The sequence below is a fragment of the Paractinoplanes hotanensis genome (assembly GCF_023717965.1).
Classification (GTDB): Bacteria; Actinomycetota; Actinomycetes; order Mycobacteriales; family Micromonosporaceae; genus Actinoplanes; species Actinoplanes polyasparticus.
In genome coordinates, this window is the sequence record NZ_JAMQOL010000050.1 from 1 (window position 1) to 97823 (window position 97823).

Here is a 97823-nt window from a genome sequence, read left to right on the forward strand (position 1 = left end):
CCCCCCCCGCGCCCCACCCCGCGCCCCCCCGGGGCCCCCCCCGGGCCGCCGCCGCCCCCCCCCGCGGCTACGCTTCCGGCTGAACACCGGCCGACGGGTATCGGCCGGGGCCGGGCTTGTTCTACGGTCGGGCCATGGCCGACAAACCGCGGCGATCCCGGCCGCTGCTGCGCACCCTCGTCGGTGACGTGCTGCGCCGGCGCCGGCTCGAGCAGCGGCGCACGCTGGCCGAGGTGGCCCGCGAGGCCAGTGTCTCGGTGCAATACCTGTCCGAGGTCGAGCGCGGCCGCAAGGAGCCGAGCTCCGAGATCCTGGCCGTCGTCTGCGACTCGCTGCGGATCGACCTGGCCGACCTGCTGGCCGAGGTGGGGCGCGATCTCGCGGTCGACCACGCCCCCGTCCTCCGCCTCGACCAGGCCCGCCTGCGCCGCGCGCGGGCCCCTCACCGTTCGGGCGACGTGATGCTGGCCGCCTAAGCCGCGTCCAGCCGGTAGGCGCGGGCCTCCCGGCGCGTGATCACCCGGTCGGCCAAGCCGTAGGCGACCGCCTCGGACGCGCGCAGGGCCATGCTGCGGTCGGTGTCGGCCCGGATCTTGGCGAGGGGATGGCCGGTGTGCTCGGCCAGGATCTGGTCCATCTCGGCCCGCACCTTGGCCACCTCCTTGGCCTCCACGGCCAGGTCGGGCAGGGTGCCCCGGGCCTGGCTGGACGGCTGGTGCAGGGTGACCCGGGCGTGCGGCAGCACCGAGCGCTTGCCCGGGGTGCCCGCCGCGAGCAGGGCGGCGGCGGCCGAGGCGGCCTGCCCGACACAGATGGTGGCGATGTCACAGCGTACGAAATGCATGGTGTCGTAGATCGCGGTCAGCGCGCTGAAGGAGCCGCCGGGTGAGTTGATGTAGAGACCGATCTCCTGCTCGCCGGACGATTCCAGGTGGATCAGCTGGGCGATGACCACATTGGCCACACCGTCGTCGATCTCGGTGCCGAGGAAGATGATCCGGTCGGACAGCAGCCGGGAGTAGATGTCGAAGGCGCGCTCCCCGTTCGGCGTCTTCTCGACCACGGTCGGAATCGTGTACTGGCTCATGCGCTCAGTCCCATCGGCTGGCGGGCCATCTCGGGGCGCACGTCGTCCACACTGTCGAGGATGTGGTCGATGAGCCCGTACGCCAGCGCCTCGCCGGCGGTGAACCAGCGGTCGCGCCGGCTGTCCCGTTCGACCGTCTCGATCGGCTGCCCGGTGTGCTCGGACGTGAGCCGCAGCAACGTCTGGCCGAGCCGCTCGAGCTGGTTGGCGTAGATCTCGACGTCGGCCGCGGTGCCGCCGAACCCGGCCGAGCCCTGGTGCATCAGCACCTGGGCGTGCGGCAGGGCGAACCGCTTGCCCGGCGTGCCCGCGGTGAGCAGGAACTGCCCCATGCTGCCGGCCAGTCCGAGGGCCAGCGTGCTGACGTCGTTGGGGATCAGCCGCATGGTGTCGTAGATGGCCAGGCCGGCGGTGACCGACCCGCCCGGCGAGTTGATGTAGAGGCTGATCACGCCGCGCGGGTCCTCGGCCGACAGCAGCAGCAGTTGCCCGCACAGCCGGTTGGCGATCTGGTCGTCGACCTCGGCGCCGAGCACGATGATGCGCTGGTGCAGCAGCCGGGCGGCCACCTGGTCGTCGATGGACCCCGCACTCCAGGGGGTCGCCGCAGTGGGTGGATGCATGGGAGTCTCCTTCAGTCGGCTTCCACCATCGGGCGGGGGTGGGCCACGGGCCAAGCGGATCTGCTGTCAGCAGATGCGGGCGGGGAGGATCAACGCATGACTGTCCACCTCCGGGCGCCGTCAGCGGTCGCCGAGCGGCGGGGTGACGGGCCACTGGACCATCTGCGCACGATGATCCGGGCGCTGCCGGTGCCCACGGCGCCGATGACCTTCCCGAGCCGGGAGGCGGCGCTCGGCCTGGCCCTGATGGACCTGTCGTTCCGGCTCGACCACCTGCCGCGGCTCTCGGAGCACCTGACGCTGATGGACCGCGGGCACATGAGCCGGACGATCAGCGTCGACGTCGATGTCGATGTCATCTCGGGCCGGCTGCGCGAGACGCTCCTGGTGCCCGGCGACACGGCGCTGTGGGTGCCCGTCTCCCGCTACAGCCGCACCGACCTGGCCCCGGTGGTCATCCGGGACTCGAACGGCGAGGTCGTGCCGCGGCTCTCGCACCGCGACGCCAACCGGGTCACCGCGGCCGCCTTCGTGAAGCTGCTGTTCATGCTGATCAACGCGCACGACGACGTCTCGGCGCCGGCCACCCCGATCCACCAGCTGCGGCACACCCACCAGCGGTCGCGCTGGCTCATCGAGGCGGCCGTCACCGAGCTGATCATGGTGGGGGCGGCGGCCGGGCAGCGGCTGCACACCCCCTTGGATCACGCGGCCGGGCTGCGGGGTTCCCATCCCGTACGCGACCTGGCCCTGACCGGTCTGGAGGCGCTCTTCCCCACCGGGGACGGCGATCTGGTGCCGTTCGCCCGGCTGCTGCAGCTGGCTGTCCGGCAGTACATCCTGGTCGCGCAGCTCGGCTTGGACCGGCCCCGCCGCTTCCTGACCTGGGAGGCCCCGCTGCTGCCGGCGCAGCGCCACCCGGCCCGGTGGCCGAACCTGGCCAAGAACGTGCTGCCGGTGAACCGCGAGTTCGTCGTCGAGTACGAGACCGAGATCCCGCGCTCGGTCAAGGCGTACCACCTGACCCTCGAGACCCGGCAGGAGATCAGCGTCCGCCGGTTCCTGATGTCCAGCGACGTCGACGCGGAGTTCGTCGAGGTGCTCGCCCAGGATCTGGAATCGGTGGCCCGGCGGGCCGACCGGCTGGGCAGCCACCACAAGCTGCTCGAACTCGAGATGCAGGGCATCGCGTCGCGGCTGGCCGAGCTGGGCCGCCGGCGCCTGGTCGACCTGGCCGGCTACGAGGCCTATCTGGCCCGGCTGCCGATCCCGGTCGGGCCCGGCTCGTCGCCCCCGCCGGTCCGGCTGACCGCCGAGCAGGTCCTGCGGGCGTTGAGCGCGGGCGACTGCTCGCTCGACGTGCTGGCCGCGTTCTGCGCGCACTACGCGGCCGACGGCCTTCAGCATCTGGCGAAGAGCGGGCTGCCCGGCCCTGCCCTGCGCAACATCGCCGCCGGGCTGCGGGCCACACAGGTGGGCCGGGACGTCACCTGTGACAACGACCCCCGCGAGCACGGCGCCCACGCGCACTGGCGCCGCCCGTCGGTCGAGCTCAGCCCGCAGTCCACCGAGCCGGTGCGGGTCTTCGCGTTCATGACCCTGGCCGACGAGGCGCCGGCCCTGATCGAGAGCATCACCCGGATGGTGGCCGGCCTGGCCCTGGTCGTACTGGGGATCGGGACGCTGCTGTCGGGCGGGATCAGCTGGCTGTACTCGTCCGAGATACCCGAGGGCTTCGTGCCGGACCAGGCCGACGCCGTCGTCGCCGTCCTGCTGCTGGTGCCCGGCCTGCTGCTGGCCCGGCTCGACCTGCCCAGCACCAAGTCGGTGCTCGGCCAGCTGCACAAGTTCCAGCGGACGCTGGCCGCCGCCTCGGTCGTGGTGACCACGGCCCTGGCCATCGTGGTCGGCACGGTCGACTCCGACCGCGAGATGACCCGGCTGTTCCAGCTCGCCCTGGCCGTCCTGATCGTCATCCTGCTCTGCTGCCTGAGCGAGTTCTACGCCCGGCGGCAGCATCGCAGCAGTTCGGTGCCGCGGTCGGCGCGTGTGCCCCGCTGGCTGCGCGACGCCCGCCGGGCCACCCGGGCCACCGTCGAGCCGGACGACTTCTTCGACGCCCGTGGTGAGGTGTGAGGTGACCCGGCCGGCGAACTCCACCAAGTCGTCCGAGCTGGCCCGGATAGCGGCCGAGGCGGCCGGCACCCACTTCTCGTCGGTGCAGTTCACGCTGACCCACGGCCCGGCCAACGGCTCGCTGCCCACCCCGATCATCGACCCCGACAAGGAGGATCCGAACGGCTGGCCGACCGACTTCTGCCACTTCTCGGTGGCCGGCCTGTCGATGTCGATGTCGACCTGGCCCTCGGCGATGTCGGCGTTCAGCGGCCGGGTGCAGCTGGGCCCGGCCGACCCGGCCGGGCAGCACGACACCTACTCGTACTTCGGGCATGCCGTGCCCAACCCGGGCTTCCTCAACCAGTCCACCCGCAAGGTCGAGGTGCTGATCACCCTGGGCACGGCCCACTGGTCCCCCACCTACCGCGAGTCGCTCATGCAGGCGCTGGTCATCGAGAAGCTCACCGGCCTGGCCGCCGAACGCGACGCCCCCGTGCTGCACCTGCACACGCCGGTCGCCCCGGTGCCGCTGAGCATCCGGGCCGAGCGCGGCGACGGGTCCAACGAGCGCCTGCGCGACGCGATCGCGCCCTGCCTGCGGTTCTCGATCGGGGTCGATCCCCAGATGTCCGAGTCCCGGCTCGACTTCGAGACCGAGCTGGCCGCGCTGGCCGAGGAGTACGGCTTCGGCCTGAAGCTCAACGACCAGCGGTTCAATCGCGTACGCGGGGAATGGTTCACGATCCGCGGCTTCGACCGCGAGCGCTACCGGCAGGCGCGCGGCCGGCTCTTCCCGGACGCGCCGGTGCTGACCCCCAAGCGGGCGGTCATCGCCAGCCTCGTCGGCCCGTCCCGCACCGGAACGACGGCGGCGGCCGTGGCGGCCCTGCGCGAACGCGGCATCGGGGTGCTGGCCGCCTCGATCTCCAGCATGCGCAAGACGACGTTCATCAACCTGGTGCTGCCGGTGAACGCCGACGACCCGCAGACCCTCCCGCAGTGGTCGGGCGGCTGGCTCGACGCGCTGCCGAGACTCAGCGCCACCGCCGGCCACCGCCGCCACGGGGCCGACCAGCCCGACGACAGCCTCATCGACGACTGGAAGGTGGCGATCAGCCCGGCCATGCGCTGCTCGTACCCGCCGTCGAGCCGCCAGACCGGCGCCACCTTCACCGGCCGGGTCCCCTACCCGATCTGGCTCTGGTGGCAACTTCCCCACCGTACGGTCGACACGCCCACCCTGCTGGCCGAGGTGCAGGCGGCGATGCAGCCCCACGCCCGCCGCTGCGAGATCGCCTACGCCCAGTCCCGCCTGTGCCGCGGCGACGTCGTCCGCGGCCGCGCCAAGCTGATCGTCATGCTCTCCCAGGAACACCGCGACCACGCCGCCGTCCAGCGCCTGCTGACCGACGCCACCGAGGCCGCCCAGCTGCGCATCCGCGAACGCCTGCCCGCTCTGGGCCGGGTCGACCCCAGCAAGATCCGCCTCCGCCTCTCCCCGCGCGAACGCTGGCTGACGTACGCCGGAATCTCCGGCTGAGAGCGCCCGCGGCCGCCATGACGACGCGGCGCTCGGCCCGGTGTTCGCCGGGATCGACTTCCGATCCGGTCGGCGGTTGGTGTCTGACCTGGCCAAGGCGTACCGTCCGGATAGCTCGCTGGGGTGGGGAAGGACACGTTGACCGCGATCTTTGGGACGGCGCCCGGATCACTTTCGGACTTCGAGGTGATCTCGGAGCTGGGGCGCGGCGCCGGGACGGCCGTCTACCGGGTGCGTCGCCGCGGTGACGAGTACGCGCTGAAAGTGCTGTCCTCGGCCGACCGGAACACCCTCACCGCCGTACGCCGGGAGTCCGCTCTGCTCGGCTGTGTCGGGCACCCGCTGCTGCCGCGGATCTTCGAGGTGGGCGAGACGGTCGTCGGCCCGTACCTGGTCCTGGAGTACGTCGAGGGTGTCTCGCTGGCGCAGGCGCTGCGCCGGGGGCCGTTCGACGAGCCCGACGTCGTGCGGCTGGCCCTCGACCTGGCCGGGCCGCTGGCCGCCGCGCACGGCGCCGGGCTGGTGCACCGCGACATCAAGCCGGACAACGTGATCGTGGAGCCGGCCGGCACCGCCCGCCTGATCGACTTCGGACTCGCGGTCCGCGACGGCACCGACGACGGCGGGGTCGCCGGCACCCCCGCGTACAGCCCGCCCGAGCAGACCGGCATGCTCAAACGGCCCGTCGACGGCAGGTCCGACCTGTACGCCCTGGGTGTTCTGCTCTTCGAATGTGTCACCGGCGCGCCGCCGTACCAGGCGACGGACGCGGGCGAACTCATCCGGCTGCACGCCACCGCGCCGATCCCCGACGTCCGCGAGCGCATCCCGGGCCTGTCGCCCACCCTGGCCACGATCATCGCGACGCTGATGGCCAAGGACCCCGACGACCGCTACCAGAGCGGCGGCAGCCTGATCGACGACCTGAACCGGCTGGCCGCACAGCCGAGCGGGGCGTTCCCGGCGGCCACCGACCGCCAGGCGATCCAGCCGGTCGGCCCGGCCCTGCTGGTCGGCCGCGACCAAGAGATGATCACGCTGGCCAACCGGTGGCTCCAGGCCCGCGACGGCACCGGCGGGGCGGCCATCGTGGAGGGTCCGGCCGGCGCCGGCAAGACCCGGCTGGTCCGCGAGCTGACCAACGCCGTCGCGGTGGACGGCGACCTGGTGCTGTACGGCAAGTGCATGCCCGACGACCCGATGCCCCTGGCGCCGCTGCGGGGCGCCGTCGAACGGTATCTACGCACCGTGGAACGACTGCCGGCGCCCGAGCGCGAGCAAGCCGTGCGGCGTTTGCACCGGGCCGCGGGGCGCGGCGGTCCCCTGCTGCGGACGTTGTCCCCGCTGCTGGCCGACCTGGTGCAGCTGCCCGACATCGGCGAGCAGAGCCGGCACGAGCAGTTCGTGCACGCCGTCTCGGCCTTCCTGATCGGGCTGGCCGACGAGTTCCAGGGCGCCGTCGTGCACATCGACGACGTGCAGTGGCTCGACGGGCCGACCCGGCGGGTGCTGCAGCAGATGACCAGCCGGCTGACCGCCACTCCCCTGCTCATCATCGCGACCGGCCGGGACGGCGCCGACGACGCGGCGGCGCTCGACCGGTTCGGCGCAGACATGGACACCACTCTCGACACCCGGATCCCGCTCGGCCCGCTGGAGCCGGACGCGGTGGCCCGGCTGGTCGACGAGCACCTGGGCGCCGTCCAACTGCCGGGCGAGCAGGTGCGGGAAATGGCCGTCCGGGCCGGTGGCAACCCGTTCACGGTCGGCGAGTACGTGCGGGCGGTCATCGACGCCGGGCTGATCTCCCCGTCCTGGGGCGACTGGCGGCTCGACCAGGCCGGCCTCGACCGCATCGACGTCACCGGCGACGCCGCCGACCTGGTGCTCCAGCGCATCGACGGCCTCGGCCTGGAGAGCCGCCACCTGCTGATCACCGGGGCTGCGGCCGGGCGGTACTTCCCGGTCGACCTGGTGGCGGCCGTCTGCGACAGCGAGCCCCGGCGGGCCCGATCCCTGCTGGCCGAGGCCGAGTCGCGGCGGCTGGTGACCGCGGCCGGGCCCGACGGCTACCGCTTCCTGCACGACCGGATCCGCGAGGCCCTGCTGGCCGAGCTGGACGGGCAGACCGAGCGCCGGCTGCACCAGCGCATCGCCGAGGTGCTCGACGGCGCCCGCCTCGACACCCCCAGCTTCGTGTACGCCACGGCGCGCCACTACGCGCGCGGCGAACCCGGCCGCCGCCCCGAGCGGGTCTACCTGAGCAGTTACGCCGCCGGTCGGCTGGCCCTGGCCGAGCACGCGCCGGCCGAGGCCCGCCAGTTCCTCGAGATCGCGGCCCGGGCGGCCGAGGCCGCGCAGCTGACCCCGCAGCCGGGCTTCTACGTCGCGCTCGGCACCAGTTGCGCCCGCACCGGCCAGTTCGCCAACGCGCTGCGCCACTTCGACCAGGCGCTGCGGGGCGAGCCCGACAAGGTGCGCCGGGCCGAGATCCGGGCGCTGATGGCCGTGGTCCACAACAGCGCCTGGAACCCGGACCGGGCGTTCGACGCGGTGCGCCGCGGGCTGTCCGAGCTGGGCTCGCCGCTGCCCCGCAGCCGGCCCGGCATGGCCGTGACCACACTGTTCTCGCTGCTGCTGGGGCTGTTCGTCGGCCGCACCCGGCTCGGCTTCGGCACCGCCGACGGCCGCCGGCGCGAGCGCTTCCGGCTCCAGGCCATCCTGTACGACATCGCCACCTACTCGCTGTCCATGCGGATGCACCGGGTCATGCGCGCGGTGATGAGCCTGCGGGCGCTGTACCCGATCAACCGGCTCGGCCCCGGCCGCGAGTACGCCCAGCACATGGCCGGCCTGGGCGTGATCGCCGACGTGGCCAACCGGCCGAAGTTCGCCGACCGGCTCTTCGACCGGGCCGCCGCCGTCGCGGCCGGCATCGGCGACCCGGAGCTGATCGGCTACATCGAGTGGAAGCGCGGCGTCGGCAGCCACTTCGGCGGCCGGGACGAGGACGGGCTGATCTGGGGCCGGGTGCTGATCGAGCACGAGCGCTGGCTCGATCTGGGCGACTACCTGACCGGCGTGGGCGGCGTCTGCATGCAGTTCTACAAGCGCGGGCGCACGGCCGACGCCGAGGCCTGGCTGCGGCGCGGCCGGGCCCGGCTCGGCCCGGGCGCCGAGGCCGAGGGGGCCGCGTTCCGCGCGGTGGCGGCGATCATCGCGGCCCAGCTGGGGCGGCCCGACGAGGCGGCCTCGCACATCGAGGCGCTGCGCCGGTTCCTGCGGGCCAACCCGGACAACGCGATGCAACTGATCAACCTGTACGGGGCCCGGATGATCGCCCTTTTCGAGACCGATCAGCTGGGTGAGCCCTTCGACCAGCTCACGGCCGAGTTCGCGGCGCTCGGCCTCAAGCCCGGTTCGATGGTCCCCGCGCAGCGGGTCTTCTATGTGTTCGAGGCGCTGGGCCGGCTCGCCCGGTGGCGCCGGGCCGGGCTGTCGGCCAGCCGCGAGGCCCTGCGCTCGGCCGCCCGGGCCGCGGTCGACCGGCTCGGCGAGAAGGCCACCGACAAACCGCTGCGCGGGTTCCACCGGGTCGCCGAGGCCGACTTCGCGCTGCTCGACGGCCGGCCCCTGGAGGCGGTGCGGCTGCTCAGCGACATCGAGGTGGAGCTGCTGCCGCTGGACGCGCCGCTCATCGCGTACGAGGCCGCCCGCGTCCGTGCCCGGGCGCTGACCACCCTGAACCAGAACGCTTCGGCCGCGCTCCAGGCCAAGGCGGCCCACACCATCGCCACCGAGCAGCAGTGGCCCCAGCGGGTGCGGTGGGTCGAGGACGAGTTCCCGGCGAGCCGGCCCGAACCGGCCAGCCCGGTCCGGAACGCCACCGACAGCCGCCCGACCGATCTGTTCCGCCGCCGCCTCGAGGCCCTGCAGCAGGTCAGCCTGGCCTCGGCGACCGTGCTCGACCCCCGCGAGCTGGCCCGGGTGGCGCTCGACGAGACGCTGCGGATCCTGGGCGCCGAGCGGGCGCTGCTCTTCCTGCCCGGCGCCGGCCACAACCAGCTGGTGCCGCTCGTGGGCCGCGACGGCGGCGGTCACGACCTGAAGCAGCTGACCGGCTACAGCGCGACCCTGGTCGACCGGGTGCGGCAGACCGCCGAGCCGATCGTGGTGACCGGCAGCGAGGAGGGCGAGGCCCTCGGGTCGCACAGCATGCAGGTGCACGGCCTGCGCAGCATCCTGATCGCCCCGCTCCAGTTCGACGGTCAGCTGCGCGGCGTGGTCTATCTGGACAGCCGGGTCGCCAAGGGCGTGTTCACCGGGGAGGACGTGGCCATCCTCAAGGCCATCACCAACCACATCGCGGTGTCGCTCGAGACGGCGCGGGCGGCCCAGCTCGAGGTCGCGGTGCAGGCCGCCCGCCGCCAGCGCGACGTGGCCGAGACGCTGCGCGCGGCCATGGCCGACCAGAGCTCCTCGCTGGACCCCGACGAGGTGATGCAACGCCTGCTGAGCAGCCTGTCCCGGACGCTCGACGCCGACTCCGCCGTGCTGCTGGCCGGCTCGGCCGACGGGGAGCTGGTGGTCGCGGCCACGCACGGCGCCGCCGCCCAGGTCGGGATCCGCGTGCACCCCGTACCGGAGGAGCTGCTCGACCTGACCGGCCCGCGCACCGGCGCCACGGGGAACGCGTTCGACGCCCTCCTCGGCATGCCGCGCAGCTGGTGGGCGATTCCGGTGGCCCGGCACGACGAGCAGTTCGGCGTCCTGCTGGTGGGCTGCCGGGCCGTCGTCACCGAGGCCCAGGCCGAGGTGGCCGCGGCCATCGCCGCCCAGGGCATGACCGCGTACGAGAACGCCCGCCTGTTCAGCCAGGTGCGCCGCATGGCCACGATGGACGGCCTGACCGGTCTGAACAACCGCAACCACTTCTTCGCCGAGGCCGGCCGTCTGCGCCGCGACCCGGTGGCCGCCATCATGATCGACATCGACCACTTCAAGAGCATCAACGACACGTACGGCCACCCGGTCGGCGACGAGGTGATCCGGACGGTCGCCGAACGCCTGCGCAGCGTCGTGGCCCCCGGCGACGTGCTGGGCCGCTACGGCGGCGAGGAGTTCGCTGTGGTCACCCCGCAGATCCCGGTCTCCGCCTCGGAACTGGCGTCACGCCTGCACTGGATCGTCTCGGGCGACCCGGTGCCGACCGCCGCCGGCTCGCTGCCGGTCACCATCAGCGTCGGCCTGGCCTGCTCCCACGGCGAGCGCCCCGACCTGCGCCTGCTGCTCGCCCAGGCCGACCGCGCCCTCTACGAGGCCAAGCAGACCGGCCGCGACCGCGTCGTCGCCTACCCGGGCTAGCGGCGGGCGTCGGCCAGCAGGTGGGAGACCCGGTCCAGCAGGTCGGCGGAGTCGAACGGCTTGGCCAGGTAGTCGTCGGCGCCCATCGCGCGGCCCTGGCTCGCGTCGAGGTCGCGGCCGCGGGCGCTGAGGATCAGCACCGGGATGCGGGACGTGCGGGCCATGCCCTGCAGCTGCTGGCAGACCGTGAGGCCGTCCAGGCCGGGCATGTCGATGTCCAGCACCACCAGGTCGGGGCGCTCGAGGTTGGCCACGGTGAGGGCGGCGTTGCCGTTGTCGACCGTGACGGTCCGGTAGCCGGCCGCGGACAGCCGGAGCGCCACCAGGTCACGGACGTCCTCGTCGTCCTCGGCGATCAGCACGGTCGAAGGCGGCAGCGATGTCATGGGCGCTCCTGAGGACGAGGGTGGTGTTCCGGCCTATCGGGCGGGGCTCCGCGCCGGACGAGAGATTCTCAGTGGCGGGACGAGAGCAGTTCGGAACGCTTTCGGTGCTTGGCGGCGTGCAGGGCGGCGCGGGCCCGGTCCAGCGCGGCCGGAACGCCGTCGGCCGGGTCGGTGGCGGCCCAGCCGATCGAGGCGGGGACCATGGCCGCCTCCAGCTCGGCGCTGATCCGGTTGATGACGGCCTCGGCGCCGGACGGGGTGCATCCCGGCAGGACCAGGCCGAACTCGTCGTCGCCGGCCCGGGCGACGAAGTCGGTGTCGCGGGTGGCGCGCCGGGCCACGGTGGCCGCGGCCTTGAGGTAGGCGTCGCCCGTGACGCGGCCCCGGGTGTCGTTGGTCGTCCGGAGGCCGTCCAGGTCGATCAGGACGACCACGGTCGGATCGGCGAGGCGTTCGAAGCGGGCCTGGGTGCGTTCGACGATGTGCTCCCAGCCCCGCCGGTCGGGCAGGCCGGTGAGGGCGTCGGCCTTGGCGCCGAGGTGGTCGCGCAGCAGCGCGTTGGTGGCCAGGTCCTGGAGGCGGTCGGTGGCGAGCGCCGCGGTGAGCAGCCGGCCCAGCAACGCCAGCAGGGGTTCGGCGTCGGCCAGGCGCGGGTCGTTGACGCGGGCGCCGGGGTCGAGGCCGCAGATCGCGCCGAACAGTCTGCCGTCGGGCTCGGTGATGACCGCCCCGGCGTACGTGCCGATGGTCAGCGCCTTGTTGACCCCGGCCTTCGCGTACGCGGGCACGGCCTGGGCGTCGACCGCCACGGCCGGGGCCTCACCGGCCGCCATGTGCACGCAGAAGCTGTCCTCCCAGGGGTGGCTCTGGCCCTGGCGCAGCCCGTAGCCGTTGTCCGAGTCCAGATAGAGGTAGATCTGACGGCCGCCCTCGACCCGGGTGACCGCCCAGAAGGCCAGCGGCATCTGCTCGTGCAGATAGTCGAGGACCAGGTGCGCGGCGTGCTCGAAGCCGGTCGCCGGGAAGAGCTCGGGCCGGTCCTCGTCCGGGCCGGGTCCGCTGGCCGCCACGGGCGGCGACGAAGCCGGTACGGGAGTGTCCTCGGGCGGCGGCACGACGGTGGCGTCGGCCGGCAGGGTGAACGTGAACCGGGAGCCGTGACCGTCGGGCCCGGCCGTCGCGGCGATGGCGCCCCCGTGGCGTTCGACGATGCGCTTGCAGATACCCAGGCCGAGACCGGTGCCGGAGTAGCCGGCGGATCGGTGGGCGCGATGGAACGACTCGAAGATGCTCTCGTGCTGGCCGTCCGGGATGCCGATGCCGTTGTCGTCGATGGTCACGGTGACGAGGTGGTCGGCCTGCCCGGTGCGGACCCGCAGCCGCGGGACCACACCGGCGCCGGTGTACTTGATGGCGTTGCTGATCAGGTTCTCCAGCAGCTGCCGGGCGAGCACGGGGTCGGCGTAGACGGCGTGCAACTCGCCGATGTCGAAGGCCGGCACCGGGGTGCCGGTGCTCTGCGCCTGGTCGATGCGGGCGATCGCGATGTCGTTGACCAGCACGCCCAGGTCGACCAGGGTCGGGGCGAGGGCGGCGTCGCGGGCCGTGGTGTACGACAGCAGGTCGTCGATCATGCCGCGCATCCGGCGGGCGGCCCGGCCGATCCGGCCCAGCCCGTCGCGGGCCTGCGGATCGTCCGGCGCGCCGGGCTCGTCGAGGGCGTCGATCAGCCAGGACGTCCAGCCCTCGACGGTGGCGAGCGGGTTGAGCAGGTCGTGGGCGACGACACCGGCGAACGCGGCCAGTTCGTCGCGGTGCCGGCGTTCGGCGGTGACATCGTGGAAGACGGTGACGGCGCAACGCACCCCGTTCAAACTTCCCGGCACGGCGGTCGAACTGACGCTCAGCAGCCGGCCCTGGGGCACGCCGGGGTTGCGGACCAGGATGTCCAGGCCGCGGACGTCGGTGCCCGCCAAGGCCCGCCGGTACGGCATCTCGTCCGGCTCCACCGGGGTGCCGTCCGGGTGGAACAGGCCGTAGAACTCCGGCTTGGCCATGTGCTCGGAGGTGCTCACGACGCCTCCGAGCAACCGCCGGACGGCCGGGTTACGCACCAGCAGCCGGCCCTGTTCGTCGACCACCGTGAGGGCCTCGGCCATCGAGTTGACGATGGCGGTCATCAGCTTGGCCTGGTCGGCGGTGGCGGTCCGCTCGGTGCGAAGCTGGGTCACCAGGGCGGACCGTTCGTCGCGGCCCAGCGCCAGGGCCAGGCCGAACACCGCGATCATGCCGACGAACGCCTGGGCGACCAGGGCCTGGGCCGCGTGCGAGCCGATGTACGCGAACGTGCCGCTGCCGTGCAGCGTGCACAGCACCGACACCGCGCCGAACACGAGGCCGTGCAGGACGACGAACGCGGTGTTCAGGCGCGAGCCGGCCCACACGGTCAGCCCGATCACCGTGAAGGCCAGCGGCAGGTCGTTGTTGAGGCCGAAGACCGCGGCGTACGCCGCGACGGACAGCACGACGAGCGCGGTGTATTCGAATCGGCGCTGCGGCGTCGTCGCGGCCCAGCGCCCGGGGATGTCACGCCCGGCGTGGCGCCAGGTGAACCAGACCGCGGCGAGCACCAGGATGCTCACGGTGTTGCGGGTCATCCAGACCGCGGTCGCCGGCCACGAGTACGTGCCGCTGACCGCCCACACGCCGGTCGGTCCGATCAGCGCCCCGCCGCCGGTGCTGACCAGCGCGGCCGCCATCAGGCGCCACAGGTCCTGCGTACGGGTGAGCGGGTCGTGAACGAGATGGGGCAGCCAACGCCGCACCAGATAGGCGAACAACCCGGCCTGGACGAGGTTGGCCAGCACGAACCAGGCCGCCAGCGCCACCGAAGCGCCCGTGGCCATGTTCACCGCGGTCGTGATCACGCTCAGCGCGGCCACGTCGAGCGACCGCCACCGCGAGCGGTACTGCACCAGGAACCACACCGCCGAGACGCCCGCCGCGGGCCAGACCAGGCTCAGGTTGGTCGAGTCCATGACCGTGAGCCGGCCGGCGTAGGTCGCGCCCAGGAACGCGAGCGAGAACGCCAGCGTGCGCGCCACGGACGAGCGCCAGCCCATGGGTCCCCCGTCCGCCTGGTGGTCTCCTACGACCCATCGGCATCGGGAACCACCTGCTGAGCACGAGAACTCCCCGGACCGCGACGGTCCGGGGAGTTCGGGGCCGAGCAGGTCAGGCCGAGAACCGCAGGCGCCGCAGACTTCGACCTCGAGCTGGTCGGGACCCGTACGCTCGACGGCCGCACCCAGGAGCTCGTCTACCGCCCCACGCTGCACGGCTGAGCCCTTTCTGTCGTACCCCTGACGGACACTGGGCTGGTGAACGGTGGACGAAGGCGGGAGGCGAGCATCGCCCATGTCGACCTCGACGCGATGTTCGCGGCGGTCGAGCAGCGCGACAAGGTGTCGCTGCGCGGCCGTCCGGTCATCGTCGGCGGGGTGGCCGGGCGGGGTGTCGTCGCCACCGCGTCGTACGAGGCCCGGCAGTACGGCGCCCGGTCGGCCATGCCCACGGCTGAGGCCCGCCGCCGCTGCCCGAGCGGCACGGCGTTCCTCGCGCCGCGCTTCTCCGCGTACCGCAAGACCAGCGAGGTCGTGATGGCGGTGCTGGCCGAGGTGTCGCCCCTGATCGAGCAGGTGTCGATCGACGAGGCGTACGTCGATCTGGCCGCCGCCGGCCGCCACGATCTCTCCGTGGCCGGGGTCACCGCGCTCGCCGAACAGGTCAGGAGCACGATCGCGGCCGCCACCGGCGGGGTGACCGCCTCGATCGGCGTCGGCACGTCCAAGCTCGTCGCCAAGATCGGCTCCGACCTGCACAAACCGAACGGGTTGACGGTCGTCGCGCCCGGCGACGAACAGGCGCTGCTACGCCCGCTGCCGGTCACGCGGCTCCAGGGCGTCGGCCCGGCCACCGCCGAACGGTTGCGCCGCGCGGGCCTGCACACCATCGGCGACCTGGCCCGCGTCGACCCGGCCGACCTGATCGACTGGTTCGGCCAGGCCCACGGCGCGAGCCTGCACCGCCTGGCCCGCGCCCGCGACGACCGCACGGTCGTCGGCGAGCGCGAGGCCAAGTCCGTCTCGGCCGAGGAGACGTTCGACGTCGACCTCACCGACCGGGCCCGCCTCAACACCGAGATCGACCTGCTGGCCACCCGCGTCGGCGGCCGGCTGCGGGCCGGCGGGCTGTCGGCCCGCACGGTCACCATCAAGGTCCGCCACCACGACTTCACCACGATCACCCGCTCGGCCACCCGGGCCCAGCCCACCGACGACCCGCGGCTGGTCGCCCAGTTCGCCCGCCGCCTGCTGTCCGACATCGACACGTCGGCCGGCATCCGCCTGCTCGGCGTCGGCGCCACCACCCTCGCCGACTTCGTGCAGGACGATCTGTTCGGCAGCACGACCGCCGAGCCCGAGCCCCTGGAGCCTTCGCCCGCCGTGGTCGAGCGTCCTGCCGCAGCGCTCGACTGGCGCCCCGGCCAGGACGTCCGCCACGACGACCACGGCCCCGGCTGGGTGTGGGGCAGCGGCCGGGGCCGGGTCACGATCCGCTTCGAGGGGCCGGGCACTCCCCCGGGCCCGGTGCGCACCTTCCCGGTCGACGACCCCGCCCTGCACCCCGCCGACCCACCCGACTGGCTCTGATCGGTCGGGCCGTGCGCGTGGTTCTCCAGGCGGCCGGGCCGGATTACGCCGGCCGCGAAGGCCCGTTCGCCCGAGCGCCGCACATGCCCACTCAGCGTGAGCTGACAGCCAAGGAGCCGAAACCGGCGGCGGCGGTCACCTCCAGGCCGGAACCGTCGCCGGCGGTCAGGGTGGTGTTCCGGGCGATGCCGCTCTCGCGCTTGCCGTAGAGGCTCACCACGCCCGCGCCCGAGCGGGCCTGCACCCGCACCGGCACCTCGCCGTCGGTCTGGATGCTCCACTCGCGGACGCCGCCGGACATGCGGATCGGCAGGACCCGCGCTGCGTCGGGCAGGGCCAGGTACACCGTGTCGGCGCCGCCGGTCAGGTCGACCGCACGGACCATGCCGCCGGTCAGCACGAATGTGGCCGCGCGCACGCCGCCGTTCATGCGGATCGTCCAGGTGATCCGTTCGTCGAGCAGCACGTCCAGGCGGCCCGGGCCGGCAGCCCCGGTCGGTCGGGCGGTCAGCCGTACCTCGGTGCCGTCGACGCTGGTCGCGGGGGTGATGCCGCTGCCGGGTGGGGTGCTGGCCCGGATCGGGCCGCCGGCCGGGCGGCCCAGGGTGAGGTTCAGCTCGGTCACGTTGCTGACCAGGTCGAAGGTGCCGGCGGCGAACGCGGGGGCGGCCGCGGCCGCCGGCGTGGTCGGCGATGACGACATGGTGGTGACGATCAGGGCGGTGACGCCGAGCAGAACCGCGACGCCGACCAGTGCCACCACCACCTTCGGACGGGGGCGGCGCGGTGGGACCGGGGCGAACTCTTCGGTGGGCGGCTCATCGTCCACCGGCGCCCTGTCCGGCTCGCTTCGGAAGGAGTCCGACCCGGCCGGGAGGCTGGCCGTCCCAGCCGAGAACGTGACCGGCTCGCCCGCCTGATCCTTCAACGGTGCTGCCGCCGGCTGGTGCTGGAAGGCGAAGCCGGCCGCCCCGGACAGCAGCGGGTAGGTCTCGGTCGGCTCGTCGAGTCCGTCCATCGCTGTCTCCTCGCTGCGACCGGATGCGTCGCCAGGAGGTACGGGCCGCGCCCGCCTTCCGGTTCGATCCGGCCTCATGAAGAGAAGCGGGTCACTCGGAGAAGCGGCGGGTCGAACCGCGGCCCTTACAACGGCAGCCACTCCGTGGCTGTGGTGATGTCGGCCAGGATCTCGGGCAGCGGCTCCACGCCGAGGCCGGGACCGGTCGGCACGGGCAGGTGGCCGTCCTGGAGCACGAACGGCTCGGTGACGTCGGTGCGGAAGTAGCGGTCCGAGGCCGAGGTGTCGCCGGGCAGCGTGAAGCCGGGCAGGGCGGCCAGCGCGACGTTCGCGGCCCGCCCCAGGCCCGTCTCGAGCATGCCCCCGCACCACACCGGGATCCCGTTGGCCACGCACACGTCGTGGATGCGGCGGGCCTCCAGGTAGCCGCCGACCCGGCCCGGCTTGACGTTCACGATGCTGCAGGCGCCGAGGCGGATGGCGTCGGCCGCGGCCCGGGCCGACACGATCGACTCGTCCAGGCAGATCGGGGTCCGCACGCGGCGGGCCAGCTCCACGTGGCCGAGCACGTCCTCCTCGTCCAGCGGCTGCTCGATCAGCAGCAGCCCGAACGGGTCGAGCGCGGCCAGCAGCGGGGCCTCACCCACTGTGTACGCCGTGTTGGCGTCCACCTGCAGCAACACGTCGTCACCGAAGCGTTCGCGGACGGCCCGCACCGGCGCCACGTCCCAGCCGGGCTCGATCTTCAGCTTGATCCGGACGTAGCCCTGGGCCAGGTAGCCGTCGACGGCGTCCAGCAGCTCGGGCACCGAGTCCATGATGCCGACCGACACCCCGCACGCCACGCGCTCGCGGGTGGCGCCCAGCTCACGGCCGAAGCTGCGGCCCGAGGCACGTAGTTCGGCGTCCAGCACCGCGGTCTCCAGGGCGGCCTTGGCCATCCGGTGGCCCTTGAACCGGTGCAGGGTGGGCGCGACGGCGACGGCCGAGTCCGGCGGGCGGGCGGCGAGCGCCGGCACCAGGTAGCGCCGCAGCACGTCGGCCGCCGCCTCCACGTACTCGCTGGAGTAGAGGGGGTCGCTCATGGCGACGCATTCGCCCCAGCCCTCGGCCTCGTCGGTGACCGCCCGCAGCAGCAGCACGTCGCGTTCGGTCGCGGTGCCGAAGGACGTGCGGAACGGTGACACCAGAGGCATCCGGATCCGGCGCAGCTCGATCCCGGCCAGTTTCATCGTTTCTCCCTGTCCACCACGTACCATCCGGCCCGGTCGAAGCCACTCACCCGGGCCCCATCGTCGATCAGCGGGCCCAGCACGTCGCGCACCGCCACCCGCCACCGCCGGGCACAGGCAGGGTCGGTGCGGCGCAGCGATTCGATGTCGGACGGCACCGCCACCAGCACGATCCGGCCGTCGGCGCGGCCGGGTGCGGGTTCCCCTCCGGCCGTACGGCCGAGGGCCGTCACCGCTCCGGCCGCGCGCAGCGCGCCGGCGTCCCACCGGTGCGGACGGTCGCCGCGGGCCACCCGGTCGACGTCCGGGGCGGTCAGGTCCCAGTGCAGCAGCAGCCGGTCGGTGGCGTCGTTGCCGTTGATGGCGTCGCCCATCGGGCCGTAGAAGTCGGGCAGGTACTGCACGGGCGCGCCGCCCAGCTTGACCAGGTTGAAGTAGGCGTTCCGGCTGACCAGCGGATCGTAGGTCCAGCTGATCCTCATCAGGCCGTGGCTCAACGCCCACGCCCGCTGGTGCAGCTTGATGGCCCAGCCGACGTTGCGGCCCTGGGCGGCCCGCGCGACCCCGGCGATGTGGCTGTGAATCTCGCGGCGGTCCGGTGCGGCGAAGAAGCCCGCGCAGGCGCCGACCAGGCCGGTGTCGTCGAACGCGCCGGCCACGTAGTTGCCGGCCTTGCTCATGGCGCGCAACAGTTCCCGGGTCACCGGCGCGTGCGCCGGATCGGAGTGCCAGATGCTGTCGAACAGCCAGAACACCTCGTGCAGCTCGGGCAGCTCGGTGATGATCCGGATCTCTACGCCGGCCGCCGCGGCCGCCAGGTCGGCCGCGGCTGACGCCGGACTCAGCAGGCCGGTGTGGTCGCTCATGGGTGGACCGCCGATCCCGCGAGCAGCTCGGCCGTGAGCGCAGCGACCAGGGCCGCCCGGCGCGGTATCTCGGCCACCACAACGTGTTCCCCCGCCGCGTGGGCCCCGCCGCCGACCGCGCCCAGCCCGTCCAGCGTGGGCGTGCCGACACCGGCGGTGAAGTTGCCGTCCGAGGCGCCGCCGACCGCGGCCCGGTCCAGCTCGCCGTCGATCGCCACGGCCCGCAGGTAGAGCGCGTCGGAGGCGGTCGCCTCGAGCGGCGGGCGGTTGGGGCCGCCCTCGATCTCGATCCGGGCGCCCGGCAGCACCGGCGTGAGCGCGCGGAGGGCGGCGTCCACGCGCTCCTGCTCAAGAGCTGTCCGGGCGCGGACGTCGACGGCGAACTCCCCGAGCGCCGGGACGGTGTTGGTGGTGGTGCCCGCGGCCATCCGGGTCGGCACCACCGTCGTCCCGAGCGCCGCATCGGCCACGGCCCGCACAGCCAGCACCTGGTGAGCCAGTTCCACTGTGGAGTTCACACCGGCCTCCGGCTCCAGGCCCGCGTGGGAGGCACGGCCGGTGACCCGTACGCGGTACAGCGAAACGCCTTTGCGCTCGGTCTTGAGCGCGCCCCCGTCGGCCGAGCCCTCCAGCACCAGGGCGGCCGCGCACCCGACGGCCTCCTTCTCGATCAGCTCCCGCGACGTCGGCGAGCCCAGCTCCTCGTCGCCGGTGATGAGCACGGTCACCCCGCGGCGGTCGGGCAGCGACGCGACCGCGTGCAGGGCCTGCACCACGCCGGCCTTCATGTCGAAGCAGCCCGGCCCGCGCAGGATCTCCCCGTCGATCCCGTACGGGGTGTGCGCGAGCGAACCGATCGGCCACACCGTGTCATGGTGACCCAGCAGCAGCACCCGGGGCGGCCCGTCGCCGAAACGCCACCGCAGGTGGGTGCGGCCGTCGATCACGATCAGTTGGGGGTGCGCGCCGAGCAGCCGGTGCCCGATCCCGGCGACGGCCTCGGCGCTGCGGGCCACAGCGGCCCGGTCGTCCGAGGGCGATTCGCAGGTCACCAGCGCCCGCACGTCGGCCAGCATCTGCGGCAGGTCCATCGCTCAGGCCACCTTCGGGGTCGCCCGCACACCCAGGTGCAGATAGCGCTCGCCGGTGGGCAGCCGGTAGAAGTACACCGGGAACCACGAGTCGGTCTGCGGCATGCGGACGAGGAAGAGGTCGTCCTTCACCCCGACCATCGGCAGCTCGTGCACGGGCTCGGGGCTGAGCTCGGCCAGCGGCCCGGTCTGGGTCATCCGCAGAACGGCGCCCTCGAGCACCTCGAGCCGGGCGCTGGCCCGCTCGTACGTGCCCAGGTGCCCGGTGACGTCCACCTCGACCGGCGGCGACGGCGGGCTGAGCGGCTGCGGCATCGTCAGCCCGGCCACCTCGTCGAAGATCTCGGTGAACAGGTCCTGATAGAGGTCGCGCGCCCCCTCGCCGTTGGTCAGCAGGGTGACGGCCAGCCCCTGGGAGGGCAGCAACCGCAGGAACGCCGACTGGCCGATGGTGTTGCCGTCGTGGCCGATGAGCCGGTGGCCGTCCCAGTCGAAGCGGATCCAGCCCAGGCCCCACGAGTCGCCCAGCGTGTACTTCTCGGGCAGCTCGACCTGGTGCTCGGCCATGGCGGCGGCGCCGGCCGGGCTCAGCACGTCCCCGCCCCCGTCCAGATGCATCTTCGCGAACGTCAGCAGGTCGGCCGCGGTCGAGTTGATCAGCCCGGCCGGGCCGAGCGCGCGCGGCAGTGTCCACACCGGAGCGACCTGGGGGCCGGGCAGGTGGCCGGTGGCGGCCCGGTGCAGCAACGCCTCCTCCGGCAGGGTGCCGGTGCGGCGCAGGCCCAGCGGCCGGCTGATCCGGTCGCGGACGGCCGCGTCCCAGGTGCCGCCGGTGAGCTTCTCGACGACCCGGCCGGCCAGCGAGAAGCCCGAGTTGCAGTACGACCAGGTGGCGCCGAGCGGATGGTTCTGGGCCACGTCGCGCAGGCCGTCGACGTACTTCTCGAGGCAGTCGTCGCCGCGGCCGGTGTCGGTGAAGACGTCGCCGTCGATGCCGCTGGTGTGGGTGAGCAGATGCCGCATGGTCACCTTGGCCGCGACGCCGGGATCGGCCAGCGTCAGTTCGGGCAGCACGTCGGCGATCGGAGCGTCCAGTTCGAGCTTGCCCTCGTCGACGAGCTGCTGCACCAGCGTGGCGGTCCACACCTTGCTGATCGAGCCGATCTGGAACACCGAGTCGGTGCTGGTCTCGACGCCGGTGTCGACGTTGACCACGCCGTAGGCGGCTTCGACCAGCTCCTCGTCGCGCAGAATCCCCAGGACCGCGCCGGGCACCCCGTGCCGGGCGGCCAGCACGTCGAGCCGCCGCTGCCAGTGCCCGGCGTCCAGCGGCTTGCGCCCGCTGCCGGTGTGCCGGCGCACCCACTCGGCGATCCGGGTGTTGAAGTCGAGGCGCTGCGAGGGCGGCCCCTCGACGATCAGCAGGTGCGACCCGCCCGGATAGAGCACGAGCTCGGCCGGAACGCCGCGTTCGCGCAGCGCGGTGTGCCACTGCTGGGCCTGGCCGACCGGGCAGCGCAGGTCGGCGTCGCCCTGGATGATGAGGGTCGGGGTGCTCACGTCGGCCACCCGGGTCAGCGGGGACATCGCCGCGTAGCGTTCCGGCGCCTCCCACGGGCGGCCGCCGAGCTCGATCTCGGCCAGCAGATGCCCGTCGTCCGAGGCGCCGGCCATGCTCGTCAGGTCGCTGACCACACCGCCGGTGACCGCGGCGGCGAACCGGCCGTCGGTGGCGGTGAGGTAGCAGGTCATGTAACCGCCGTAGCTGTAACCGGCCACAGCCAGCCTCGCGGGGTCGGCGGTGCCGTCGGCGACCAGCTGGTCGAGCGGCTCGAGGAAGTCGCGGGCGTCGGCCTCACCCCACGCGCCGAGGGCGCCGGTGAAGAACTGCTCGCCGTAGCCGTCGCTGGCCCGCGGGTTGAGCAGCAGCACGTTCCAGCCGTCGGCCGCCAGTTCCTGGTGGTAGAGGTGGACGTCGTCGGCGGCGCCGTTCCAGGCGTTGTGCGGGCCGCCGTGGATGTCGAGCAGCAACGGCGCCGGGCCGCTCACCGCAGGGTCGCGGATCAGCCAGCCGTGCACCACCGTGCCGTCCGAGATGGTGAACTCCCGCTCGACCCGGGGAAACAGCTCGACGTCCTGGAAAACCTCGCCGTGCGACGTGCGCACGGTCTCGGCGCCGCTCGCCACGTCGACGGTGACGATTTCTCCGTACGAACCGGGGGTAGCGAGAACGACAGCGGCGGTGTCACCCACCACCGACAGTCCGGCGACCACGCGTCCCGCTCCGGCCAGCACCGGCCGGGGTGTGCCGCCGCCCATCGAGACCGCGTAGAGATGCGAACAACCCCGGTCCCGTACGCAGAAAAGCACCGTCCGCCCGTCGGCCGCGAACCGCGGCACCGCCCCCGGATAGGCCGGCCCGCCCGGCATCACGTTGCGGTCGAGGCTCTTCGCGAGGTCGCGCACCGGACCCCCGTCCAGCGGCACGTAGAGCAGCCCCGCGTGCCCGACCGGCTCGCCCTCGTACCCGACGACCACGAGCGCGTCGCCCCGCGGCGTCCACACGGCCGGCCCGGCCACGCCGCCGGCCAGCCCGACGACGTGCGGCCGCGCCTTGGGATCGGTGACGTCCAGGACGTGCACCGGCGCCCGCAGCACCAGATCGGCGTCGGGGGCGGTGGCCGCCGCGAAGGCGAGCCGGCCCGAGTCCGGCGACCAGGCCGGGTCGCCCGCGTGCCAGTCCCCCTCGGTCACCTGCCGGGCCTTGCGGGTCTCGAGGTCGAGCACGAACAGGTGCTTGCGGACGTCCCGCAGCCACCCGCTGCCGTCGGCCTGATAGTCGAGGCGCTCGGTGACGATGGGAGCGCCCTTGTCGGCGCCGGTCACCGCGACCGGCGCCGAGAAGGCGATCCTCGTGCCGTCGGGACTCCACACCGGGGCGCCCGCGCCCAGCGGCAGCTCGGTGACCGGTTCGGCCTCGCCGCCGTCGGCCGGCAGCAACCACAGCTGGGCCGGGCCGTCGCCGCGCAGGAACGCCAGCTGCCCGCCGTCGGGCGACCAGGCCGGGGACGTGTCGGCCGGCCCACGGGTCAACCGGCGCGTGCCGCCGTCCCCGGCGCACCAGATGCCCCGTGTCACCCGGTCCGCCGCCCGGTCGGCCGCACGCAGCACGTACGCGATCCGGCGGCCGTCCGGGCCCAGGGCGGGCTGCTCGGGCGTCGCCACCGACACCAGGTCCTCGATCTGCGCACGACGTGCCACTGTTTCCCCCTCGTTTCACGGGTCTCAGCGCGAAGCCTGCCCGCCGTCGGGGCCCGTGTCATGGTGCGCCACAACGAGTTGAGGGCCCTCGACTCGTCGGCTACGCCAGACCACGGAAGACGCGGAGTTGCAGCATCGCGCCGAACCGGGCCTCGGGGTCGGCCAGGTCGACCTCGCCCACCTCGGCCAACCGGCGCAGCCGATAGCGGAAGGTGTTGGGGTGCACGTGCAGGGCGGCCGCCGCCGCCACCGCGTCGCCGAACGCGTCGAGCCAGGCGGCGAACGTCTCGACCAGGTTGGCGTTGTGCTCGGCGTCGTAGGCGAGCAGCCGGGCCAGCGGCCCGGTCGGCGCGTCGCCCCGTGCCGCCACCAGGTCGCGCAGTTCCAGCACCATCGCCTTGGTGTAGACGTCCTCGAGGCGCGCGACGCGCAGGCCGCAGCCCGACCGCAGCACCCGCAGCGCCCGGTCGGCGCTGGCCCGCGCGGCGGCCAGCCCGGCCACCGACGAGGCCGGTGGGCCCACTCCGACCAGAGCCGGCACCCGCTCGCCGACCCGGTCGAGAAACTCGCCGGCCACCCGCACGGCCCGTTCCGCCGTGGCCACCGGCAGCAGCCCGTAGGCGACGTCGCCCAGCAGGGCCACCGCGCTTCCGGCGTGCACCGCGCTCAGCTGCATGGCCAGCGCGTCGGCCAGCCGTTGCCGGTCGGCAGCCAGCCCGGACCGGTCGGCCGCGCCCTCCGGTTCGGCCGGGGCCAGCGCCAGCACCACCAGCGCCTGGTCGGCCAGGCCGAGGCGGGCCAGCGACTCGCGGGCGCCGGCGCCGCCCTCCAGCGCGGTGCCGACCAGTTCCGTACGCAATCGGCGTTCGACGTCAGCCCCCGCGCGCAGCCGCAACATGTGCAGCGCGACCAGCTTGGCGGCGTCGCTGAAGGCGCGGGACCGGTCGGGGGTCAGCGGCTCGTGCACGGCGGCCCAGATCGAGCCGAGGAACTCGTCGCCGGCCCGCACCGCCACCGCGACGCGAGGCACCGAGAACTCGCCGGGCGCGGTCGGCGGCGGCGTGATGAACACCGGGTCGGCGCTGTGGTGCAGGTCGCGCAGCACACCCGCGCGCGACAGAACGCGGGCGAACCGTTCCGGCACCTGGCGGCCCAGGATCGTCTCGACCCGCGACTCGTCGGCCTCCTCCTGGCGGCCCGAGAAGGCGAGGACGCGCGAATCCGGGTCCTCGATCGTGACCGGCGCGTCGACCAACGCGGCGACGGCGTTGGCCAGCGCGAACAGGTCGCCCGAGGGCAGCCCGCCGAGCATCTCGGGGCCGGCGTCGCCGACGTCGCCCTGGCTCAGCATCGAGCGCAGCAGCGCGGCCAGCTGGGCCCACGAGGCGCCCCGGGTCAGCGCCAGCAGCGCCACCCCGGACTCGTGCGCCGCGGCCCGCAGCTCGTCGCCGGCCGGCACGGGGGCCCGTACGATCAGGCCGGCCGCGCCGTGCGGGCCGAGAGCGCGCAGCAGACCGGCGATCTCGGCCGGCTCGCGCAGGCCCACGCCGAGCACGAGCGCGGGCCGGGGCAGGTGCGGCTCGTCGAACGGGTCGTGGATGGCGATGCCGGCGATCCGCTCGCTCGAGACCACCTCGCCGTGCACCAGGTCCAGCAACGTGGCCCCGAGGTCGTCGAGGACCCGCCCGAGGCTGCCGCGCGGCTGCTGGCTCATGCCAACGGAGCCTAGTGGCATGATCTAACTTCCGAGCGGTACGCCGGGGCGCGGTACGGCATCGAGCAGTTCGCGGGTGTACTCGTGCCGGGGGTCGAGCAGCACCTGTTCGACCGGGCCGTACTCGACGATCCGGCCGTGGCGCATCACCGCGACGATGTCGCTCACGTAGCGCACGACGGCCAGGTTATGCGAGATGAACAGCATGGTCAGCCGCATCTGGCGTTGCAGGTCCCGCACGGCGTTGAGCACCGCGCCCTGGATCGAGACGTCCAGGGCCGAGGTGATCTCGTCGGCCACGATCACCTCGGGCCGGCCGGCCAGGGCCCGGGCCAGCGCGACCCGCTGCCGCTGCCCGCCCGAGAGCTCGTCCGGGCGGGCGCCGGCCCGCTCGGCAGCCAGGCCGACCAGTTCCAGCAGCCGGCCCACCTCGGCCCGCCGGGCGGCCGCGCCCAGCGGCGGCCGGCGCGGGATGGCTTCGGCGATCGAGGCCCCGATGCTCATCCGCGGGTCGAGCGCGGAGTACGGATCCTGAAAGATCATCTGCAGCGGCCGCGTGCGGAGGCCGGCGATGGGCTGCCCGTCGAGCCGGATCCGGCCCGCGGCCAGCGGGACCAGGCCGACCGCGGCACGGGCCAGCGTCGACTTGCCCGATCCGGACTCGCCGACCAGGCCCACGATCTGCCCGGCCGGCACGACCAGGTTCACCCCGTCGACCGCGACCGTGCCGCGCCGGCGCGAGCCGAAGCGGACGGTCACGTCCTCGAACGTCAGCTCGCGCATCGCGGCGTGGCCCGAGCGCCGAAGTGCACGTACTTCTCGCCGGTGGGCAGCTGGTAGAAGGTGGCCGGGATCCAGTTGCCGGTCTCCGGGTCCTGGCAGACGAACAGGTCGGGCGCGACCGCGACCATCGGATAGTCGACCGGCTCCTCCTGCAGCAGCTCGGCCATCGCGCCGGTGACGCTGACCCGCATGACCGGGCCGTTCTCGCCGACGCTGATCTCCTGACGGATGCTGGCCCGCTCGTAGACGCCGAGGTAGGGAGCGGGATCGACGTCGACCGGGATGGCGGGCGGGCCGAGCGGGTGCGGGACGGGCACCTGGGCCAGCGCGGCGAAGATCTCGCGGTACAGCTCCTCGTACAGCTTGGCGCCGTTGCCCCCGTTGGTCAGCAACGCGACCGCGAAGCCCTGCTCCGGAAGAAGGCGCAGGAAAGCGGCCTGCCCGATGGTGTTGCCGTCGTGGCCGATCAGCCGGTGCCCGTCCCAGCCCGCCCGCTCCCAGCCCAGACCCCACGAGTCGCCCAGCAGGTGCTTGTCGGGCAGCTCGACCTGGAACTCGGCCATCGCGGCGGCGCTCGCCGGGCTCAGCACCTCCCCGCCGCCGTCCAGGTGCATCTTCGCGAACGTCAGCAGGTCGGCCACGGTCGAGATGATCGACCCGGCCGGCCCCGCCGAGCGGGGGATGCCCCAGACCGGCGCCACGCTCTGTTTACCGTCGTGCGTCACGTGCCCGGCGGCGGCGCGGTGCAACAGCGCCTCCTCCGGCAGGGTCACCGTCCGGGTCAGCCCGAGCGGGGTGACGATCCGATCCCGTACGGCAGCGTCCCAGGTGCCGCCGGTCAGCTTCTCGACGACCCGGCCGGCCAGCGAGAAACCCGAGTTGCAGTACGACCAGGTGGCCTCGAGCGGGTGGTTCTGCGCGGCGTCGGCCAGCACGGCCGTGTACTTCTCGAGACAATCGTCGCCGCGGCCGGTGTCGGTGAAGACGTCGCCGTCGATGCCGCTGGTGTGGGTCAGCAGGTGCCGCATGGTCACCTTGGCCGTGACGCCGGGGTCGCTGAGCCGCAACTCGGGCAGCACCTCGATCAGCGGCGCGTCGAGCTGGATCTTGCCCTCGTCGACCAGCTGCATCACCAGCGTGGCGGTCCACACCTTGGTGATCGAGCCGATCTGGAACAGCGAGTCGATCGTGGTCTCGACGCCGGTGCGCAGGTTCAGCACCCCGTACGCCGCCTCGCCGATCTCGCCCTCGTGCAGGATGCCGAGGGTCGCGCCGGGCACGTCGTGCCGCTCGGCCAGCTCGGCCAGCCGCCGGGTCCACTGTGCGGTGTCGATGGTCATGCTCTGTCCCCTCCCAGGGGTGCGGCGATCTGGTCGTCCGTCTTGTCATCGTCCGCGGCCACAAAATGGCCGTCCGCGGTCGCGGCCCGCTTCTCCGACACCGCGCCCTGCCCGCCAGTAGTCGCGCGGTTGTCCGGCACTGCGGCCTGGCCGCCAGTGGTCGCGGCCCGGTTGTCCGGGACAGCGGCCGGGGCCAGGTCGGCGTGCCAGCAGGCGACTCGGCGGCCGGCGGCATACGAGGTCAGAGCCGGGTCCTGCCGACGGCACTGGTCGGTAGCCAACGGGCAGCGCGGGGCGTACGGGCAGCCCGCGGGCACGTCGTGCGGGTCCGGCGGCCGGCCCGGGATGACCGCCAGCGGCTTGGTCCGGTCGGTCGTCATGTCCGGCACTGCGGCGACGAGCGCCCGGGTGTACGGGTGCCGCGCGTCGTGCAGCAACGCGTCCGTGGGCAGGTCCTCGACGATGCGGCCGGCGTACATCACCAGCACCCGGTCGCAGACCTGGCCCACCACGGTCACGTCGTGGCTGATGAACAGCAGCCCGACCCGCTCGGCGGCGCGGATGTTCGCGATCAGCTGCAACACCTGACGCTGCACGGTCACGTCGAGGGCGGTGGTCGGCTCATCGGCGATGATCAGCGCCGGGTTGGCCATCACGCCCATCCCGATCATGGCCCGCTGGCGCATACCGCCGGAGAACTCGTGCGGCAGCTGCCGGGCGCGCCGCTCGGCGCCCGGAATGCGCACAGCGGCCAACCGGTCGACGGCCCGCCGCCAGGCCGTGCGCCGATCCGCGCCCTGGTGCTCGCGGACCACCTCGGCCAGTTGCCGCCCGACCCGCTGGGTGGGGTTGAGCGAAGTCATCGGGTCTTGAAAGACCATCGAGAGCGACGTGCCGAGCAACCGCCGCAGTTCGTTCTTGCTCAGCTCACTGCCGTCGCGCGCGTTTGAGCGCTCACCCTTGCCTGAACGCTCACGCATGTCGAAGCGCTTACTGGGAGTTGAGCGTTTACGAACATCTGAGCGCTCGGGTGCGTCAGAACGCTCACGCATGTCAGAACGCTCACGCATGTCAGAACGCTCACGCATGTCGGAACGCTCAAGGGGCTTTGAGCGTTCGCCCGCGTTCGAATGTCCAGCGGCGCCCGAACGCTCACTCGCCTCTGAACGTTCGCGCAGGTCTCCCAACTCATGCGCGGCTGAGCGTTCGCGCAGGGCTGCCAGCCCACGTGCGGTTGAGCGTTCGCGCAAGTCCGTTCCGAGGAACTCGAGGCGGTCAGCGCGCACGTGGCCCGGGCGCTCGATCAGCTGGGCGATGGCGAGCGCGGTCAGGCTCTTGCCCGAGCCGCTCTCGCCGACGATGCCGATGGCCTCGCCCTTTCGCACGGTCAGGCTCACGCCCCGTACCGGGGTCACGGCGCCGAAGCTCACATGCAGGTTCTCTACGGCCAGGAGCGGCTTCTCGGGCCCGTCAGGCTCCGGTTCGGCCCGCTGCTCCTCGTGAGTGGGGGCTGTTTGAGTCCGCTGGTTGGTCTGAGCCGAGCGCAGGCCGATCGCGCGGGCGACGGCCTCACCGGCCAGATTGAACGCCATCGCGGCCAGCACCACGGCGACCCCGGCGGCCAGGGCGCCGGCCGGGTGCACATAGATCTGGGCCAGCCCCTCGCCGAGCAGGCGCCCCCAGTCGTAGCTCGGGGCCTGCACGCCCAGTCCCAGGAACGACAGGCTCGCGAACGAGAGCAGGGCGGCGCCGGCCGCCATCGTCGCCGAGACCACCAGGGGCTCGGCGATGTTGGGCAGCACGTGCCGCACCAGGATCCGCAGGCGACCGATCCCGGCGACCCGGGCGGCAGCGATGAAATCCCGCCCCGAGATGGTCGCGGCCATCGTCTGGGTGAGCCGGGCGAAGGCGGGCGCGGTCGCGAAACCGATTGCCAGCACGGCGCCCTTGGCGCCGACGCCGAAAATGACGGCGAAGAAGAGGGCAAGAAGCAACGACGGGAAAGCGACGGCGATGTTGATGAAGGCGCCGATCCACCGGCCGGCCCGGCGCCCCAGCAGCACGGGGGCGGTGCCGAGCAGCAGCCCGGCGGTCACCCCGATCGCGGTGGCCAGCAGGGCCAGCCCCACCGACAAGCGGGTGGCGACCAGCACCCGGGCCAGGATGTCGCGGCCCAGCAGGTCGGTGCCGACCGGATGGGCCGACGAGGGACCCTGCAGGATCTCGGCCGACTGGACGGCTTCGGCGCGGCCCTGCCAGATCAGCGGGGCCACCACCGCGAGCAGCAGCACCCCGGCCAGCAGCACGGCGGCCGTGATCCCGAGCGGGCTGCGCAGCGCGGCCGTCCACCGCTTGGCGGCCCCACCCGCCGATACCGCCTTCGTCGCGGCGGCCATCAACTCGCCCGGACCACTGTTCGTCGCCGCCGTCATACGCCCTCCCGGATCGCCGAGCGCGGATCGAGCACGGCCACCGCGTCCACCACCAGCGTCATCAGCCCTCCCGGATCGCCGAGCGGGGATCGAGCACGGCCAGCGCCACGTCCACCACCAGATTGATCAGCAGGACGCCGATGCCGTAGACGAGCACCACGCCCTGCACGGTCGGATAGTCCTTGGCCAGGATCGAGCCGACGATCGTGCTGCCCAGGCCCGGCCAGGCGAAGATGTTCTCGATCAGCACGGTGCCCGCGACCAGCCCGCCGAGCAGCAGGCCACCGATGGTCAGGGTGGCGGTCAGGGCGTTGGGCAGCGCATGCCGCAGATAGACGGCGCCGGCTCGCAGGCGTTTGGCCCGGGCCGTACGGATGTAGTCGGTCTGCAGGACGGTCAGCAGCTCCACCCGCACGATCCGGGCCAGCATGAAGGCGGGCCCGACGGCGAGCGAAAGCACCGGCAGCACGTACGACGAGGGCCCGGAACGCCCGGCGACCGGCAGCCATCCGAGCTGGACGCCGAACACGAACACCAGGCCGACCGCCATGAGGAACTCGGGGATGGTCGCGACCACGACGCCGGCCGAGGTGAGGGCCCAGTCCCCGCCGCGGCGGCGGCTGTCGCGGGCCAGCACGGCCATGAGCAGGCCCAGCGGCACCGAGACGACCACCGCCACCGCGAAGGCCAGCAGGGCCATCTCGACCGTGGACCCGAGCCGCGCCGAGATCACCTCGCTGACCGGCAGACCGGAGGTCATCGAGACGCCCAGGTCGCCGGTCACGAGGTGGCCGAGGTAGCTCAGATACTGCTGCCACAGCGGGTCGTCGAGCCCCAGTTGCTCCCGCCGCTCGGCGACCAGCGCCAGCGGGGCGGTGGGGCCCAGCGCCGCCCGGACGGGATCGCCGGGCAGCACGTGGATCATCAGGAAGGCGGCGGTCACCAGCACCCAGACGCTGAGCACCAGCCGCCCGGCCCGGCGGAACCCGAACCGCACCCACGGGTTGCCGGTCAGCCCCGTCAGCCTCGGAATCTCCGCCGCCACCGACATGTCAGCCCAGCATCCGGATCGACGACGGGTCGATGTCGCCCTCGGACAGGTTCAGCTCGGCCCCGTTCACGATGGACGGGGCGTTGGAGTTGGCGAACGGCACCAGGTCCAGGTTCTGCACCACCGCCTTCTCGGCCGCGGCCCACTGCGGGCACCCGCTCTCACCGGTGAGCTTCTGGGCCTCGGTCACCGCCGCGACGTAGTCCTTGTTGTCGAAGGCGGCGAAGTTGGCGCCGTCGGGCGGGGTCGGCCCGGACAGGAACGGCACCAGCTGGCTGGGCAGCGTCACCCCGATCGGGAACATCGCCACGTCCCACGAGAGCTGGCCGGCGGCGATCTGGCCGACCTGCGTGGTCGTCACCGACTTCAGCTCGACCTGCACCCCGGCGGCCTGCCACTGCTGTTGCAACAGCTCGGCCGCGGCCTGAGCGCCCGGGTTGCCGGTGGCACCCCAGGCCACGACGAGCTTCTTGCCCGCCGCGCCGGCCGTGGCCAGCGCCGCCTTACCGGCGGCGGCGTCGAAGGCGGGCAGGTTCCCGGTGACCGTGTCGCCCTTGCAGGGGGTCATGGCCGGGGCGACCAGGCCGGTCGCGGCGGTGCCGCGGCCGCTGGTGAAGACCTGCTGCATCTGGGTCAGGTCGACCGACTGGATCAGCGCCTTGCGCACGGCCAGGTCGGCGGTGGGCAGTCCGGCCTTCTGGTTGAACCAGATCTCGCCGGTCGGGGCCAGCACGTCCCGCTTGAGGAACTGGCCGCCCTGCAGGCGCTGGCTGTCCGGGCCGGTGAAGCGGGCCGCGTTGACCTCGCCCGAGAGCACCAGGTTGGCCGTGGTGGTCTCGTTGGTGATGACCCGGATCACCACCTTGTCGGGCCGGCCCACGGTGTCGGCCTTGAAGTCGCCCGGCCCCCACGCGTACTCCTTGCGCCGGGTCAGCGTGTAGTGGTCGTCGGGCACGGCCTCGGTCACCGTGTACATGCCGGTGCCGTCCGAGGCCTGCTTGAGCTTCGTCCGGTCGGCCATCCCCTTGTCGCAGACGATCGGCAGGCCGCCCAGGTTGCGCTCGAGGAACGCGTCCGGGCTGGGCGAGGTCACCTTGACCACGCCGGCCGCCTCGTCGGCCGTGGCCTTGGCGCCGGCCGGCACGTACAGGCCGATCCGGGTCGAGGCGTTCTTGACGTCGCCCACGAACGAGATGTTCTTCGCCACCGTGGCCGCCGTCAGCGGGGTGCCGTCCGCGCACGTGATGCCCTTGCGCAGGGTGAACTCGGCGGTCGTACTGGTCGATTGCCACTTCTCGGCCAGCCCGGGCAGCGTCTTGCCGTCCGGCGCGAACCCGAGCAGGGAGTCGTAGAGGAACCGGTCGACCTGGCCGGTGACCGACAGAGAGGTGAAATGGGGATCGAGGTTGCCGGGGTCGCCCGCGACAGCCATCGTGAACGTCTTGCCGTCGACCGCCTGGCGCCCGCTCGCGCCACCGCCGCCGTCATTGCCGCAAGCTGCCAGGAGCACTGCAGCCCCCAGCGCGGCCGCGCCTCGCCAAGTCTTCATCGTGCCTCCACGTGCTGCATGTCACGAAAGACTGCCGAGGACGCGGCCCCCTTGTCTTTGGCGCTGCCGACAACATGGGGACGGTCCTCTTGTCGTGGTGGACGACACGCTCCGGCCGCGCCCGAGTTGTCGAGGGACTGTCAGATTTTCCGTACGTGTTCACCCGGCCGCCTACAGTCGGGCGGTTGACGTGCAGATGCCCGAGATCGACGGCCGGGATGTGTGCCGGGTGCTGCGGGTCGACCACGACCTGCCGATCCTCATGCTCACCGCCCGGTCACCGGCTTGTCGTCGTTGCGGTACAGCGTCCCGCCACGTTTGACGATGACGCCGGTCCGCGGCAGCCACGTCACCGTGCCCCCGGCGGCCCGGATGGTTCGCGGCACGCCGTATCCGAGCGTGCCCGGCATGGTCCGGGCGGTGCTCAGATCGGTACGCTCGACCGCCACTGTCGCCACGGCACCGGCCGACGGCACTTGCCGGGGCGCTCTTTCCGCCGTACACCCGGCCGCGGTCACGACGGCGAGCAGCAGGATCATTCGTCGCATGGCGGCCACGATGCCGAGCGGTCGTCGGCGTGCCGTCAGTAGATTGTCGAGCGATTGTCAGACTTTCGTGGGAGGACAGGGCGATCGACATCTCCCGAACCGCCGACGCGCCCGGCGCCGAACCTCGGCAGGCTGGGGGCATGCGGACACGACTGGCCCGGTGGCGCGAGCAGGCCGGCCTCACCGAGCGATGGCGGCTGGCCTACGAGGTCGTCCTGGTGGCGCTGGTGACGGTGGCGGCGGTGATCCCGTCGGCTGCGGTCGGCTGGTATCCGGCGGCGCCGTGGCTGGTCGGGGTGACCACTCCGGCGCTGATGCTGCTGCGGCTGATCCACCCGCTGGTCGCCTACCTGGCCGCGGCCCTGGTCGGACTGGGCACCGGCGGGCCCAGCAGCATGCTGCTGGTGGTGCTGAGCGCCGCCCTCGCCTACCGCCTCGAACGGTGGTGGCAGGTCGTGGCCGGGCTGGCCGCAGCCTGGGTCTGCTACGTGCTTTCCGTCGCTTGGGAACAGCCGCTGACCGTGGAGTGGGCCCTGTTCGGCACGCTGCTGTTCGCGGTCCTGGCGGTGCTGCCGGCCGGGGTGGCCCGGCTGGTCCGGCGGCGGCGGGTGCTGCTGGCGGCGATGCACGGGCGCAACGTGCAACTGCACAGCCAGCAGAACGAGATCGCCCGGCAGGCGCAGGCCCGGGAACGGGCGCGCATCGCCCGCGACATGCATGACTCGCTCGGGCACAAACTCACCCTGATCTCGCTGTACTCCTCGATGATGCGCACCGCCGACGAGGACCAGCGCGACGGGACGGCCGACCTGGTCCGCCAGACGTCGTCGGCCGCGATGACCGAGCTGCGCCAGATCCTCGGCCTGCTCGGGCAGGACGACCCCCAGTCGTTGGTACGGCCGCTGACCGGCCTGGACGAGCTGGCCGAGCAGGCCCGGTCCTCGGGCGCCCGGGTCGAGCTGGTCCGCGAGGGCGAGGCCCGGCCGGAGGCGTCGCTGACCGAGCACGCGGCCTACCGGGTGATCCAGGAGGGCCTGACGAACGCGTTGCGGCACGCCCAGGGCGGCGCGATCACGCTGCTGCTGCGATACGAGCCCGACGCGCTGATCGCCGCCGTGACCAACACGGCCGGGCACCGCGTCGTGCGGGCGACCAGCGGACAGGGGCTGCTGGGGCTGGCCGAACGGGTCCGGGTCGCGGGCGGCATGCTCTATCACGGGCCGACGCCGGACGGCGGCTTCCGGGTGGCCGCCACCCTGCCCCGTCTGGGCGAGGGCGCCGCCCCGGCTCCCGTCGAGAGCCACCCGCCGCCGACCGGGCCGGACTTCGCGGACGTGATCGAACGGCACCGCCGCCGGAACCGGTTCGTCCTCGTCGCCACCGTGCTGTCCATCGCCGCCTTCCTGGCGCTGTGCGGCGCCGGGCTCTGGCTGGTCTCGGCCTTCGCCACCGTCGACCGCGAGACGTACGACGCGGCCCGGATCGGCGCGCCCGAGCCTTCGGTACGCGAGGCCCTACCGGATCCGGAGGCCGGCACCACCGCCGACGGCGGCTGCGTGGACTATCAGGCATCGATTTTCGATCAGGTACGCGACGAGACCGGCGAGTTGAGTTACCGGTTCTGCTTCCGGGACGGCATGCTGGTCGACAAACAGATCATCCGGGAGCCGACGCCATGACCGAACCCCTGCGGGTGCTGCTGGCCGACGACGACTCGCTGATCCGTACCGCGATCGACGCGATCCTGCGGCCGGCCGCCGGCATCGAGCTGATCGCGCAGGTCGCCGACGGCCGGGCCGCGGTCGACCTGGCCCTGCGCCACCGGCCGGACGTGGCGCTGCTCGACATCCAGATGCCGGTCCTCGACGGGCTGGCCGCGCTGCGCGAGATCCGCCGCCTGGTGCCCGAGGTGCGGATCGTCGTGCTGACCACCTTCGGCCAGGACGAGTACGTCGCCCAGGCGCTGGCTCACGGCGCGGCCGGCTTCCTGCTCAAGGAGTCGGCGGCGGACGAGCTCGAGTACGCGATCCGCGCCGCCGCGGCCGGCAACGCGTACCTGTCACCGAAGATCACCCGCCAGGTGCTCGACCGGCTGCCGCCCCCGCCCACCCGGCCGACCGAGGACCAGGTCAAGGTGGACACGCTCAGCGAACGGGAGCGTGAGGTGCTGATCCTGCTGGCCCAGGGCCTGTCCAACGCCGAGATCGGCCAGCGGCTGTTCGTCTCCGAGGGCACCGTCAAGACGCACGTCTACCACGTGTTCGCCAAGCTGAGCTGCGAGAACCGGGTGCAGGCGGCCATGCTCGCCCAGCGCACCGGACTGCTGGCACAACTTTAGTGCGAGGCCGGTTCCGCCGGTCGGCAGACGCTCCCGGAACCCGCCCGCAGCCACACTTTTCCCATGACGACGACGTTCGAGACCTGGGAACTGCCGGCCCGGATCGCGCTCAGCGACCAGGGGATCGGCTACCACGCGGCCAACCCCATCATCGAGGACGTCCGGGACCACTGCCGGCGTACCGGGGAGAGCCCCTTCGAGACGTTCGGCGAACCCCGCGAGTTCGCCGCGCGGACGGCCGCGGAACAACCGCCGGGGCTGCTGGAGATGGTCGACCGCGAGGGCATGACCCCGCGCGACTACCTCGGCGGCCAGCTGTTCGTGCTGTCGGTGCTGGTCATCCCGGCGGTGGTGCTGTTCGCCGCGATCGGTCGCACGTGGACGTTCCCGGCGACAGCCGCCGGCCTCACCGGCATTGTGCTGCTGGCGGCAACGCTGTTCTGGACCGGTGGGGTGCCGCAAGCGGTGCGCGCCTCCGGCCGCCCCCACCTGGTCAAGTACGTCTGGGCCGCCACGCCCGTGCTCATCCTGGCCGCCGCGATCGCGTTCACGACGCTCCCGCGCGAGCACCTGTTCGGCATTCCGGTGGTGGCCGTCGTGGCGGTCGCGGCCCTCGCCGTGGCGTTGCAGCTGCGCGAGCCCAAGCCGGCCGGTCCGCCGTCCCGGATCGAGGCCCCGCCGACGACCGAGGCGTGGTTCGAGCGCCTCGCCGGTCTGCTGGTCGGGCGCTACGACCTGCGCCCGGACCGCGCCGCCGAACTCACCCGCACGGCCCGGGCACGGGTGACCGAGTCGGGCCGCACGGCCGAGGAGGAGCTCGGCCCGGTCGAGGAGTACGCCCGCCGGGTCCAGGAGGCCGAGCCCGTGCGCCGGAACCCGTTCTGGCGCACCCGCCCGGCCCAGATCGTCAGCCTGCTCGTCGGGATCAGCATCGCGGTGCGGGCCTTCATCGGCTGGCAGCAGGACGGCGTGTGGTGGGCCGCCTACCTGATCGCCCTCCCGGCCGGCCTCGGTGGCGTCTGGTTCCTGATCCAGGCCCTCCGCCGCAAGAACACCTAGAGCCAGCCCGCGCGGCGCAGCAGGCGGTAGAGGACGGTCGCGCTGACCAGCACGAGCAGGAGGACCGTGGGGTAGCCGTAGCGGGAGGTCAGCTCGGGCATGTGGGTGAAGTTCATGCCGTAGACGCCGGCGATGGCGGTCGGCAGCGCGGCGATGGCGGCCCAGGAGGCGATCTTGCGGAGGTCGTTGTTCTGCTCGACCGTCAGCTGGGCCAGGCGGGCCTGCAGCAGGGTGTTGAGCACGTCGTCGAACCCGACGACCTGTTCCACCGCGGCGGCGTGGTGGTCCGCGACGTCGCTGAAGTAGCGCCGGATCTCCTTGGGCAGGTCGGCGAACTGCTTGCCGGTCAGGGCGGCCAGCGGGCGCTGCAACGGCAGCACGGCCGCCTTGAACTTCATCAGCTGGCGTTTGAGCTGGTAGACCTGTTCGACGGTGACCGGGGTGCCGGGGGCGAAGACGGCCGCCTCGGTCAGCTCGATGTCGGCCTGCAGCGCGGCCGCGATGTCGACGTACGCGTCGACCAGGCGGTCCAGGATCGCGTGCACCACCGACCACGGGCCCCGGGCCAGCGCCCGCGCGTCGCTGCTGAGGTCGGCGCGCAGCGAGCTGAGCTCCATGACCGTGCCCTGCCGGACGGTGATCACGAAGCGTGGGCCGGCGAAGAGCCGGACGAAGCCGGTGCTGACGATCTCGCTGGTGGCGGTGACCCGCTCGTGCTCGACGTACTGGGCGGCCCGGACGACGAGGAAGAAGACATCTTCGTACTGCTCGATCTTCACCCGCTGTTCGCGGTGCAGGATGTCCTCGACCGCGAGCGGGTGCAGGCCGAACACGTCGGCGACATGGGTGAGCGCCGCCTCGGTGGGCTCGTGCAGGCCCAGCCAGATGAAGGCGCCCTCCTGCGCGCACGCCTTCTCGTAGAGCGACGCCAGATCCGCGGCCGGGCCGGGGCTCTCGACGGCCGCCCCGTCGACGTACAGCTCGCAGCCCACGATCGCCGTGTGGTCGGCGCGGCCGCGCACGACCGGCCGCGGCGGTTCCCAGGTGCGTCGCCCGTCCAAGATTCCCGTCACCCCCGGTCGGGAGCCTACTGCGGCGAGGTGACGGCGCCGGCCTCGAAGGTCGACACCGGCGTGCCGGCCTCGACGGTGCGGGTGACGGTGCACAGCTTGTCGTGCGACTGCCGGATCAGCCGGGGCACGATCGCCCGCGCGCGGTCGCCCTGCTCCCCGCCCGGGAACGCGACGTCGAACTCGACCTCGAGGTTCTCCAGCCGGTTCTCGCCGCCCTCGGTCTTCACCTTGTCACCCCGTACGCGGATGAGGAACCGCGTCGGCTCGCCCTTCCGGCTGGTCACCAGGTCGACGTCGATCCCCGAGCAGCCGCCCAGGGCGGCCAGCAGCAACTCGACCGGTGTGAACCGCTCGTCGTCGCCCGACCCCAGCGGGATGACGCCGCCCCGGACGTTCCGCACGTCGTACTCACCGGCACTGGTCCGCTCGATCTCCACCGACCGCTGGCTTCCGTCCGTCATCCCCGGGACGTTACGCGCCCCCGGCTCTCACCAGCGCAGCAGGCCGTTCTCGTCCTGCAGGGTGCCGGTCGGGGCGTCCGGGCCCAGGGTGGCCAGGCGGACGACGACACGGGCGCTCTGCTCCGCCGGCCGGCCGATGCCGAAGGCGGCGGTCATGTCGGTGGCGGTGGCGCCGGGCTCGACCGCGTTGAACTTGATGCCCGGGTGGGCCTTGGCGTACTGGACGGTGAGCATCGTGGCGGCCGCCTTGGAGGCCGCGTACAGCGCCAGCGGCAGGCCAGACTCCGGCCGCTCGGGGTTGGTCACCGCCCAGAACGACCCCATGCTGCTCGACACGGTGACCACCGTGGGGTTCGAGGATTCGCGCAGCAAGGGCAGCGCGGCCTCGGTGACCCGCACGATGCCGACCGCGTTGGTGTCGAACGCCCGCAGGGCTCCGGGCCCGTCGATGTCGCCGGCGGCGAGGATGCCCGCGTTGTGCACCAGGACGTCGAGCCGGCCCTCGGCGGCCCCGACCGTCGCCAGCGCCTCGCGCACCGAGGCGTCGTCGGTCACGTCGAGCCGGACGAAGCGGGCGCCCAGGTCGGCCGCGGCCTTCTCACCTCGTACGGTGTCGCGCGCCCCGACATAGACGGTGTGGCCCCGCTCGACGAGCTGCTTGGCGGTCTCGTAACCGATGCCCTTGTTGGCCCCGGTGATCAGTGTGATGGTCATGCCTCCGAGGTTCTCCCCGGCCGCAGCCGGGAGCCAGAGTCCCGTTCAGCCTGGGGTGTCGCAGGGCCCCCTCTGTCCGCGCGGGCCCGGCCTAGGCTGATGGGGTGAGGGAGACGACCAACGCCCTGGGGGCGTTCCTGCGGGCCCGGCGCGAGCTGGTGACGCCCGAGCAGGCCGGCATTCCCGAGGTGGGGGTGCGCCGGGTGCCGGGGCTGCGGCGCGAGGAGGTCGCCATGCTCGCCGGCATCAGCGCCGACTACTACCTGCGGCTCGAGCGCGGGCGCGACCGCAATCCGTCCGGGCAGGTGCTCGAGTCGATCGCCCGCGTGCTGCGCCTCGACGACGACCACCTGGCCCACCTGCTCACGCTGGTCGGTGACGCCTCCCGGCAGCGCCGGCGCCGGCCCCGCCGCCGCGAGACCCCGCCGCCGGGCGCGCTCAAGTTGCTGGGATCCCTCGTGCAACCGGCCTTCATCGAGGACCGGTACTTCGACGTCCTGGCCTCGAACCGGCTGGCCCAGGCGCTGTCGCCCCGCCTCGCCGTGGGCGGCAACCAGCTGCGCGACCTGTTCCTCGACCCGGCCGAGCAGGCGTTGTACCCGGAGTGGCAGACCGTCACGGAGTGCTTCGTCGCCAACCTGCGCCAGGCCGTGGGCACCGACACCGACGATCCGCGCTTCATCGAACTGACCGGCGAACTTTCCCTGGCCAGCGCCCGGTTCCGGCAGTTGTGGGCGCGGCACGAGGTGCGCGGGCAGCGCGGAACGCCGATCCGGCTGCTCCACCCGCAGGTCGGCGAGCTGACTCTCAACCGCGAACGGTTGAGCATCGCCGGCGCCGAGAGCCTGATGCTCGTCGTCCTTCACCCGGACGAGGGCTCCAGCGACGCCGAGAAGCTGGCGCTCCTGGCTTCCGCGGGCCTGCCCTCGGACGGGCTGCGCAGGAGTTCGGAGACGGTGACGAAGCGGTAGCCGCGCTCCTGCAGGGCGGCGATCATCGCGGGCAGGGCGTTCAGCGCGACCAGGCGGCGCTTGTCGCCGGCGTCGTGGGCCAGCACGATCGAGCCCGGGCGCATCGTGTCGATCAGGTCCTGGGCCTGGGCCGTGGGATCGCCGGCGTACCTGCGCTCGCGCATCTGGTGCGACCACAGCGCGATGTCGTAGCCCATCGAATCGGCGGCCAGCACGGTCGAGCCGCCGAGGTGCCCGTACGGCGGCCGCAGCAGCGTCGCCTCGCGGCCGGTGTGCCGCTTGATGGCCTCGTGGGTGCGCTCCAGCTCGCGGCGGGCGCCGGCCAGGTCGAGCGTGGCCAGGTCGTCGTGCGACCACGAGTGGTTGCCCACCTCGTGCCGGCCCAGCCGGTGGCGGACCAGGCCGGCGTGCTCCTCCAGGTGCCGTCCGACCATGAAGAACGTAGCCGGCGCCCGGGCCTCGTCGAGCACGTCGAGGAACTGCGGCGTGTATTCGGGCAGCGGGCCGTCATCGAACGTGAGCGCGACCAGCTTCTCGGTGGTGGCCCGGAAGTAGTGGATCTGCACGCCGCCGTGCGCCACCGCGCCGAGATCGTCGGCCGCCGCGGCGTAACCCCCGCCCAGCGGCGGCCGATCCCAGCCGAACCAGTGCTTCACCTGACCGGACCCGGCAAGTGCGGTAGCCGCACCGACCGCGGTGAGCAGTCCCCCACGCAACATCCCCCGACGAGTAACCATGCCGCGCAGCCTCGTTGATCATGGGCGGGTCGCGCGTCGGCCACCGGACAGGTTCCGACGACCGTCGATATCAGCCGGAAGTAAGAGCCGGGGTCAGCCGTTGGTCTCGTCGCGCCAGTCGATCCACGCGCGCAGATCGCTGAGGTCGTAGTCGGGGCCGCTCGCGCTGACAGTGAACAGGGAGACGCCCAGCTCCCGCAGCGCCGGGGCGGAGTCGGCCGGCTTGCCGCTCACCGCGGTGGAGATCTCGATCTCAGCCGGGTCGCGGCCCACGTCGGCGCAGTGCTGCCGCAGGATGCCCGACTTGCGCCCGATCGTCTCGGCGTCGCCGAAGCTGTGCCAGATGTCGGCGTGCTTGGCCACCAGGCGCAGCGTCTTCTTCTCGCCACCGCCGCCGATCAGCACCGGGACCTTGCGGGTGGGCGCCGGGTTGAGCTTGGCGAACCGGGACTCGATGCGGGGCAGCGCCTCGGCCAGGTCGTCGAGGCGACCGCCGGCCGTGCCGAACTCGTAGCCGTACTCCTGGTAGTCCTTCTCGAACCAGCCCGAGCCGATGCCGAGGATCAGCCGGCCGTCGCTGATGTGGTCGACGGTGCGGGCCATGTCGGCCAGCAGCTCCGGGTTGCGGTAGCTGTTGCAGGTGACCAGGGCGCCGATCTCGACCCGGCTGGTCTGCTCGGCCCAGGCGGCCAGCATCGTCCAGCACTCGAAATGCAGGCCCTCGGGCTCGCCGTAGAGCGGATAGAAGTGGTCCCAGTTGAACAGGATGTCGGCGCCCAGCTCCTCGGCTTCGGCGGCGGTGCGGCGGATGGTCTGGTAGTCGGCGTGCTGCGGCTGAAGCTGCAGCCCGATCCGGACGGGCCTGGAAGTCATGATCGAAGCCTAAGCTCCCCGGCGTCGTCCCGCCCGGCAGGCTCGCGCACCCGCCGGCGCGCGGCTGGTCCCTTCGCGGAACTGAACAGACGAACACGTTCATCGTCGGCGCCCGGGAGCCGTCGTCCGTCGAAATACTCAGCCACCGGCGACGACGAAGGCGATCCCCACGATCGACCGGATTCCGGCCGGGCTGCGGCAGCCCCGCGTTGCGAGCCGGGAGCAGATTCGCGGCGAATCAGCCGAACAGGTAACGGGACGCGTTGTCGACGAGGAGCTTCCGCTGCTGGTCCGGGGTGAGGAACGAGGCGGTGCGGACGACGTTCCCGGCCGGGCGCTCGCCCAGCGGGTACGGGTAGTCGCTGCCCACCACGACGCGGTCCTCGCCCATGGTCTCGACCAGCAGCCGCAGCGCAGGCTCGCTGAAGACGACCGAGTCGACGTAGAGGCGGTCGGTGTACTCGCTGGGCGGCCGGGTGGAGCGCCCCCGCACGAGGTCGCCGCGCCGGTGCCAGGCGTTGTCGGCCCGGCCCAGCCAGTACGGGAAGCTGCCGCCGCCGTGGGCGAAGCAGAGCCGCAGCGACGGCGGCACCCGGTCGAGCACGCCGCCCAGGATCAGGGCCAGCGCCGACAGGTGGGTCTCGGCCGGCATCCCGGTGAGCCAGCGCGCCATCCAGCGGTCGAGGCGCGGCCCGTCCGGCATGTCCCACGGGTGGACGAAGACCGGAGCGCCCACGGCCGCGCAGTGCTGCAGGAACTCGACGATGCCGGCGGAGTCGAGGTCCTGGTCGCCGACGTGGTTGCCGATCTCGACCCCGACGTGCCCGTTGGCCATCGACCGGTCGAGCTCGGCGCAGGCCGCCGCCGGATCCTGCAGGGGCACCTGGCAGAACGGGATGAACCGCGGGTGGCCGCCCGTCACGGAAAGGGTCAGGTCGTTGAAGATGCGGGACAACGCCGCCGCCTGGGCCGGGGTGCGGTCGTAGCCGAAGAAGACCGGCGTCGGCGACACGACCTGCCGGTCCACCCCGTCGAGATCCATGTCCGCCCGCCGTACGTCCGCGTCCCAGCACGACGAGTCGACCCGGCGGAACTCGGTGTCGCGGACCATGATGATCGCTTCGCGCTCGGATTCGATCTTGAGCCAGGGCCAGCCCGCGCCGCCGCACTCCACGGCGAGGTCGGGCCAGCCCTGGGGCACGACGTGGGTGTGCACGTCGATAGTCAAGCGTCAGCCCTTTCCGGGATGCAGCGCGCCGCAGTTCTCGCACGTGCGCGCCTTCTCGTCCGCGTAGAACGCGGTGAACACGGGAGGCAGGTCCTCGACGATGTCCCGCACCTGGAGCTCGACCTCGTGCACCCGGTGATCGCACTCGAAGCAGTACCACTGGAACTTCTCCAGCGTCCCCTCCTCGCGCACCCGCTCGACGACCAGGCCGATCGAGCCCGGCTCGGGTCGCTGCGGCGAGTGCGGCGTGTTGCCCGGCAGCACCCACATCTCGCCCTCGCGGATGTGCACGTCCTTCGGGCCCTCGGGCGTCATGGTCTTGACGTGCATGTTGCCCTTGACCTGGTAGAAGAACTCCTCGTAGGGATCGACGTGGAAGTCGGTCCGCGAGTTCGGGCCGCCGACCACCATGACGATGAAGTCGTCGCCGGTCGGGAACATCTGCTTGTTGCCGACCGGCGGCTTGAGCAGGTGCTTGTTGTCCTCGATCCAGCCCGGGAAGTTGATCGGGTCGGTCATGACGCCTCCTTGGACGGCAACACAGCGACAGCTTGGATCTCGATCAGAAGGTGCGGGTGAGGCAGCTGGTGCACGGCCACCGTGGTCCGCGACGGACCGTCGACATCGAAGAACTCGGCATAGACGGCGTTGTAGCCGCCGAAGTCGTTCATGTTCACCAGATACGTCGTGATCTGCACGACGTCGTCCAGCGTGGCGCCCACCGAGGCCAGGATGTCGGCGATGTTGGTGATCACCGCGCGCGTCTGCACGGCGATGTCGAGCGAGGTGGTGCCCAGGGCGTCGACCGCGGCGCCGGCGATGGTGTTGTCCGGCAACCGGCTGCTGGTGCCGCTCACGAAGGCGAACCCGTTGGCCACCTTGACGTGCGGGAACCGGCCCCGCGGGGTGGCCTTGCCGTCCACCAGCTTCCCGGTCACGACGAGGCCTTCAGCGAGGCTGATCCCAGACCCGCGACTTCCACTCGTACGGTCTGGCCCGGACCCACCAGCACGGCCGCGGTGGCCGCGCCGGCCAGGACGATCCAGTCGTCCTCGAGCGTGCCGGCCAGCCGCAGCGCCTCGGCGAACGCCGCCCGCGGGTCGCCCAGGATCGCTGCCGTGGAGCCGCTTTCGACCACCTCGCCGTCGACCAGCAGGCGCACGCCGAGATCATCGACGGCCGGCGGGACGGGCTGCCACGGGCCGACCACGAACCCGGCGGCCGACGTGTTGTCGGCGATCACCTCGTCCAGGGTGAACTTGAAGTCGAGCCAGCGCGAGTCGATCACCTCGAGGGCCGGCGCGACGGCCGCGATCGCCCCGTCGCGCACCAGGAAAGCCACCTCGGGCTCGGCCTTGGGATGGATGCGCGGCCCGAGGTCGAGCACCCCGCCGTCCTCGATCCGCATGGCGTCGGTCAGCCATCCCCAGATGACCGAGTCGACGCCCATCTGCCGCATCTTGGCCTTGCTGGTGAGGCCGAGCTTGACGCCCACGCGCGTCTCGCCGCGGGCCAGCCGGAGGTCGACCACCTCGCGCTGCACCGCGTACGGGTCGGCGATCTCGTGCCCGCCCCCGGGGAGCTCGGTGGCAGTGGTGAGGGCGTTGTCGAGGGCAAGAGCGAGCGGTGTCATGACATGTCCACGCAGACGTTGGTGTACTCGGAGTAGAAGTCGAGCGAGTGGCGGCCGCCCTCGCGGCCCACGCCCGAGGCGCGCATGCCGCCGAACGGCGTGCGCAGATCGCGCAGGAACCAGGTGTTGATCCAGACCAGGCCGACATCGAGTTGCGCGCCGGCTCGCAGCGCACGGCCCACGTCCCGGGTCCAGACCGTTCCGGCCAGCCCGTACGCGCTGTCGTTGGCCAGCGCGAAGGCCTCGTCCTCGTCGTCGAACGGCGCGAGGTGGCAGATCGGCCCGAAGATCTCTTCCCGTACGGTGCGGGCGTCCTGGCCGAGGCCGGTGATCACGGTCGGCTCGATGTAGGAGCCGCCGTCGCGCTCGTCACCGAAGTGCGGCACGCCACCGCCGGCCAGCACCGTCGCGCCCTCGGAGCGGGCCAGGTCGTAGTAGCCGAGCACCTTGTCCCGGTGGGCCTTGGAGATCAGCGGCATGGTGCCGGTGGTCTCGTCGGACGGCCACCCGTAGGTCAGCTCACGGGCCCGGGCGGCCAGCCGCTCGGCGAACTCGTCGAAGACCGACCGGTGCACGTACAGCCGTTCGGTGCACAGGCAGACCTGCCCGCCGTTGGTGAAGCTGGACCGCACGCTGCCGGCCACCGCCGCGTCGAGGTCGGCGTCGGCGAAGACCAGGCCGGCGTTCTTGCCGCCGAGTTCGAACGACACCGGTTTCACGCCCGGAGCGGCCGCGCGCATGATGGCCGCGCCGGTGGCCGACTCGCCGGTGAAGGTGATCGCGTCCACGCCGGGGTGGGTGGTGAGCCACTCGCCGGCCGCGTCGGGGCCGTGGCCGTGCACGAGGTTGAACACGCCCTCGGGCACACCGGCCGCGGCCATCACCTCGGCCAGCACGGTGGCCGAGGCCGGAGTCTCCTCGCTGGGCTTCACGATGACCGCGTTGCCGCACGCCAGCGCGGGCGCCACCTTCCAGGTGAGCAGCAGCAGGGGCAGGTTCCAGGGCACGATGATCGCGACGACGCCCATCGGCTTGCGGACGGCGTAGTTGAGCGCGCGCCCGCCCCCGGCGGTGGCCGTGGTGAACGACTCGGTGCCGGTCGCGGCCACGACGTCGGCGAACGCCCGGAAGTTGGCCGCGCCGCGCGGGATGTCGAGCGTACGGGCCTGGGTCAGAGTCTTGCCGGTGTCGGCGACCTCGGCCGTGACCAGGTCGTCGAACCGGCGCTCGAGCTCGTCGGCGATGCGGCGGAGCACGGTGGCGCGTTCCTGCTCGGTCGTTCGGCCCCACGGACCGCGGACGGCAGCCCGGGCGGCGGCGACCGCGTCGTCCACGGTGGACCGGTCGGACTCGGTGACCGAGAAGACGGTCTCACCGGTGACCGGCGAGGCCTTGGCGAACGTGGCGGTGGCCGGGCGGAACTCCCCCGCGACGAAGTTGCGCAGCAGCGGCGGATCGCCGGCCGGGCGGCCGGTGACCAGCGTCGGGTCCCAGTTCATCGCACCACCCGCCGGATCAGCGCGGCCGCGGCCAGGGCGACCAGCGCGCCGGCGACCGCGCCGACGGCCTGGTGCTGCCGCCGGACGCGCCGGCGGACCTCGGCGTACGGCGTGGTCGAGAAGGACACCAGCTCGTAGCGCGAGACGTACCGGCCGGGCAGCCACCGCTCGAGCGCGTGCTCGACGTTCTTGCCCAGCTTGAAGAACGGGTCGGCCACCTTGTCGCGCATCTCGACGAAGTTGGCCAGGGCCATCTCGGCGATCGCCTCCGAGTTCTCGCGGCGGCCCCGCTCGTAGCGGGGCAGGGCCGCGGCCCAGTCGTCGCCGGTGGCGTCGAGGCAGCGGTCCAGCTCGACCACGTCCTCGAACGAGGCGTTGGCGCCCTGGCCGTAGAACGGGACGATGGCGTGCGCGGCGTCGCCGATCAGCGCCACCCGGCCCAGCATCTGCCAGGGCGCGCACTTGACCGTGCCGAGCACGCCGACCGGGTTGTGCCGGTAGTCGTCGACCAGGTCCGGGATCAGCTCGAGCAGGTCGGGGTACTGCGAGCGGAAGTGCCGCTCGACCGCGGCCGGGCTGCCCAGCGAGGCGAAGCTGCCGGCGCCGTCGTTGGGCCAGAACAGCGTGCCGGTGAACGAGCGGTCGGGGTTGGGCAGCGCGATCATCATCGAGGTGCCGCGCGGCCAGATGTGCAGGGCGCCCGGGTCGAGGGCGTACTCGCCGTCGCGGGCCGGGATGGTCAGCTCCTTGTAGCCGTAGTCGAGGAAGCTCACCGTCTCGGTGAAGCCGTCCCCCGCGTACGCCATGAGCAGCCCCCGCGTCGCCGAGCCGGCGCCGTCGGCCCCCAGCACGATGTCGGCCTTGGCCTGGCTGCCGTCGGCGAAACCGAGCGTGCCCGTCTCCGGGTCGAGCGCGGTCAGCGGGTGGTCGAAGTGGAGGGTCACGCCCGCGGTGGCGCTCGCGGCGTCGAGCAGCGCGTCGTTGAGCGCGCCCCGGCCGATCGAGTTGATCGCCCGGTCACCCGAGATGCTGTACGGCTGGAAGTTGGTCTCGCCGCCCAGCGGATGCACCATGCGGCCGCGCATCGGCAGCGCGTCCGCGAGCACCTGATCGTCGAGGCCGATGCGCCGCAGCGCGTCGATGCCCCGCTCGGAGAGCGCCAGGTTGATCGAGCGGCCGCGCTCGGCCCCGGTGACCCTTGGGTCGGGGCGGCGCTCGTACAGGTCGACCGTGTACCCGCGCCGGCCCAGATAACAGGCGAGCAGGCTGCCGCACAGCCCGGCGCCGACGACCGCGATCTGCGTCACTTGGTCTCCTCCACACAGGCGGCCAGCGCCTCGGCGGCCCGCCGGCAGTCCTCATAGGTCGAATAGAGCGGCACCGGCGCGAACCGCACGACATCCGGCTGGCGCGCGTCGGCGATCACGCCGTACTCGAAGCGCAGCCGCTTGGTCAGCGCGCCCGCGTTGCCCTCGTGCAGGCGGACCGAGAGCTGACAGCCGTGCCGTTCCGGCTCCCGCGGCGTGATCACCGACAGCGGCCGGGTGGCCACCACCTCGTCCAGCAGCTCGCGCAGGTAGGTGGTCAGGCGCAGGCTGCGCTCGCGCAGGGCGGGCATCCCGACCTCGTCGAAGATGCGCAACGACGTACGGACCGGGCCCATCGCGAAGATGGGCGGGTTGGAGACCTGCCAGGCGTCGGCGCTGCGCGGCGGCCGCGACTCGGGGGTCATCTCGAACCGGGTGGCGGCCTCGGTGCTCCACCAGCCCTCGAACCTGGGGAGAGGGGAACCGTGGTGGCGCTCGTGGATGAACACGCCGGCCAGCGCGCCCGGGCCCGAGTTCAGGTATTTGTACGAGCACCAGGCGGCGAAGTCGGCGCCCCATTCATGCAGCGCCAGCGGCACGTTGCCGGCCGCATGGGCGAGATCCCAGCCGACGACCGCGCCGGCCTTCCGGCCCGCCGCGGTGATCACCGGCATGTCCATGACCTCACCGGTGAGGTAGTTGACGCCGCCCAGCATCAGCAGGGCCACCGTTTCGCCCTCTGTCTCGAGGAACGCGACGATGTCCTCGGTGCGCAGCGTGTCCTCGCCGTCGCGCGGCCGCAGCCGGACGACCGCGGTGTCCGGGTCGAGGCCGTGGAACCGGGCCTGGCTGCGGACGGCGTAGCTGTCCGACGGGAACGCGGCGTCCTCGATGACGATCCGGGTGCGGTCGCCGGCCGGGCGGTAGAACGACACCATCAGCAGGTGCAGGTCGACGGTGAGCGAGTTCATCACCACGACCTCGGACGGCAGCGCGCCGACGAGCCGGGCCGCGGGCTGGGTGAGCAGCTCGTGGTAGGGCAGCCAGGGCCGGGCCGCGTCCAGGTGCCCCTCGACGCCGAGCCGGGCCCAGTCGTCGAGGTCCTCGTTGAGCTCGGCCCGGGTCGCCCGGGGCTGGAGCCCGAGCGAGTTGCCGGCGAAGTATGCCACCTCCGGATGGTCACCGCCCTCGGCCGGCGGGACATGGAACAGGTGCCGGTGACCCGGATCCTGCTGATCGCGCTCCATCACATCTCCGTCCGCGAGGTCCACAGCTCCGGGAAGACCGGGCGGGCCATGCTGCGCTGCAGGAAGGTCAAGCCGTTCGACCCGCCCGAGCCGCTCTTGGCCCCCATTGTCCGCTGCACCGCCTTGAGGTGCAGATAGCGCCAGTCGCCGAACCGGTCGGCGACCTCGGTCAGCGCCTCCCCCAACAGCCTAAGGTGGTTGTCCGGGCCCGGGTCACGATAGATGCGCACCCACGCGTCGGCGACCGACGGATCAGCCTCGTGCTCGTCGGCCACGTCGCGGCTCAGCAGCTCGGGCTTGAGGTCGTGGCCGTGCCGGGCGAGCAATGCGATCACCTCGTCCCACAGGCTCGGCCGGTTGAGGGCCGCGGTCAGCTCGTCGTACTCCGTGGTGCCCTTGAACGGGCGGATCAGCGACCGGGTGCGCAGCCCGAGCAGGAACTCGACCTGGCGATACATGGCCGACTGGAAGCCGGAGCCCTCGCCCAGCAGGTCACGGAACCGGTTGAAGTCGGCCGGAGTCATCCAGCGCAGGGTCTGCCAGGCCGCGTTCAGGCCCTCGAGGTGCAGGGCGGCCCGCTTCAGCGGAGCCAGCGCCGGCCAGATCTGATCCGAGCGCAGGTGGTCGCGGGCCTGCTGGAGCTCGTGCCGGATGAGGTTGAAGTACAGCTCCATGATCTGGCTGACCACGAGGAACGACATCTCGCCCGGGTCGCCGCTGAGCGTGCGCTGCAGGGTGTGCAGGGTGCTGGCGTGGACGTACGCGTCGTAGGGCACCCGCTGCCCGAACTCCAGGGTGGGTGCTCCGTCGTTGCGGGATCGACGCGCGTCACGCTCCGCGGCGTTGGTGGGCCGCACGGCCGCCGTGTTCACGGATTTCACTGTCTTCTCCTCGCCCTTGACCGGTCCATGATTTCGTTGCGAGGGCCTCCGTCGGAATGCCGAATTAACGGCGCTGACCTCGGGCTACCGGTGATCGTTGGCTAGATTTGCGGAATCACTTAACGATCGGAAGGTGGCCGGATGGACGCGATGGACTGGGCGCTGCTGCGCGAGCTGCAGGACGACGCGCGCCTGTCCTACAGCGAGCTCTCGCGGCGGGTGCACCTGTCGCCGCCGGCCGTGGCCGAGCGGGTGCGACGGCTCGAGGAGACCGGGGTGATCACCGGCTATCACGCCCACGTCGACCTGGCCAAGACCGGGCGCGAGGTGCTCGCCCTGATCCGGATGTCGTGTTACGGCCCGACCTGCGTGCTGCGCGACGACAAGGTGCCCACCTGGCCCGAGGTGCTGGAGATCAACCGGGTGACCGGCGACACGTGTTCCGTGCTCAAGGTCGCGACCGCCTCGATGGAGGCGTTCGAGGAGGTCATCGACCGGTTGGGCGGCTACGGAGCGCCGTCCAGCACGATGATTCTGTCCACTCCGCTGACCTGGCAGCCGATCGCGCCGCCCCCCGAGTTTTAGGTAGGATCGAACAAAGGTCGTGGGTTGACGGGGAGGTCGACGTGTCGGAGCCGATCGAGGAGACAACTGCCTCGACCCAGGTCGGTCCGCGCATCCGCGAGTTCCGCAAGCAGCGCGGTCTCACCCTGCGCAGCCTGGCTGCCCGGGCCGGGTTGTCGATCGGGTTCCTGTCGCAGGTCGAGCGGGGCATCTCGTCGATCGGGCTGACCGCGCTGGGCAGCGTGGCGAGCGCGCTCGGCCACTCGGTGGCCGACTTCTTCGACACACCGGCGGCGGGCGCGGCCGATCCGGTCGTGGTGCCGATGCCCCGGCACTTCACGCTCACCCGGGGCGAGAACGCGGCCGTGCAGTACGTCTCCGGCCAGCAGACCTACCGCATGCTGTCCGACCGCGGGGCCGGCCTCGTGCTCGAGCCCATGGTGGTGCACATCGCGCCCGGCGGGCGGCGCGAGAACGCGTACGGCCACGCCGGCGAGGAGTTCGCATACGTGATCTCGGGCGAGCTGCTCTACGAGGTCGACGGCGTCGAGCACCGGCTGCACCCGGGCGACAGCGTGCACCTGCGCTCGTCGGTGCCGCACAGCATGTACAACGACACCGACGAGGTGACCACCGTCGTCTCGGTGGTCACCCCGCGATTGTTCTGAGGTTCCTGTTCACGTACGTGAAATTCGGCGCCCCACCTCGGCCAGGGTGGCGGCCCAGATCGGCGAGCCGGGCGCGATCACGTCGAAGTGGTCGCCCGCCTGCTCCAGCAGCGTGATCCCGGACGCGGCGGCGAACCGCCGGTTGATGTCCACCAGGTCGAGGCCGTCGCCGCTGCCCTGCACGAGCAGCGCCGGCGAGGCCAGCGGCAGCCGGGCCATCGGGTCGCTCGCCGCGTAGACGTCCGGCACGTCGTCCGGCCCGCCGCCCAGCGCCGTCGTGATCGCGCCCTCGCCCACGAACCGCCGCTGGCCCTCGCCCAGGTCGATCACCCCGGCCAGCGAGACGGCCAGCGCGAGGTCCGGGTCGTCGGCGGCCAGGCGCAGCGCGAGCTGGCCGCCGGCCGAGTGACCGAACAGCACGATCGGGGCGCCCGGGTGGCGTTCCCGGGCTTTCGCCACGCCCGCGGCGACGTCGGCCGTGGTGGCCGCCCAGCCGTGGCGGTCGGGGCGGCGGTATTCGAGGTTCCAGCTGATCCAGCCGCGGGCGGTCAGGTCGATGGCGAGCGCGTCCATCAGGTCGGCGGCCCAGTTCGACCGCCAGAACCCGCCGTGCAGGAGAATCCCGACCGGCGCCCCGGAGGGGGCGTCCGGCGCGCCGGTCGGGACCCGTTCATCGGCCCACTGCTCCGGGTGATCGCCGTAGGCGACCCGGGCGGCGGGCTCGCGCAGCCGGTGCACGCTGTGCTTGATCGCCCAGGCCAGACCCCACACGCCCCGGCCGTGCAGATGCTGGGGCGACGCGGGTTGGGCGGCGACGGTGAGGTCGTAGAAGACGGTGTTGGCGGGCGCGGCGGCCAGCAACGCCGGATCGGCCGGCACCACCACGGCCGGGCCGTCGTGCGCGGCCAGCTCCTCGGCGGTTGCGGCGGGCACCACCCGCAGGCCCACATCCAGGTCCCAGGCCGTGTTGCCGGCCAGGGAGGTGAGCAGGCCGCGGTCGGCGACCAGCTGTGAGCCGAGCACCAGCAGGACATCCATCGGTGAGCTCCTAACGGGACAGCAGGGGCAGGACTTCGGCGCCGAGCAGTTCTACACCGCGGTCGTCGGTGAGGCCGTGCGGGGTGCCGAACTCGACCCGCGCCACGCCCGCGTCGATCAGCCGCTGGGCCTGGGCCGCGACCTGGGACGGGGTGCCGGAGAAGGCGAACCGGTCGAGCACGTCGTCCGGGATCGCCTTGCCGGCCTCCTCGTCGCGGCCCGCGCCGACCAGCTTGCCGACCTCGGCCACCAGGCCCGCGGGCAGCTCGGCGGTGGGATCCAGCTCGGCCACCACGGCCAGGTACATGGCCACTTCGGTCCGCGCCCTGGCCCGGGCCGCCTCGCCGTCCGTGTCGACCACCGTCACCGCGCCGAGCACGATGCCGATCTCCTCGACCTCGCGCCCGGAATCAACAGCGCCGAGAGCCAGCCGTTCACGGATCACCGGGACCATGTCCGGGTTGGCGCTGCCGCCCACCTTGATCTCGTCGGCGATCCGGCCGGCCAGCGCGGCCCCCTGCGGCCCCCACGCGCCGAGCAGCAGCGGAACCGACGGGCGCTGCCGCTCGTACCGCAGCACGGTGTCCGGCGCCAGTTCGAAGACGCGGCCGGAGTAGCCCGATCGGTCGCCCCGCAGCAGGTGCGCGACGACCGACGCGGCCTCGGCCAGGGCGGTCAGCGGGCGCGGCTGGGGCAGGCCGACCGCGCCCAGCCAGGTGCCCCGGGCCAGCCCCAGATAGGCCCGGCCGTGCGACGCGAGATCCAGGGCGGCGATCTGCCCGGCGATCTCGTACGGGGCCATCGAGTACGGGTTGAGGCAGGCCGGCCCGAGCCGCACGCGGCTGGTGGCGGCGGCCATCTCGAGCAGCGGGAAGATCGGCGGCTGGTACATCAGATCGCCGAACACGGTCAGCACGTCGAAGCCGGCCGCCTCGGCCGAGCGCGCCAGCCGGGCGTACGTGCCCGCGGGTTTGTCGCTCTGCAGGCCGAGCCCGATCTCCGTGCGCATCAGGTCAGGTCCTCGGCGTTCATCGTGCGCCGGCCGGTGCGCTCGACCTTCATGACCAGCCGCTCCTCGGGGTCGGGGCAGATGAAGTGCGAGTCCTGGGCGAGCCAGTCGCCGGCCGGCAGGTCGCGCTGCTTGGCCGCGAGGAAGGGCAGCACGGAGGCCAGGGCGTAGACGCAGAAGTGCTTGCCCTCGGGGATGGTCAGGTGCGCGCTGTTGGTCAGGTCGAAGTGGTCGCCCACCGCCATGCCGCAGACCGACCGGCCCTCGATCCGGTCGACGCTGACCCGCAGGTCGTAGATGTCCATCTCGCTCACGATGCCTCCTCGGTGAAGCCGTTGACCTGCACGATGACCTTGCCGGTGGTGCGCCGGGCGGCCAGGTCGGCCAGCGCGGCAGGCGCCTCGTCCAGCGAGACGACCCGGGTGACCGGCGGACGCACCTCGCCCGCGGCACACCGGCGGAACAGCTCGTCGTAGGCGGCCCGCACCTCGGCCGGGCGCGCCCAGGGGTACCGCGAACCCCACGAGACCCCGATCAGGTCGGCGTTGCGGGCGATCAGCCGGGCCGGATCGACCGGGGGCGGCGGCCCGGCGGCCATGCCCACGCTGACCAGCCGCCCCTCGAAGGCCAGGCAGTCGATCGAGCGGCTCAGCAGGTCGCCGCCGACCGGATCGATCACGACGTCGACCTCGGCCGCCACCGACTCGAAATCGTCGTAGCCGACCGCCACCGACGCCCCTTCTGCGCGGCATTTGTCCAATTTTTCAGGGGAACCTGCCGTCGCGATGACGCGAGCGCCTCGGGCGACCGCCAGCTGGATGGTGGCAATGCCGACCCCGCCCGCCCCGGCGTGCACGAGCACGGTTTCGCCCTTCCGGAGCCGGGCCCGCTCCAGCGCGAACCACGAGGTCTGATAGGTGACCGGCAACGCAGCCGCGGTCACCGGGTCGACGCCGGGCGGACGGGAGACCACCAGGCCGGCGTCGATGGTGACGGTCTCGCCGAGCGCGCCGTGCGGCAGCGCCGGGCAGGCCACGACCTCGCGGCCGACCCACTCGGCCGGGCCCTCGATCACCCGGCCCGCGGCCTCCACGCCCGGGGTCATCGGCGGGTCGGGCCGCACCGGGTACTCGCCCCGGCACAGCGACACGTCGAGGAAGTTGAGGCCGACCGCGTGCACCGCGATCTTGACCTGTCCCGGCCCCGGCGGCGGGTCGTCGTCCAGGGACGCGAGGCGCAGCACGTCCCGCGGCTCGCCGGGCGACATCGCGATCAGCCGGCGGATCACGGCCGGACCAGCTCCGCGTGGTGGTGCACGATCCGCCAGCTGCCGTCCAGGCAGCGCAGCACGTCGGTGACCCGGGTGTGCTGCTCCTCGCCGCTCGCCGCGTCCCGGGTCACCAGCACGTACCGGGCCACGCCGGTGTCACCCCAGACGTCGATCCGCTTCTCGGTGGCCGCCATGACGTCCAGCACCGGCCGCTCCCCCGCCGCGTCCCGGGTTTCGCGGTACGAGTCGAGCTCGCGCCGCGTGCGCAGCGGGCCCGGCAGGTGCGTCTCCCAGGTGGTGACATCGTCGTGCAGGTGCGCGTCGAAAGCCTTCCGGTCACCGGCCAGGAAAGCCGCGTACATGTCGTCGATGCCGGCCGCGATGGCCGCGGCCCCGAACTCGGCGAAGCTCATCGCTGGTCCTCCCGGGTGACGACGCCGCCCTTCATGACGAACCGCACGCCCCGGAAGGCCGAGGTGTCGTCCAGGGGGTCGGCGTCCATGGCGATCACGTCCGCGTACTTGCCGGCCTCGATCGTGCCGAGGTCGTTCTCCAGGCCCAGCCACCGGATCGGGCCGCGGGTGCCGGCGTGCAGCGCCCGCTGCGGGCCGAGGTGCTCGGCCAGGTTCTCCAGCTCCCGTACGGTGGCGTTGGTGCCCTCGAACGACCAGAACGGCGGCATGTCGCTGCCGAGCAGGATCTCCACCCCCGCGTTCAGGGCCATGCCGAAGCTCTCGATGTGCCGCGGCCCCGCGCCGAGCGACCGGCACTGCATCCATTCCGGTACGCCGAGTTCGTCGAAGAACTCCTTGCAGCGGGTGACGAGCAGGGTCGGCACGAGGGCGGTGCCCTTCTCGGCCATCCGGGCGGCGACCTGCGGGGTCAGCTGGTAGCCGTGCTCGACGCAGTCCAGCCCCAGCTCGACCGCGGCCGCGATCACCTCGGCCGGCCCGGCATGCGCGGTGACCTTGCGTCCCCAGGCGTGCGCGGTCTCGATCACCGCGGCCATCTCGTCGGCGAACAGCTGCGGGGTCGAGATGGCCTCGTGCTCGCCGGCCAGGCCGCCCGAGATCATCACCTTGATCAGGTCGGCGCCGGCCTTGATCTGGCTGCGCACCCCGTGGCGGAAGCCGATCGGGCCGTCGCACTCCAGGGTGTCGCCGCTCTCGTGACCGTGCCCGCCGGTGCAGACCAGCGCGCGGCCCGCCGTGTACATGCGCGGGCCGGGCACCCGTTCGGCGGTGATGGCCCGGCGCAGCGCGAAGTCGGCGTGGTCCTTCTCGGCCACGTTGCGCACGGTGGTGACGCCGCAGTCGAGGGTGCGGCGGGCGCCGTCGGCCATGTAGAGGGCCAGGTCGTGCGGGCCCATGTCCTTGACCGTGTTGCCACCCGGGCCGGGCAGGGAGAGCGAGAAGTGCGTATGCATGTTGGCCAGTCCGGGGGTCACGAACGCGCCGTCCATGTCCCGTTCGGCGACCGGGCCGGTTTGCCGGGCCAGAGCAGCGATTTCCCCGTACGGGCCCACGGCCGTGATGCGGTCGCCGGTGATCCACACGCCCGCGTCCTTGATCGGAAGCGCCCGGGCGTCCACCACGGTGCAGTTGCCGAGTAGCTGGTTCATGCGATCACCCCGTACACCTTGCGGGCCGCCTCGACCGAGACGTACCCCTCCTGAACGTCATGCCGTACCGCGTCCGGGTCCCTCCGGTCCGGGTCGCCGTGCCCGCCACCGCCCGCGGTCAGCACCGTGACCCGGTCGCCCGCGCGCACGGGGGTGCGCTTCGTGCTGACCCGCCGCTCGCGGTCGGTGCCGGGAAAGACGACGACCTGGTTCGGCTCGGGCTGCCGGCCGCCGTCGAGCGCCCACGGCGCGCTCTTCGTCTTCTTGATGACCGACAGGAACTCGCCGTCGGTCACGAACCTGATGTCGCGGCGCAGCCCGCAGCCGCCCCGGAATCGCCCCGCCCCGGCCGAGTCGGCCCGGATCTCGACGCGTTCGAAGAACATCCCGGTCTTCGCCTCGAGCACCTCGACCGGGGTGTTGCGGGCCTGGGTCTGGCACAGGTGGTTGGCCGGGCCGATGCCGTCGTGGTCGGGCGAGCCGCCCCAGCCGACCGGGTCGTTGTTGCTGACCGCGAACATCGAGCCGGTGTCGGGGTGGACGCCGACCATCATGAACCCGGGCACGTCGCCGCCGCTGGAGGCGGGCATCCGCTCCGGCATGCCCTGCGCGAGCGCCTTGTAGATGAGCTCGAGCGCGACCGTGCCGGTCCACTGGGTGAACGTCGCGGCCGGGTAGACGGCGTGGAAGAGCGTGCCCGGCTCCGCTTCGACGCGCAGCGGGGCGAAGTGGCCGGCGTTGGTCTGCTCGCTCGGGGTGGTGATCGCCTTGAAGGCAACTCGGCAGGTGGCGATGGTCGAGCCGATGGGCAGGTTGACCGGGCCGGGCACGGCCGGCGAGGAGCCGGCGAAGTCGACCGTGAACGTGCCGTCCCGGACGGTCACCGTGCAGCGCATGAGGATCGGGTCCTCGGTGACGCCGTCGTCGTCCAGCCAGTCCTCGGCCGTCCAGCTGCCCTGCGGCAGGCGGGTGACAGCTTCGGCGGCCGACTCCGCGGCGGCGCGAACAAAACGGTCCACCACGTCATCGATGACCGGCGCCGTGTAGCGATCGAAGAGCTCGGCCACCCGTCGCTCCCCCGTTCGCAGAGCAGCGATCTGGGCGTTCAGGTCGCCGATGACGAGTGCGGGCATCCGGGAGTTGAAGCGGATCAGCTCCAGGATGTCGCGCACCGGCTCACCGCCCGAGTACACCTTCGTACCCGGAAAGATCAGGCCCTCCTGGTGCATGTCGGTGGAGTCGAGCACGTAGCCCGCGTCCTTGGCCCCCAGATCCATCCAATGGGCCCGGATGCACAGGTACGCCACCAGTTCGCCACCCGAGAAGACCGGCGCGAACATCGTCGCGTCGTAGGAGTGCGCCGCGTTCCAGTACGGATAGTTGAGGACGAAGATGTCGCCCTCCGCCGGCTCGCCCACGTACTCGATGCCCTTGCGGATCGAGTAGTCGTTGGCGCCCAGGAACCGGGACAGCCCGGTCGACTCGGCGACCAGCCGCAGCGACCGGTCGTAGATCGAGATGCCGAAGTCGTGCACCTCGTAGATGACGGGGTTGAACGCCGTACGCACCAGCGCCGCCCGCATCTCCTCGGCGGCCGAGACGAGGTGGTTGCGGATGACCTCGACGGTGGCCCCGTCAGTCATCGCGCCCCACCCCGTAGACGTCGCGGGCCGCCTCGGCCGAGACGTATCCCTCGGCGACGTCGCGGCGGACCGCGGCCGGGTCCCGATCGGCGGGGTCGCCGTGACCGCCACCGCCCGCGGTGAGCAGGGTGACCCGGTCCCCCGGCGCCACGGTCAGGCGCTTGGTGCTGATCCGTTCCTCGCGGTCCGTGCCGGGGAACGCGACGATCTGGTTCGGGTCGGGTCGCCGGCCGCCGTCGAGCGCCCACGGCTGGGTCTTGGTCTTCTTGATGACCATGAGGAACTCGCCCGGGGTGACGAACCTGATGTCCCGCCGCAGGCCGGCGCCGCCGCGGAACTTTCCGGCGCCCCCGGAATCGGTGCGGATCTCCACCCGGTCCATGAACATGCCGGTGCGGGCCTCCATCACCTCGATCGGGGTGCCGCGCCCGGTGCTGCCGCTGACGTGGGTGGCCGCGTCCGTGCCGTCGTGGTCGGCGGTGCCGCCCCAGCCGACGAAGTCGTTGTTGCTGACCGCGAACATCGCGCCGGTGTCGGGGTGCAGGCCGACCATCATGAAGCCGGGCACGTCGCCGCCGCTGCTGGCCGGCAGGAGGGAAGGCATGCCCTGGGCCAGGGCCTTGAGGATGAGCTCGAACGCCACGATCCCGGTCCACAGCGTGAACGTGGGCTGCGGATAGATCGCGTGGAACAGGGTGCCGGGCTCGGCGCGCACCTCGAGCGGGGCGACGGTGCCGGCGTTGGACGGCTCGTGGGGCGAGGTCAGCGACTTGAGGATGACCTTGCAGATGGCCTCGGTGGCGCCGAACGGCATGTTGATCGGGCCCCGGACGGCCGGCGACGACCCGGCGAAGTCGACCAGGAACCGGCCGTCGGCGATGGTGACGGTGACCCGCATCTTGACCGGGTCATCGGTGATGCCGTCGTCGTCCAGGTAGTCCTCGGCGCTCCAACTGCCCTGGGGCAGTGCGGCGAGGGCAGCCCGGGTGCGAGCCTCGCCGTCCGCGATGATCTGGTCGATCGCGGCCAGCACGGTGTCCCGGCCGAACTTGGCGTAGATCTCGAGCAGGCGGCGCTCGCCGGTGCGGATCGCGGAGATCTGCGCGTGCAGGTCGCCCAGGATCGCGTCGGGCATCCGGGAGTTGAAGCGCAGCAGCTCGTGGATGTCGCGCACCGGCTCGCCGCGGGAGACCACCTTCGTACCCGGGAAGATGAGCCCTTCCTGGTGCATGTCGGTCGAGTCGAGCACGTAGCCCGGGTCCTTCGCCCCCAGGTCCATCCAGTGGGCCCGGATGCAGAGGAAACCGATCAGGTCGGCGCCGTCGAACACCGGCGCGAACAGGGTGGCGTCGGAGGCGTGCGCCGCGTTCCAGTACGGATAGTTGAGCAGCACCACGTCGCCCGGGTACAGGTTCTCGACGCCCACGTACTCGACGCCCTTGCGCAACGAGTAGTCGTTGGCGCCGAGGAACGAGGTGAGCCCGGTGGCCTCGGCGACCGGCCGCATCTTCGAGTCGTAGAGCGAGAGACCGAAGTCGTGGACCTCGTAGATGACCGGGTTGAACGAGGTGCGGATGAGGGTGGCCCGCATCTCCTCGGCCGCCGACAGCAGATAGCTGCGCACGACCTCGATGCGAGCGCCGTCCAGAGTGGTCATGACGCGACCTCCGCGAGGGTGACGTGCAGGTAGCCGTGCTCGTCGACGGTGACCCGCTGGCCGCTCGGCACCACGGTCGTCGACGTGCCCTCGTCGACGAGGGCGGGACCGGCGAAACTGTTGCCGGCTCTCAGCTCGGAACGGTCGTAGACGGCGAACGGGACGATCTGCCGGGTGCCGAAGTCGAAGGCTTCCCGCTGCGTACGGGGTGTCGCCGCGCCGCCCGCCTCGATGGTGGGGAGCTCCGGTCGCGACGTGCGGCCGATGCCTCGTACGCGCAGATTGAGGATCTGCAACGGGTTGTCCATCGTGTGGCCGTAGCGCGCGTGGTGCACTTCGTCGAACGCCGCACGCACCGCGCCGGCGTCCAGGGTGGAGCCGACCGTGACCATCAGGCTGTGTTCCTGGCCCAGATAGCGCAGCTCGAACTGACGTTCCAGCACGCCGTCGCCGGCGGGCACGCCCTGCGCGGTCAGCGAGGCGATCGCTTCGGCCTCGGCCTCCTTGAACAGCGGTTCCAGCGCGGCCAGGTCGGCGCCGTCCAGCGTCGTCATCACCGTACGGCTGAAGTCGTTGACGATGTCGGCGCTCAGCATGCCCCAGGCCGAGAAGCCGGACGGCGCGAACGGCACCAGCACCTCGCCGATGCCCATCTCGCGGGCCAGCAACGGCGCCAGCAAGGGGCCGGCGCCACCGAACGCGAGCAGCGAGAACACCCGCGGGTCGTGACCGCGCTCGACGGTGATCTGGCGGACCGCCCCGACCGTCTTCGCCAGCAGCACGTCGAAGATGCCGGCCGCGGCGTCGGGCACGGACAGGCCCAGCGGCTCGGCCAGCTGCTCGCGGATCGCCTCCCGGGCCGCCTCGCCGGCCAGGCCCATGGTGCCCGCCAGGAACCGGTCGGGGTCGACAAAGCCGAGCACCACGGCGGCGTCGGTCACGGTGGGCTGGGTGCCGCCGCGGCCGTAGCAGACCGGGCCGGGCGCGGCGCCGGCGCTCTGCGGACCGACCTTGAGCAGTCCGCGGTCGAGCCAGGCGATGGAACCGCCGCCGGCGCCGATGGTGCGGATGTCGTACGTGGGGATGAGCAAGGGGAAGTGCTCGAGCTGGGCCTCGTAGGCGGCGACCGGACTGCCCTTCTCGATCACGCAGGCGTCGAGGGACGTCCCGCCGATGTCGAACGTCAGCATGTTGTCGCGGCCCAGCTCGCCGGCCAGGTACGCCGCGCCGACGATCCCGCCGGCCGGGCCGGAGAGCACGGTGTGCGTGGGCGACGTCTTGGCCACCGCCCCCGTCATCGAACCGCCACCCGAGCGCATGATGAGGAACCGGCCGGCGAAACCCTGGCCGGCCAGCCCCTTCTCGAGCTCGTCCACGTACCGCTCGAAGATGGGCCGGATGTACGCCTCGATCACGGTGGTGCTGGTCCGCTCGTACTCGCGGTACTCGCGCACGATGTCGGTGCTCAACGAGAGACTCACATCGGGGTAGGTCTCGCGGATGATCCGGGCCGTCTCGCGCTCGTGCGCGGGGTCGAGGAACGAGTGCAGGAAGCAGATCGCGATCGACGTGACGCCCTGGTTCTCGACCAGCTCCCGCGCGGCGGCCCGCACGCTCTCGGGGTCGAGCTCGTCGACGACGGTGCCCTTGTAGTCGAGGCGGCCGGTGACGCCCGCGGTGAACCGGCGCTGCACCAGGCTTTCCGGTCGCTGGTAGCGGAAGTCGTACATGTGGTCGGACGGCACGTTGCCCCGGCCGATCAGGAAGATGTCCCGGAAGCCCTCGTTCGTGATGATGCCGGTGTTGCCACCGCGCCGCTCCAGCACGGCGTTCAGCCCGAGCGTGGTCCCGTGGATGAACAGCTCCACTTCGGACAGATCGGTGCCGAGGGCGGCGATCGCGTTGAGCACCCCTTCGGCCGGATGGGCCGGGGTGGTCGACGCCTTGCGGAAACGCACCTTCCCGGTACGGGTGTCGAGCTCCATCGCGTCGACGAAGGTGCCGCCGATGTCCACGGCCAGCCTGATGCTCATGACGCGCTCTTTCCGATCAGGGCGGGCAGCTCGGGCACACGCCAGCAGGCGGCCCGGCTCTCGCCGTACGGCTGAAGGATCTGTTCCTGCGACCGGCAGGTGTCGGTGACGAACGGGCAGCGGGCGGCGAGAGCGCAGCCGGCGGCAGCGTCAGCCTCGTCGAGGTCCTTGACCAGCTCGACCTCGGCGGCGCGGTTCTCGCCCAGCCGGGGCGCGCTGCCGAGCAGGGCCCGGGTGTAGGGGTGCCTGGGGTTGTCGAAGACCTCGTCGACCGGCCCTTCCTCGACGACCCGGCCGAGGTAGAGCACGACCACCCGGTCGGCGAAGCCGCGCACGGTGGCCAGATCGTGCGAGATGAAGACCGATCCGTGCCCGGCGTCCGCCGCGACACCGGCGATGACGTCGAGGATCTGCGCCTGCACGGTGACGTCGAGCGCGCTGGTCGGCTCGTCGAACACGATGAGGTCGGGCCGGCCGACCAGCGCCCGGGCGATGCCGATGCGCTGGGCCTGACCGCCGGAGAGCTCGTGCGGCAGGCGGGTCAGCATCGAGCGGTCGAGCTCCATGCGGCCCAGCGCCGCCTCGACCCGCTTGTCTCGGTCCGCGCTGGACACCTTGGCCGCCCGCAACGGTTCGGCGATGGAGTCGGCGACGGTACGCCGGGGGCTCAGCGACCCGATCGGGTCCTGGAACACCATCTGGGCCCGCGTCCGCTCGGCCCGGCTCAGCTTGCGGACGTTTCGCCCGGCCACCTCGACGCTGCCCTCGGACGGGTCGACCAGACCCATGATGAGCTTGGCCAGGGTGCTCTTGCCGCAGCCGCTCTCCCCGACGACGCCGAGCGTCTCGCCTGCCTTCAGCTCGAGGCTGACCCCCCGCAACGCATGGTGCCCGCCCGAGGAGAACCGGCTGCGATAGACGACGTGCGCGTCCTCCACACGCAGCACCACGCGGCCGGCCGCTGCACCACCCGCACCCGCTGAGGGCACCGCGCCGCCGACGTTCAAATCGCCCGGCACGCCGCGGGAGCCCGCCGCGCCGCCAACGTTCTCGTCGCCCGGCACGCCGCGCGAGTCCGCCGGACCGCCGACGCTCTCGTCGCCCGGCACGCCGCGCGAGTCCGCCGTGTCGAACAGGGGCGCCTCCTGCGGGTGGAAGCACGCCAGCGACCAACCGTTGGACAGCGTCTTCGTCTCCGGGCAGGTCTCGCGGCACGTCGCAGTCGCGTGGGCGCAGCGCGGGGCGAAGGGGCAGGCGCGCGGAGCCGCGGTCAGCAAGGGCATACCGCCGGCCGTCGGCACCACGCGGCCACCGCCGACGTCCGGAACCGAGCGCAGCAGGGCGCGCGTGTAGGGGTGAGCCGGACGCCGCAGCACCTGCGTGGCCGGGCCGGATTCGACGACCGTGCCGGCGTAGAGGACCACGACACGGTCGCAGACCTCGGCGATGGAGGCCAGGTCGTGCGAGATCAGCAGGACGCCGCGGCCGTCGGTGTCGGCGGCGTGGCGGAACTGGCGCAGGATCTCGCGGGTCAGGGTCACGTCGAGGCCGGTGGTGGGCTCGTCGGCGATCAGCAGGCCGGGGGCGCAGCCGGTCGCGAGCGAGATCATCACGCGCTGGGCCATGCCGCCCGACAGCTCGTGCGGGTAGGCCTCCAAACGCCGCGCGGGGTTGCGGATGCCGACCGCGGCGAACAGCTCCTTGGCGCTTTCCCGGGCGCGATCCCGGCTCATCTCCCGATGCGTGACGAGGCGGTCGATCAACTGCCTTCCCACCGTACGGGTGGGGCTGAGCGCTCCCCGCGGGTTCTGGAAGCACATCGCCGCGCCGCGGCCGCGATGCCGGGCCAGGGCGGCCACGTCCATCCGGAGCACGTCGTCGCCGTCGAAGCCGACACGGCCGGTGGCGTGCGAGCCCGACGGCAGCATGCCGACGATCGCCCGCGCGACCATGCTCTTGCCGCCGCCGCTCTCCCCCACCAGGCCCACGACCTCGCCCGGGGCGACCGCGAAGCTGACGTTGCTGAGCGCCGCGACCTGCCGCCCCGGCCGGTGGATCACCACCGACAAGTCTTCGATCTGAAGCATGGTCACCGCCTTTCCGCATCAGGGCGTTCCTGCGGGCGCCGACCGAATCGGGGTTCCGCGCTCGCGCGTTCCCGCGGACCTTCGCCGAGCAGGCGTCTCGTTCCCGCGTTTCCCCACGCGGGTTCGCCGGGCGGGCTGAATCGGAGCACGGTCACCGCCTCCTCGCGTCCGCGCGTTCCTGCAGGCCCTCGCCGAGCAGGCTGAAGCCGAGGACGCAGACGAGCAGGGCCAGGCCGGGCGGCACCGAGGTCCACCAACGGCCGGCCACGACGTCCGACGTCCCGAGGCTGATCATCGAGCCCCACTCGGCCGTGGGCACCGTGACACCCAGGCCGAGGAAGGACAGGCCGGCCAGGGTGAGCATGGCCCAGCCGCAGTTGAGCGGGGCGATCACCCGGACCGGGGTGAGGCTGTTGGGCAGCAGGTGCCGCCACATGATGCCGAGGGTCGACGCCCCGGAGGTCTTGGCCGCCTCGATGTACTGCATCTCGCGCAGCGTCCGCACCTCGGCGCGGACCAGGCGGGCGTAGGCCGGGGCGTTGACCGCCGCCACCGTGATGACCAGGTTGGTGAAGCCGCCGCCGAGCAGGGCGGCCACCGCCAGGGCCAGGATGAAGGTGGGGAACGCCTGGAAAATGTCGACGATCCGCATCAGCACGTCGTCGATCCAGCCGCCCAGGTAGCCGGCGATCAGGCCGAGCAGCGTGCCCACGACCACGGCCAGCGCGACCGCGCAGACCGCGATGCCCAGGTCGATGCGGGCCGCGTGCAGCAGCCGGCTCCAGACGTCCATGCCGTTGCCGTCGGTGCCGAGCAGGTGGGCGCCGCCGGGCGGGGCCAGCGTGCCCGACGGGTCGATCTCGGTCGGGCCCCACAAGCTGAGCAGCGGCGCGAAGATCGCGGCCAGCGCGGCCACGACGAGGATGCCGCTGCCCACGTAGATCAGGGTGTTGGCGAAGCGACCGTCACGCGCGCCGGAGACGACGGGCACGGAGTCCGCCGACGCCAGTTGAACCTCTGCCATCAGATTTTCACCCTCGGGTCGAGCCAGGCGTGCACGACGTCGGCGATGAGGAAGACCAGGACGTAGCAGAAGGCGATGATCAGCACGGATGACTGGACGACCGGGTAGTCCCGGTAGAGCAGCCCGCGCAGCGCCCACTGCCCGAAGCCCTGCCAGGAGAAGACGTACTCGACCAGGACCGTGGAGCCCAGCGCGGCGCCGAACACCAGCGCGGCCAGCGACGGCAGCCGGACCAGGGTGGCGCGGCGCAGGTAGCCCCGCAGCAGCGTGCGCTCGGGCAGGCCGTGCGCGGCGGCAGCGGCGTACGCCTCGGATCGCAGAACTTCCAGGGCCGAGGCCCGGACGCTGCGCAGCAGCGGCGCCAGCACCCCGATGACCAGGGTCAGCACCGGCAGCACGAGATGTGCGGCCGCGGACGAGATGGCCGGCCCGTTGCCCGTGATGAGCGCGTCGATCAGGTCGGCCCCGGTCAGCGGGGTCAGGTTCGTGTCCGGGTCGACGCGGCCGCTGGGCGCCGGGAACCAGCCCAGCGCGGCGTAGCCGACCAGGATCAGCACCAGGCCGAGCCAGAACTCGGGGATGGAGTTGCCGAACAGCGCGAAGATCCGCACGGTGTGGTCGCGGGCGGTGTCGGCCCGGCGCGCCGACCAGATGCCGAGCCAGATGGCCAGCGCCACGGCGATCGACACCGCGATGATCACCAGCTCGAAGGTCGGGCCGAGGCGCAGCGCCATCTCGCCGGTGACCGGGGCGCCGCTCTGGATCGAGGTGCCGAAGTCACCGGTGACCAGCCCGCCCAGGTAGTCCAGGAACTGTTTCCAGAGGGGCTGGTCGAGGCCGAAGCGGGCGCGCGCGGCGTCCGCGTCGGCCTCGGTCGCGTTGGGCCCGAGAATGCTGCGGATCGGGTCGCCCGGCAGCACGCGAACCAGCAGGAAGGTCAGCACGACCACCCCGAGCAGAACCGGGATCAGCTGGAGCAGCCGGCGACCGACGAAACGCAGAATTCGCACGGGATCAGGCCGATGCGCTCAGGTAGCGAAGACGCGCGAGGCCGTCCATCGGCTGCACCCAGCCCGCCACCTTCTCCCGTACGGGAAGGTTGAAGTTGGGCTGACAGATGATCACCCACGGCACATCGGCCGCGAGGATCGTCTGCACCTGGGCCCAGAGCTGCTTGCGCGCGGCGTCGTCGACCGTGGTGTGCGACTTGGTGTAGATCTGCTCGATCTCCGGGTTGGTGTAGTTCGAGTAGTTGAGCGCGGCGCCCTTCACGAAGCTGGTGGCCAGCATGTACTCGACGTCGTTGACCCAGAGCTGACCGGTGGTGATCTGCAGCGGGATGCTCTTCTGGCCGCGTCGCTCGCCCAGCGTGGCCGGATCGAGCGGGGTCAGCTTGAGGGTGATCCCGGCCTTGGCCGCCTCGGCCTGCACCTGGACGGCGATCTTCTGCTGCTCGTCGTTGCCGGCCTCGAAGACGAGCTCGGAGCTGACCGCGTTCTTGCCCGACGCGGCGAGCGCCTGCTTGGCCTTGTCGAGGTCGTAGGCGTACGGGTAACCGCTCTCGGCGTAGCCGGGCATGTCCAGCGGCACCAGGCTCCTGGTGGGCCGCGCGTCGCCCCCGTACACGTTCTTGATGATCTGCTCGTAGGGCACCGCGTAGGCCAGCGCCTTGCGCACGTTGACGTCGTCGAACGGCGCGGTGGTGACCGACATCTGGATGGCGACCTGGTTGTTACTGGCCGCGGAGAGCACCTTGACGCCCTCGACCTTCTTCAGGTCCTGCAGGTCCTGACCGGTGATCCCGAGCGCGATGTCGATGTCACCGGCCTGCAGCTGCAGGCGCTGGTTGGCGGCGGCCGGCACGACGGAGAGCCGGATGGCCGGGGTCTTGGCGCCGTCCGGGCCCGGGTAGCCGGTGTTGGCGGTCAGCTCGATCTCCTGGCCCTGGGTGGCCTTGGCGACGTTGAAGTAGCCGCCGGTCGGCGCGTTCTTGGCGAACCACTCCTTGGCCCACGGGTCGGCCTCGGTGGCGTGCTTCTTCGCCTCGACCGAGTCGAAGACGTAGAGCGAGATGGCCTGGATCTGCTTGGTCAGGGCGCTCGGGAACTCCTGGTGGAACTCGACCGTGTAGTCGTCCTTGACCACGACCTGCTCGGCCTTGGTGAGGCCGATCGTGCGGTAGATGCCGGCCACGTTGGCCTGGGCCGCGAACGCGCGGTCCTTCGACCACTTGACGTCGGCCGCCTTCATCTCGTTGCCGCTGGCGAACTTGACGCCCGGACGCAGCTTGAGCGTCCAGATCTTCTGGGTGCTGTCCGGCTCGAACGACTCGGCAAAGGTGGGGGCGATGTTCGCGGTGTCCAGGATCTGGCTGTCCCCGGCGCTGGTGACGCCATAGTCGATCATGTATGGGTACACGTTCTTGAACAGCATCAACGCGGTCAGGTCGAAGCCCACGAAGTCCTGGTCCCAGCTGGAGAGGTAGCTGGAGACGGCGATCCGCAGGGTGGTCGCGGCGGGGCCGCCCGACGCCTTGGCGTCCGGGTTGTCCTTGCTGCCGGCAGCGCAGGCGCCGGTCGTCATCAGAAGCGCCACGCTGCCACCGAGCTGGAGCAGGCCGCGACGGGAAATGTTTGGCGGAGCCATGAGTGGTCCTCCTAGAGCCGAACGGCTGGCGACCCAATAGGCCGTGAACGGAGTTCTACCGGATAACGTGAGAGTGAACAAGAGCCGACCCGATGTTCACAGCAAGACCGCCACGACTCGGCAGGAGACTCGCCCGAACAGCCGATGAGCAGGGTCGGAAGAGTTCACAAGCGTTCACACACTCGATACAAACGTTCGTTCACGGTAGCGTCGATCCCGCCCCCGGCGGGGTTGAAATCGGCCGTTCGGATCGACCCGCCGGTCAGCTCCGCCCGCCGGCGAGCTCGGCGCCGGTCGCCAGCGCGAGCAGCGTCGGGCGGGGACGGCCGGCGCTCAGCGCGACCAGATCTCCGGCGATCGTTATCGACTGCGCGCCCGGCGGGCGCAGGTATGTCTCCCACTGGACGGAGCCGTCGCGGCCGACCGCGACCGCCTGGTTGTCGCCGGCGGAAGCGACCAGCCGGCCGTCGTCCGCGCAGGCCAGCGCGCGCGGGCGCTCCCGCGCGACCCGCAGGGTGTGCACCGGCCGGAACTCGGCGTCGAAACAGGCCGCCTGCCCGTCGAGGTCGCCCACCACCAGCATCGTGCTCGACCAGGTGCAGGCGCTGACCGGCCGGTCGGTCAGCCGGACCCATTCGCTGGGACGCCGCCCGGGACGCCAGAGCCGCGCCCATCCGCTGTCCGTGACCGCGACGACCTCGCTGCCGCGGTAGTGCGCGCCCACGACCGGTCGCCCGCCGGTCAGATCGGCCCGGCCGACACAGGCTCCGCTGCCGACGTCCCAGACCGACGTACGACCGGTTCCGGTCATGCTGAACACCCAGGAACCGCCGGCCACCCAGCCGACGTGCCGGGGCCTGTCCGGCAACGCGGCCCAGCGCGCGACGCCTTCCGGCGCGGAGTCGTCCCGCAGCCGCCAGAGGGCGCCCGACCCGTCGTTCGAGACCGTGGCCAGCAGGTCGGTGGCGGACGGGTTCCACGCCGCCGCGACGATGCCCCGGCCCGTCCGCAGGCGACCGGCCGGTCGCGGACGCGACGGATCCGAGGTGTCCCACACCGTCAGCTCGCCACTGGGGGCGCTGACCGTGAGCCGGCGCGCGTCGGGACGGAACGCGATCGCCCCGTACGGAGAGGTCTTCACCGGGCTGCTCCCAGGCCAGGACGGGGTGCTCCTCGGTGGCGGCCGCGGAGCACCCCGCCGCCTGCGCGGCCAAGACGTATTGCGCAGCACCGTCCGGCGGCCAATTTCGGAGAACGCAGGTGGGCACACACGCAATCGCGGAATACGCGGCGCGCGGGTGTGCGAACAATTGACTTAACTGTCATTACAGTGACGACCGGGCCGTGCCGACCCCATTCGGAGCGGCGTCGTTTCGCAGCGATCATGGCCTCCGACCAGGCCATGGAGTCATTCAGGCATGCAGTTTTCAGTCCTTGTGGTATCGCAAGCCGCCGCCACAGCAAGGCTCGAACGATGTGCCACTGACATGGTTCTATATCGACCGAAGAAGCGCAAGCGCCGATTCATTACGGCTATCGGAAGGCGGCGCGCCGATCGGAATCCGGTCGATGATAGGTTCGGATCCCCACGCCCACCGGCGGTTGGAGCCTCTTCATGGCGTACGCCCGCAAGCTGGCTGACGGCCAGTCCTGCCGCATCCACATTCACGACATCGCCACGGGCGCCGGCACGCTCGTGCACGCCAGTTCGACGGTTCTTTTCGAGGCGCCCAACTGGGCCACCGACGGAACTCTCGTGCTCAACGGCGACGGTCTGCTGTGGACCCTGCCCGCCGACGGCTCGGGCGCGCCCCGCCCGGTCCCGCTCGAGGGCATCCCGGAACTGAACAACGACCACGTCCTGGCGCCCGACGGCAAGACGGTCCACCTGTCCGCCGAAGACGGGCACATCTACACCGGCGCCCTGACCGGCGGCGCGGTGCGCCGGGTGACCCACGCCGAGCGCCGGCATTTCCTGCATGGAATCAGCCCGGACGGCGCCACCCTCGCCTACGTCGGCGTCGAGCCGGGCGACTGGACGACGGCGAGCCTGTGGACCATCGGCGCCGACGGGGCCGGCGACGGGCCGCTCACCGTCGGCGGCGGCCCCGACGACGGGCCGGAATACACGCCCGACGGCGCCTGGATCTACTTCAACACCGAGCGCTTCTCGGCCGCGCCCGGCCACGCCCAGATAGCCCGCATCCGGCCCGGCGGCGGCGATCCCGAGCAACTGACCTTCGACGACCGGGTCAACTGGTTCCCGCACGTCGCCCCGGACGGTGAGCACGCGGTCTACCTCAGCTATCCGCCGGGCACCCAGGGGCACCCGGCCGACCAGCCGGTCGAGCTACGGCTGGTGCGACAGGGCGAGTGGCGTTCCCCACGTACGGTCGTCGCCCTCGACGGCGGGCAGGGCACCATCAACGTCAACAGCTGGTCCCCCGACTCCCGCCGCTTCGCCTACGTGGACTACCCGGTGACGACATGACAGACGACCACCTGCGACGCTGTGTGGAGCTGGCAGCCGAGGCGCTGGAAGCCGGCGACCACCCGTTCGGTTCGGTGCTGGCCGGGCCGGCAGGCGCGGTGCTGGCCGAGGACCGCAACCGTGAGGTCACCGACGCCGACCCGACGGCGCATCCCGAACTGGCGCTGGCCCGGTGGGCCGTCACGAACCTCTCCCCCGCGGAGCGGGCGGCCAGCACGGTCTACACGTCGGGCGAGCACTGCCCGATGTGCGCGGCCGCGCACGGCTGGGTCGGGCTCGGTCCCATCGTGTACGCCGGTTCGGCCGCGCAACTCGCCGCCTGGCGAGCCGGCTGGGGACAGCCCGCTTCACCGGTCGCCGTGCTGCCGATCACGAGGATCGTTCCCGGGCTGACCGTCACCGGCCCCGTCGCGCCGTTCGACGAGCAGATGCGGGCGCTCCACGAGCAGGCGGCGAAGCGATGACCGGCGAGGTGCGCCAGATGCGGCTGATCGTCGAGGTCGAGGACTTCGACGCCGCCGTGTCGTTCTTCCGCGACACGCTCGGGCTGGGCGAGGAGGCAGCCTTCAGCGGCGACGGCGACGAACGCGTCATGATCCTCGAGGCCGGCCGGGCCACGCTCGAACTGGCCAACCCGGCCCACCACCGCTTCGTCGACGACGTGGAGGTGGGCCGGCCGGTGGCGCCACGGTTCCGCTTGGCGTTCGAGGTGGCCGACGCGACCGCCCGTACGGCCGAAGCGGCCGAAGCCGGCGCCGAGGTCGTCGCCCCGCCCACCGAGACGCCGTGGCGGTCGGTGAACTCGCGGCTGGATGCCCCGGGCGACCTGCACATCACGCTGTTCCAGGAGCTCGATCAGTAACGGGTCGTCGTACGGCTCCAGCCGTCCCACCTGAGTCCCTTTCAACTCAACGGTTGAAAGATGGAGAGACGATGGCCCCGATGTGCTGTCCCAGGTGTTCGCGGCGCTCGCGGTCCCCACCCGGCGCGACATGGTGAGCCGGCTGGCAGCCGGCGACGCCACGGTCAATCAGCTCGCGGAGCCGTATCCGATGACACTGCAAGCGGTCTACAAACACCTCAAGGTGCTCGAGGAAGCCGGCGTGGTCAGTCGGCCGCCCGGCCCGCAGCCGCGGCCGGTGCGCCTCGAAGCGGAGGTCTTCGACCTGATGGACAAGTGGATCGAACGCTATCGGCGCCGGGCCGAGGAGCGGCACCGCCGCCTCGACGCCGTCCTGGTGGCCATGAACGAAGAGGAAGGCGTGGCGTGACCGTCAGAACCGAGACCACGATCGAAGCCGATCCGACGGTGCCGATCATTCGTCTGGCCCGCGACTTCGCGGGCACACCCGAGCAATTGTTCCGAGCGCACACGGACCCGCGGTTGTTCGCCTCGTGGATCGGACCGGGCTCGCTGGAGACACGTATCGACCAGTGGGACGCGCGCACCGGCGGCTGTTTCCGATACGTGTCCTCCCGCGAGGGCGAGGAGTTCGCCTTCCGCGGCTGCTTCCACGAGATCCGGCCGGATCGCATCGTGCAGACGTTCACCTATGAGGGCGATCCCGACGGCGTGGCCCTGAACACGCTGTGGTTCGACGACCTCGGCCACGGACGCTCCCGGCTCCGGACGCAGTCCCTGGTGGACAGCTTCGAGTCCCGCGACGGATGGCTCCGCAGCGGCATGAGGACCGGGGTCGACGAGGGCTACGCCAAGCTGGAGGAGCTGATCACCCGTGACGCTCTCTGACCTTCCCGCCGAGCGGCACCGTGAGATCGGCCGCGTCTTCACCGAACGCGTCCTGGGCACCCGGTCCTGGGACGTGCCGTCACCGGTCGCGGCGTGGAACGCCCGCGACGTGGTAGGCCATCTCGTGGAGTGGTTTCCGCCGTTCCTGCACGCCGGCTCCGGCGTCGAACTGCCGCCCGGGCCGCCGGTTGCCGACGACCCGGCCGGCGCGTGGCGGGCGCAGTCCGACGCGGTGCAGGCGCTGCTGGACGACCCGGCCACGGCCGGCCGGAAGCTCACCAACCCGCACATCGGTGAGCTGCCGCTGGACCGCGCGATCGACCAGTTCTACACCACCGACGTCTTCATGCACGCGTGGGACCTGGCCCGGGCCACCGGCCAGGACGATCGGCTCGACCCGGAACTCTGCGCCCTGCTGGTGGCCGGCATGGAGCCCATGGAGCAACTGATGCGATCCTCCGGGCAGTACGGCCCCCGGGTTCCGGTGAAGGACGACGCGGACGCCCAGACCAGGTTGCTGGGCTTCATCGGCCGGGATCCGGAGTGGAAAGCTCCAGCTTGACTTGACCTCGTCACGAAGGGGGACGCCACGACGGTCAGGCTTCCGTCGCGGCGCCCGACCGCCGGCACGGTCCGGCCGTCCGGCAGCGTCCGGAGGTGCAACTCCATCACCGCGTACTCGCCGGCCTCCGACGGCGGGCCGAGCCGTTCACCGGTGACGGCATTCCAGCGGGTGATCCGCCGATCGTGGCCACCCGTGGCGAGCAGCAGGGAGCCGTCGCTCAGGGCGGTGACGGCCACCGCGAGCACATCCTGTTCCGGGACCGGCCACGCCCGACGCATCCTCGCCCCCGCCCGGGCGTCGACGAGATGGACCCGGCCGTCCGCGGTGCCGGCGGCGAAGAAGGGCCGGCCGTCCGGCCAGACGCCGCTCGTGACCGTCCAGACGGTGGCGCCGGTCGGCGAGCTCTCCCGGCGCCGGTCCTCGAGAACGTCGTAGCGCTCGATGCCCTCGTCGCCGCCGGTCGCGACGATCAGCTGCTTGTCGGGCAGCCGCACGCCGGCCACCGTGACGCCCGACCGGAACAGCGCGAGCGGACCCGATCCGGACGGCACCACGGCCGGGGCGGCGTCCTGATCGGCGCCGAGGAGCTGAGCCCGCGGCTCCGGCACGGTCAGGTCCCAGCGCCACACCGCGCCCGACTGGCCGACCGAGATCAGCACCCGGCCGTCCTCGTCGGCCGCGAGACCGCCCTCGCTCATACCCTCGGCGCCCGTCGGCAACGGGCTCAGCGGCTCGCCGCCGGCCACGTCCCACCGGTGGATCGGACCCAGGAACTCCTGGCCGTAGAGCACGCCGCCCCCCTCACGACCATCGGGGCCGAACCGGCGCACCCGTCCCCGATCGGCGCTGATCACCAGGCCACCGGCCACCTCGGGGAACGTGGCGTCGGCCCGCACAACGAACCCGGCCGGCGCGCCCGTGACCGCGTCCCACGACCGGATCGTCCCGTCCCCGTCCGCGGTCAGGATCAGGCCGGCGGCGCCCGCGACGGCCCGGATCGGCGAACGGTGAACGGTGAACGGCCGGCGCCTGCCACAGCGTCGTTTCCACGGCGCCGACCGTATCGGCTCAGCGGTGGCCCTCGGTGAAGCGGGAGGACGGGCCGGCCTCGAGGACGAACTCACCGCCTTCGCGGCGCCCGCATCGGAGGCGCCATCCCCGTACGCGAAGCGCCTACCGCTGCGAGGCCGGCCTGTTGCGCCGCGCCCGGAACTCAACGGCCAGCCCCACGCAGCCGACGGCCAGGATCACGCCGTGCGCGATTCGTCCCACCGGCGGCAGGAAGAACTGCGGCAGGAACAGCACATAGCCGATCGCGAAGACAACACCGGCCGCACTGCGTGTCGCGAGAGCTGTGGTGATCCCCGCGACGGCCAGCAGGATCAGGCCGACACAGAACATCGTGACCGCCACCGGCTGGTAGCGGACCTCGTCGACCACGGTGAGCAGGTCGGGCGCCGGCGAGCGGGCCAGCGCGTGCAACCCGAAGTCCTCGGCGCCGTAGTACGGCAGCACCAGCGCCGTCCCGATCCACGCCGTGAGCAAGGCGGTCAGCGGCAGCCGGCCCGGCCGCCGGCCGTGCAGGGCGAGCAGGCCCAGACTGACGGCAAGAAACCCCAGCATGGCGAACAGGTGCGAGGCCACCCAGGCCGGCGACGACATCGCCTCGATTGCGCCGTCCGCAGTGGTCTCGTCGGTCCACGGGCGCAACGCCGGGTAGAGCAGGAACATCAGGCCGGCGAAGGCGAAGAGCGCGCTCATTCGAGGCTCCGCAACACCATGGTGACGACTTGGTCGAAGCTGGACTCGACGTCCTCCGGCAACCCGAAGCCGCCGCCCGCCTCGAGTACGGCGAACCCGTGCACCGTGGCCCGCATGCGCCGGATCACGTGTGTCGCGGCTGAGCCCTCCAGCCCGTACGCCCGCAGCACCGCAGCGAAGACGCCGAGCAGTTCGGCACCCGCCTCGGCGAGGGACGGCACCTGCAACGCGTTCACCGGCACCAGCGCGTACCGCCCGGGGTGGGCGAGAACGAACGTCCGGTAGTGGCGCATGAGCGCCTCGACCGCGTCGTCGCGGCTGCGACCCATGACCGCGGCGGCGCACATCGCGGTGAGCTGCCGGACGACCGCGACGGCCATCAGCTCGCGCAGTTCGGCCACGCTGCCGACGTGCTTGTAGAGCGAGGGGGCGGCCACCCCGGCCCGGTCGGCGACGGCGGCCAGGCTGAGCGCCTCGAGCCCCTTCTCGTCGACCAGATCCAGCGCGACGCCGACCAGCACCTCGGCACTGAGTCCGGCCCTAGGCATAAAAGCTACTACACATAGCTTTTAAGCTATCGCACGTAGCCTGTCGGCGGCAACCGCCCCGCCGCCCTACCCAGGTGCGGCGACCGCACACAGCGGTTCGAAATGAATCCCGAATACTGTGATGATCAGCTCAAAATCCATTTTTGCGCAGCCTCCTGAGCGCCGAGGGCATTAAGAACCGTGATTGTCAAATCGACTGGATATTGTCATCGAAATGTCATGATGACTGGGTGGATCTTGACTTAAGGTTGTGCCGATTAACCTGGTCGGTCTACGGTCGAAGGCGACTTTGAACGCATCCTGCGGCCCCCGGGCCACCTCGGATCACCGGCGCACGGCCACGGCTGTGCGCCTTTCCTATGCTCCCGGCAATGAAAGCCTATGGATTTTTACGAGTATCTAGTTGACAACGCAGAGCCATTGTTCGCCGAGGCCCTCGACCATGTGATGGTCGTCGGCATCTCCATCGGTATCGCCCTCGTCCTCGGTTGCGCCCTGGGTGTGCTGGCCCATCGGTCCGCGCGGCTGCGCCCGATGGTCCTGGCCGTATCAGCCACGCTGCTGACGATCCCCTCGCTGGCGCTCTTTGCCATATTCATCCCGTTGCTGGGCCTGGGAACGCCGCCCGCGGTGGTCGCACTGGTGCTGTATGCGCTGCTGCCCATCGTCCGCAACACCGTCGCCGGCCTCGGCTCGGTCGACCAGGGCGTGCTCCGGGCGGCCCGGGGCATGGGCATGGGGTCGTGGCGCCGCTTCGTCCGGATCGAGCTGCCGCTGGCCTGGCCCGTGGTGCTGACCGGGGTCCGGGTCTCGACGCAGGTCGTCGTCGGCATCGCGGCCATCGCCGCCCTGGTCAACGGGCCGGGACTGGGTAACGAGATCTTCCGGGGGCTGCGCTCGCTGGGCAGCCCGTTCGCCCTCAACCTCGTTCTCGGCGGCACGCTCGGGATCGTCGTCGTGGCCCTGGTCTTCGACGCCTTCTTCATCCTGCTCCGCCGCCTCACCACCGCCAGGGGGATCCGATGACCGCCACCGACAACCCGATGATCCGCCTGGACAAGCTGACCAAGATCTATCGCGGCCAGTCGCAGCCCGCCGTCGACCAGGTGTCGATGGACATGCCGCGCGGCGAGATCATCGTGCTGGTCGGTCCGTCGGGCTGCGGCAAGACCACCACGATGGAGCTGATCAACCGGCTCATCGAGCCGACGTCCGGACGCATCTACCTCGACGGGGAGGACGTCACGGGCGCCGACCCCGACTCGCTGCGCCGGCGGATCGGTTACGTGATCCAGCAGATCGGCCTGTTTCCGCACTTCACGGTCGCGGAGAACATCGCCACCGTGCCCAAGCTGCTGGGCTGGGACAAGCGGCGGATCGGCGACCGCGTCGACGAGTTGCTCGAGATGCTCGGCCTGGAGCCGTCGTCGTACCGTGGGCGCTACCCCAAGGAGCTGTCCGGCGGGCAGCGCCAGCGCATCGGCGTCGCCCGCGCGATGGCCGCCGACCCGCCCGTCATGCTGATGGACGAGCCGTTCGGAGCGATCGACCCGATCACCCGCGACCGGCTCCAGAACGAGTTCCTGCGCCTTCAGCAGCAGGTCCAGAAGACCATCGTCTTCGTCACGCACGACATCGACGAGGCGATCAAGCTGGGCGACCGGATCGCGATCCTCGGCGAGCGCTCGCAGATCGCCCAGTACGACACCCCGGCCGCGATCCTGAGCAACCCGGCCAGCCCGTACGTGGCCGACTTCATCGGCGCCGGGGCCTCGCTCAAGCGGCTGCACCTGAGCCGGGTGTCCGACGTCGGGCTGGACACCGGCGGCCCGACCGCACGGGTCGACGCCGACGTGTCCCAGGCCCACGAGCGCCTGCGGGCCTCGGGCCGGGGCGCCCTGCTGCTGCTCGACGCGGACGGCGGCCCTCAGCGCTGGGTCGACGCCGGCGACCTCGATCGCGCCGGCGCCGACCTGTCCACTGCGGGCCAGCCGGTGGCCGCGGTGGTCGAGGCCGGGGCGACGCTGTCGGTGGCGCTCAACGAGATGCTCACCTCCAACGCGGGCGTCGCGGTGGTCGTCGATCGCAGCGGCGCCTTCCAGGGCCTGCTCGACTTCGAGGCCGTCATGGTGGCGGCCCGTTCGGGCGGCGAGTTCTACCGGGCAGCGAAGGTGACCCCTGATGGCCGTTGACGCACTGGTGACACCGGTGGAGCACAGCGCCCGGCGCGCGGTGCGCTGGTTCGGCATGCCGGTCTTCCTCGCCGGCGTCGGGGTGGCGCTGTACGCGTACGTCTCGTCGCAGGAACTCGACAGCATCGAGCAGCGGACGCTGAACGCCTCCGGGCTCACCCAACGGGTGATCGAGCACTTGCAACTGGCCGCGGTGTCGACCCTCATCGTCATCGTCATCGCGGTGCCGCTGGGCGTCCTGGCGACCCGTCGCGGGGCTCGGTTCGTCGCGCCCGTGGTGCTGGTCCTGGGCAACCTGGGCCAGGCCATCCCGTCGCTGGGCCTGATCACGCTGGTGGTGCTGCTGGCCGGGGTCGGCTTCAAGTCGATCGTCTTCGGTCTGGTGGCGTACTCGGCGCTGCCGATCCTGCGCAACACGATGGTCGGCCTGCAGCAGGTGGACCAGACGCTCGTCAAGGCCGCGCACGGCATGGGCATGTCCGGCTGGCAGACCCTTCGGCGCGTCGAGTTGCCACTGGCGGTTCCGGTGATCCTGGCCGGCGTTCGCACGGCTCTGATCATCAACATCGGCACGGCGACGCTCTCGACGTTCTTCGGCGTCCAGGCGCTCGGTTACGTGATCTTCCAGGGCATCCAGCTGGACCGTACGCCGGTCCTGATCGTCGGCGCGGTCATGGCCTCGGGCCTCGCGCTGCTGGTCGACCACCTCGCCGGCGTCGTGGAAGAAATTCTCACCCCTCGTGGCCTCTGAACGCCCGGCTGCCACGGCCCAGAAAGGGAAAAATGAACCTGCTCAAAAAGACAGCCGCCACCGCCGCCGGTCTCGGCCTCGTGCTCGCCGCCGCGGCCTGCGGCTCGGACAGCGGCGGCAACTCCGACGGCCCGCTCAAGGGCACCTCGGTCATCGTCGGCTCGAAGGACTTCGACGAGCAGCTGGTGCTCGGCCAGATCACCAAGCTGGCCCTGGAAAACGGCGGGGCCAAGGTCACCGACCAGACCAACCTGGGTGGCACCAACGCCGCCCGCGCCGCGCTGACGTCCGGCAACGTCGACGTGTACTGGGAGTACACGGGCACGGCGTGGATCAGCTTCTTCAAGGAGACCACGCCGATCACCGACGCCGCCGAGCAGTGGAAGAAGGTGGCCGAGCGCGATCTGCAGGAAAACAAGCTGGTCTGGATGGACGCGGCGAAGTTCAACAACACGTACGGCATCGCGTACAGCGCCAAGGCCGCCGAAAAGCTCGGTAGCCCGAAGACCCTCTCGGATCTGGGCGCCCTGGCCGCCGCCAAGCCGGCCGACGCGTCCATGTGCGTCGAGAGCGAGTTCAGCACCCGCGACGACGGACTTCCCGGCCTGCAGAAGAAGTACGGCTTCCAGCTGCCCGCGGCGAACGTGACGGTGCTCGACACCGGCATCGTCTACACCTCTACGGACAAGCAGGACCCGTGCAACTTCGGCGAGGTGTTCACCACCGACGGCCGGATCAAGGCGCTCAACCTGACGGTGCTCGAGGACGACAAGAGCTTCTTCCCGCTCTACAACGCGTCCCCCGTGTTCCGATCGGAGTACTACGACGCCCACGCCGAGGATCTGAAGAAGATCTTCGACCCGATCTCGGCTGCGCTCTCCCAGGACGCCATGACCGAGCTCAACAAGCAGGTCTCGGTCGACGGCCAGCGTCCCGAGACGGTCGCGAAGAAGTGGCTGGAGGACCAGAAGCTGCTCGCCTGACAGCCGAGGTTGATGCTGCCGGGCCCGGCAGCATCCGTACGGGCCCAGCGGCATTTCCGTTCGGTCAGTAAGATGGCCCGACCGGCACACAACCATGGTGGCGTTCTCCGCGTTTCACTGTGCGAGACTCCGCCACAACCGACCGGGAGCGATCGCTGTGAGAATGTCCGCCGTCATCACCTCCATCGGCATCGTCGCCGCGGCCGCCACGACGGCCGCCTGCGCCGGGGTGGCCGCGGCGGACGTGCAGGTCGCCCCGGCCGCGCCGGCGCCCGCCGCCACCACCGCGCCCGCCGCCCCGGCGACCGCGATCGACGACCGCGACCCCGCGCTGAAGTACGAGCAGGACGGCTCGGTCGTCACTGTCACGAAGAAGGCGGCCAAGGTTGCCACCGTCACGCTGACCTCGGCCGGCTACGGCAAGAACTCGGCCCGGATCGTGCTGTCCGTCGCGGCCGCGCGCCCGTTCGTGATCGACCCGGCGATGTTCACCCTGTACGACGCCGAGGGCTGGGAGAACGACCCCACGCAGACCGGGACGGTGCGGTTCGAGTCCGGAACCGGCTCGCTCACCCTGACCTTCACCGGCACCCCGGCCCAGCCGGTCGCCCTGGGCTGGGTCCCGCAGTACGGCGAGGAAGCCGTCGCCGTCTGGGAACGCGGCTGACAGCAGCCCGGGCCAGGCCGGCCTGAGCGGACGAAACGGCGGGGCCACGGTATGGCGGGCCCCGCCATCGTTTCGCCAGCGGGTCTCCGCCAAGATCCCCGACAGCAGGAATGCCCTCCGAGCATCACGCCCGGAGGGCCATCCTCCCCCGCCATCACTGGCTATGACGAGGATGGCGGGCCAGCCGGACCGACGCATCGACCGGCGGCGCACAGCCCTTGCCGACCCCGGTTTGACCGCAGGGGCACCGTACGCGGGCTGGTCAGGACCAGCCCGCGTGTCTCAGCCGGCGCCGCGCTCCTACTTGATGACGCGCACCTCCTGCGGCCAGCCACAGCCTTCCGCGATCTTGCCGGCCCACATCCTGGCCGTCTCCTCGTCGGGCACGTCGACGATGGTCAGTCCGCCCAGGAACTCCTTGGTCTCGACGTAGGGCCCGTCGGAGAACAGCACCGTGCCGCTTGTGGCGTCGGCGCTGAAGATCGGGCCGTCCTCTTCCAGACCACCGGCGAAGACGTACGCTCCGGCCGCCTTGATCTCGTCAACCACCGCCCGGGCGAGGGGCCCGCGACTGCGGAACCACTCCTCCGTGTGGTCGCCCACCCACTGCTGGTTGAAGTAGATCAGGTATTGGGTCATGGTCGCTCCTTCTGCTCGGCCGGACCCGCTGTCCGTCCCACCACGCTACGAACGGCGTCCGGCCGATCCGACACTCCCCGCCGGAAAAGTTGCCGCCCGGCCGCTCAGTCCTCCCGGCCGCAGTGGAACGGCACGACGCCGGCCGCCATCCGCAGGCCGCCCAGCAGGTGGGCCAGCAACAGCGGCTCGGTCCAGTACTCGGACTTGTGGCCCAGCGCGGTGTAGAAGGCCCGGCCGCCGTCGTAGGGCTGGCACCACGAGATCGGGTGGTGCCGCCCCATGCCGGGCGAGCCGCCGGGCACGCTGTAACCGCGCGGGTCGTACGTCCGCTCGTCCACCTCGGCCAGCACCCGGACGGTGTCGCGCGGGTTGGTGCGGAAGTTGTACCACTCCTCCTCGCGCACCCAGCGCCGCGGCAGCGGGCGGGTGGCGGCCGTGTCACGGCCGAGGACCTTGACCGTGGCCACCTGGTACTGCGCGTTGACCGAGCCCGGGTGGTCCCGGAAGTACGCGCCGACCAGTCCGCCGTACCAGGCCCAGTCGTACTCGGTGTCGGAGGCGGCGTGGACGCCCGCGTACCCGCCGCCGGCCCGGATGTAGCGCTCGAAGGCGGCCTGCTGGGCGTCGTCGAGCACGTCGCCGGTGGTGCTCAGCCACACCACGACGTCGTAGCGGGCCAGGTTGGCGTCGGTGAACGCCGCCGCGTCCTCGGTCGCGTCCACCTTGAAGTGGTGCCGCGCCCCGAGCTGCCGGATCGCGGCCACGCCGGCCGGGATCGAATCGTGCCGGAAGGCCGCGGTCTTCGAGAAGACCAGGGCGCTGAACCGGGCATACCCGGACGCCGCCGCCGGTGCGGCCGGGACGGCGAGCCCCGCCGCCACCACTATCGCCGCCATGAACCTGACCAGATGCCGCATGACCCCTCCTCAGCTTCTTCGCGTGCGTACCGGGTCTTCGATCGAAGACTATGACTTCACGCGCGGGGCAGGAAGGGGTTCGCCGGATTGTCTAGGCAGCGCGGACCGGGTGTCCCACCAGTGCCGGAAGGTCGGCCATGGCCGTGAAGATGTGGGTCGCGCCCGCGTCCAGCAGCGCCTTCGGCGGGTGGTGGGCGGGGCTGTCCGGCGGGCAGAAGCCGAAGACGGTGGCGCCCGCGGCCACCCCGGCGGTCACGCCGGGCACCGTGTCCTCGACGACGGCGGCCCGCGCCGGATCGATGCCCAGGGACGCCGCCGCGGCCAGATAGACGTCCGGTGCCGGCTTGCTGCGCGGCTGATCCATGCCGCTGAACATCTTGCCCGCGAACACCGCGCCGAGCCCCACCTTGCCCAGCTGCAACTGCACCTTGCCGAGGTCGGCCCCGCTGGCGCAGGCGATCCGGCCACCCATCAGGGCATCGATCCGGTGGACCGCGGCCACCGCCCCGGGAACCGGTTCCAGCCGGGCCGACAGGGCCGCGTTGCGCCGCTCACGGAACTCGAGCAGCCAGTCGTCGGTGACCACGAACCCGGTGTGGGCGGTGATGACGGCGGTCTCGTCCTGCAGGGCCCGTCCCACGAAGAGCCGGAAGCAGTCCTCCTCGCTGACCGCCCAGCCCAGTTCGTGCAGCATCGACCGCAGCACTCCGTTGGTGATGCTCTCGGAGTCGACCAGGACCCCGTCACAGTCGAACAGCACAGCGTCGAACGAACCCGGCTCAGCCATGGCCGCGACCCTACCTCCCCCGCCGGCCCTGATCGGAAGCGCCGGCGGCGGCATCGGCGGCCGTCGCTATAGTGCCGGATTGATGCTCGGATCGACGAAGCGGCGGGTACGCCGCGCCTACCGGAGCGGAACCCGGCTCGACCTCGGCGGCGCGGCGGTCGAGGCCGGCTTCCTGGCCGAGTTGCTGCTCGGCGCGGGCGGCGGGACCTCCGGACGGGTCGCCCGGCTGGATCTGGAGGACGCCCGCATCACCGGCGTGCTCGACCTGACCAGCGCCCGGATCGAGACCCAGCTGCGGCTGCGGCACTGCGTCTTCGACGGGAAGCTGCTGCTCGACCACGCCGAACTGGTCTCGCTCAATCTCGACGGCAGCACGCTGCCCGGCATCACGGCGGAGGGCATCCGGGTGGCGGGTGTCCTCGGTGTCCGGGACGCCACCGTGGCCGGCGACATCTGGCTGCTCCCGGCCCAGGTGCAGGGAATGGTCGAACTCGACCGCAGCACCGTGCACGGGACCCTGTTCCTGCAACGCTCCGACATCGGTGGCGGGGTCCACCTGCGGGGCGTCCGGATAGCCGGTGGCATCAAGCTCTCCGGCTCGCGGATCGGGGGCGACGTCGTCCTGGAGCGGGCCCACCTCGGCCCGGCCCCGGACAACGGCACTGCGGTCAGCGGCTGGGGCATGACTGTCGGCGGTGCGTTGCTGGCCCACGACCTCGTCGCCGACGGCCCCGTCCACCTGATCGGCGCCCAGGTGGCCGGCTCCCTGTCGTTCCAGAGCAGCACCCTGCGCAACCCGGACGGCTACTGCCTGCTGCTGATCGAGGCCTCGGCCCGCGTGCTGACGCTGCGCCTCACCAGCGGGTCGGCCGGCACCGTAACCCTGCGCGACGCCCGCTTCGGGCGGTTCGTCGACGACCCGGTCAACTGGCCGGCGGCGTGCCGCATCGAGCTCGACGGGCTCGCCTACGACCGCCTGACCCGCCGCTCCGAGGACGTCGAGGCGTGGACCGCCCGGCAACGCCTGGACTGGATGGCCGCCTACGCCACGGGGTTCTCCCCCGGCCCGTACGACCAGCTCGCGGCCGCCCTGACCCGGGACGGCCGGGAACAGGAGGCGCGGCAGGTGCTGGTCGTGCGGGAGCGTCGCCGGCACCGCGCCATGGGCGTGCTCGGCGGGCTCTGGGGCGCTGTCCAGAACGTGGCCATCGGCTTCGGCTACCGGCCCCTGCGCGCACTGCTCTGGTTGCTCGTCGTGGTCGCCGCCGGCACCGGCTGGTTCGCGTCGTCCGGCCCGCTGGCCGCGGTGAAACCGGACGAGGCGCCGACCTGGGACCCGTTCCTCTACACGGTCGACGTGCTCGTTCCGCTGGTCGACCTCGGTCACGACAAGGCCTGGGACCCGGTGGGCGCGGACAAGGCGGTGACCCTGGCCGTGATGGCGGCGGGCTGGATCCTGGCCACGACCGTGGTGGCCGGCGCCGGGCGGGCGCTGCGCCGCTGAGGCACGGGACTACCTTGCTGGCATGAGTCTTCTTGATGACGTGGCCGAGCGGGACGGCTGGCGGTGCTGGGTGTGCGACGAGCCGGTCGACGCCGGCATGTCGGTGAACGATCCTCGCGGTCCCAGCGTCGACAGCCGCACCGCCGACCGGAAGGCCAAGATCACCGAGCGGCTCGCGCACCGCGCCTGCAACACCCGCAAGGGCGCGGTCAAGGTGGTCATCGCCTGGCCCGACCGCCTGCACGTGATCGAGCCGGCGCCGTTGATCACCGTGGCCGAGCGCCTCGAGCGCAAGGGCGGCCGCGAGCTGGTGGCCCGGTGCCCGAGCCGCAAGGACGCCCAGGAGGCAGCGGACTGGCTGGTCGACCGGTTCTCCCGGCTGGCGCCGGGCCTGCCGGTGACCGCAACCGTCGACGCCGGCGGCGGCCAGTTCCTGGTCGCCCTGTCCGCCCGCCGCTGAGAGCCCCGGCCGCTCGGTCCCAGGCGAGGCTGACGGATATCTCACGTCGGGCGCGACGGTGTCGAATACAGTGGCGTGCCCGTCCGCCCACCGCTCTTCGCTGATCGGGCGTTCTCGGCCGTAACGGCGTTGCTGATCGTCAATGTCTCGGCGTTCGTGCTCCAGGAGCACCTCGGCCGGCTGTGGCCGGACCCGGTGAACTGGCTGCTGGTGGTCGCGGTCATCGTCCCCACCCTGGTGCTCTGCCGCCGGGTGCAGACCGACCCGGCCTCGACTCCCGTGGTGCGCCGCTACTGGCTCACGGTCAGGATCGGCACGTCGCTGTTCGTCGTCGTGGCCGGGCTGCGCATCCTGTTCGAGGCCGGGGCCGGCGCCTGGTTGCTACCCGTTTCGGTGGCGCTGCACCTGCTGGGCGGCATCGTGCTCACGGGGCCGCTGGTCGGCCTGCCGTTCAGCGCCTGCAGCCGCGCCCGCAAGGTGGGCGTCTGGCTCGATCTGGGCACCCTGACCTCGGCCGCCGGCCTGCTGATCTGGCACTTCGTCGCGTCCGGGCAGTTCGCCGACGGCCGGGTCACCGGGCCCCGGGTGCTGGCGGCGGCCGTCATCATGGGCGCCGGTCTCAACGGGGTCTATCTGGCCGCCAAGGTGGTGCTGGCCGGGGTCGACTCGTTCACCCGGCGCGGGCTGTACTGGATCGGCGCGTCGGCGCTGATCGGCGGGCTGGGCTCGGCGATCAGCTTCCTGCACCCGCACCAGCCGGACGGCAACCTGCTCATGCTGGTGCTGCCGTGCGCCGCCTACGCGGCCGCGCTCGGCGCCCGGATGCAGGTGGTGGACACCGCAGCCGGAGCCCGGCCGCAGCGGGCGTCGCGTGGTTACAGCCTGATGCCGTACGTGGCGATCGGGACGGTCGACGCCATGGTGGCCTACGACAACATCTGGGGCGCCGGGAACGGCCTGCTGATCGACGCTGTCGCGGTCGTGCTGACGACGATCGTGGTCATCCGTCAGCTGATCGCCTTCCGGCAGAACGACGCCCTGCTCGCGCGGATCGGCGTGCAGGAGAAGCGGTTCCGTTACGAGGCGACCCACGACATGCTGACCGGCCTGGCCAACCGCTCGCTCTTCACCGAACGGGTCACCGCCGCGGTGTCCGGCGCCGGCCCGGACACGCTGATCAGCATCGTGCTCATCGACCTGGACGACTTCAAGCTGGTCAACGACACGCTCGGGCACGCCACCGGCGACGCCCTGCTGGTGCACGTGGCCGAGCGGATGCGGGAGGCCGTCCGGTCGGCCGACACCGTCGCCCGGCTCGGCGGCGACGAGTTCGCCATCCTCTTCGAGGGCGTCGAGGGCTCCGACGTCGAGCAGGCGCTCACCCGGATCGCGGCCGCGCTGGTCGAACCGGCCCTGGTCGACGGCGAGCCGATGACCGTCAAGGCCAGCTTCGGCGTGGTCGACGGCCGCGGCGGCGACGACGCCGGCGACCTGCTGCGCCAGGCCGACATCGCGATGTACGAGGCGAAGGACCGCGGGGACGGCGGCTACGAACGGTACCGGCCGGGCATGGAGGCCCGCGGCGCCGAGAACAGCCGCCGGGCCGCCGCGTTGCGCGTTGCCCTGCTGGAGGACCAGCTGGTGGTGTACTTCCAGCCGGTGGTGACCCTGCCCGACGGCCGGATCACCGGCGCCGAGGCCCTGGTGCGATGGCAGCACCCGGCCGAGGGCCTGCTCGGCCCGGGCGCCTTCATCGAGGCTGCCGAGCAGACCGGCCTGATCGTGCCGCTCGGCGCCTGGGTGCTGCGCGCCGCGACCCGCGAGGCGGCGACCTGGCCCGGCGAGCAGTCGGTCTCGGTGAACGTGTCGGCCCGTCAGCTGCGCGAGCCCGGCTTCCCGTCCCTGGTGGCGGCGGCGCTGACCGAGAGCGGCCTGCCGGCCCGCCGCCTGACCGTGGAGATCACCGAATCGGTCGCGGTCGGCGGCGGCGCGACGATGGAGAACCTGCGAGGCCTGCGCGATCTCGGCGTACGCCTGTCCCTCGACGACTTCGGCACCGGCGCGTCCACCCTGACCCTGCTCGCCACCTGCCCGGTGCACCAGATCAAGCTGGACCGCTCGTTCGTGCCCGACGGCCGCCCCGACGCGATCGCCGACGCGGTGGCTCAGATGGCTCGCGCGTTCGGCCTGGAAGCGGTGGCCGAGGGGGTGGAGACCGCGGAACAGGCGGCCCGCCTGACCCGCCTGGGCTACGAGAAGGCCCAGGGCTTCCACTTCGCCCGCCCGATGCCCGCCGCCGAGTTGCGCGCCCGCCTCACCACCACCGTGGCTGTTCCGTAGCGGCTCAGAGGTACCGGGCGAGGGTGGTGGCGATCTCGGCCCGCATCGGGTCGGGGTTCGCCCAGCTCCAGTTGGGGTGGGCCCGGTTGGTCATCAGCGACAGCACCAGCTTGCGGCGGGGGTCGACCAGCAGCGAGGTGCCGGTGAACCCGGTGTGCCCGAACGTGGTGGGCGCAGAGAGGGCGCCCATGAACCACGGCTGGCGCAGCGTCACGCCGAGGCCGTGGTCGGACGGTCGGCCCGGTCGTTCCGGGTCGACCGCGGGCAGGCCGGCGTTGTGATTTTTGAGCATCTCTTCGACGATCGCGGCCGACAGGATGCGCTTGCCGCCGTAGGCGCCCCCGGCCAGCAGCATCTGACCGGTCAGGGCGACGTCGCGGGCCGTGCCGAACAGGCCGGCGCTGCCGATCACGCCGCCCATCTGGGCCGCGATGTCGTCGTGCACGGTGCCGCGCAGCAGGCCCCGGGCCGTGCGGGCGTCGGTGGCGGCCAGGCGGGCCGCCTGGTCGGCCGCGGTGAGCCACTTGCGGGGGTTGAACCCCATGTACCGCGCGCCCAGGGGTGCGGTGATCCCGGTCCGGACGGCCGCGTCGAGGGTGGCGCCGGTGACCTTCTCGACGATCTGACCGGCCACCATCAGCCCGGCGCTCGAGTAGCGGAACGTCCTGCCCGGTGTCGCGCCGCTGACCAGCGGGGTGGTGAGCACCTTGGCGCGCTGGGCGGCGACCGCGAGGCCCTTCACGCCGGTCACGCCGACCGGCAGCCCGCTCGTGTGGGTCAGCAGCATCCGTACGGTGACCTTGTTCTTGCCCGTGCCGGTGAAGCCGGGCAGATAGCGGGCGACCGGGGCGTCCAGGTCGACCTGGCCCCGGTCGACCTGCTGGAGCAGCGCGATCGACACGTACACCTTGGTCAGCGAGGCCAGGTCGAAGATCGAGTCCGTACGCATGGCGACCCGCTTGGCCGCCGCCAGCTCGACCGGGCCGGCGCCGTAGCGCAGCGCGTGCCCGACCGCGATGTTCGCCGTGGTCGAGTTGTTCACCATCACGACCAGCGCGGCCCCGGCGTAGGTCGGGTGCTTCGGGTTGGCCGTGGTGGGCTTCAGGTATTTGGTCAGCACCGCCTTGAGCGGGGCGACGTAGGCCGGCGCCGCTGCGGCGGCAGCCGCACCGCCACCCGTGCCGCCGTTGCCCTGCCCGGCGATCCAGCCGTTCCGCTCGCGGCCGCAGCCGGCGGCGGCAGCGGTGAGAGCGGCGGCTCCGGCGCCCAGGACGTGGCGGCGAGTCAACGACATGGCCGAGATCATGCCAAGAACCGCTCTCCCCCGGCAATCACCCGGTCCGGGACTCTATCGACAGTCATCACTCAAGGAGATGACCGCGGCACGACAGCTGTTGATCGGAGCACGCGTTCATCGAACGGCCGGGCAGGTCAGATAGGGTGGCGCGATGCCGAGACGCCTTCGCCTCCCGCTCGCGGTGACCGCCGCGGCGATTACGCTCGGTGGCGCCCTGGCCGTCGCCGGGTACTCCGCCGCGGATCCGGACACCAGCACGGACACCACGCCCGCCGCGCTCACCTCGCCGTCGGCCCGGCCCTCGACCCCCTCCCCCGCGGCCACCGTGAGCGTCGCCCCGAAGCTGGGGTCGGCCCTGGCCATCACCTCTCCGCCTCCCCGGAAGCCGAAGGCCGCCCCCTTCAAGGGCATCCACGTCGACTGCGAGAAGGGCGACGACGGCAACCAGGGCACACTGGCCAAGCCGCTGCGCAGCATCCGGGCCGCCACGGCGCGGGCGCTCGACCCGGGTGAGGCGATCGGGCTCGCCCGGGGCTGCACCTGGCAGACGACGGTTCAGCTGCGCGGCGACGGCACCAGGAACAAGCCCGTCCGGCTCACGTCGTACGGCGCCGGGGCGCTCCCGGTCATCGACGGCCGGTCCGGCAGCGACGACAGCGTCGTGCTGCTCAGCGGCGCGTACCAGATTCTCGAGAACGTCCGGGTGACCAACGCCACCGCCAACGGCGTCCAGATCATGGGGGCGAACAGCGGGGTACGGTCGAGCACCGTCGACAACGCCGGCGTCGGCGTGCAGTTCCGCGCTCCCGGCGGCTGGGCCGACCGGGTGACGGTCCGCGACCTGAACATGGTGCGCGACACCCCGGGCGGCGACGACGACTACGGCGCGGTCGGCTTCCTGGTCGAGGCCCACGACGTCGAGATCGGCCGCAGCAGCTGCACGAACTGCCGCGCCCCCAGCAACGACTACGGGCACGACGGCGGCTTCGTCGAGGTGTGGAACTACGCCGACAACCTCGACGTGCACGACAACACCGGAACCAACACCCAGGGCATCCTCGAGATCGGCGCCGACCAGCCCGACTCCTCGGCCCGCGGCATCAAGCTGCGCGGCAACTCGTTCCGCAACTCGCACGGCGGCCTGGTGCTGCACACCGACAACAACTTCGCCATCGCCCACGCCCAGATCGCCATCACCGGCAACACGATCTCGAGCACCGGCGCGCAGGATCCGCCCATCCTCGACGGCGACCTGAGCACCGTGACGTTCGAGGGCAACAAGGTCAGCACGGCGAGCTTCGTGGCCCACTCGGCGCCGGCCAGCCACCGCTGCAACAGCATCACGCTGCGCGGCGGGGCCGAACTCGGCTACCAGCGGCACAGCACCGAAAGGCTGGGTGGGAACGCCACCTGCTCCTGACCGGGGTCCGGCTGCGATAGCGTGAGCGCGGGACCGATGTCAGGAGATCCACGATGACCGAATCCAACGCCACCGCCGGAACCCCGGCCGACGAGACCGAGCCGGTCGACGAGACCGAGCCCGCTCCGGAGGCCGAGGCCTTCACCAACCGGGCGGCCCGGCGCGCCAAGGGCAAGAGCACGGCGAAGCCCGAGGTCTTCAGCAAGGGTCAGCGCCCGGCCGGCCGGGGCTCCGTGCAGAGCCCCCGCCAGTACGGCAACCGCCGCAGCGGCTGACGCTGTCGAACGAAAGCGGGTGCGGACTCTCATCGAGTCCGCACCCGCTTCTGTCGCTGTCTACGGTCGCGAGCCCTTCCCGCTACGGTTGCGTGCGCTTCGCGGCGCCGACCTCGTACGGGATCGGCTCCCAGGCGGCGTTCTTGCCGACCGTGTCGTCGCCCTCGATCTCGGCGGCGACGCGCCTGATGTTGAGGCCGGCGTTCTTGGCCTCGAGCAGGGTCTCGTCGTCGTAGTGCGAGGCCCGGAACGAGTTGACCATGTACGTCCGGGTCTTCATGTACTCGACGTAGCGGTCGTGGTGCGCGTCGTCGAGCCCGAGCGCGGCGAAGATCGCGAGCCGGTCGCCGTCGGCCTTGGCGATGCGCCACTTCGGAATGTTCGGAATGTCCTTGGGCTCCGGGTGCACCCACTTCGGGAATTTGTACAGAACGCCGTTGCCGCTGTGGGTGGTACGCATGCTCCACACGGCGAGATCACCCACGCGGGTACGGACATAAACGTTCTTTCCGTACGAGTGGTCGGCCGTATTGTGCGATTTCGCGCGCAGGTTCAGGCCGCCCGTGTGTGACCAGTGGTCCTGCAGATAGATCCCGAACCGCAACAGGGTGTATCGCCCGTTCCAGTCCGGACCCTTTCCGTCCTTGCGGTCCACGTTGTCCTTGTGGAAGCCGCGCTGGCCGGAATTGATCGTGTAGGAGCTGTCACCGGAGTACCAGATCTCGTCGCTGCCCAGAAGCTGCCGGGCGACGCTGACAAAACGGCCGTCCACCAGCACGCTTCGCATCTTCGGGTTGGACAGCAGATCGCCCGGCCCGCGGCCGCGCGAGGCCATGGCCGCCTCCCGGAATTTCTTGATCTCGTCGCGCGAGTAGGCATTGCGGATGATCTGGTAACCGTTTTCCCAGAATGCGTTCACATCGACGGTAAGATCTTTGGACATTGATTCCTCACCCGGTTGCTGACCATGTTTTCACCGAAGCAACGAAGCCGGATTCGGCTCCCCCGTTGCACGCAGTGAAGCTTCTGGCCCCGCCGCCCCGGGCACAACGGCCGGAGCGGACGATTCTGGCGATTACCGCGCCGTGAAACCTCATTGAAGCCGAAGTGAAGCCGGGCGCCCCTGTTCGATCAATGTGGCGTGCCGGCTGTACAACCCGGCCAGCGGGCTCACCCGGTAGCGGTCGTGGTTGAGCTGTTCGACGAGGTGCACCCCGACGAGGCGGTCCAGGTGCCGGCGTACGACCGGGACGGGCAGCAGGGCGAACTCGGCCGCCTGCCCGGTCGTGAACGCCTTGACGGTGTGCACCGACAACTGGCGCATCAACTCGGCCGCGTCGGGATCGAGCCCCCGGTACGACCAGGACAACGAGCGTGGCAGCGAACCGGCGGCGTCGTCACCGGCGTCGAGCGCGGCCAGCCGGTCGGCCTCGTCGACCAGCTGGGCGATCCACGACGACGGTGACACGTGCGGCAGCCGGGCCATCCGCTCGGCGAGGACACGCAGGGCCAGGGGCGTACGGTCGCACAGCTCGGCCAGCCGGATCGCCTCGTCGGCACGGGGGTTCAGGCCGAGCAGGGCCGACGCTTCCGCCGGCTCGAGGCGGGGCACGGTCAGGCGTACCGCGCCGTCGTGCACCACCAGGCCCCGCAGCTGATTGCGGCTGGTGATCACCGCGGTGGCAGTGGCTCCGGGCAGCAGCGGGCGCACCTGGTCGGCGTCGAGCGCGTTGTCGAGCAGAACGGCCAGCCGGCGGTTGGCGGTGAGCGTGCGGAAGAGCTGGGACCGGGCGGTCACCCCGGGCGGCACCTCGGCCGCGGTGACGCCGAGCCCCTCGAGCAGCGCGGCCAGCGCCTCGGACGTCTCCAGTGGTGGCTCGTCGGCGTACCCCCGGAGGTCCAGAGAGAACCGGCCGTCGGGATAGTCGGCCGCGTTGTCGTGCAGCCACCGCAGCGCCAGGGCCGACTTGCCGATGCCGGCCGGCCCGTCCAGCAGGACCACCGCCGCCCCCTCGTCCCGATGCCAGTCGAGGGTCGCGAACTCCTCGGCCCGGCCGACGAAGTGCAGGGCACCCGCCGGCAGCGTCTGCGGCACCGCCTCCGGCGTGGCACTGACCGAAGCCGGAGCCGCCGCCACCGCCAGCAGGGGATGCGGGCCGGACCCGCGCAGGATCTGCTGGTGGACCTCGCGCAGCTCGGCGCCCGGCTCGACCCCCAGGTCGGCGATGAACCGCTGCGACACCGTGCGGTAGGCGCTGAGCGCCTCGGCCTGCCGTCCCTGCCGGAACAGGGTGGCCATGAGCTGCACCCAGAACCTCTCCCGGAACGGGTGCTCGACGGTCAGCCGCCGCAGCTCGGGAACGATGCCCTCGGTGCGGTGCAACAGCAGGTCGACCTCGATGCGCCGCTCCAGCGCGAGCAGGCGGCGCTCGTTCAGCGCCGGCAGGTCCATCTCATGCAGCCACGGCGAGACGACATCGGCGCAGGCCGGCCCGCGCCACAGCCCGAGTGCCGCGCGCAGCAGGCGGGCCTGGTCGTCCAGGCTGGTGGCCGCCCCGGCCTCGGCGACGAGCCGGTCGAACTCGTGCAGGTCGAGCTCGCCGGGCTCGACGGTCAGCGAGTAGCCGGCCGGACCGGTGACGATCGAGCCCGGCCAGGGCAGTTCCTGCCGCAACCGCACGATGTTGGTCTGCACCACCCGGCGCAGCGAGTGCGGGGCGTCGCCGGGCCACATCCGCTGGGCCAGCTGAGCCACCGAGAGCTGCTGGTTGGCGTGCAACAGCAGCGCGGCCAGCACGGTGCGGACCTTGCCCCCGGTCACCGGACGGGTCTGCTGCTCGTGCTCCACCAGCAGCGGACCGAGAACGTGATACCGCATGCCTACCTCCCCCGTGAGACGCCACTGGCACCCCGGCCGGGGGCACGAACAGGGCAAGAACGCCGCGGAGCCACGGTCGAACGTCTCGATAAACCTGAAACCTGAGCAGACCGTAGACACCTGGACCTCGCCCCGCCACCCCACTTCGTCCTCCCAGGCGCGCCCGCGCGCCGGCGGCAAAGGAATACGGGCTGAGCCCGGCCCCAAACGTTTTGTTCACCATTTCGGATGGCGAGAATCGCCGTCGAAGATCAATTCTTGCGGCCCCTGGCCGAGGGCCGCGGCGACTCGTGTCAGGATCATGAAGAACGGGGTTCTCCCGGGATGACGACGAAGGAACGATCGACTTGCTGACCGACCTCTCCCCCGACCAGCTCGCCACCTACCGCAGCACGCAGACCGCGCCCGACGGCTTCGACGACTTCTGGGCCGGAACGCTGGCCGAGGCCGCGGAACACGACATCGAGGTGCGGCTGAGCGAGGTCCCGACCGGCCTGCGAACCATTTCCACGTACGACGTGACGTTCCGCGGCTACGCGGGGCAGGACGTGCGGGCCTGGCTGCGGGTGCCCGCCCACACCACCGGCCCGCTGCCCGCCGTCGTGCAGTACGTCGGGTACGGCGGCGGACGTGGCCACGCCCTGCAGAACCTGCTGTGGGCCTCGGCCGGGTTCGCCCACCTGCAGATGGACACGCGCGGGCAGGGTGCGGGATGGAGCCTCGGCGTCACGCCCGATCAGGCGCCGTCGTCACCGCAGGTGCCGGGCGTGATGACCCGCGGCATCCTCGACCCGGCCACCTACTACTACCGGCGGATGTTCACCGACGCCGTCCGGGCCGTCGACGCCGCCCGCAGCCTCGACGTGGTCGACAACAGCCGGATCGCCGTCCTCGGCGGCAGCCAGGGCGGCGGCAACGCGATCGCGGTCGCCGGGCTGCGCTCCGACCTGGCCGCGGCGGTGGCCTTCGTGCCGTTCCTGTGCGACTTCCCCCGCGCGCTGGCGGTGACCGAGTCGTACCCGTACAAGGAGATCATCGACTACCTGATGGTCCACCGCACCGAGGTGGAGCCGGTGCACCGGACCCTCCAGTTCTTCGACGGGGTCACCTTCGCGTCACGCGCGACGGCGCCCGCCCTGTTCTCGGCCGCCCTGCGCGACACCGTCTGCCCGCCGTCCACCGTGTACGGCGCCTTCCACGAGTACGGCGGCGAGAAGGAGATCGAGGTCTGGCCGTACAACGGGCACGAGGGCGGCGGAATCCTCGACGAGGAGCGGGCCCTGGCCTTCCTGCGCGGCCGGCTCGGCCCGTCCACTTAGGAGACCGTTCTGCACTACATTCAAGAACGTGGATACCGAGACGGACGACAGGCCCGTTCTGGACGTCGGGTTCGATGAGCGCGTCCAGCCGCCCAAGCTTCTGCTCTTCGCCGTTCAGCACCTGCTGACCCTGTCCGCGATCTGGGTCTTCCCGGTGCTGATCGGCATCACCCTGGGCCTCGCCACCGGCGACGTCACCCCCATGATCCAGGCCTCCTTCCTGCTGGCCGGCGTCGTCACCGTCCTGCAGTCGAGCCGGATCGTGCGCCTGCCGATCGTGCAGGGGCCGACCGCCGCCTTCTTCGCGGCCGTGCTCGCGGCCGGGGCGGCGTACGGTCTCGACGCCGCGTTCGGGTCGATGATCGTGGCCGGCCTGATCTTCATGGTGCTGACGATCCCGGTCGGGCGGTTCGGGGTGCTGATCCACTTTCTGCGCTTCGCCACCGACCCCCTGGTCTACGGCACGATGTGCCTGATCATCGGCGCACAGCTGGCGACGCTCGGCCTGCCGGGCTGGTTCGGCGCCGAGGGTCAGCCCGGGTACGGCTGGGACCTGTTCTGGATCGGCCTGGTCACCCTGCTCACCGTGGTGGCCTGCCTGCTCTTCGGCGGCTCGACCCTGGTGCGGCGGGCCGCCGTGATCATCGGCATGCTGGCCGGGTCGGTGCTGGCCGCCGCGACCGGGCTGTGGAGCATGCCGGACCTGTCGGGCGTCGCCTTCGTCGGACCGCCCTCGCTGCTGCCGTTCGGGTTCGCCGTGGCGTGGCCGGCCGTCCTGCTGATGCTGCTCGCCTTCCTCGAGTCGAGCGCCGAGGCGGTCGGCATGTACACGCTGGTCTCGCGCTGGGGCGGCGCCGAACCGACCCGCGAGCGCATCAACCGCGGCTTGTTCACCGAGTACGCGGGATCGGTCGCCGGCGCCCTGTTCGGCGGGATCGGCACCGCCACGTACCCGGAGAACGCCGGCATCGTCCGCGTCACCCGCATCGGCAGCCGGTTCGTCACGATGACAGCCGGGTTCATCGCCATCGCCCTGGCCTTCCTGCCCGTGTTCAGCGCCTTCGTGGCCGGCCTGCCGGGTGCGGTGCTGGCCACCGCGTCCACGGTGCTGTTCGGCATCATCGCGATGAGCGGCGTCCAGATGATGAGCGCCGTCCGGTGGGACGACCTGAACCTCACGGTCGCCGGCACCGCCTTCATCCTCGCGCTCGGCGGTCAGTGGCTGCCCGAGGCGTTCGTCACGACCATGCCGGACTGGGTGCGGGCGCTGGTCACCACCCCGATGATGTTCGGCGCGGTGCTGCTGATCCTGCTCAACGCCGCCGTCAACTACGGCCTGCGCCCCCGGCTGGCCCGCCGGTGATCACGCTCCGGCTCAACCACCAGCAGCACGACTTCCTGCAGACGGTCGTCGACCGGGACGCCCACCTCGGCAACGTCGCTGACCTCGTGCGCGCCGCGCTGAGGGACGCTCCCGACCACCAACCCTCCCCGGCCACTCCGCACGGCAGGTCAACCCCTTCCCCCCGTACGGCGGAAAGGGAGCACACCCTCGAGCCGGGCACCGGAAAAGCGTTCGAGGTGGCCGCGGGCCAGGTCGTCCGGATCGAGCAGATCGAGGGCCACCAGTGCGTCGATCTCAACGTCTTCGCCCGGCACGACGCCCGCGAGCGGCTCCACGTCGGCCGCACCCGCGGCATGCAGGGCCCGCACCCGGGCCCGGGCGACGTGCTGTGGTCCAACGCGCCCTGGGAGCGCCCGATCATGGCGATAGTCGGCGGCACCGCCACCACCGACACCCAGTTCCCGTTCTGCAGCCGCCTGATCTACAGCGCCTTCTTCGGCCTGCACGACCGCACGAACTGCCAGGAGATCCAGAACGAGGCCCAGCGCGAGTACGGCCTCGGTCCGTGGGACATCCACGAGTCGCTCAACCTGTTCATGCACACCGCGACCGGCCCCGGCGGCGAAGCGGTGATCCGCCGCAACCGGGCCCGGCCGGGCGACCACATCGAGTTCGTCGCGCTGATCGACCTGCTGGTAGTCCCCAACGTCTGCGGCGACGACCTGTCCAACTGCAGCAACTTCGGCTTGCGCCCGGTACGGGTGACCATCGAACAGGGACGCCCGGCCGACGCCGAACGCGCCCGGGCCGCGTACGACCGGGCCGTCGTTCTCGGCCTGCCGCGCCCCCGCGAGATCGCCGGCGCCCGGCCGCTACGACGCGATTCCGGCTATGTGGCCGCCTTCCCGCACCTGCCGCTGCGCCCAGCCGACGTGCCGGTCGAGGCCGCCGACGCCCTCACCCACCGATTCGCGCAGGCCAGAAACACCGACCTGTACGGCGATGACGACGCGGCCGCCCTCCGCGACCTCGTCCTGTCCTGGGCGATCGAGCGCCTCGGCGCCTTCTCCGGCAACGACTGACCGCCCTCACAGACGCAGCCGCCGCCCCACCCCGCAGCCGGCCGTCGCTCTCAGACGAGGCAACGCCGGTTGCTGCCCAGCGACCCTCTTCCGAAACCACTGAACGTCCTCGCAGACGCAACCCTCCCACCACGCAGCCAGCCGTCGCTCTCAGACCAGGCCACGCTGGTTCTCGTCGAACGCCGCTTCGCCCCGGGCGTCGCCAGCCGCCTCGGCGTCCGCACGCGCCAGCCGGGCATCGCTCGCGTTCGAGCGCGCCGCCGTCGGACGACTGAGCGTCCACGGCGCCTCAGGTGTTCCACCTTGCTGCCGCCGACGGGTTGGGCTGTCTCTCCCAGAGCAGGCCGCGCTGGCTGTCGCCCGGCGCCGCTTCTCCCGGGTGTCGCAAGCTGCCTCGATCGGGCTTTCAAGCGCGCCGCCGTCGAACGACTGGGCGTCGACGGCGAGCCGGCTGTCCCACCCCGCTGCGGCCGAGGTGGGGCGGCTTCTCAGACCAGGCCGCGCTGGTCGTCGGCCGGCGTCTCGGGGCCGGTGGAGGCGGGCGGATCGGGTTCCGGGGGCGTGGTCGTGGCCGGGTCGGTGGGTTCGACGGTCGGCTCGGTGGGCGGCGTGGTCTCGTCCGGAGTCGGCGTCGGCGTCGGTTTCTGCGGCGGCGGAGTGCTCGCCGGCGGGCTGCTCGGCTTGGCCGGCGGGGTGGTCGGCGCCGTCGTGGCGGGAGTGGTCGCCCGAGTCGTGCGCGGCGCCGTCGTCTTCCTCCTGACGTGCACCGTGGTCGACGCGTTCGTCTGGCGGGTCCGCACCGAGGCCGACGGCGACGGGGCCGGGCTGCTGCTGGTCTGCGGCGAGGTCGCCACCGGGCGGGGACCCTCGACGGCAGCCTCGGCCTCGCGACCACCCGGCGTGACCGTGCCGTTGGCCAACTGCACCCCGACGACACTCACGATCGCCGCGACGACCGCGGCCGATCCCATCACGAGGGCGCGCCGCCGCGACCGTTGCCGCGACGTGGGGGCAACCGGGACGGCAACGGTCGCCTGGCCGGCAGCGTGCAGGGCAGACCGCACCGGCGCGACCGGCCGCACCTGCCGGGTCAGCGGCGCCGGCCGGCTGACCCGCAGGAAGTTGGCGGCGACGTCGGCCGCCGGGGGCCGCCCCTCGGGGTCTTCGGTGGTGCACGCCTCGTACAGCCGGACGAGCTCGCGCGGCACACCGCCCAGGCGGGGCAGGCGCGGCGCCGGGCGGCCGTGCCGGGCGGCCAGAACGGCGCCGATCGCCTCACCCGGCCACGCCCTCGATCCGGTCAGGCATTCGAAAAGCAGCAGACCGACGCCGTACACGTCGGCGGCGGGGAAGCTCGGTTCGCCGCGCAGTTGCTCGGGCGCCAGATAAGCCGGGCTGCCCCACAACGCGCCGTTGGCGTCGATGCCGTTCTGCCCGGCCACGGCGGCGATGCCGAAATCGAGGACCTTCACACCGTCGGGAGTGAGCATGATGTTGCGCGGGTTGACGTCGCGGTGAACCAGGTTCTGGCCGTGCGCGACGGCCAGCGCGGACGCGGTCTCGCCGCAGATCTCGGCCGCCCGGCGCCACCGGAGGGGCCCCGTGCGGGCGATCAGGTCGGCCAGGGTCTCGCCGCCGACGAACTCCATGACGAGATACGGCGTACGGTCGTCGCCGTCGACAATCTCGCCGTAGTCGTAGATCTGCGCGATGTTCGGATGGCTGAGCCCGGCCGCCGTGCGGGCCTCGGCCAACACCCCGGTGGCCGACACATCGAACATCTTGATGGCAACGGGACGCTTGAGAACGCTGTCGAACCCGTACCGGACCACAGCGCTGCCACCCTGACCGAGGACTTCCCCGACCCGATAACGCCCCGCAATTTTCTGCACCGCGACCTCCCCCGATGGCCACCCGGCCTCGCCGGCGTGACCATGATCGATCGCAGCATACCCGTGCCCCCCGACAACAAACCGTGTCGCCCACCTCACCAGCTGAACTTCCCGGAAACAATTAGGCGTTCCAGGGCAAGCGATCCAGCTCTCCGTGGGGCCCGATTCCGTAGTATTCGGACAGATCGCCGAAGGCCCCCGACCAGTCGCCCGGCTCGGCGTCGTACGCGAATCCCCCGCGACCCGCACCCGTCCGCACTCCAAGCCGACCTCGTGGGTCGTCGCGCTTTCCCCACAATCGACCGAAATGTACAGAGACCGACGCCAACGCCAAAGTCCGCCGTGCTCCACCTGCGGCAACAACACGTCCCGCATCCCAGATCGATCAGCAGCTCGGCGACCCGGCCGATGTCCGTGCCCAAGCTGCGATTCGGCGGCATCGAGTGGCCGACCCCCGCGCGCGCAGCGCATCCTGGGCTTCCCGTCTTCGCGCTCTACGTCAAGTGGATGATCGTGACGGTGAGCTGCCCGCCTCCGGCAACACCACGAAACGCATGCCGCGAATCCCGGGCGGGCCGTTGTCACTTCGGTGGCCTACCGGTGGGTCGCCGCGGTCGTACGCTCGCCGGCACTCCGACCGGCCCGGCGACGCCAGCCGACGGCGCCGGGCACCAGGGGAAAATGGAAAGCCCACCCGGCGGGCCGGGTGGGGGAAGGGCAGCGTACTGAGGACCTGCTCACGCTGCGCCGCACGCCGGTCCTGGCAGGCGGTTCGCGGAGGATCGAGGTCAGGCGGAGTCGCTCTTCTGGCGGCGCTCACGCATTTCGTTCTGCCGCAGGGCCTCCTCGAGCTGGTCCTCGAGGATGATGATGCGGCAGGCGGCCTCGAGGGCGGTGCCCTGCTCGACCATCTCCTTCGCTCGCACGGCCAGGCGAAGCTGGTACCGGGAGTAGCGGCGGTGCCCGCCGGCCGATCGCAAGGGGGTAATGAGCTTCGCCTCCCCGATCCGGCGCAGGAAGTCCGGCGAGGCGCCGGTGATCTCCGCGGCACGCCCCATCGTGTAGGCGGGATAGTCGTCGTCGCCGAACATATCGTCGGGTTGGGCCATGAACACCTCCGTGACGAGGGCCCCGGCGCAGTAGCGCCGGGGCCCGGGGTTGCGGGTTACAAACACCATCTACCGACAGGTTCGTCGGATTTTCGTATCCACACCTGCCGCCATCAGCGACATCGGGTGTGAGGACCGCGTAAGCGTGACCGAAGACCACCTCTCGTTCGATGGAAACTGCGGTGTCCGCGCCCAGGACCACATGCGTCCGGTTGCGGGCGATCCAACGGTGTCGAGCCCTCCCTTTCCTCTGCTTTCGATGCGTGTTGCTGTCGTGCTGCCCGCCGGTGACAGAGCCCCACGCGACTTCATGGCCCCGCACACGTGCGACGAGCTTCGTGCCGGCCCCCAACTGCGGGGCCTTTCCTTTCAAACGTGCGACAAATCCTTGCAACGTGCGATGAACATGGGTTCACCGCTCAGCCGAGCGAGCCCCAGACTTTCCAGGCCCTGCTTGACGCTCGGTCTGTTTCGTCCGCGTCTTTCTTGGATCTCGCTGTCAACGAGAGAAACGTTAGCGGATCCCGCCAAGAAAATCTAGCAACCCGGCCGAGTTTTTCTCGGCGAGTCTTCTCAGCTTCGCGAACCGCCCGCACGAGCCCAGCACGAGCCGCCCGCCACGTGCCCACCACGAGCCGCCCGGAGCCGTCAACCTGCTCGGTAACCTGCTCTGCGCGATCGCCGGCCTGCTCGATCCGGTCCCCAGCGCCGGCGCGCTGGCCGCGATCCTCAACTTCCTGCTGGCCCTGCTCGCCCAGCTCTGAGTCCGGCGGGGGGGGCGCCCCCCGGGGGGGGGCGGGGGCCCCCGGGGGGGGGGCCCCCGCCGGGGGGGGGGGGGGGGGGGGGGGGGGGGGG

83 protein-coding genes are annotated in these 97823 nt (G+C 71.9%); 30 read left to right on the forward strand and 53 right to left on the reverse strand.

Annotation, left to right across the window (positions count from 1 at the left end; genetic code table 11):
• Positions 1-134 precede the first annotated feature (134 nt).
• On the forward strand, positions 135-476 hold the full coding sequence (locus LXN57_RS34290; RefSeq protein WP_438872941.1) for a helix-turn-helix domain-containing protein: 342 nt from the start codon (positions 135-137) through the stop codon (positions 474-476).
• Here the strand turns inward: LXN57_RS34290 and LXN57_RS34295 are convergent.
• On the reverse strand, positions 473-1087 hold the full coding sequence (locus LXN57_RS34295) for a ClpP family protease (protein ID WP_221375337.1): 615 nt from the start codon (positions 1085-1087) through the stop codon (positions 473-475). The genes LXN57_RS34290 and LXN57_RS34295 overlap by 4 nt on opposite strands.
• A complete protein-coding gene (locus LXN57_RS34300) occupies positions 1084-1710 on the reverse strand; it encodes a ClpP family protease (protein ID WP_251802384.1) in 627 nt (208 codons plus the stop codon). The genes LXN57_RS34295 and LXN57_RS34300 overlap by 4 nt, the downstream gene beginning before the upstream one ends.
• Positions 1711-1806: 96 nt before the next feature.
• On the opposite strand from LXN57_RS34300, the gene LXN57_RS34305 reads away from it, so the two are divergent.
• From LXN57_RS34305 to LXN57_RS48045, 3 genes are all read left to right on the forward strand, one after another.
• Positions 1807-3846 carry a hypothetical protein gene (locus tag LXN57_RS34305; RefSeq protein ID WP_251802385.1) on the forward strand — a complete coding sequence of 680 codons (2040 nt, stop codon included), beginning with the start codon at positions 1807-1809 and terminating at the stop codon, positions 3844-3846.
• Position 3847: 1 nt separating this feature from the next.
• Positions 3848-5368, forward strand: coding sequence for a hypothetical protein (locus LXN57_RS34310; protein ID WP_251802386.1), 1521 nt, complete (start codon positions 3848-3850; stop codon positions 5366-5368).
• A 138-nt stretch (positions 5369-5506) separates the two neighbouring features.
• The gene (locus tag LXN57_RS48045) at positions 5507-10732 is read left to right on the forward strand and encodes a diguanylate cyclase (protein WP_285904704.1); all 5226 of its coding nucleotides are present in this window, start codon (positions 5507-5509) and stop codon (positions 10730-10732) included.
• Here LXN57_RS48045 and LXN57_RS34325 read toward each other — a convergent pair.
• Positions 10729-11118 carry a response regulator transcription factor gene (locus LXN57_RS34325; RefSeq protein ID WP_251802387.1) on the reverse strand — a complete coding sequence of 130 codons (390 nt, stop codon included), beginning with the start codon at positions 11116-11118 and terminating at the stop codon, positions 10729-10731. The genes LXN57_RS48045 and LXN57_RS34325 overlap by 4 nt on opposite strands.
• 68 nt (positions 11119-11186) lie before the next feature.
• A complete protein-coding gene (locus LXN57_RS34330) occupies positions 11187-14240 on the reverse strand; it encodes an ATP-binding protein (RefSeq protein ID WP_251802388.1) in 3054 nt (1017 codons plus the stop codon).
• Between the two features lie 258 nt (positions 14241-14498).
• Between LXN57_RS34330 and LXN57_RS34335 the strand changes: the two genes are divergently transcribed.
• A complete protein-coding gene (locus LXN57_RS34335; RefSeq protein WP_251802389.1) occupies positions 14499-15830 on the forward strand; it encodes a DNA polymerase IV in 1332 nt (443 codons plus the stop codon).
• A 91-nt stretch (positions 15831-15921) separates the two neighbouring features.
• On the opposite strand, the gene LXN57_RS34340 is transcribed toward LXN57_RS34335, so the two are convergent.
• From LXN57_RS34340 to LXN57_RS34400, 12 genes are all read right to left on the reverse strand, one after another.
• Positions 15922-16848: a hypothetical protein gene (locus LXN57_RS34340; RefSeq protein ID WP_251802390.1), complete on the reverse strand. Its 927-nt coding sequence runs from the start codon at positions 16846-16848 to the stop codon at positions 15922-15924.
• A 125-nt stretch (positions 16849-16973) separates the two neighbouring features.
• Positions 16974-18080 carry an o-succinylbenzoate synthase gene (gene menC / locus LXN57_RS34345; protein WP_251802391.1) on the reverse strand — a complete coding sequence of 369 codons (1107 nt, stop codon included), beginning with the start codon at positions 18078-18080 and terminating at the stop codon, positions 16974-16976.
• The gene (locus LXN57_RS34350; protein ID WP_251802392.1) at positions 18077-18946 is read right to left on the reverse strand and encodes a GNAT family N-acetyltransferase; all 870 of its coding nucleotides are present in this window, start codon (positions 18944-18946) and stop codon (positions 18077-18079) included. Before LXN57_RS34350 ends, menC begins: the two co-directional genes overlap by 4 nt.
• The gene (locus LXN57_RS34355; protein WP_251802393.1) at positions 18943-20037 is read right to left on the reverse strand and encodes a M20/M25/M40 family metallo-hydrolase; all 1095 of its coding nucleotides are present in this window, start codon (positions 20035-20037) and stop codon (positions 18943-18945) included. The genes LXN57_RS34350 and LXN57_RS34355 overlap by 4 nt, the downstream gene beginning before the upstream one ends.
• Before the next feature lie 3 nt (positions 20038-20040).
• On the reverse strand, positions 20041-23298 hold the full coding sequence (locus LXN57_RS34360) for a serine hydrolase (RefSeq protein ID WP_251802394.1): 3258 nt from the start codon (positions 23296-23298) through the stop codon (positions 20041-20043).
• A gap of 100 nt (positions 23299-23398) precedes the next feature.
• A complete protein-coding gene (locus LXN57_RS34365; protein ID WP_251802395.1) occupies positions 23399-25012 on the reverse strand; it encodes a PucR family transcriptional regulator in 1614 nt (537 codons plus the stop codon).
• A 24-nt stretch (positions 25013-25036) separates the two neighbouring features.
• A complete protein-coding gene (locus LXN57_RS34370) occupies positions 25037-25795 on the reverse strand; it encodes an ABC transporter ATP-binding protein (protein WP_251802396.1) in 759 nt (252 codons plus the stop codon).
• A complete protein-coding gene (locus LXN57_RS34375) occupies positions 25783-27135 on the reverse strand; it encodes a serine hydrolase domain-containing protein (protein ID WP_251802397.1) in 1353 nt (450 codons plus the stop codon). The genes LXN57_RS34370 and LXN57_RS34375 overlap by 13 nt, the downstream gene beginning before the upstream one ends.
• The gene (locus tag LXN57_RS34380) at positions 27132-29567 is read right to left on the reverse strand and encodes an oligopeptide/dipeptide ABC transporter ATP-binding protein (RefSeq protein WP_251802398.1); all 2436 of its coding nucleotides are present in this window, start codon (positions 29565-29567) and stop codon (positions 27132-27134) included. The genes LXN57_RS34375 and LXN57_RS34380 overlap by 4 nt, the downstream gene beginning before the upstream one ends.
• A 61-nt stretch (positions 29568-29628) precedes the next feature.
• A complete protein-coding gene (locus tag LXN57_RS34385) occupies positions 29629-30618 on the reverse strand; it encodes an ABC transporter permease (protein WP_251802399.1) in 990 nt (329 codons plus the stop codon).
• 1 nt (position 30619) lies between these two features.
• Positions 30620-32167, reverse strand: coding sequence for an ABC transporter substrate-binding protein (locus LXN57_RS34390; RefSeq protein ID WP_251802400.1), 1548 nt, complete (start codon positions 32165-32167; stop codon positions 30620-30622).
• A 266-nt stretch (positions 32168-32433) separates the two neighbouring features.
• Complete coding sequence (locus tag LXN57_RS34400) at positions 32434-32715, reverse strand: hypothetical protein (protein ID WP_251802401.1); 282 nt, start codon at positions 32713-32715, stop codon at positions 32434-32436.
• A gap of 140 nt (positions 32716-32855) precedes the next feature.
• On the opposite strand from LXN57_RS34400, the gene LXN57_RS34405 reads away from it, so the two are divergent.
• From LXN57_RS34405 to LXN57_RS34415, 3 genes are all read left to right on the forward strand, one after another.
• Positions 32856-34394, forward strand: coding sequence for a sensor histidine kinase (locus LXN57_RS34405; protein ID WP_251802402.1), 1539 nt, complete (start codon positions 32856-32858; stop codon positions 34392-34394).
• The gene (locus LXN57_RS34410; RefSeq protein WP_251802403.1) at positions 34391-35053 is read left to right on the forward strand and encodes a response regulator; all 663 of its coding nucleotides are present in this window, start codon (positions 34391-34393) and stop codon (positions 35051-35053) included. The genes LXN57_RS34405 and LXN57_RS34410 overlap by 4 nt, the downstream gene beginning before the upstream one ends.
• Before the next feature lie 63 nt (positions 35054-35116).
• On the forward strand, positions 35117-36112 hold the full coding sequence (locus LXN57_RS34415) for a hypothetical protein (RefSeq protein WP_251802404.1): 996 nt from the start codon (positions 35117-35119) through the stop codon (positions 36110-36112).
• Here LXN57_RS34415 and LXN57_RS34420 read toward each other — a convergent pair.
• From LXN57_RS34420 to LXN57_RS34430, 3 genes are read right to left on the reverse strand one after another with little or no spacing between them, the layout of a single operon-like run.
• On the reverse strand, positions 36109-37185 hold the full coding sequence (locus tag LXN57_RS34420) for a magnesium and cobalt transport protein CorA (RefSeq protein ID WP_251802405.1): 1077 nt from the start codon (positions 37183-37185) through the stop codon (positions 36109-36111). The two genes, LXN57_RS34415 and LXN57_RS34420, sit on opposite strands and share 4 nt — an antisense overlap.
• Positions 37186-37199: 14 nt before the next feature.
• On the reverse strand, positions 37200-37646 hold the full coding sequence (locus LXN57_RS34425) for an OsmC family protein (protein ID WP_251802406.1): 447 nt from the start codon (positions 37644-37646) through the stop codon (positions 37200-37202).
• A 27-nt stretch (positions 37647-37673) separates the two neighbouring features.
• Complete coding sequence (locus tag LXN57_RS34430) at positions 37674-38360, reverse strand: SDR family NAD(P)-dependent oxidoreductase (RefSeq protein ID WP_251802407.1); 687 nt, start codon at positions 38358-38360, stop codon at positions 37674-37676.
• Between the two features lie 104 nt (positions 38361-38464).
• Here LXN57_RS34430 and LXN57_RS34435 point away from each other — a divergent pair, with 104 nt between their 5' ends.
• The gene (locus tag LXN57_RS34435) at positions 38465-39331 is read left to right on the forward strand and encodes a helix-turn-helix domain-containing protein (protein WP_251802408.1); all 867 of its coding nucleotides are present in this window, start codon (positions 38465-38467) and stop codon (positions 39329-39331) included.
• Here the strand turns inward: LXN57_RS34435 and LXN57_RS34440 are convergent.
• From LXN57_RS34440 to LXN57_RS34485, 10 genes are all read right to left on the reverse strand, one after another.
• Complete coding sequence (locus tag LXN57_RS34440; protein WP_251802409.1) at positions 39223-40068, reverse strand: polysaccharide deacetylase family protein; 846 nt, start codon at positions 40066-40068, stop codon at positions 39223-39225. The two genes, LXN57_RS34435 and LXN57_RS34440, sit on opposite strands and share 109 nt — an antisense overlap.
• Before the next feature lie 93 nt (positions 40069-40161).
• A complete protein-coding gene (locus LXN57_RS34445) occupies positions 40162-40941 on the reverse strand; it encodes an LLM class F420-dependent oxidoreductase (RefSeq protein ID WP_251802410.1) in 780 nt (259 codons plus the stop codon).
• Positions 40942-41179: 238 nt separating this feature from the next.
• Complete coding sequence (locus LXN57_RS34450) at positions 41180-42169, reverse strand: amidohydrolase family protein (RefSeq protein WP_251802411.1); 990 nt, start codon at positions 42167-42169, stop codon at positions 41180-41182.
• Positions 42170-42172: 3 nt separating this feature from the next.
• Complete coding sequence (locus LXN57_RS34455; RefSeq protein WP_251802412.1) at positions 42173-42688, reverse strand: 3-hydroxyanthranilate 3,4-dioxygenase; 516 nt, start codon at positions 42686-42688, stop codon at positions 42173-42175.
• Positions 42685-43107, reverse strand: a complete 423-nt coding sequence (locus tag LXN57_RS34460; protein WP_251802413.1) for a RidA family protein — start codon at positions 43105-43107, stop codon at positions 42685-42687. The genes LXN57_RS34455 and LXN57_RS34460 overlap by 4 nt, the downstream gene beginning before the upstream one ends.
• Positions 43104-43817: a 2-keto-4-pentenoate hydratase gene (locus tag LXN57_RS34465; protein ID WP_438872945.1), complete on the reverse strand. Its 714-nt coding sequence runs from the start codon at positions 43815-43817 to the stop codon at positions 43104-43106. Before LXN57_RS34465 ends, LXN57_RS34460 begins: the two co-directional genes overlap by 4 nt.
• Positions 43799-45301, reverse strand: a complete 1503-nt coding sequence (locus LXN57_RS34470; RefSeq protein WP_251802415.1) for a 2-hydroxymuconic semialdehyde dehydrogenase — start codon at positions 45299-45301, stop codon at positions 43799-43801. Before LXN57_RS34470 ends, LXN57_RS34465 begins: the two co-directional genes overlap by 19 nt.
• On the reverse strand, positions 45298-46608 hold the full coding sequence (locus tag LXN57_RS34475) for an FAD-dependent oxidoreductase (protein WP_251802416.1): 1311 nt from the start codon (positions 46606-46608) through the stop codon (positions 45298-45300). The genes LXN57_RS34470 and LXN57_RS34475 overlap by 4 nt, the downstream gene beginning before the upstream one ends.
• Positions 46605-47855: a kynureninase gene (kynU, locus tag LXN57_RS34480; protein ID WP_251802417.1), complete on the reverse strand. Its 1251-nt coding sequence runs from the start codon at positions 47853-47855 to the stop codon at positions 46605-46607. Before kynU ends, LXN57_RS34475 begins: the two co-directional genes overlap by 4 nt.
• Positions 47855-48736 carry a tryptophan 2,3-dioxygenase gene (locus tag LXN57_RS34485; protein ID WP_438872942.1) on the reverse strand — a complete coding sequence of 294 codons (882 nt, stop codon included), beginning with the start codon at positions 48734-48736 and terminating at the stop codon, positions 47855-47857. Before LXN57_RS34485 ends, kynU begins: the two co-directional genes overlap by 1 nt.
• A 141-nt stretch (positions 48737-48877) precedes the next feature.
• Here LXN57_RS34485 and LXN57_RS34490 point away from each other — a divergent pair, with 141 nt between their 5' ends.
• The gene (locus LXN57_RS34490; protein WP_251802418.1) at positions 48878-49321 is read left to right on the forward strand and encodes an Lrp/AsnC family transcriptional regulator; all 444 of its coding nucleotides are present in this window, start codon (positions 48878-48880) and stop codon (positions 49319-49321) included.
• A 41-nt stretch (positions 49322-49362) separates the two neighbouring features.
• Positions 49363-49968, forward strand: a complete 606-nt coding sequence (locus tag LXN57_RS34495; RefSeq protein ID WP_251802419.1) for a helix-turn-helix domain-containing protein — start codon at positions 49363-49365, stop codon at positions 49966-49968.
• A gap of 9 nt (positions 49969-49977) precedes the next feature.
• Here the strand turns inward: LXN57_RS34495 and LXN57_RS34500 are convergent, their stop codons facing one another.
• The 14 genes from LXN57_RS34500 to LXN57_RS34565 all read right to left on the reverse strand — a co-directional run bounded on the left by LXN57_RS34500 (position 49978) and on the right by LXN57_RS34565 (position 67137).
• On the reverse strand, positions 49978-51006 hold the full coding sequence (locus LXN57_RS34500) for an alpha/beta hydrolase family protein (RefSeq protein ID WP_251802420.1): 1029 nt from the start codon (positions 51004-51006) through the stop codon (positions 49978-49980).
• A 10-nt stretch (positions 51007-51016) separates the two neighbouring features.
• Positions 51017-52015 carry an LLM class flavin-dependent oxidoreductase gene (locus LXN57_RS34505; RefSeq protein WP_251802421.1) on the reverse strand — a complete coding sequence of 333 codons (999 nt, stop codon included), beginning with the start codon at positions 52013-52015 and terminating at the stop codon, positions 51017-51019.
• Complete coding sequence (locus LXN57_RS34510; RefSeq protein ID WP_251802459.1) at positions 52015-52320, reverse strand: TIGR04076 family protein; 306 nt, start codon at positions 52318-52320, stop codon at positions 52015-52017. Before LXN57_RS34510 ends, LXN57_RS34505 begins: the two co-directional genes overlap by 1 nt.
• A gap of 5 nt (positions 52321-52325) precedes the next feature.
• The gene (locus tag LXN57_RS34515) at positions 52326-53303 is read right to left on the reverse strand and encodes an NADPH:quinone oxidoreductase family protein (protein WP_251802422.1); all 978 of its coding nucleotides are present in this window, start codon (positions 53301-53303) and stop codon (positions 52326-52328) included.
• Positions 53300-53698, reverse strand: a complete 399-nt coding sequence (locus LXN57_RS34520; protein ID WP_251802423.1) for a nuclear transport factor 2 family protein — start codon at positions 53696-53698, stop codon at positions 53300-53302. Before LXN57_RS34520 ends, LXN57_RS34515 begins: the two co-directional genes overlap by 4 nt.
• Positions 53695-54906 carry an amidohydrolase family protein gene (locus LXN57_RS34525; protein ID WP_251802424.1) on the reverse strand — a complete coding sequence of 404 codons (1212 nt, stop codon included), beginning with the start codon at positions 54904-54906 and terminating at the stop codon, positions 53695-53697. Before LXN57_RS34525 ends, LXN57_RS34520 begins: the two co-directional genes overlap by 4 nt.
• Positions 54903-56549 (reverse strand): hydantoinase B/oxoprolinase family protein, encoded by a 1647-nt coding sequence (locus LXN57_RS34530; RefSeq protein ID WP_251802425.1) that lies wholly within the window; start codon positions 56547-56549, stop codon positions 54903-54905. Before LXN57_RS34530 ends, LXN57_RS34525 begins: the two co-directional genes overlap by 4 nt.
• A complete protein-coding gene (locus LXN57_RS34535) occupies positions 56542-58206 on the reverse strand; it encodes a hydantoinase B/oxoprolinase family protein (protein ID WP_251802426.1) in 1665 nt (554 codons plus the stop codon). Before LXN57_RS34535 ends, LXN57_RS34530 begins: the two co-directional genes overlap by 8 nt.
• Entirely contained in the window at positions 58203-60239 is a 2037-nt protein-coding gene (locus tag LXN57_RS34540) for a hydantoinase/oxoprolinase family protein (protein ID WP_251802427.1), read from the reverse strand. The genes LXN57_RS34535 and LXN57_RS34540 overlap by 4 nt, the downstream gene beginning before the upstream one ends.
• Positions 60236-62326 (reverse strand): dipeptide ABC transporter ATP-binding protein, encoded by a 2091-nt coding sequence (locus LXN57_RS34545; RefSeq protein ID WP_251802428.1) that lies wholly within the window; start codon positions 62324-62326, stop codon positions 60236-60238. Before LXN57_RS34545 ends, LXN57_RS34540 begins: the two co-directional genes overlap by 4 nt.
• 151 nt (positions 62327-62477) lie before the next feature.
• Complete coding sequence (locus LXN57_RS34550; RefSeq protein WP_251802429.1) at positions 62478-63350, reverse strand: ABC transporter permease; 873 nt, start codon at positions 63348-63350, stop codon at positions 62478-62480.
• On the reverse strand, positions 63350-64360 hold the full coding sequence (locus LXN57_RS34555) for an ABC transporter permease (protein WP_251802430.1): 1011 nt from the start codon (positions 64358-64360) through the stop codon (positions 63350-63352). The genes LXN57_RS34550 and LXN57_RS34555 overlap by 1 nt, the downstream gene beginning before the upstream one ends.
• Before the next feature lie 4 nt (positions 64361-64364).
• Positions 64365-65996, reverse strand: coding sequence for an ABC transporter substrate-binding protein (locus tag LXN57_RS34560; RefSeq protein ID WP_251802431.1), 1632 nt, complete (start codon positions 65994-65996; stop codon positions 64365-64367).
• 262 nt (positions 65997-66258) lie between these two features.
• The gene (locus tag LXN57_RS34565; RefSeq protein WP_251802432.1) at positions 66259-67137 is read right to left on the reverse strand and encodes a WD40 repeat domain-containing protein; all 879 of its coding nucleotides are present in this window, start codon (positions 67135-67137) and stop codon (positions 66259-66261) included.
• Positions 67138-67611: 474 nt separating this feature from the next.
• On the opposite strand from LXN57_RS34565, the gene LXN57_RS34570 reads away from it, so the two are divergent.
• The 6 genes from LXN57_RS34570 to LXN57_RS34595 all read left to right on the forward strand — a co-directional run bounded on the left by LXN57_RS34570 (position 67612) and on the right by LXN57_RS34595 (position 70799).
• Complete coding sequence (locus tag LXN57_RS34570; RefSeq protein WP_251802433.1) at positions 67612-68487, forward strand: TolB family protein; 876 nt, start codon at positions 67612-67614, stop codon at positions 68485-68487.
• Positions 68484-68951: a nucleoside deaminase gene (locus LXN57_RS34575; protein ID WP_251802434.1), complete on the forward strand. Its 468-nt coding sequence runs from the start codon at positions 68484-68486 to the stop codon at positions 68949-68951. Before LXN57_RS34570 ends, LXN57_RS34575 begins: the two co-directional genes overlap by 4 nt.
• Entirely contained in the window at positions 68948-69349 is a 402-nt protein-coding gene (locus tag LXN57_RS34580; RefSeq protein ID WP_251802435.1) for a VOC family protein, read from the forward strand. The genes LXN57_RS34575 and LXN57_RS34580 overlap by 4 nt, the downstream gene beginning before the upstream one ends.
• A gap of 94 nt (positions 69350-69443) precedes the next feature.
• A complete protein-coding gene (locus LXN57_RS34585; protein WP_438872943.1) occupies positions 69444-69758 on the forward strand; it encodes an ArsR/SmtB family transcription factor in 315 nt (104 codons plus the stop codon).
• Entirely contained in the window at positions 69755-70237 is a 483-nt protein-coding gene (locus LXN57_RS34590) for an SRPBCC domain-containing protein (RefSeq protein ID WP_251802436.1), read from the forward strand. The genes LXN57_RS34585 and LXN57_RS34590 overlap by 4 nt, the downstream gene beginning before the upstream one ends.
• Positions 70238-70346: 109 nt before the next feature.
• A complete protein-coding gene (locus LXN57_RS34595) occupies positions 70347-70799 on the forward strand; it encodes a DinB family protein (protein ID WP_251802461.1) in 453 nt (150 codons plus the stop codon).
• 1176 nt (positions 70800-71975) lie between these two features.
• On the opposite strand, the gene LXN57_RS34600 is transcribed toward LXN57_RS34595, so the two are convergent.
• Positions 71976-72563 (reverse strand): hypothetical protein, encoded by a 588-nt coding sequence (locus LXN57_RS34600; RefSeq protein ID WP_251802437.1) that lies wholly within the window; start codon positions 72561-72563, stop codon positions 71976-71978.
• Entirely contained in the window at positions 72560-73111 is a 552-nt protein-coding gene (locus tag LXN57_RS34605) for a TetR/AcrR family transcriptional regulator (protein WP_251802438.1), read from the reverse strand. The genes LXN57_RS34600 and LXN57_RS34605 overlap by 4 nt, the downstream gene beginning before the upstream one ends.
• Before the next feature lie 381 nt (positions 73112-73492).
• Between LXN57_RS34605 and LXN57_RS34610 the strand changes: the two genes are divergently transcribed.
• From LXN57_RS34610 to LXN57_RS34630, 5 genes are all read left to right on the forward strand, one after another.
• Positions 73493-74137, forward strand: coding sequence for an ABC transporter permease (locus LXN57_RS34610; protein WP_251802439.1), 645 nt, complete (start codon positions 73493-73495; stop codon positions 74135-74137).
• 17 nt (positions 74138-74154) lie between these two features.
• Positions 74155-75303 carry an ABC transporter ATP-binding protein gene (locus LXN57_RS34615; protein ID WP_251802462.1) on the forward strand — a complete coding sequence of 383 codons (1149 nt, stop codon included), beginning with the start codon at positions 74155-74157 and terminating at the stop codon, positions 75301-75303.
• The gene (locus tag LXN57_RS34620; protein ID WP_251802440.1) at positions 75293-76054 is read left to right on the forward strand and encodes an ABC transporter permease; all 762 of its coding nucleotides are present in this window, start codon (positions 75293-75295) and stop codon (positions 76052-76054) included. Before LXN57_RS34615 ends, LXN57_RS34620 begins: the two co-directional genes overlap by 11 nt.
• Before the next feature lie 32 nt (positions 76055-76086).
• Positions 76087-77037: a glycine betaine ABC transporter substrate-binding protein gene (locus tag LXN57_RS34625; protein ID WP_251802441.1), complete on the forward strand. Its 951-nt coding sequence runs from the start codon at positions 76087-76089 to the stop codon at positions 77035-77037.
• Positions 77038-77194: 157 nt separating this feature from the next.
• Positions 77195-77704 carry a hypothetical protein gene (locus tag LXN57_RS34630; RefSeq protein ID WP_251802442.1) on the forward strand — a complete coding sequence of 170 codons (510 nt, stop codon included), beginning with the start codon at positions 77195-77197 and terminating at the stop codon, positions 77702-77704.
• Between the two features lie 300 nt (positions 77705-78004).
• Here the strand turns inward: LXN57_RS34630 and LXN57_RS34635 are convergent, their stop codons facing one another.
• The 3 genes from LXN57_RS34635 to LXN57_RS34645 all read right to left on the reverse strand — a co-directional run bounded on the left by LXN57_RS34635 (position 78005) and on the right by LXN57_RS34645 (position 80047).
• Positions 78005-78343 carry a YciI family protein gene (locus tag LXN57_RS34635; protein WP_251802443.1) on the reverse strand — a complete coding sequence of 113 codons (339 nt, stop codon included), beginning with the start codon at positions 78341-78343 and terminating at the stop codon, positions 78005-78007.
• A gap of 104 nt (positions 78344-78447) precedes the next feature.
• Complete coding sequence (locus LXN57_RS34640) at positions 78448-79260, reverse strand: ThuA domain-containing protein (protein ID WP_308206673.1); 813 nt, start codon at positions 79258-79260, stop codon at positions 78448-78450.
• Positions 79261-79351: 91 nt separating this feature from the next.
• Entirely contained in the window at positions 79352-80047 is a 696-nt protein-coding gene (locus tag LXN57_RS34645) for an HAD family hydrolase (RefSeq protein WP_251802444.1), read from the reverse strand.
• Positions 80048-80129: 82 nt separating this feature from the next.
• On the opposite strand from LXN57_RS34645, the gene LXN57_RS34650 reads away from it, so the two are divergent.
• The 3 genes from LXN57_RS34650 to LXN57_RS34660 all read left to right on the forward strand — a co-directional run bounded on the left by LXN57_RS34650 (position 80130) and on the right by LXN57_RS34660 (position 84351).
• Complete coding sequence (locus LXN57_RS34650) at positions 80130-81551, forward strand: hypothetical protein (RefSeq protein WP_251802445.1); 1422 nt, start codon at positions 80130-80132, stop codon at positions 81549-81551.
• Positions 81552-81573: 22 nt separating this feature from the next.
• Positions 81574-82011 carry a hypothetical protein gene (locus LXN57_RS34655; RefSeq protein ID WP_251802446.1) on the forward strand — a complete coding sequence of 146 codons (438 nt, stop codon included), beginning with the start codon at positions 81574-81576 and terminating at the stop codon, positions 82009-82011.
• A 75-nt stretch (positions 82012-82086) separates the two neighbouring features.
• Positions 82087-84351 (forward strand): putative bifunctional diguanylate cyclase/phosphodiesterase, encoded by a 2265-nt coding sequence (locus LXN57_RS34660; RefSeq protein ID WP_251802447.1) that lies wholly within the window; start codon positions 82087-82089, stop codon positions 84349-84351.
• 4 nt (positions 84352-84355) lie between these two features.
• On the opposite strand, the gene LXN57_RS34665 is transcribed toward LXN57_RS34660, so the two are convergent.
• On the reverse strand, positions 84356-85645 hold the full coding sequence (locus tag LXN57_RS34665) for a serine hydrolase domain-containing protein (protein ID WP_251802448.1): 1290 nt from the start codon (positions 85643-85645) through the stop codon (positions 84356-84358).
• 154 nt (positions 85646-85799) lie between these two features.
• Between LXN57_RS34665 and LXN57_RS34670 the strand changes: the two genes are divergently transcribed.
• Together LXN57_RS34670 and LXN57_RS34675 are read left to right on the forward strand one after the other, a co-directional pair.
• Positions 85800-87068, forward strand: a complete 1269-nt coding sequence (locus LXN57_RS34670; protein ID WP_251802449.1) for a right-handed parallel beta-helix repeat-containing protein — start codon at positions 85800-85802, stop codon at positions 87066-87068.
• A gap of 53 nt (positions 87069-87121) precedes the next feature.
• Complete coding sequence (locus LXN57_RS34675) at positions 87122-87343, forward strand: hypothetical protein (protein ID WP_251802450.1); 222 nt, start codon at positions 87122-87124, stop codon at positions 87341-87343.
• A gap of 82 nt (positions 87344-87425) precedes the next feature.
• Here the strand turns inward: LXN57_RS34675 and LXN57_RS34680 are convergent, their stop codons facing one another.
• Together LXN57_RS34680 and LXN57_RS34685 are read right to left on the reverse strand one after the other, a co-directional pair.
• On the reverse strand, positions 87426-88286 hold the full coding sequence (locus LXN57_RS34680) for a phytanoyl-CoA dioxygenase family protein (RefSeq protein WP_251802451.1): 861 nt from the start codon (positions 88284-88286) through the stop codon (positions 87426-87428).
• Positions 88287-88436: 150 nt separating this feature from the next.
• Positions 88437-90221: an AfsR/SARP family transcriptional regulator gene (locus LXN57_RS34685; protein WP_251802452.1), complete on the reverse strand. Its 1785-nt coding sequence runs from the start codon at positions 90219-90221 to the stop codon at positions 88437-88439.
• Positions 90222-90568: 347 nt separating this feature from the next.
• On the opposite strand from LXN57_RS34685, the gene LXN57_RS34690 reads away from it, so the two are divergent.
• Genes LXN57_RS34690 through LXN57_RS34700 form a run of 3 tightly spaced genes read left to right on the forward strand, consistent with a single transcriptional unit; the run spans position 90569 to position 93967 of the window.
• On the forward strand, positions 90569-91540 hold the full coding sequence (locus tag LXN57_RS34690) for an acetylxylan esterase (protein ID WP_438872944.1): 972 nt from the start codon (positions 90569-90571) through the stop codon (positions 91538-91540).
• 28 nt (positions 91541-91568) lie between these two features.
• Complete coding sequence (locus LXN57_RS34695) at positions 91569-92903, forward strand: uracil-xanthine permease family protein (protein WP_251802453.1); 1335 nt, start codon at positions 91569-91571, stop codon at positions 92901-92903.
• The gene (locus LXN57_RS34700) at positions 92900-93967 is read left to right on the forward strand and encodes a DUF1989 domain-containing protein (protein WP_251802454.1); all 1068 of its coding nucleotides are present in this window, start codon (positions 92900-92902) and stop codon (positions 93965-93967) included. Before LXN57_RS34695 ends, LXN57_RS34700 begins: the two co-directional genes overlap by 4 nt.
• A 488-nt stretch (positions 93968-94455) precedes the next feature.
• Here the strand turns inward: LXN57_RS34700 and LXN57_RS34705 are convergent, their stop codons facing one another.
• The gene (locus tag LXN57_RS34705; RefSeq protein ID WP_251802455.1) at positions 94456-95859 is read right to left on the reverse strand and encodes a serine/threonine-protein kinase; all 1404 of its coding nucleotides are present in this window, start codon (positions 95857-95859) and stop codon (positions 94456-94458) included.
• A gap of 788 nt (positions 95860-96647) precedes the next feature.
• Complete coding sequence (locus LXN57_RS34710) at positions 96648-96968, reverse strand: MerR family transcriptional regulator (protein WP_251802456.1); 321 nt, start codon at positions 96966-96968, stop codon at positions 96648-96650.
• Between the last annotated feature and the right edge of the window lie 855 nt (positions 96969-97823).

Excerpts from the sequence above, each read along its gene's own strand:
- LXN57_RS34505 (WP_251802421.1), bottom strand. The coding sequence starts at position 52,015 with ATGCGCACGGAGATCGGGCTCGGCCTGCAGAGCGACAAACCCGCGGGC.
- LXN57_RS34385 (WP_251802399.1), bottom strand. The coding sequence starts at position 30,618 with ATGTCGGTGGCGGCGGAGATTCCGAGGCTGACGGGGCTGACCGGCAAC.
- LXN57_RS34625 (WP_251802441.1), top strand. The coding sequence starts at position 76,087 with ATGAACCTGCTCAAAAAGACAGCCGCCACCGCCGCCGGTCTCGGCCTC.
- LXN57_RS34670 (WP_251802449.1), top strand. The coding sequence starts at position 85,800 with ATGCCGAGACGCCTTCGCCTCCCGCTCGCGGTGACCGCCGCGGCGATT.
- LXN57_RS34570 (WP_251802433.1), top strand. The coding sequence starts at position 67,612 with ATGGCGTACGCCCGCAAGCTGGCTGACGGCCAGTCCTGCCGCATCCAC.
- LXN57_RS34675 (WP_251802450.1), top strand. The coding sequence starts at position 87,122 with ATGACCGAATCCAACGCCACCGCCGGAACCCCGGCCGACGAGACCGAG.
- LXN57_RS34490 (WP_251802418.1), top strand. The coding sequence starts at position 48,878 with ATGGACGCGATGGACTGGGCGCTGCTGCGCGAGCTGCAGGACGACGCG.
- LXN57_RS34525 (WP_251802424.1), bottom strand. The coding sequence starts at position 54,906 with ATGAACCAGCTACTCGGCAACTGCACCGTGGTGGACGCCCGGGCGCTT.
- LXN57_RS34300 (WP_251802384.1), bottom strand. The coding sequence starts at position 1,710 with ATGCATCCACCCACTGCGGCGACCCCCTGGAGTGCGGGGTCCATCGAC.
- LXN57_RS34545 (WP_251802428.1), bottom strand. The coding sequence starts at position 62,326 with ATGCTTCAGATCGAAGACTTGTCGGTGGTGATCCACCGGCCGGGGCGG.
- LXN57_RS34415 (WP_251802404.1), top strand. The coding sequence starts at position 35,117 with ATGACGACGACGTTCGAGACCTGGGAACTGCCGGCCCGGATCGCGCTC.
- LXN57_RS34710 (WP_251802456.1), bottom strand. The coding sequence starts at position 96,968 with ATGGCCCAACCCGACGATATGTTCGGCGACGACGACTATCCCGCCTAC.
- kynU (WP_251802417.1), bottom strand. The coding sequence starts at position 47,855 with ATGGAGCGCGATCAGCAGGATCCGGGTCACCGGCACCTGTTCCATGTC.
- LXN57_RS34440 (WP_251802409.1), bottom strand. The coding sequence starts at position 40,068 with ATGGTTACTCGTCGGGGGATGTTGCGTGGGGGACTGCTCACCGCGGTC.
- LXN57_RS34470 (WP_251802415.1), bottom strand. The coding sequence starts at position 45,301 with ATGAACTGGGACCCGACGCTGGTCACCGGCCGCCCGGCCGGCGATCCG.
- LXN57_RS34605 (WP_251802438.1), bottom strand. The coding sequence starts at position 73,111 with ATGCCTAGGGCCGGACTCAGTGCCGAGGTGCTGGTCGGCGTCGCGCTG.
- LXN57_RS34380 (WP_251802398.1), bottom strand. The coding sequence starts at position 29,567 with ATGACGGCGGCGACGAACAGTGGTCCGGGCGAGTTGATGGCCGCCGCG.
- LXN57_RS34390 (WP_251802400.1), bottom strand. The coding sequence starts at position 32,167 with ATGAAGACTTGGCGAGGCGCGGCCGCGCTGGGGGCTGCAGTGCTCCTG.
- LXN57_RS34350 (WP_251802392.1), bottom strand. The coding sequence starts at position 18,946 with ATGAGCGACCACACCGGCCTGCTGAGTCCGGCGTCAGCCGCGGCCGAC.
- LXN57_RS34290 (WP_438872941.1), top strand. The coding sequence starts at position 135 with ATGGCCGACAAACCGCGGCGATCCCGGCCGCTGCTGCGCACCCTCGTC.
- LXN57_RS34410 (WP_251802403.1), top strand. The coding sequence starts at position 34,391 with ATGACCGAACCCCTGCGGGTGCTGCTGGCCGACGACGACTCGCTGATC.
- LXN57_RS34575 (WP_251802434.1), top strand. The coding sequence starts at position 68,484 with ATGACAGACGACCACCTGCGACGCTGTGTGGAGCTGGCAGCCGAGGCG.
- LXN57_RS34445 (WP_251802410.1), bottom strand. The coding sequence starts at position 40,941 with ATGACTTCCAGGCCCGTCCGGATCGGGCTGCAGCTTCAGCCGCAGCAC.
- LXN57_RS34580 (WP_251802435.1), top strand. The coding sequence starts at position 68,948 with ATGACCGGCGAGGTGCGCCAGATGCGGCTGATCGTCGAGGTCGAGGAC.
- LXN57_RS34535 (WP_251802426.1), bottom strand. The coding sequence starts at position 58,206 with ATGACCACTCTGGACGGCGCTCGCATCGAGGTCGTGCGCAGCTATCTG.
- LXN57_RS34635 (WP_251802443.1), bottom strand. The coding sequence starts at position 78,343 with ATGACCCAATACCTGATCTACTTCAACCAGCAGTGGGTGGGCGACCAC.
- LXN57_RS34375 (WP_251802397.1), bottom strand. The coding sequence starts at position 27,135 with ATGACCATCGACACCGCACAGTGGACCCGGCGGCTGGCCGAGCTGGCC.
- LXN57_RS34685 (WP_251802452.1), bottom strand. The coding sequence starts at position 90,221 with ATGCGGTATCACGTTCTCGGTCCGCTGCTGGTGGAGCACGAGCAGCAG.
- LXN57_RS34680 (WP_251802451.1), bottom strand. The coding sequence starts at position 88,286 with ATGTCCAAAGATCTTACCGTCGATGTGAACGCATTCTGGGAAAACGGT.
- LXN57_RS34560 (WP_251802431.1), bottom strand. The coding sequence starts at position 65,996 with ATGGCTCCGCCAAACATTTCCCGTCGCGGCCTGCTCCAGCTCGGTGGC.
- LXN57_RS34425 (WP_251802406.1), bottom strand. The coding sequence starts at position 37,646 with ATGACGGACGGAAGCCAGCGGTCGGTGGAGATCGAGCGGACCAGTGCC.
- LXN57_RS34365 (WP_251802395.1), bottom strand. The coding sequence starts at position 25,012 with ATGAGCCAGCAGCCGCGCGGCAGCCTCGGGCGGGTCCTCGACGACCTC.
- LXN57_RS34305 (WP_251802385.1), top strand. The coding sequence starts at position 1,807 with ATGACTGTCCACCTCCGGGCGCCGTCAGCGGTCGCCGAGCGGCGGGGT.
- LXN57_RS34600 (WP_251802437.1), bottom strand. The coding sequence starts at position 72,563 with ATGAGCGCGCTCTTCGCCTTCGCCGGCCTGATGTTCCTGCTCTACCCG.
- LXN57_RS34540 (WP_251802427.1), bottom strand. The coding sequence starts at position 60,239 with ATGAGCATCAGGCTGGCCGTGGACATCGGCGGCACCTTCGTCGACGCG.
- LXN57_RS34430 (WP_251802407.1), bottom strand. The coding sequence starts at position 38,360 with ATGACCATCACACTGATCACCGGGGCCAACAAGGGCATCGGTTACGAG.
- LXN57_RS34325 (WP_251802387.1), bottom strand. The coding sequence starts at position 11,118 with ATGACATCGCTGCCGCCTTCGACCGTGCTGATCGCCGAGGACGACGAG.
- LXN57_RS34400 (WP_251802401.1), bottom strand. The coding sequence starts at position 32,715 with ATGCGACGAATGATCCTGCTGCTCGCCGTCGTGACCGCGGCCGGGTGT.
- LXN57_RS34455 (WP_251802412.1), bottom strand. The coding sequence starts at position 42,688 with ATGACCGACCCGATCAACTTCCCGGGCTGGATCGAGGACAACAAGCAC.
- LXN57_RS34640 (WP_308206673.1), bottom strand. The coding sequence starts at position 79,260 with ATGCGGCATCTGGTCAGGTTCATGGCGGCGATAGTGGTGGCGGCGGGG.
- LXN57_RS34405 (WP_251802402.1), top strand. The coding sequence starts at position 32,856 with ATGCGGACACGACTGGCCCGGTGGCGCGAGCAGGCCGGCCTCACCGAG.
- LXN57_RS34610 (WP_251802439.1), top strand. The coding sequence starts at position 73,493 with ATGGATTTTTACGAGTATCTAGTTGACAACGCAGAGCCATTGTTCGCC.
- LXN57_RS34500 (WP_251802420.1), bottom strand. The coding sequence starts at position 51,006 with ATGGATGTCCTGCTGGTGCTCGGCTCACAGCTGGTCGCCGACCGCGGC.
- LXN57_RS34370 (WP_251802396.1), bottom strand. The coding sequence starts at position 25,795 with ATGCGCGAGCTGACGTTCGAGGACGTGACCGTCCGCTTCGGCTCGCGC.
- LXN57_RS34330 (WP_251802388.1), bottom strand. The coding sequence starts at position 14,240 with ATGGGCTGGCGCTCGTCCGTGGCGCGCACGCTGGCGTTCTCGCTCGCG.
- LXN57_RS34295 (WP_221375337.1), bottom strand. The coding sequence starts at position 1,087 with ATGAGCCAGTACACGATTCCGACCGTGGTCGAGAAGACGCCGAACGGG.
- LXN57_RS34510 (WP_251802459.1), bottom strand. The coding sequence starts at position 52,320 with ATGGACATCTACGACCTGCGGGTCAGCGTCGACCGGATCGAGGGCCGG.
- LXN57_RS34620 (WP_251802440.1), top strand. The coding sequence starts at position 75,293 with ATGGCCGTTGACGCACTGGTGACACCGGTGGAGCACAGCGCCCGGCGC.
- menC (WP_251802391.1), bottom strand. The coding sequence starts at position 18,080 with ATGAAACTGGCCGGGATCGAGCTGCGCCGGATCCGGATGCCTCTGGTG.
- LXN57_RS34665 (WP_251802448.1), bottom strand. The coding sequence starts at position 85,645 with ATGTCGTTGACTCGCCGCCACGTCCTGGGCGCCGGAGCCGCCGCTCTC.
- LXN57_RS34645 (WP_251802444.1), bottom strand. The coding sequence starts at position 80,047 with ATGGCTGAGCCGGGTTCGTTCGACGCTGTGCTGTTCGACTGTGACGGG.
- LXN57_RS34655 (WP_251802446.1), top strand. The coding sequence starts at position 81,574 with ATGAGTCTTCTTGATGACGTGGCCGAGCGGGACGGCTGGCGGTGCTGG.
- LXN57_RS34340 (WP_251802390.1), bottom strand. The coding sequence starts at position 16,848 with ATGGACGGACTCGACGAGCCGACCGAGACCTACCCGCTGCTGTCCGGG.
- LXN57_RS34550 (WP_251802429.1), bottom strand. The coding sequence starts at position 63,350 with ATGGCAGAGGTTCAACTGGCGTCGGCGGACTCCGTGCCCGTCGTCTCC.
- LXN57_RS34530 (WP_251802425.1), bottom strand. The coding sequence starts at position 56,549 with ATGACTGACGGGGCCACCGTCGAGGTCATCCGCAACCACCTCGTCTCG.
- LXN57_RS34355 (WP_251802393.1), bottom strand. The coding sequence starts at position 20,037 with ATGGACCTGCCGCAGATGCTGGCCGACGTGCGGGCGCTGGTGACCTGC.
- LXN57_RS34650 (WP_251802445.1), top strand. The coding sequence starts at position 80,130 with ATGCTCGGATCGACGAAGCGGCGGGTACGCCGCGCCTACCGGAGCGGA.
- LXN57_RS34615 (WP_251802462.1), top strand. The coding sequence starts at position 74,155 with ATGATCCGCCTGGACAAGCTGACCAAGATCTATCGCGGCCAGTCGCAG.
- LXN57_RS34520 (WP_251802423.1), bottom strand. The coding sequence starts at position 53,698 with ATGAGCTTCGCCGAGTTCGGGGCCGCGGCCATCGCGGCCGGCATCGAC.